The following is a 102,888-nucleotide window of genomic DNA, read 5'->3' as shown; positions in this document are numbered from 1 at the left end:
CAAGCTCGCGATCCTCGGGAGATACCACATCCGTGCCACGGTGCGCGTTCACCCACTTGTTCAGCGTCGAAAGCCCAACGCCCAGATCATCCGCAACTTGTCGCCGTGTCAGCCCGCTGGTCAGCGCAATTCGCACCGCGTCTTTGCGGAATTCATCCGTTCTTCCTGTGCCCATAGTTCGTCTCCTTTGTTGCAGTAAATGCTATCAAAGGAGCGGCATCAAACCGCGACAGGTCCATACAGTCATTGGCGGCAATGGAAACGACACCGTATCGACCGGGCTGGGCGACGATCTCGTTCATCTCGGTGACGGCTACAATCTGTGGCGAGAAGACGATACCGCATCCTACGACCCTGGCTTGATGAGCGATAACGACACGGTCGAAGGCGGCTTTGCCGAACCTGGTTACCACAATAGCGATTACTTAATTTCGCGCTTTGGTTCCGATTCCCTTTCAGGATATGGCGGCAACGATAATATTTCTGCGCTCGACTACGAACACGACAATACAGGCACTTCACTGGAAAACGCTCCAGATACCCTGAACGGTGGATCGGGCGATGATCGGTTATATGCAGATGATGGCGATCAGATTACAGCAGGCGACGGGGCTGACGAAATCTATATCAATGTCGAAACCGATCCGCGTGAAGGCGACGCCGAGCCGGTTGTCATCACCGATTTCAATACGGATGAAGATGTTCTTATTGTAACAGGGAACACTTTCGACGCATCAGTTGTCCGAACTGTCGCTGTACCTGAAAGCAACGGATACACGCTGACAGCGCACGGAGTTCCCTTTGCCGTCCTTGAAAATGTCAGCGCCGATGATATCGGGACGATAGATTTCAGAGTGTATCGGTTCTAACGGCTATCACGCCGCCTCGCCCTGCTCGCTCGCCTGCCGCTGCCACAGCTGGGCATAGCGACCTTGCCGTTCTAGCAGCTCGGAATGGGTACCGGTTTCCACGATCACGCCTTTTTCCAACACCACGATGCGGTCGGCATCGGCGATAGTGGACAATCGGTGCGCGATGGTGATCACCGTACGCCCCTGCCCGGCCCGCGCCAGCGCGCCCTGGATTTCCTGTTCGGTTTCGGTGTCCAATGCCGAGGTTGCTTCGTCCAAGAGCAGGATCGGTGGGTTCTTCAAAAGCGTACGCGCAATGCCCACCCGCTGCTTTTCACCACCCGAAAGTTTCAAGCCGCGTTCGCCCACCGTGGTGTCATAGCCCTGCGGCAACGACATAATGAAATTGTGGATCTGGGCGGCCTTGGCTGCGGCTTCGATTTCGGTCTGGGTGGCACCATCGCGACCATAGGCGATATTATATCGGATGCTGTCGTTGAACAGCACCGTGTCCTGCGGCACCACGCCGATCATGTCGTGCAAACTGACCTGAGTAATGTCACGCACGTCCTGACCATCAATTTTCACCGATCCGCCGACAACATCGTAAAACCGGAACAACAGCCGACCGATGGTCGATTTGCCCGATCCGGATGATCCCACGATCGCCACCGTCTTGCCCGGTTCTACGGTCAGGCTGACCCCTTGAAGAATGGGGCGTTCTGCCTCATATCCGAACACCACATTATCCAGTTCGACCTGACCGCCCGACACTTTCAGCGCAGCGGCATCGGGTTTGTCGGTCACTTCGGCGGGTTGTTCCAACAGGTCGAACATTTCCCCCATATCCACCAGCGCCTGACGGATTTCACGGTAAACAGTGCCAAGGAAATTCAACGGCATGGTGATCTGGATCATATAGGCGTTGACCATGACGAAATCGCCCACCGTCAAATCGCCCCGCTGCACCCCCATTGCCGCCATCACCATCACGGCCGCTAACCCGCCGGTGATCAGGAAGGCTTGACCGAAATTCAGGAAGGCCAGCGAATAGGACGTTTTCAGCGCCGCGCGGGCATAAAGTTCCATCGCGCGATCATAGCGCGCCGCTTCACGGGATTCGGCCCCGAAATATTTGACCGTTTCGAAATTCAACAGGCTGTCGATTGCCTTTTGATTGGCATCGGTATCCTGATCGTTCATTTCCTTGCGCAGCTTCACCCGCCATTCGGTCACCGCGAAGGTGAACCAGACATAAAGTGCGATGGTCAATGCCACCACGGCCAAGTACCAGACATCGAACAGGAAAAACAAAATTCCTGCGATCAGCAACAGTTCCAGAACCAGCGGCCCAATGGAGAAAAGCAAAAAGCGCAGCAGGAATTCAACGCCTTTAACACCGCGTTCAATAATTCGGCTCAGACCGCCGGTTTTGCGGGTGATGTGATAGCGCATCGACAACCGGTGGATATGGGTAAAGGTTTCAAGCGCCAACATCCGCAGCGCCCGTTGTCCCACCGCCGCGAAGATCGCATCGCGCAGTTGTTGAAACCCGTTCGACATCAGCCGGGCCAATCCATAGGCCAATGTCAGCCCCACCGCGCCGAGCGCCAGTGTCGATACGCCGTCTTCAGCCAAGGCATCCACGGCCTGTTTATAAAGAAGCGGTGTCGAAACCGCGACAATTTTGGCCATCAGCAGCGCCAGCATGGCGAAAACCACCCGACGCTTGACCCACGCCTGATCCGGGTCCGCGGGCCAAAGATACGGCATGACACGGCGGATCGTGCGCCAACCGGACAGCCGTTCATTATTGAGATTGGCATCGGTATGGGGTCCGGCGCGCCGCATGACGTGTTCCTTTTCAGCTTTGGCCCTAGAGATAGGACTCGCGCCCTAGGAATGCCAGCGTCAAACATGCTAAATCAGGTATTCATTTCATAGCCTGATCACATGGCCCTCTCGCGGGCTGGCTTCACCTTCGGCGATCGCCCGGTAAACTTCGGGCGCACGGTTCAAACCGTTATGCACCTTCACATCCATCCAGTCATCCGCATCGGTCGCAATACGTTTCCATCCGGCGGTGATCTGTGCTTCGATCACACCCGGTCCCCAGTCTTCGCGCCGTTTACGGATCTGTTCTGGGGCAAAGAAAAATCGCGGCTTCGGCCCCGGCAGATCGGACCCCGGTTGGGCAAATTTATCCCAATGGCTGGTGCCCACGGCGGCGCTGTGACGCAATTCGTTGGCCAGATGCGTATGCAACCGAATTTTCACCGCCGCGTTCCCCGCCATATCGACATAGACCGATGGCACCCGCGCCAATTTTTCGATTTCATCATAGCTCAAGACTTGATCGCAGCCACCCGAAGCTTCGACAAAGTCCCTGTTGCTGTCCGAGGTCAGCCCGACGATCCGGTAGGGCCGGGTTTCCGGTTCGGCCAAAAATTTGCACAGGCCCAACCCGGTTTTCGACGAAGCGCTGCCGATGATGATCTGTTCGGCACCGAACCTGTCATTGTCCATCAGCCAATCAAACAGCAGATAAGAGGTGGCCAGCAAAGGCTGCAACAAGGCTCGCTTGTAATCGTCTTCGACCGCGCCAGCGCGCACGCAGACATAGGTATTGTATACCAATGGCAATTCGGCACGATGGGCGCTGGTATCGACAAAAACGCCTTTGGCGCTTTGTTGCGGAGCGATGATCAACTCTTCCCCCATCGGATAAAAGCCATAAAGCCGCGTCCCTTCAGGCATATCTGCGAACCGGCTTTCCACCACGCGAGCCACGCCCCAGACCGGCACGATCCCCTTGCCTTCAATCCCGCTGGGAAAGAATGTCCAATACCCAATGACAAAGCCTGTGGCGGCATAAGTGACATTATTGGTGGTGAGGGCGAAACTTTCCAACCGCAGCCGGACCTGCCCGTCCCGCAATTCCATTGGCGCGGCATCAGCCAGTTCCGCTTCGGTGATCTTTGCTTGATTCACCAGTACATTTTGCACCATATCCGTGTCTCCTCCTGCTACCGAAAAAGACTACCCCTGCCCGGGTCGCCACGGGCAGGAATAAAATTCGTGACGTTCCGTCCTGTGAACGGACGTCAATCGCGCGGAATGTCGAAAACCTGACCGGGATAGATCAGATCCGGGTCACGGATCAGATCGCTATTGGCTTCAAACAGGCGGACATAAAGCGTGCCCTCGCCATAGTTATCCCTGGCGATTGCCCAAAGCGTATGACCGGGCTGCACCGTTACAACACGGATCAGCGGAGTGTTCTGCGCTGTTGTGGAAACGGCAGTATTGGCAGAAGCCGCAACAATTTTTTCCGGTGCTTCGCGTTTGAACGGGGTTTCCACCCGTGACGTGGTCTTGCCCGATTCATCGACCTGATCGAGGCGCAAGGTATAAACACCCGGAGCAACATCGTTCAGCCGAATTTTCCACGCATTGTCAGCCCCGATTGCGGCACTGGCCTGCAATGTGTTGTTCAGATAGGCGCGAACCCCCATCGTCACCGCACCACGCCCGGTCAGGTCGACCGCACCGGTGTCGCTATAGCTGATCGCGTCCAGCATCAGATCGGTCAGGTTGGCATCAGATTGAGCCGGTTGCACAACGCTGACGCCATCCTTGCCCGCCAAAAGAACCGCAGGGGCGGCAGGAACCGCTGGCGCCGGTTCGCCTTTGACAGGGGCCTGTTCAACCATTGCCACCTCTATGCCTTGTCCTTCGGTTTGCGCCGGTTCGGTTTTTTCAGGTTGCCCCGTTAGGGCCGCAGTTTCGGGTTCAGTACCTTCGGCACCCTGCCCCGTTTGGATCATATCGGTTTCTACGGCTTCAGAAATACCCGGTTGCACCGCTACCGTTTCAGCCGTTTCAACAACCGAAGACGTGGTCGTCATTTCAGCCGTCGTTTCGGATGCTTCCGTCTGCACTGCCGCAACGGCTTCCACCCCGGCGTCAGGTCCTGTCGCGACAGCGGGGGGCACCGGTGCGATGATCACCTGATCCTCGGACGGAATTTGCGCATCGCCAACAGACATCAGCAGTGACATCAACCGCGGTTTGTCCGACGGCGCAAGCGTCAGGAAAGCCACGAACTTTCCGTCCGATCCGGGTTCGGCGCTGGCAAGGGCGGCACGATCGACAAGAATGTCCACCTTGTCCCCGTTCAGAGCGATACCAGCCACCAGCACAGACCCATCGGGGTCAACCCGCACAACGTCGAAACTGGGCGGTGTGGCCGGGACCACAGCCGGGACAACGGTATCGTCATGTGCTGTTTCAGATTGCGGAACGACTACAGGTTCAGCGACCGGCTTTTCGTGCGTCGCGGCTTCGGTATTAATTTCGGGTTCGCCAACCGCTGCGACCTCTATTTCCTGCACTGCGGGATCAGCGGTCGGCTCGGTTTGTGCGCCTTGCGGTACAGCAGCACTTTCCGGCTTAGGTTCAGCCGTTGGTTCGGCTTCTGCCGCCGCTTCCACAGCGGGTGCTGACGCAGACATGACGATCTGCTCCGGTTTCGTCGGGGCTTTTTTGTCGAACACGCCCAGCCCATAGGCGGCGGCCAGCGCGGCGGCGATCGCAACAGCGGCGCCCACAATCAAGGTCTGGCTCGACGCCAGTCCGGTTTCTTTCGTCATGTCGTTCCTTTCAACGCGCCCACATCCCCTTTGGCGGTTGAGCGACCATAGCAACAAGGGTATCACGGGTCAAAAGCACTTTTATCCAAGGAAAATCAAGATGACTACCCGCTCTGTCTGCGTCTTTTGCGGGTCACGCCCCGGCAATGACCCGATCTATAGCTCCGAAGCGGAAAGCCTGGGCACGTTGCTGGCCAAAAACAAATGGCGGCTGGTTTATGGCGCGGGGGATGTCGGATTGATGGGTATGGTCGCACGGGCAACGCAGGACGCGGGTGGCGAAACATTCGGGGTCATACCCACCCACCTGATGCGGGCCGAAGTGGGAAAAACAGATTTGTCGACCTTCGTGGTCACTGAAAACATGCATGAACGTAAAAAGGTCATGTTCATGAATTCCGATGCCATCGTGATTTTGCCCGGTGGTGCCGGGTCTTTGGACGAATTTTTCGAAGTACTGACTTGGCGCCAGTTGTTGTTGCACCAAAAACCAATTTTCGTGCTGAACACCTCTGGGTTCTGGGACCCTCTGCTGGCCCTGATCGATCATGTGATTGACCAGGGTTTTGCAGACAAATCCTTGCGCGAACTGATCCGACCGGTGGCAACAACCGACGAACTGATCGCGGCACTGCGGTCAGCACTGAGCTAGCAAACCGCTTCGATTATCTCCGCCAAATCCTGCTCCTCAGCACGGCCCCAGCCATTGGGGCCGCTTGAATTGGCGTGCCAGCAATCTCGATATCGGCCCGACGGGATCAGATATCGGCCATTTCCGCCATTACCAGCTTGGCAATATCGGGCAATGTGTGATTGGTCAGATCCTTGGCCATCTCGGCGCGGACAACACCAGTCACCTTCGGACTAAGCGCCGCGCGCAATTCCCCCAAAGTCTGCGGCGGGGCAACGATGACCAGATCCGTTATTCCACCCGCCTGTGCCCATTTATTGAGAAGTGCGGCGATGGTGCTGGCGAATTCTTCTTTCGCCAGCCGGTGCCAGTCCGTCGGCTCAATCGCGGAACGTCCTGCCCCTGCCGGGCCATCCCGCCGACCGGGCTGTTCGGTTCCCAACTTGGCGGTGTTGGGGATGTCGATTTCATCGACCCGCATGACCCGCAAATCCGGATCGATGGTGTCGCTGACATTTTGCACAAACAGCGCCTTGGCGCCGTCTGCAACGACAATCCACAGGCTTTTGGGCATCTTGATCATGACAAATCTCCTATTCCTTGCTGGGTAAAGAGAACTGCAAAACTGTTGCTGCAAACATGATACGAGTCAATTCTGCGAAAAAAGTTTCACATATCAGTCGCAGGTCAGAATAAGCCGCTATTCGGGCCGCCTCCGGTCAATTTCCTATCCCCCGCGGCCCATTGACCCAGAACATCCCTTAGTTCGTCAAGTTTGGCCGGTTTGGTCAGGAATTCACTCATACCGGCAGCAATACAGCGTTCGCCTTCACCTTTCAGCGCATTGGCGGAAATGCCTACGATGGGAATCGGGACCATATTATGCGCGCGTTCGATCGAACGGATTTTCTGCACCATTTCCAGCCCGTCCATGACCGGCATCTGACAATCCGTCAGTATCAAATCGAACTTAGCGGCCCCATCGCGCCAGATTTCCAGTCCCTCTTGACCGTTCATGGCGATTTGGGCGCTATAGCCCAGCAATGCCAATTGCCGCGTCAATACTTCCAGATTGATCCGGTTGTCTTCAACCAGCAGGATACTGCCCTTTTTTGCCGAAACCTGTTCAACGCTTTTTCCATCCTCGCGTTCTTTGTGTTCTTCGATCAGCGCATGCACCCCCTCGACCATGCGCGATGGCAACAATGGCGATCTGCGCACCAAATAGAGATGGGCATTGTAGCGCCCAAGCCGGGCGCTGGGATCTTCTGTTAACCCCAGAAATTTCGCCTTTGGAACGATTTCATGCATCTGTTCAACAAAACCGAGGGTGCGATCCTTACCAGTAAGAGAAACGAGAAAAAAAGGCGTTTGTGTTTGGCGTTTAGCCCAATCCCACATCGGCATTTTAACGTCGAGCGCGGTCAGCGGCCGTCCCCAGTATTTCGCGAATTGACGGAACCGGTCACGGCACAATTCGTCATCTACAACTGAAAACAAAGAATATTGTTCAAGTCCGTCAATTTTTTCGATGCAGGTCTGTTCGGTTTGTACCCCCGCGATCAAGGGCAGGACGACTGAAAATGTTGCCCCTTCCCCCGGAACGCTTTGGACGTCGAGCTGTCCGCCCATTATTTCGATCAGGTCATAGCTGATCGCAAGCCCGAGGCCGGTTCCGCTGATCTGTCGGGACTCCGTTTCGTTGGCCTGAAAGAATGGCTGAAACAACAGTTCCTGAATATCAGACGGAATACCCATGCCGTTGTCTATCACCAAAAACTTGACCTGACCTCCCGGCATCAATTGCGCTGACAATTCCACCAATGGCGGTTCGGCCGATTTTTTTTGTGCACAAAACTTCACGGCATTCCCCAGCAGATTCAAAAGGACTTGCCGCAAACGGCTGGCATCGGTGGCGAAATATCGCGGTAAGTCGCAATCCACATTGAGGATCAGCCGCACCCCATTTTGCTGAGCTGTTGCAGCCACGGTTTCCACGACATTTTCAACCACATTGAGCAGATCAGCCTTTTCTACCGACACAGACATCTTACCCGCTTCGATCAGGGAAAAATCGAGGATGTCTTCAATGATCTTCAGCAGTGAAACCGATGAATTATGAATCGTTTCCAGCATCTGTCTTTGGTTTTTATCCAGATCAGTGCGGGTCATTAAATCGACCATGCCGACAATCCCGTTCATCGGGGTGCGGATTTCATGGCTCATATGGGCGAGAAAAGCAGTTTTAGCCTGTGTTTGTGCTTCGGATTCTTCCTTTTGCCGAAACAGCATTAAGCGGCCGGAAATATCAAGAAGTGTACCAACCATGCGGATAGGTTTTCCATCATGATAAACAACGACCCCGCGGTTGAGCACCCGGATCCAGCGCCCATCCTTGCGCTGCATGTCATATTCGCCTTCGACAATTTCTTTTTGCTGGGCAAACTGGATATTCATATCGCCGCGGACCTTCGATTTGTCCTCACGGCGCAGCATCTGCGTCCATGTCCGCGCTGTTGGTTCCAATTCATCAACCGTATAGCCCAAAATCTCGGCCCAACGTTCAGAATAGTAGACGTGATTGGTGACAATGTCCCAATCCCACAATCCGTCATTCGCCCCTTTCATGGCCAGGTTGAAGCGCTCTTCTTTTTCCCGCAGACCCGCGTTCAGCCGGGCTTGTACTGTCAGCCGTTTCACCAAGTCCCGCCGATCCCGGTGCAACACCTGCACGGCAACACTCAAAGCTGCATTCAGCAGCAAGGCGATGAAGAAGACTATACCCATTTGGACCAAGGTGGCGGAAGACCCGTTCAGTGCCTGCATCACCAGGATGACGATCGAAACCGCCAAACTGCTCCCGAACGCGCAGATCGCGAACCACACCCATGATCTGCCAGCGGCAGTATAGACGTCGGGAGCATGCTTCATGTTCGCAACCTTGTCCTTCCAAATCAGGCGAACTCAGCGCTTAAAATCATCAACCCTGCTTCAAACTGGCGGGTCGGAACTTGTTTCTATGATTAACCTTAATTCATTCTGATCAAATTCTAGGAAAAAAAAGCATATGAGACTACAATTATTGTAAAAACACCTGCCGCATCAGATAGAAATCTGACGCTTCTGTCTGCTTCGCGCATGGGTTGCGGTTCGATCCCTTGCCAAGGGACAGAAAAGTTTTTGAAACACGATCATATCCGCAGGTTTCAAGGTAAATTGACCGTCTGCCGCGCCATGTATCGGATCCAACAAACAAGAAAGCCGCCCCGAAGGGCGGCCATCCGTTTCAAATTATCTGAAAATCACATCCGCGATGCGACGTTTTCCCAGTTGACCAGCTTGTCGAGGAAGTTGGTCAGGTAGGCAGGGCGCTTGTTACGGAAATCGATGTAATAGGAATGTTCCCAAACATCACACCCCAACAGCGCGGTTTGGCCAAAGCAAAGCGGGTTGACACCGTTTTCGGTCTTGGTCACCTTCAGGCCGCCATCGGCATCCTTGACCAGCCAAGCCCAACCCGATCCGAACTGACCGGCCCCCGCAGCGGCGAATTGCGATTTGAATTCGTCAACCGAGCCGAAGCTTTCGACCAGTGCCTTTTCCAGCTCGCCCGGCATCGCGCCGGTTCCCGGCCCCATCATTTCCCAGAACTGCGCGTGGTTCCAATGCTGCGACGCATTGTTGAAAATGCCATTTTGGGCAACGGAGCCTGCAGCATAGGTGCCGGTAATGATGTCTTCCAGCGACTTGTTTTCCCATTCGGTCCCAGCAATCAGCTTGTTGCCGTTATCGACATAGGCCTTGTGGTGAAGGTCATGATGGTATTCCAGCGTTTCCTTTGACATGCCAAGATCGGCCAGGGCGTCATGAGCATAGGGAAGATCGGGAAGTTCAAAAGCCATTGTGAAATCCTCTTAGGTTCGGGCGTTTCTTTCCTGCGGAAAATGGTAGGGTTTGGCCCAGAAGGTCAAGCCCTCACGGCAACTATCTTTTACAGACTGCTGCGCTCGGTCTTCGGATTATACACCAAGCATTGACATGCGCGTGAGCGACACTTTACGCTTATTGTTTTATTAACTGTATAGTCCAATGGCATTCGATCCCAAAAAGATATTGCGCGGGTTTTACCGTGCCAAAGGCCACTTTTCGGCAAATTTGAATGGCGAAAATTTCCGAGTGGACCCCTACCATTTTGCCTTTTGGCGCGCGGCCAGCAATGGCACTTGGGAACCTGGTACTTTCGATGTTCTGGCCTCGGCCTGTGAAAGCGACCGCGACGTGCTGGATATCGGTGCCTGGATCGGTCCGACGGCGCTGTTTTGTTCCCGCCGTGCGCATCATGTTTATGCATTCGAACCCGATCCGGTCGCGTTCCGCTATCTGAATTGGAATGTGGACCTGAACGGGATCGGAAATATCAGCCCCCTTCCCGTCGCTCTTTCCGATCGCGACGGAATTGCCCGCATGGGCAGCTTCGGAGACAATCGCGGCGATAGCCAGACCAGCCTGCTGAATCCCGAAGATAAGACCACCGGAATAGATGCTGTCACGATGTCCTGGGATACGCTGGGCCGTCAAATCGACCTCGAGCGCATACGCTTCGTGAAGATTGATATTGAAGGCGGTGAATTCAATCTTCTCCCACTAATGGCGGAATTTCTGGAGCGGCATCGACCGGCACTATTCCTGTCGTGCCATGCGCCGTATCTGTCAGAAGAAAAGCGCAGCGCAGCAATGTCGCTGATCAGCGAAGCCACCGGATGCTATGATCGCCTGACCGATCACAACCTTGCCCCTCTCCGACGTGATGCCCTGTTATCCGCCGAAGCCGCGAAGGGCTTCGGGGCGTTTCTTCTGACCGGATAAGGCGTTCCCGTACCAGTTTCCGGCATTGGACAGTTTTTTTTCCAAGGCCACAATCACCGCGTCGTCATCACGTATACCCCGCGAATGAACCCACAGCGCGATTGAAAACAGCCTAATTCGGCAAATGCCTGATCTGGGACTTTTTCCTTTGTCACCGTCCTGATTGAAGCGTTTCAGTTAAAATAGTCGACCTCGCCGCCCTCTTCTGCCGAGATGCAAAGCAGCTTGAAAACGTAATCGGCCACTGAACGGAAACAGATGATCCGTGCCGATGTCGTGTCGTCAAACCACATCGCACCGGCCACCTGAGCCAGCCGTGTGCGGCGAAATTCACCCGGTTCAAAGGCTTGCGGTGACAGATCCACCGGGGCCAACTTCGCCAGAACTTCGCGCACAGACCCGGGCGCGCCGGTCAGACGAACCACGGTGCGTGCATCCGAAACGGTCTGAACCAAGCCATGTTCCCCGCTCAGTGCCTGCGCCAGCGTCGCAGCAATCGTCCCGGCTTGATCATAGGGCGTCAGGATCAGCACTTCATCGGGTGACATCCAGGCCACGGCCATATCCCCTTGCGATACGATCTTGCGTTGGGATGGCGTCACCAGCCCGGTCGCCGCCGTTACTGCGGCCAACAGCTTGGCCGATCCCAGATCGCCGCGCAGGGTGATCATGCCCTGTAATCCGGCGTCTTCCACAGTGACAAAACCCTGAAAAGTCGCCCCGTTCAATGCGCTGACGGTGTCAGACATTCTGCTTCTCCCCGTCCTTGTCATAAAAGACCGGATCGCAGATCCGCGCCTTGTAGGTTGTGCCATCGGTGCCCGGAAACTCGATCACTTCACCCATGCGATCGGGTCCATTCAGAACCAATCCCATCGCAATCCCCTTGCCCAAGGTTGGCGAATGATAAGTCGACGTCACCCGGCCCTGCATATTGCGCTGTCCATTGGCATTGACACCCGCCGCCGAGGCATAGGCCCCGTCGGGCAACACGCTGCCATCAAGCGTTTCCAGACCCACCAGTTTCCACCGCTTCGGATCGGTCATGTGCGATCGCGCTTGCGCCCGTTTGCCCAGGTAATCTTCTTTCTTCTTGGAAATCGCCCAATTGAGGCCCAGATCCTGCGGGATCACCGTGCCATCGGTTTCGTCGCCGATCATGATGAATCCCTTTTCAGCCCGCATCACATGCAAAGCTTCGGTGCCATAAGGCATGATGCCGAATTCTGCCCCCGCTTCGATGATCTTGTCCCACAATGCCTGCCCTTGGTTGGCCGGAACCGCGATTTCATAGGAAAGTTCACCCGAAAAGGAAATTCGGTAAATCCGCACCGGGACGTCCGCCAACGCGCCGTCTTTCCATTCCATGAATGCCAACGACTCTTTGCTGACATCCACACCGCCCAGTTTTTCCAACACCTTGCGGGCGTTGGGGCCAACAACCGCGATTTGCGCATATTGTTCGGTCACGTTGGCGGTATAGACCTGCCAGTCCCACCATTCGGTCTGCAACCATTCTTCCATGTGACCGTGAATGTGATCCGCGCCGCCGGTAGTGGTGTGGCACAGGAACGTATCGTCATCGATCCGCGCCACCACACCATCGTCCATCAGGAACCCGTTTTCGTTGCACATCAACCCATAGCGGCATTTACCGGGCTTCAGGTTGCTCATCATGTTGGTGTAAAGCATGTCGAGGAACCGGCCCGCATCCGGCCCCTTCACGATGATCTTGCCCAGCGTCGAGGCATCCAGCATCCCGACCGAACCGCGCGTCTGGTTGATTTCGCGCGCCACCGCGTCGGCATGACTTTCGCCTTGACGCGGATAACAATAGGGTCGCCGCCAGTGGCCGACCGGTTCCCAATGGGCCGCACGGTCTTCGTGCCATTGATGCATCGGGGTTTTGCGCAAGGGTTGGAACACCTCGCCGCGGGCCTCACCGGCAATCGCACCCATGGAAATCGGGGTATAGGGCGGGCGGAATGTCGTGGTACCCACCTGCGGTATGTCAGCATTGAGTGATCGGGCCAACGTTGCCAACCCATTGATGTTGGACAGTTTTCCCTGATCTGTCGCCATGCCGAGCGTGGTGTAGCGCTTGGTATGTTCGACGCTCTCATAGCCTTCCTGTGCGGCCAGCATTACGTCGGAAACCTTCACGTCGTTCTGGAAATCCAACCACGCCTTCATCCGCAGCTTCGGCCCCGCCCCCTGCGGCATCAACCACACCGGTTCGATCATCGCCTCGTCGCGCGCCTGCGCCTGCGGTGCGGCGGCGTGTTTCGGTTTCGCCCCCACCGCAAGCGCAGCTGCCTCGCCAGCGGATTGCGCATCGGTCAGGATATGTTGCAACTGCAGTGCACCGTTAGCGCTGCCAGCAGCGATAACAAAACCTTGACCGTCAGCACCTGTCGGCGCTTTGTCCACATCCGGGCGGAACATTGCCAATGCGTCATCCCAGATCAGTTTGCCGCCGCAATGCGACCAAAGATGCACCACCGGCGACCAACCGCCCGACATCGCCACCGCATCGCAAGCGATTTCTTCCAACACCGCGCCTTCGCCCGCTTGCGAACAGATCGCGACGCCGGTGACGCACTTGCCGCCCAACACTTTGGCAATCCCCTTGCCGGTCTCAACCCGGATGCCAAGCGCGTGTGCCTCCTCGGCCAGCCCCCCGCCACCGGACGCCCGCGCATCGATCACCGCAGGCACTTCCAGACCAAGGTTTTTCAAAGCGATTGCAGTACGATAGCCGTCATCGTTATTCGTCACGACAACGGTCCTGTCCCCCACCGAAACACCATAGTCGATGGCGTAGTCGCGCACAGCCGATGCCAGCATCACACCGGGAACATCGTTGCCGGAGAAGCTGAGCGGGCGTTCGATCGCGCCGGTCGCCGTCACCACTTGTTTGGCGCGGATGCGCCACAACCGGTGGCGCGGGCCGTTCATGTCTGGTGCATGATCCGTCAACCGTTCATAGCCCAGCACATAGCCGTGGTCATAAACGCCCGATGCCATGCAACGATTGCGCAAGGTGACATTCGGCATGGTGTGCAGTTCGCGAACCAATTGCTCCACGAACTTATCCACAGGCTGACCGTCGACCACGCCGCCATCAACCGGTGCCCGCCCGCCCCAATGGGCGGTCTGTTCCAGCAGCAGCACCTTGGCCCCGGCCTCACCGGCCGCCCGCGCAGCCAGCAAACCGGCAACGCCACCACCGACCACGACGATATCGACGAAAGCATAGAAATGTTCATAGCGGTCGGCATCGCGGTCTTTCGGCACCCGGCCCAGCCCGGCCGATTGCCGCACAATGGGTTCGAACACCGATTTCCACGCCATGCGCGGTGCCATGAAAGTCTTGTAATAGAACCCTGCCGGAAAAAACCGCGCCAGCTTGTTGTTGACTGCGCCGATATCGAAGTCGAGGCTGGGCCAGTGATTTTGCGACGTGGCCGACAACCCGTCGAACAATTCGGTGGTGGTGGCGCGCTGGTTCGGTTCAAAACGCGCGCCGGTGCCGAGACCGACCAGCGCATTGGGTTCTTCTGCCCCGCTGGCGACAGGCCCGCGCGGACGGTGATACTTGAACGACCGGCCCATCATCATCTGGCCATTGGCCAAAAGGGCAGAGGCGAGCGTATCGCCCTCAAAGCCGGTCATTTGTTTGCCGTTGAAGCTGAATCGGATCTGTTTGCCGGTGTTCAACAGACGGCCCTTCGTGGCCAGACGGGTGCTCATCTGTCAGACCTCCTTGACCGTGGCGGGTGTTTTTTGAGTATTTTTGGAACAGTGAAAGGTCATTGGACATCTCTCCATGACCAACCGGGGCGTTTTGCGGTGATCGCGTCACGGATCGCCTGCGGCGGTGTGGTAACTTGTGCGGAATAAGTGCCAAAAACTTCCAACGTGGCGGTGCAGCGGGCGGCGTGAAACCACTTGCCGCAGCCATTCGCATGGCGCCAGCGTTCGAAATGCACGCCTTTGGGGTTTTCGCGTGCGAAAAGATAAGTTTCGAAGTCTTCGTCCGAAGAGTGGGGGCCGAAGCGTTTCAGATGCGCCTCGCCGCCAGCGTGCAGTTCGGTTTCCTCGGCATCGACGCCGCAATAGGGGCAGTGAAGGATCAGCATTGCAGACCTCCCGGAGCATTCGTAGATTGAGTGCCATGGAGACAGGTCCACTTATCACTCTGATTGTTTTTCTGTTGTCCGTTGGCGGGGCGATCGTGCTGCTGCTCAAGGACCGCCGCGAGAAACGCAAAACGCCGCGTGTTCACCGGCCGCATAGCCCTTCGGCAAATTCGGCGCGGTTCGATCGTGCAGAGCACATCAAAAAAGGTGGCCTGGGAGGAGACACTGAGGGCTTTCATTAGTGCGCCACCCCCGCCGCCACGCTCTCATCAATGAAACGGCCCTCCTTGAAGCGGTTCAGGCCGAATTCCTCGGCCAGCGGCGAATGGCCCTTGGCCATCAGTTCGGCCATCGCCCAACCGGAGCCGGGGATGGCCTTGAAGCCACCGGTGCCCCAGCCGCAATTGACGAAAATGCCCTCGACCGGCGTTTTTGACAGGATCGGAGAACGGTCGCCGGTCATGTCGACGATACCGCCCCATTGGCGCAGCATCTTCAGCCGGGAAATCATCGGGAAGGTTTCGACCAGCGCCCGCACGGTTTCCTCGATGTGGTGGAAACTGCCTCGCTGTGTGTAGTTGTTGAACCCGTCGGTGCCGCCGCCGATCACCAATTCCCCCTTGTCGGACTGGCTCATGTAGCCATGCACGGTGTTGGCCATCACCACCACATCGATGCAGGGCTTGATTGGTTCGGATACCAACGCCTGCAGCGCCAGCGATTCAAGCGGCAGCCGGAATCCGGCCATGTCAGCCAGAACGCCGGAATGACCTGCCACCACGATCCCCAGCTTGTCGCAATCGATCGCGCCGCGCGAGGTGTCAACACCAACCACCTTGCCGCCGTCGCGGCGCACGCCCGTCACCTCGCATTGCTGGATAATGTCCATGCCCATGTCGGAACAGGCGCGGGCATAGCCCCAGGCCACCGCATCATGGCGCGCAGTGCCACCGCGTTGCTGCCACAGCCCGCCCAGTACCGGATAGCGCGGCCCCGAGATGTTGATGATCGGCACCAGGTCCTTGACCTTCTGCGGGGTGATGAATTCGGTCGCCACGCCTTGCAGCGCGTTGGCATGGGCGGTGCGCTGATACCCGCGCACCTCGTGTTCGGTCTGCGCCAGCATGATCAGGCCACGGGGGCTGAACATGACATTGTAGTTCAGATCCTGACTCATCGTTTCATAGAGCGACCGGGCCTTTTCATAGATCGCAGCCGAGGCATCCTGCAGGTAATTCGATCGGATGATCGTGGTGTTGCGCCCGGTGTTGCCGCCGCCCAACCAGCCCTTTTCAAGCACCGCCACATTGGTGATGCCGAAATTTTTACCAAGGTAGTATGCGGTGGCCAATCCGTGCCCGCCAGCCCCGACGATGATCACATCGTATTTCTTCTTGGGCTGGGGCGACGCCCAGGCGCGTTCCCATCCTGAATGGTAACGGGCGGCTTCTCGGGCGATGGCGAAGGCGGAATAGCGTCTCATATGCGTTTCTGGTGCCTCGAATCCGGTCTGAATAGTCTTCTTGTTCTTACTGGACCGTGGCAGCGCGTGCGCCCCGTTTCTATGCGTCACAATTGCGCCTAGTTGCGACATGAGGGACCAATGCGTCAGTTTGCCCTTTTTCCAAACGCCGGTCGGATATACATGTTTGGCGACTTGCAGGAGGCTACATGCTGTTTTGGATCATAACCGCCGCGATTGCGCTGAGCGTTTCGGGCATTTTGGCTTGGGCGCTGTTGCGCGGCCGTACTGGTGTCGAAGCTCCGGCTGCATTCGATCTTCGGGTGTATCGTGATCAATTGAAGGAAGTGGATCGCGATCTGGCGCGCGGCGTGATCGGCGCAGACGATGCCGAACGCGCCCGGGCCGAAATTTCGCGACGTATCCTCAACGCCGATACACAGTTGCAAAAAGGCGGTGAAACCGGCGGGCAACCGAAATCCCTTGGTCGCGTTTTGGCGGCGGCGACCGTTCTGGGCATGATTGGCGGGTCGTTGTTGATTTACCTGGAACTTGGCGTGCCGGGATATGGCGATTTCGGGCTGAAGGCACGGATTGCCCAAGCCGATGAAACCCGTCAGAATCGCCCCGGTCAGGCCGCGGCCGAAGCCGCGATGCCGCCAGCCCTACCAAAGGAGCAACCGGAAGAGCGGTTCTTAACATTGATGGAACAGTTACGAGCGGCCGTTGCGCAACGCCCGAACGAAGTTCAGGGCCTGCGGCTGCTGGCGCGAAACGAAGCGACTCTTGGGAATTACAAAGCCTCTTACGAAGCGCAGCAGCGTCTGATCGAAGCACTGGGAGATCAGGCGACAGCCCGCGATTATACCGATCTGGCCGATACGATGATCCTGACTGCTGGCGGCTATGTATCCCCCGAAGCCGAAGCCGCGCTGATGCAAGCACTGAAATTGGATCCGCGCAATGGGGTTGCCCGCTATTACATGGGCCTGATGTTCGTACAGGTGGGGCGCCCTGATGCCAGTTTCCAAGCTTGGAACGGTCTGTTGCGCGAAGGCCCTGCTGACGCGCCTTGGATCGCGCCGATCCGGGCGCAAATACCTGATGTTGCACGTCTGGCTGGGGTCGATTTCACATTGCCTGCTACTGCGGAAGGGCTGAAAGGTCCATCGGCGGCAGATATGCAGGCAGCCGGGGACATGAGCGCCGAAGAGCGGCAAGACATGATCCGCGGCATGGTCGCCAACCTGTCCGAACGTCTGGCCACCGAAGGCGGCGCGCCCGAAGAATGGGCCCGCCTGATCGGGGCCTATGGGGTGTTGGGCGAAACCGACCGTGCCCGCGAAATCTGGACCGAAGCGCAGCAGACCTTTGCCGACAAGCCCGAAGCTTTGGCCGTGGTCCGGTCCGGTGCTGAACGGGCCGGGGTTTTGCAATGATCATCGAAGAGGTCGAGGACATGGCCGCTGCCCTGCCCGCTCACGCCCCGGTGATCGGGCTGGATTTGGGGGACAAAACCATCGGCGTTGCGCTTTCCGATACCCTGCTGAGCATCGCCAGCCCGGTCGAAACGATCCGGCGCAAGAAATTCGGAATCGATGCGGATCGGCTGCTTCAGATCATAGCCGACCGTCAAGTCGGCGGCATCGTTTTGGGCCTGCCGCGTAACATGGACGGTTCCGAAGGACCGCGTTGCCAATCGACCCGCGCCTTTGCCCGCAATCTCAGCCGGTTGACCGAGCTGCCCATTGGCTACTGGGATGAACGGCTGTCCACGGTGGCGGCCGAACGGGCGCTGATCGAAGCCGATACATCCCGCGCCAAACGGGCCGGAAAGATCGACAATGTCGCGGCGTCTTTCATCCTGCAGGGGTTTCTTGACCGTCTGCGCCATTTGAAGGGCACTGCATGAGCGAGGTTTGGAAGAGGAACGAGATTGAAAGCCCCTGTGTGAACATCTGTATCATTCACCCGCAAGAACGAATCTGCACCGGCTGTTTTCGCAGCATCGAAGAAATCACCCGCTGGTCGAAAATGACAGCACAGGAACGGCACGCAATCATGGGCGAACTGCCCGGACGCGCACCCAACCTGCAAAAACGCCGGGGAGGCCGCGCCGCGCGGATCGGGCGCGGCGAAGACTGAGGATCAGACTGGATCGGTAACGGAAATCACCGAAACGTCACCAAGCGATACTACCCCTGCCCCATTCATCACGCGTGCAACCGCCGCGCCGTCGAACAAGATATTTACGTCGTCACCGTCGGTTTGCAGGTCGATGACACCGGGTCCGGCATAACTGTCGAAATGCGTCACCACGATCTGATCCTGACCTTCTTCAAAGTCGTCGACCTCCACCGCACGATCTGAATCAATCCAGGTGCCGGTTGTAAAAATATCGCTTCCCGCTCCGCCGATCAGCGTATCGCCGCTGCCACCCAATAAGAAATCATTACCTTCATCGCCCCGCAACAGGTCGGGGGCGTAGCTTTCATCAAGGCCGTAGTTGCCGGCGACTGTTGAGGCAGACCAGTACCCGTCCAGAACATCGTCGCCGGTACCGCCATCCAGTGTGTCCTGCCCCGCCTCACCGACCAAGACATCGTTTCCAGCTCCTCCGCGCAGGTCGTCATTGCCGCTGCCGGCCTCCAGAAGATCATCGCCAGCCCCGCCCTTGAGCAGATCATCGCCGGGTCCGCCGTCCAGCCGGTCGCCACCGCCACGGCCCAGCACCACGTCCTCTCCCGCCCCGGCCAAGAGGGTATCGTCGCCGCCTTGCCCTTCAATGGCATCATCCCCGGACAGGCCCTGCAACAGATCATCGGCGTCGGTACCGGTGAGCGTGTCATCGCCTTCGGTCGTAGCGGGATCGGTTTCGGACAGCGCGTCAGTCCCGGTCAAGCCGAGCGACGAACCGATTGCAGCCAGCCCAAATATCAAAAGAAGTTCCAGCATCCCAAGCCCCGCATAGACCATTCAGGGATAGCAGATCCGGGGCTAAATCATCAAATTTTAAGGAAAAATAGACCAAATCATTCGCTGACGGGGCAACAATAGGCAGCGAACCGGGACATTACCAATGACTTACCAAACAATCTCTATCGACACTGATTTGGCTTGCGCTGTTTTCATAGTCCAAACGCCTTGCGTAGCATGTTGAGTGCCACCAGCGTCAGGAACACGGCGAACACCCGTTTCAGCGGCTTTGGATCCATTGAATGCGCCAGACGTACACCGATGGGGGCCGTGATCAACGTCATTGCAATCACCACGGCAAAAGCCACGAGGTTCACCGCCCCGATGGTAAACGGTGGCCGCTGCGCCGGATCGATCGGCAGCATCAAGAACCCGAGGACCGAGGGCACCGCGATGATCACGCCGAACCCCGCAGCGGTCGCCACAGCGCGATGGATGGGGATGTTAAACAGGCTCATCAGGGGCACACCGAAACTGCCGCCACCGATCCCCATCAGCACCGACAGGAAGCCCACCAGAGGGGACGTAACGACCCGGCCCAGCCCCTTGGGCATTGCCTGACCCAACCGCCAGTCTGCGCGACCGAACCCCATATAGGTCCCGATCACCAACGCCAATACGCCAAAAATTCCCTGCAATGTTCCCGAACGCAACGATGCCGCGGTCAGCATGCCGACCACCGCACCAATCGCGATCCCCGGAGCCCAACCCTTCAAGATATCCCAATCGACCGCGCCTTTGCGATTGTGGCTAAGCACTGATCGGACCGAGGTCACGATGATCGTCGCCAGCGACGTCGCCAAGCACATCTGCATCAGCTGCGGACCGTCGTATCCCAGCGTCTGAAAGGCGTAAAAGAACGCTGGCACCAGAACGATTCCACCGCCAACACCAAGAAGTCCCGCCAGAACCCCCGCAAAGCCACCAATCACCATCAGCATGACAAGCATCATTAAAAGCAGGGATGTATCGGGCATATCGGGCCTCCATGTTTGCTATTGCGGGCCGTTAGACACCGGTTCCACAGCGTCTTCAATGCAAAACCGGTTTCAGGCGTCGCACTGCACTTGCGCCAGCGCATCTTCGACCAATTCAGGCCCCGCATCGGGCCTGTGCGCCCGTTCCGACAGGATACGCCGCCATTGCCGCGCGCCGGGACGCCCCGCGAACAGCCCCAGCATGTGCCGCGTCACCTGGGACAGCTTTCCGCCGTCACGCAAATGCGCCTCGATATAGGGCAGCATTTGCAGCACCACCTGAACCGGATCTGAGAAACTGCCGGTGCCAAAAATTTCGGGATCGGCAGCGCAAAGGATATCTGCAGGCTGGTGATACGCTGCACGCCCTATCATGACCCCATCAAGCCCATCCGCCAGAAACGCCTTGGCCTGTGACAAGGACGCGATGCCGCCATTGACGGACAGATGCAGATCGGGAAATTCCTGTTTCATGCGTCGCACCAAATCGTAATCGAGCGGCGGGATGTCGCGATTTTCCTTCGGGCTCAACCCTTGTAGCCAAGCCTTGCGGGCGTGGATGGTAAACCGGTTACAGCCCACTGCGCTGACCTTAGTTAAAAAATCGGGCAAAACGATTTCAGGGGTTTGGTCGTCAACCCCGATGCGACATTTCACAGTGATTTCCACATCGACCGCATCCTGCATCGCCTTGATACAGTCCGCCACCAGATCCGGCGATTTCATCAACACCGCGCCGAATGTGCCCGATTGCACCCGGTCCGAGGGGCACCCGACATTGAGATTGATCTCGTCATAGCCGGCTTCGGCCCCCAATTTTGCCGCCTGCGCCAGCTCGGTCGGATCCGAACCACCCAGTTGTAACGCAACCGGGTGTTCTTCGGGATTGAACGCCAACAGATGCAGCGCCCCGCCGCGCACCAACGCCGGGGAAGTCACCATTTCGGTATAAAGAAGGGTTTCGCGGCTTAACAACCGATGCAGATACCGGCAATGACGATCAGTCCAATCCATCATCGGTGCAACGGACAGGCGGGCGGCGTGGGATATCTTGTCTGCAGTCAATTCGGTCATGTGTCGGTACATATTGCGAAACCGGGCTTATGCCCGTTTCACCGATAAATGACAACGGGTATGACGGCTTACTCTGCCGCCACCCCCTTGATATCCGCGGGACGGTAATTCAGGATCGGCCCCAACCAGCGTTCGGCATCGGCCATGTTCATGCCTTTGCGCGCGGCGTAGTCCTCCACTTGATCACGTTCGACCTTGGCAACGCCAAAATAATACGCCTCAGGCTGCGCGATATAGATCCCCGAAACCGACGCGCCGGGCCACATCGCGAAGCTGTCGGTCAGCGCGACTCCGGTGGCAGCTTCGGCATCCAACAATTTGAACAAAGTCGTTTTTTCCGTGTGATCCGGCTGTGCGGGATAGCCCGGTGCGGGACGGATACCGGCATAGGTTTCGTGGATCAGATCCGAATTCGACAACGCCTCGTCCGGGGCATAGGCCCACAATTCCTTACGGACATATTCGTGCATCCGTTCGGCGAAGGCTTCGGCGAAGCGGTCGGCCAACGCCTTGACCATGATCGAACTGTAGTCGTCGTTCTTGCCCTCGAAGGCTTTCGCGATCGCATCTTCTTCCGCCCCGGTCGTGACCACGAAGCCGCCGACATAGTCGGGCTTGCCTTCGGGGGCCACGAAATCGGACAGTGCCACATTGGGCCGCCCGGCGCGTTTCGCCGATTGCTGACGCAAGGTATGCAAAACGGCCAGTTCTTCGGCGCGGCTGTCATCCGTGAACAGACGGATATCGTCACCCGAGGCATTGGCAGGCCAAAACCCCACAACAGCCCGCGGATGGAACCAGTTTTCGTCGATGATCCGGCGCAGCATGTCCTGCGCATCGGCAAACAGATTTCGCGCGGCTTCGCCCTGTTTTTCATCCTGCAGAATCTTCGGATAGACCCCTTTCATTTCCCAGGTTTGGAAAAACGGTGTCCAGTCGATATAACGCGCCAATTCGGCCAGATCCCAACCATCGAAGCTGCGCGTCCCCAAGAAGGACGGCGTCACCGCGTCATATGCAGCCCAATCCAATTTCAACGCATTTTCCCGCGCCTGAGCCACGGAAATCCGCTTTTTCGCCAATTCGGCGCGGGCGTATTTTTCCGATATCTTGGCATATTCATCGCGAATATCGGTGACGAAGCCCGGTTTTTGTTGTGGTGACAACAGTGCCGATACGACCCCCACCGCGCGCGACGCATCGGTGACATAGACCGCTTGGTTCTTGGCGTAATTGGGATGAATTTTCACCGCCGTGTGCATCTTGGACGTGGTCGCCCCACCGATCAGCAGCGGCAGGTCCAAGCCAAGCCGCTCCATTTCGCTGGCGACATGGACCATTTCATCCAAAGAGGGCGTGATCAGACCCGACAGGCCAATGATATCGACCTGCTGTTCCCGTGCGGTTTCCAGAATTTTTTCGGCCGGAACCATCACACCCAGATCGATGATTTCGTAATTATTACAGGCCAATACGACACCGACGATATTCTTGCCGATATCGTGCACATCGCCCTTGACCGTCGCCATCAGGACTTTGCCCGCACTTTGGGCGGTGCCGTCTTTTTCCTGCTCCATGTAAGGCAGCAAAATCGCCACCGCCTGCTTCATCACCCGCGCCGATTTAACCACTTGCGGCAGGAACATCTTGCCCGCGCCGAACAGATCACCCACCACGTTCATGCCCGCCATCAACGGACCTTCGATCACGTGCAGCGGGCGTTCGGCAGCCAGTCGTGCTTCTTCGGTGTCGGCGTCGATATATTCGGTAATGCCGTTGACCAACGCATGTGCGAGTCGTTCATCCACCGGCCAGTCGCGCCAACGCAGATCTTTCTCGGCCGCTTTCATCCCGCCCTGACCACGGTATTTTTCGGCGATTTCCAACATCCGTTCGGTGGCGTCGGGGCTGCGGTTCAGAACCACATCTTCGCAGGCATCGCGCAGGTCCGGATCGATCTGGTCATAGACTGCCAATTGCCCGGCATTGACGATGCCCATATCCATCCCGGCCTGAATGGCGTGATAGAGGAACACCGCGTGCATCGCTTCGCGCACCGGTTCGTTGCCGCGGAACGAAAAGGACAGGTTCGACACCCCCCCCGACACGTGCACATGCGGCAGCTCAGCCGTGATGCGACGGGTGGCTTCGATGAAATCGACACCGTAATTATTATGCTCTTCGATACCGGTGGCGACGGCAAAGACATTGGGGTCGAAGATGATGTCTTCGGGCGGGAACCCCACATCTTCGGTCAGGATATTGTAGGCGCGGCTGCAAATCTCGACCTTGCGATCCTCGGTATCGGCCTGACCTTCCTCGTCGAAGGCCATCACCACCACCGCTGCGCCATAGGCCCGGCACAAGCGTGCTTGTTTCAGGAAACTTTCTTCGCCTTCTTTCATCGAAATCGAATTGACCACCGATTTGCCTTGGACGCATTTCAATCCGGCTTCGATCACGTCCCATTTTGAGCTGTCTATCATCACCGGCACCCGCGAAATATCGGGTTCCGAGGCGATCAGGTTGAGAAATTCGACCATCGCCTGTTTGCTGTCGATCAATCCCTCATCCATGTTCACATCGATGATCTGGGCACCGTTTTCAACCTGGTTCCGTGCGACATCCAAGGCAGCGGCATAATCGCCGTTGGTGATCAGTTTTCGGAACCGGGCCGACCCGGTGACATTGGTGCGCTCGCCCACATTGACGAAGGGTATCGTCTCGGTCAGCGTGAAGGGCTCAAGCCCCGACAGCCGCATTTGCGGCGGGATTTCGGGTATGGTACGCGGTGCAAGCCCTTGAACAGCATTCGCAATCGCGCTGATGTGGTCATAGGTCGACCCGCAACAGCCGCCGACGATATTGACCAACCCGTCACGGGCAAATCCGGCCACCTGTTCCGCCATCGTTTCGGGGGTTTCGTCATATTCACCCATTTCATTGGGCAACCCGGCATTGGGATAAGCACAGATCAGGGTGTCGGCCACGTTGGACAATTCGGCCAAATGCGGCCGCATCGCATTGGCCCCCAAAGCACAGTTCAGGCCAACGGTCAGCGGCTGGGCATGGCGCACAGAATGCCAAAAGGCGGTCGGCGTTTGTCCTGACAACGTACGCCCCGACAGGTCAGTGATGGTTCCCGAAATCATTACCGGCAGGCGTTCACCGTTTTCCAAGAAGACCTCTTCGCAAGCGAAAATCGCCGCCTTGGCGTTCAGCGTATCGAAGATCGTCTCGATCAGCAGAATATCTGCCCCGCCCTTGATCAGCGCACGCGCTTGCTGCGCATACGCCCTGCGTAAATCGTCAAAAGTCACAGCGCGATAGCCGGGGTTGTTCACATCCGGGCTGATCGAAGCGGTCCTGTTGGTTGGCCCAAGCGCGCCGGCCACAAAACGGGCGCGGCCATCTTCGGACTCGGCCCGATCCATCGCGGCGCGGGCCAATCGGGCCCCTTCGTAATTGAGCGCATCGACCTTGTCTTCCAACTCATAATCGGCTTGCGCAATGACCGTAGAGGAAAAGGTGTTTGTCTCGGCAATATCCGCACCCACCATTGCGTATCGATAATGAATGTCTTCGATCATTTCAGGGCGGGTCAGGTTCAGCAGGTCATTGTTACCCTGCTGCGGCTGATCCGAATGGATATGGCAACTACAGCCCACACCGTGACCGGTGAAATCATCTTCGCCCAATCCCAGCTTCTGAATCTGGGTTCCCATCGCCCCGTCAAGGATCAGGATCCGCTCCTTGGCAGCAGCGTGCAGGCGATCGAAAACGGGGGAACGGGGCAGCATGGGACTCTCCTACTGGTCAAGGTCGCCCATTGGGCGCTCTGGCCCTATGTAGGGGAAACCGAACCATGTACCAAATTCATAATTATCATGATTTACATGAGGATGACTCAACATGCCGTAAACTCTGCCTGCCCATCCTCCAACCATTATACGATCCGCCCCAATTTTCCTGTTGCGAATAATTATCATTTTCATTATCAATCCCACAACAAACGCAAAAGGTATTATTTTATGCTTAATTCCTGTCCGAAGATCGCCGTGGCATTTGCGCTGTGCGCCCTAACCGCCCCCCCTGCCTTGGCAGACAAGATGAAAGTGGTCACCACCTTCACCGTTCTGGCCGACATGGCACAAAATGTGGCGGGGGAAGCAGCCGAGATCGTTTCGGTCACCAAACCGGGGGCGGAAATTCACGGATATGAACCCACGCCGCGCGATATCGTGCGCGCCCATGATGCGGACCTGATCCTGTGGAACGGGTTAAATCTGGAACTGTGGTTCGAACAATTCCTGAGCAATCTGCGCGACGTTCCCTCCGCCACACTCAGCGACGGTATTGAACCGATTTCCATTGCCGAAGGCGAATATGAAGGCAAACCCAATCCGCACGCCTGGATGGGTCTGGATAACGCGATCATCTATATAGACAATATCGCCGCCGCCTTTGCCGAACACGATCCCGACAATGCCGAACTCTATCTCGCCAATGCCGGAAGCTACAAAGACAGGCTTCGGGCGACGCTGGAACCGCTCAAGGCCGAAATCCAACAGATTCCACAAAATAACCGCTGGCTGGTCACTTGCGAAGGGGCGTTCAGCTATTTGGCGCGCGATTTTGGACTGAATGAACTTTACCTTTGGCCAATGAACGCTGATCAGACCGGCACACCGCAACAGGTCCGGTCGGTCATCGACGGCGTGCGTGCGCATGATGTTCCAGCGGTATTCTGCGAAAGCACGGTCAGTTCGGCACCGGCCAAACAGGTGGCGCGGGAAACCGGATCGACCTTTGGCGGGGTTCTCTATGTCGACAGCTTGTCCGAAGCGGACGGTCCGGTGCCGACTTATCTCGATCTGTTGCGGGTGACATCGCAAACCATTGTAAACGGGCTCACTGGCGCTACAGATTAGGGCCATAAGATAGAAAAGATATATAACGTCATGGCTTTCGATACCAAATCGCTTGCAACCCATATTGCTGAAACAGGACCTGGCGGCGGCATTTACGCGTCAGACGTAACGGTTACCTATCGCAACGGTCATACAGCGTTGCGCAATGCCAGTTTTGAAATTCCGCGTGGCACGGTGACTGCCTTGGTTGGAGTGAACGGGGCCGGAAAATCCACCCTGTTCAAGGCGATCATGGGATTCATCCCAGTGTCCAAGGGTGATATCCGACTACTGGGCCGGACGGTAAAGCAGGCGTTGAAGGAAAATCTGGTGGCTTATGTGCCGCAATCCGAAGAAGTTGACTGGGATTTTCCGGTTCTGGTCGAAGACGTGGTGATGATGGGCCGTTATGGCCATATGGGATTCCTGCGCCGCCCCACGCTGCGCGACCGCAACGCGGTGGAAGATGCGCTGTTGCGGGTCAACATGACCGATTATCGCCATCGCCAGATCGGCGAACTGTCCGGCGGTCAACGAAAACGGGTCTTTCTGGCCCGTGCGCTGGCCCAGGAAGGTCAGGTCATCTTGCTGGATGAACCCTTCACCGGGGTCGATGTGAAAACCGAAGATCAGATCATTGCCCTGTTGCGCGATTTGCGCGACGAAGGCCGGGTGATGCTGGTGTCGACCCATAATCTTGGCTCGGTGCCCGAATTCTGCGACCGCACGGTGTTGGTCAAGCAAACCGTGCTGGCCTTCGGCCCGACCGAAACCACCTTTACCCCGTCCAACCTGAAGACCGCCTTTGGCGGTGTATTGCGGCAGTTCACCTTGGGTGGACAGGAATTGCATGATGATGATGACCCGCGTCAGGTCAGCATCCTGACCGATGATGAACGACCCTTCGTGCAATATGGGGAAGAAGAAAAAGCGACGGAGGATGGCGCATGACCCTGCTGCTGGAACCGTTCAGCTATGGTTATATGACCAATGCGATGTGGGTCTCGGCGCTGGTCGGCGGGGTCTGTGCCTTTCTGTCTGCCTATCTGATGCTGAAAGGCTGGTCGCTGATCGGTGACGCACTCAGCCATTCGGTAGTGCCCGGTGTGGTCGGAGCTTATGCGCTGGGCCTGCCCTTCGCATTGGGCGCTTTCATCGCCGGCGGGCTCGCCGCCGGAGCAATGCTGTTTCTGTCGGACCGTTCCGGGCTGAAGATTGACGTGATCATCGGACTGATCTTCACCAGTTTTTTCGGACTAGGGCTGTTTCTGGTGTCGATCAACCCGACCTCGATCAGCGTACAAACGATCACGATGGGCAATATTTTGGCGATCACGCCGGAAGACACATTACAGTTGGCCCTGATCGGGTTCGTGTCATTGGCGGTTTTGATCGTGAAATGGAAAGATTTGATGGTCACGTTTTTCGACGAGAACCACGCCCGATCTGTCGGGCTCAACCCTGGTCTGCTGAAGGTGATCTTCTTTACCCTTCTGTCGGCCTCGGTCGTGGCCGCGATGCAGACGGTGGGCGCATTTCTGGTCGTTGCGATGGTGGTGACACCGGGAGCGACCGCCTATTTGCTATGTGACCGTTTCCCGCGGCTGATCCTGACCTCGGTCACGATCGGGGTATTGAGCAGTTTCTTTGGCGCGTATCTGAGTTATTTTCTGGACGGCGCCACCGGCGGCGTGATCGTCACCCTGCAAGCATCAGTTTTCCTGACGGCCTTCTACTTTGCCCCAAAACACGGTCTGTTGGCCGCCCGCGCCAAGGCCCGTGCCGCGCTGGAAGAGGACGTAGCATGATCGATACTCTGCTTTTTCCGTTTCAATTTCCCTTCATGCTCAACGCGTTCTGGATTTCCGCCATGGTCGCTATACCGACGGCGTTGCTATCGTGTTTTCTGGTTCTCAAGGGCTGGGCCTTGATGGGCGATGCGATCAGCCATGCGGTTCTGCCAGGCATCGTTCTGGCTTATATCATCGGTATTCCGCTGATCATTGGCGCGTTCGCAGCCGGAATGTTTTGCGCATTAACCACGGGGTATTTGTCGGAAAACAGCCGGGTAAAGCAAGACACGGTGATGGGTGTGGTGTTTTCAAGCATGTTTGGTATCGGCATCATTCTTTACACGTCGATCGAAACCAACGCCCATCTCGACCATATCCTGTTCGGCAATATGCTGGGCGTGGGTGCGGATGATCTGTGGACCGCTGGAATCATTTCCCTGATCGTTTCGGTGTTGCTGCTGCTGAACTGGAAAGCCCTGATGCTGCACGCATTCGATCCGGCTCAGGCACGGGTATCGGGTCTGCATGTCGGACTTCTGCATTACGGGCTGCTGACGCTGCTATCGTTGACGATCGTGGCGACACTGACCGCCTCCGGTCTAATCTTGGCAATCGGATTGTTGATTGCGCCGGGGGCCATCGCCTTTCTGACCGTGCGCCGGTTTGGTGCGATGATGGCCGTGGCCGTCGGCGTGTGCATGATTTCGATGTTGGCCGGCACCTATATGAGTTTCTTCATCGACAGCGCCCCTGCCCCGACGATTGTTCTGATCCTGACCGGCTTTTTCATTCTGGCCTTCCTGCGGCGCAACCTGATGAACCGCCGCCAGCAAACAAATACAGTCTGATCCCGTGTCGTTGAGCCGGTGAGTGTCGGGGCGTCCCCGGCCAGACACTCATGGTTGCCGAATGCTTCCGCTCAACTCTGCTTGCCTTGCGCCATACCTTTAAAGTCTTGTGGGATATCGAGCACTTAGAGCTGCGCAATGATTTCGGGGGAAAATCATTACATTTTTCACCTACATCACAACTTCAGAAATCCATTATTGATTGCACAATTCGACTAAAGGTGGTTTCCATGGTTGGCCCATTCGTTCGGGCGCTTCTGTTCACACAAACAAAAGTATTTTCAAAGTTTGTGGAGTTTTTTAGAGTTTCGTTCAGAACTTCGGAGACAGGCTTCAATTGCGCACTCGCGATATTTTTCCCAGCGTAGGAAGCGCAGAAGACTGGCCGTTCATCCAAGCGCTGCTGCAAAAACCCCGGACAGTTGCGATTCAGGAAATTCTGGACCGTAAGTTTGAATTCGTCTTCTTACTGCTGATAACTTTTGCCACCGCATTGAGCTATGTCGTCAGCAATACGCTGACGCCGATTAACCCGCCCGAAATGACTATTGTTCAGCTTGCCCCGCACCCTGCCACGGTGCTGTTGATACTGGGATTTGCGATTTTTCCGACCAACAGGCTGATTTTCTTTGTCGCGGCATTCGTTCCTCTTTTTGTCCTGTCCAGCACTTGGGCAATGCAAGCGAGCACCTTGATATTACCCGACACCATAGGCATTGGGGATTTTCTGCTGCTGGCAACCGGTTTCAATGTCGTGATGGGGATCACCCTTGGGATGGGCACCCGGTTTGGGTCAAAATGGGTCGCCGAATTATCGAACAAGATCACATTGGATGTCGCGTTGGCGTCGACCTTGCTTGTCGTTTCTGCCCTGTTGGGGCTGGCGATGTCATTGGCAGCAAACGCTTTTTTCAGCGATATCCTGAAGATCGGCACCTATGCGTCAATGGCACCGATGATCGTGGCGCATATGATAAAAGGGGCAGCTATTGCGACTTCTTTACTGATAATTGCGCTATATCCGCCAAGGGTAAAAAAAATCCCCCGCTATCTGCCGCTGCTGTTGCTATTCATCGGGTCCGGTCTGATCGATGGATATCTCGGTTGGAAGACCGAATATGTGGCGACCATCATTCTGGCCCTCGTACTGCGGTTGATATTGCCGCTCCCCACCGCGATCACAGTCAGTTTAACCGGGATACTGGTGCAAAGCGCTGTCCTGCCCCACGAAGCCCAAAGCATCGCGCAAGAGCACATGGTTTCAGCGGCGCTTTTTCTGCTGCTTTCCATCTGCGACCTGATTTTATTGAAGCGGCACGTGCTCGACCAGCAGAATGTCCGCGTTCAAAACAGGCTGAGGACGTCATGCGAGTCGGCCAAATTTGGATATTTCGTCTTTAGCGCAGATTTGCAGCGATTATGGATTGATCAAAATATTCGCCAAGACCAAAACTGCCCGCTCAGCGCCTCGGGCCACGATACATTCCAGCGGATGCACCCGGATGATGCGCACATAGTGTCGCAGCTTTGGGCGCGGTACGCCGCTGAACCTCGTCAGATCATCGTGCGCATGTCCGATACCGCACCCTATTCAGAAGCCAAGGATATCCACGTTTTTCGGATGAATTTCATCTCTGAAACCTCTTGGCAATTTGGTCTGGTTTCGTTGGGTACGATCACCGACATCACAGAACTGCACAATACATCCAGCGCGCTTGAGGACGCATTGCATCAGTTGGAAATCGGCAAGGACCGGCAACATCGGCTATTTTCGCTGATTTCGCATGAATTGCACACACCCGTGGCGATCCTGAAAATGCTGGCAGATCAGATGAATGAACAGGAAGATTGGGGCAAACTGGGCCCCCGATTCAACATCGTTCTGGACCAGTGCCTGACATTGATGAAAGATCTGGGCAGTGCGGTGCGCGACGAAGACCTGTCGCACGCGACCAAAACCCCTTTCCGGCCAAATGAGTTCCTGCACCATCTGGTCGGAGCATACAGAATGATCGCTGAAGAAGCAGAAATTTCCGTCGATCTTCTCATAGCGCCGCAATACAACCAGTTGCGGATCACTGATGTCGGACGGTTGCAACAAGTGTTGGGCAACCTGATCCGCAACGCTGTTTTCCATTCCGGCGGTCAGAATCTGGTAATTGGGTATCACGAAAAACTGACCGCGCAGACCTTGGAAGGTATTTGGACCATAGAAGACAACGGCAATGGCATTCCCGACGCCCTTCTGCCCGGTCTGTTCGAACCCTTTAACCGGCAAAGCAGCGGTGTCTTTTCCAATTCCGACGGAACCGGGATGGGCATGTATATTGTCAAAAGGTTCGTGGAAAATCTTGACGGTTCGGTTGCGTATGATCGCAGTGCGCTGGGGGGTGCGAAATTCACCGTCACGATACCGCTGCACACCGAAGATACCCAGTCACCAACAGCGGGTCCCCGCACCGCCCCCACAAAAACTGTCCTTTCCAGCCTCACCGTTGCGTTGGTCGAAGACAATGAAATGGTCGCAGAAATCACGCAGCGCCAGTTAAATAGAATTTTTTCCTCTGTGCATCACGCCCTTTCCTCCGAAGCATTGTTGGACCGGTTTGAAACCCTGCAACCGGATCTGGTGATCACCGATATCCACTTGCCCGGTATGGACGGAATGGAATTGACCCGAACTTTGCGCGAACGGGGCTATAATGGGATAATCTTCGGGCTCAGTGGTGCGCCAGAAGCGAATGTAATGACCGAGGCGGGCGCCGATGCGGTTCTGTCCAAACCATTGGACAAAGCGAAAATGATATCACTGCTGGAGGACATGCTTCAATCAGAGGATCAGACTGCCATTTGAGGCAACCGTTTCCGGCCTGATTTACTGGGCCTGACGGATGCGTGATGTATAGACCGGCAGACGAGAGAGAAAATTGCGCGCCTCATTTCGGAAACGGGCCTCTTCGTTCACAGATCGTGTCCCTGCGCGCAGGGCTTCTTCCAAGGCGGATGCCGTCCAGGCCAAATCGCGCAATCCCAATTGACCGGCCTCGGCGACCACGCTGTGAACCACTGAAATTCGTTTGGCCGTGTCCTTGCCATCCTTGAAAAACAGCTCCAGCCGGTGCGACAGCCGTTCAATGAATTTCAAAGCCCAATCCGACCCCATCAGATCGACAAGGTCTTCCAGTTCGCCAGGAGTTTCAGCGACCGTCACGATGGGCTGTGCGGCATTTTCAATGATCGCGGGACGATTGGTCACGACGGCCAAAACTGCTTCAATCACATCATGTGCCTGAAACGGTTTGGCCAAATATCCATCCGCCCCAGCCAATAGCATGTCTTCGATATCTGATTTCATGGTGTTGGCAGAAAACGCCACGATCGGGATGTCACAGAAAGGTTTCGGCAAGGCGCGGATGCAACGGGTCAACTCATGCCCGGTTATCTTGGGCATTTGCATGTCGCACAGGATGACATCAGGCCCGTGTTCAACGATCTGATCCAGCGCCAGCGACACATCGGTAATTGCATCACATTGCACACCTTCGCGCAGCAAAATCCGCCGCAGCACATCAGCAGTGTCTTCGCTGTCGTCGATCAGCATCACGGATTTTACGTGATCAGCCAATGAAACAGGCATTTCTTCGATCTGCACCTCTGGCTGGGCTTGAAAATCCGTTTCGACGATGGGCAGGTTTACATGGAACCAGAAAATCGTTCCTTCGCCCAAACGGCTGAAGACGTTGATCTTTCCACCCATCTGTTCGATCAGCCCTTGGGAGATGGACAATCCCAGCCCACTGCCACCGTGATATTCTTGGGCACCGTTTTGCATCTGGGAAAATCGCTGGAACAACCGGTCCTGATCCGCGATCGAAATACCAATACCGCTGTCTTGAACCTCGAACCGCAGTTGCGCCGTACCATCTTCGTTCATACGCGATGTCATCCGCAACGTGACGAATCCGTCAGGCGTGAATTTGATCGCGTTGTTGAGCAGGTTCAATAGAACCTGAGACAGGCGCAGAGGATCGCCACGCAGGGATTTTGGAACTTCCCGTCCAGTTTCCGAGGTCAGCACCAATCCTTTGGCGCAGGAATGTACCGAGACCAAGTCGATGGCTTCTTGCAGCAATTCGCGCGGGCAGAAAGATTCGTCACGCAATTCCATTGCCCCGGCTTCGATCCGCGACAGATCAAGAACATCATCGACAATCTTGCTGAGCGTTTGTCCCGCATTTGACAGGCGTGACACCTGTTGCCGTTGATCCCGACTGAGTTTTTCGCCGCCAAGCAGTTCTGAATAGCCGATGATCGCATTCAATGGCGTGCGCAATTCATGCGTGACCGTGGCCAGAAACTGCGATTTGGCCAGACTGGATTCGGTCGCGCGCTGTACTGCTGCGCGCAAATCCCTTTCCACTTCTTCTCGGTGTTTCATTTCACGAAATCCGGTTACCAGAACCGTCGTCAATAAGAACACGGTTGCGGCCAGCACGATCATCAGGGCGAACACGGTAAATTGCGATTTCTCTACCAAGCCGGACAAACCACCATGCGCGATGTGTTCTTGTTCGGAAATCGCGATCTGCAACGAAGTTTCGAACGCCGTGCGCTGCATGTCCACAGCATCCCACAACGCCATTTCGTCGCGTGACTTGATTGCGGTTTGCAAACTGGTCATCAAACCCAGCGTGGCATTTCGCAAGGCGTCAATTGCCATAACGTCGTCTTCGGGTCCATGGGAAGAAAGTTCGGTGAACCGAGCGGTGATTACGGCTTCGGCATCAACAAGAGATGCAGGATTGTTCGCCGCAAGGTATTTGGGAATGTTGTCACCAATCGATGCAACAATCGTTTCGACATCACGCAAGACTTTCAATCGTTGCGTCGATATCGCGATATCCTGCGCCCCGTTGGTAACGAATTGGACGATATTGAAAACCTGGAATATCGCAAAGACAGCAAGCAGCCCGGCAAAGCTGAGCTTGATCAGCGCCGCGCGCAATCGCTTGTCGTGTCGGCAGGTGTTTACCGGCTCGAACTGCGCTTTCATGATATCCGTGTCTTTCGACATAAAAAGGATACCTCTGCGTTACAACAACCGGGCACCGACAGCGACGGCGGATGTCCGGTTCGAAACGCCAAGTTTCGAAAACAATGCCGTCATGTGAACTTTGACGGTACCGATACCCAAATTCAATTCACGGGCGATTTCTTTGTTCGACATGCCCTGAACCAACAGCTCCAGCACTTTGCGCTGTCGCGGTGAAAGCTCGGGGATCGTTTCCAGATCAATCTCTACGTTCTGGGGGTCGGGCACATAGCGGGATGCTTCGGCCACCTGTTCCGGATCGCGATCAGGGGCTCTCCCCTCAGGTCTATTAACGGAAAAATGGACTGTTTTGTTTACCGCTTCGGGTGGTTCGTGCAACAAAGCCGGCGCGTAGACGCGACCTTTTAAGATCTGCGTCAGCGCATGTTTCATTTCGTTCACGCCCTCGGATTTGGCAACATAGCCATAGGTCCCAGAAGCCAGAGATTCCAACACATCATTGCGATTGCGCGAGGCCGAAACCACCGCCATTTTCCGAACCTGCGGGTGTTCCAGCCGCAATCCCTGCAACGAAGATGCCCCGAACATGCCCGGCATACCCAGATCGAACAATGCCAGATCAATGCGCGGGCGCCCAACCATTTGCTGTTTGGCCTGCTCCAGATTGCTTGCCTCCAGAATGTCGGTGAACCCGAATTCATCTTCCAGAATGGCAACCACAGCCATGCGGAAATATTCGTCGTCATCAGCGACAAGAGCAACGGTATTGGATAGCGAAATCACCGGCTGATCGTCTTCACCGCACTGTTCGCTTTCCCCGATCAATTGGCCAGCCATCGCGCTTTCCAAGTAGACCTTACCTTCGGCAACAAGGCGCAAAGGCGTATCCATTGCCTCGTCGTCCTGATCGGTATGGAATATGCCGGTGATCCCAGCCCGTAACGCATTCCGAGCCACGGCAACCGGGATAGACGACCCGAACAATACAACGGGTAAATCGGGGTTGGCTTTGCGAAACAGGGTAAATTTTTCGCCATCGAAACCGGACCCGTCGGCATCAATTTCAAGCGCCAGAAGCCCGTAATCGCGTTGCCGCAATTCACGTGCCAAGGCATCCCAATCCATCGCGAAATACAGGTAAACCTTACCTTGGGGGTCTATGTTGAGCGTGGTTTCCGCCGCCTGAGACAGGATCAGCACCCTCAAGTCTTGCTCTTCCAGATACTGAGGTGCGCGCCCGGTTTCAGTATCGGTTGAATGCGAAATATGGGTGCGATCACTCATGCCAACAATCCATCTTTTATTTTTTTACCGCAACCGTTCCGCTTTGAGTTGAGCAAATATCCGGGTACGATTCCTTGACTTCATACTATCTCTTATAGGCGCTGGATTTTTCGCGCAAAGAGCTAAAGGCCGGGTTCAAAAGTCGCCTGCCTACATACTTTCTGGTTAGCTCCCAAACGAACTTGCCCCTGAAAAACTAGGCCACTTGGCGAAACGCTAGGCCATACGGCTGAATTGTTCGTCTGTCGAAACCCCCGAATACTGGACCCTGCTCGAGATGTGCCAATACATCCCGTCAGTCGCATTAGTTTCAGTTCAGTTGCATAGAGGCACCCCATGTTCGGGAAAAGAACCGGTTCCATCAAGCAAGCTCCAAAGGTTGCAAAACTCGCTACGGTTGTCACCGAGGCCCCGAGGGAAGAGCCAGCCAACAAGACCCCTGCCCCGCTTCGCAAAGCCGCGAAGAAACCGACCCCGCAGGTGTCCCCGAAACCGGTTTCCAATGGTCCCAGGCTGAAATACGAATCCGATGGTGAAAATGCCTATTTCGCGCTGAAGAAGTCGATCATGGATACGTTGATGTCGATGCTCGATATCAGTCAGCTGGCCAAGATGGAGATGGATGCCGAACGCACCGAAATCGCCAATTACATCACCGATATCCTGGCCGTGAAAAAAGAAGTGATATCGGAAGATGAACAGCAATTACTGATTTCCGACATCACCAATGATATTCTGGGATATGGCCCACTGGAACCGTTGCTGGCGCGTGATGATATTGCCGACATCATGGTCAACGGAACCGATCCGATCTTCATCGAAGTCGCAGGCAAGATGCAGCAGACCAGCATCCGGTTCAACGATTCCCAACAGTTGCTGAATGTCTGTCAACGCATCGTTAGTCAGGTTGGCCGCCGGGTCGATGAATCCAGCCCGATATGCGATGCGCGCCTGCCTGACGGTTCCCGGGTCAATGTCATCGCCCCTCCGCTTTCCGTTGATGGAACATCCTTGACCATCCGGAAATTTCGCAAGGATTCCCTGACCTTGCAAAACCTGGTCGAATTCGGATCGATTACCCCTGAAGGGGCTGACATCCTGAAAATCATCGGCCGGGTGCGCTGCAACATTCTGGTTTCCGGCGGCACAGGGTCGGGCAAGACGACGCTGCTGAACTGTCTGGCGGGATTCATTGAAACGTCTGAACGGATCGTGACCTGCGAAGACGCCGCAGAACTTCAACTGCAACAGCCGCATGTTGTCCGGCTTGAAACCCGCCCGCCCAGCCTGGAAGGGACGGGCGAAATCACCATGCGCGATCTGGTCAAGAACTGTCTGCGGATGCGCCCCGAACGCATCATCGTGGGCGAGGTGCGTGGTCCTGAATCCTTCGACTTGTTGCAGGCCATGAACACCGGTCATGACGGATCAATGGGCACGGTCCATGCCAATTCGCCCCGCGATGCACTGTCCCGTCTCGAGGCGATGATCACCATGGGCGGCGCCGCCCTGCCAGCCCGCACCATCCGTGAAATCATCGCCAGTTCGGTCGATGTGATCGTTCAGGCGCAACGCCTGCGCGATGGATCGCGGCGGATCACCCACATCACCGAAGTCCTAGGGATGGAAGGCGACGTTCTAACCACACAGGATCTGCTGGTCTATGAAATCAGTGGCGAAGACGAAGATGGCAATCTGATCGGTCAGCACAAATCGACCGGCATCAGCCGCCCCAAAATGTGGGAACGCGCCCGATATTACAATGTCGAAGACCAATTGACCGAAGCGCTGCGCGCCTCGGAAAGCGATGAATGGCCGGCCAATGATTGAACTTCTGCACACCCTCCATGTCAGCAGCATCGACGTTGCGATTTTCGTGACAGTGTCGGTCCTGATCGCCGGCCTAATGTTTCAAAGCAATTCCGAAAAGGGCCGCGGCGCACTGTTGCGACGCCGCTATAACAGGGTCACGGGCAAAGAAAGCGCCCGCATGATGTCGACCAGCGATCCAATCGACGCTGAATTGCGCCGCCGTCAAATCCGGTCGGCAATGAAGCACAAAGACAAGAATTCCGGCCCCTCCATCCGTGCCAAACTACATCAGGCCGGATTGAACTGGAGCATGACCAAATATGCGGTCATCACCTTATTCGCGATGGTTATGGTGTGGTGCGGTCTGACCCTGGCCGTGGGCAAGCAACCGATCCTGCTGATACTGATCGCCATACCGTTAGGAGCGATCCTGCCCTATTTCTATGTCCAGCGAGCATTGAAAACGCGGTTGAAAAAATTCGCCAATGAATTCCCTTCGGCGCTCGACATTATCGTGCGCGGGGTCAGTGCCGGATTGCCGCTCAGCGAATGTTTGAAAACCATCGCGAATGAAGCGCGTGAACCTGTCCGATCCGAATTCAATCAGTTGCTCAATGACCAATCGGTCGGAATTTCGCTGGATAAAGCGGTGCATCGTATGGCGGTGCGGGTGCCGTTGCCTGAAACATCCTTCTTCGCCATCGTGCTTGCAGTACAATCGCGTAGCGGCGGGTCATTGTCAGAAGTTCTGACCAACCTGTCTTCGGTTGTACGTGGGCGCAAAATGCTGGACGCGCAAATCCAGACAATGAGCGCCGAAGCCAAAATGTCCGGCCGCCTGATTGGTGCAATGCCGCTGCTGGTGGCTGCGTCCCTGTTTTATCTCAGCCCCGACTACATCACCATCCTGACGTCCACATCCATCGGTAACCTGATCCTCGCCGGGTGCGTATTCTGGATGTCCAGCGGTGTGATGGTGATGAAAAAAATGATCAATTTCAAAGTGTAAGGTGTCATCGTGTCTTTGCTTCAGTTCATATCTCCGGTTTATCTCGCCATTGCACTCACTTCGGTTGCAGGCTTTGCGCTGGTGCTTGGAATGGCGCTTCCCAAACTGCAAAAGGAACATCTGCAGCGGCGTCTGGCAAAGGTTGCGATTGAACATGGCGGTATGCGCGCCATGACCCAAAAGAAACCGCGGCTTTCTTCTCTCTTGGCGGCACAGGGCAACCAACCCAAACTGATGCAAAAACTGTTGCCCGGTTTTCTGGCGGACAAATCCTCTGGCGATGCGGCACAACTGTCCAAGCGCTTGAAAATGGCGGGAATCCGGTCGAATTCAGCGGTGCAGACTTACGTGGCGATCCGGGTATTCGGACCCGTCATTTTGGGGTTGTTGGTCCTGTTTTACGGCACGGTTGTACTGGGCAAAGAACTGAATTTCATGAACATTCTCTTTCTGGGGGGCGGGGGCGGCGTGGTTGGTTTCATGCTGCCCCCGCTAGTAATCACCAACCGGATCCAAAAGCGTCAGGCGTCGATTCAAGCCGCTTGGCCGGATGCGCTGGATCTGATGTTGATATGTATTGAATCGGGCTATGGCATTGATGCCGCCCTGATGCGTTTAGCGGAAGAAATCGGTATGCAATCAACCGAACTGGCCGAAGAAATTTCGCTGACCGCCCTTGAGCTGTCCTATCTGCAAGACCGGTCGCAAGCGTTGGACAATCTGGTCGACCGGACTGGATTGGAACAGATCCGCCATGTGGTCGGGTCGCTGAAACAAACCGAAAAATACGGCACCGATCTGGGTCGGGCGCTGCGCGTGCATGCCAAGGAAAGCCGCGATCTGCGGCTGGAACGTGCCAAGCAAAAAGCCGCCGCACTGCCGCCCAAGCTGACCGTGCCGATGATCCTGTTTTTCCTGCCTATTCTCTTTGTCATCATCATCGCTCCGGCGATCATCCAAATCATGTACGACTGAAACCGAAGAGGTGCGCTATGCTTAAACGACTGCCGCTGCCATCGTGTTTGTCCCAATTTGCCCGTGACGACACGGGCTCTGTGCTTATTATGACTGCGATTTTGTCGCCTCTTGTGATGGGCGGACTGGGCTTGGGTGTTGAAACCGGACACTGGTATCAAAAGCAAAGACAGCTTCAGCATATTTCCGATCTGGCGTCGAACTCCGCTGCAGTGCGACTGCGCGCCGGGGATGATGACAACGCTCTTTATACGACCGCCCTGACCATTGCTTCGGGATCCGGGTTCGAACAGCAAATCGGCAATATTGAGGTTCACAGTCCGCCCATATCGGGGGAATATACTGGCAATAGCTCTGCGGTTGAAGTCATTTTGACCGAAACCCGACCGCGCTGGTTTTCGGCGATATTCATGCAAGGTGACGTCAACCTGACTGCCAGATCGGTCAGTCTGATCGATGGTGGCAACCCAGCCTGCATTTTGGCGCTGTCTGAAACCGCATCCGGTGCGATCACCGTCACGGGATCGACAAATGTCAATTTGACCAATTGCGTTGTGACATCGAATTCAACTTCGTCGGATGCGTTTTCTATGCACAATTCCGCATCGCACATGACCACCGATTGCGTTCACACCGTGGGGGGCGCCACTTATACGTCCAATCTGACTTTGAATGATTGCAGCGCCCCAAAAACCATGCAGGCAAAAACCCGGGATCCTTATGCGGATCGAACCGAACCGGTGTCATGGGGATCATGCAGCAGCGGCAGAATCGGACGCCCGAACAGAAGCACAACCGTCAGTGCGACCACCACCCATCCGAATGGCATGCAAAGCAAAAGGTTCTGCGATGGGCTGACACTCAAGGGCAATGTGACCTTTGAACCGGGGCTTTACATCATTGATGGCGGCACTTTTTCGGTCAATTCCCAATCCGTCATTTCAAACCAGTCCGGCGGCGTGACCTTCTTTTTGACCAACGGGGCCGATGTCAAATTCAACGGCGGTTCCACCATTGAAATGGATGCACCGACAAGCGGGCCTACCTCTGGGATGCTGTTCTGGGAATCGAAATATTCTTCCAGCAGCGGCCATAGCGGCTGTGGCGGGGGGAGCAGCGGCAGCGTCGGGACGTCACATAAATTCAACGGCGGGTCCAGCGTGTCGTTGCAGGGCGCAATTTATTTGCCGGTCTCCGAGGTCACGTTCAATGGCAATTCCAATGCTCAAAACGGCTGTACCCAGGTGATCGCCGACACCATCAAGTTCAGTGGAAATTCAGACCTGTCAGTCACGTGTGAAAACACCGGAACCGAACAGATCATGGCAGGCGAATCGGCTTCCGTCGTGGAATGAGCTATGTCCTGAACTGCCAAATTTCGATGAAAAAATCCGCCTTGTCTCAATTAAAAAGCCCGGTTTCGACCGGGTTTTTTAATGGCATTTCTGAATCCCAATTCCATAGAATACCTACCCTCCCCCAAAGCTTAGGGTGCCAAATGCTTTGGTATGTAGGCCATCCCACAAAAACCACCATTTTGTCCTAGGGCATCCGACCGAATTTGTGGCGCGGAAGTTTCGAGTCATTCTCAGTTCATAGGCCGCTCATCCGTTGCTGCTAGACCGGCCTCGCCCTCCAAAGGGCACTCCTACCCCGGCTACAATGCCAACAAACCTGAAAGGAAAGTCCCATGAAAAAGTTCCTGACCAAATTCGCAAAAGAAGAATCCGGTGCCACCGCGATTGAATACGCACTGATCGCTGGCCTGATTTCCGTGGTTCTGATCACCGCCCTGACCACCCTCGGTACGGACCTGACATCTACCTTCACGACAATCTCCAACTCGTTGTAAGCTTGTCTTGACGTAACCAGCCTGCGCAATCCCAGGGGAAAAGGTTCAACCGACATGCCGATGTTCGATCTTTCGCTACTGTCGGTATCCGGTTTCATTACCGCAATCCTTTTCGCTGCATTTTGGGATTTCAAGCGCAAGACGATCCCGAATGGTTTGATCCTGACCCTCCTCGCCGGATTTATGATCCTGGCACCCGGGTCAGGATGGAGCCAGGCCGATATCTCGGGAAGCCTGCTGGTTGGTTCGATCGTAGTGTTTGTAGGTCTCACGGCCTTTGCACTGGGCTGGGCGGGGGCCGGCGATGGTAAATACGCTGCCGTCTGTTCGATCTGGGTCGGTGCCCAAAATGCACTTGATTTTCTGTTTGTAACGACAGTGTTCGGTGCGTTTTTCACTTTGACAATGCTGGGGGCCAACCGATTTGGATGGTCCCCCCTGTCACCGGCGATCCGTGAAACGGGCGCGGGAACGGTTACACGACAAGTCACGGTTCCTTATGGGTTCGCGATTTCTGCTGCCGCTCTTTTCGTCCTGCCTCGGACACCTTGGGTGTCGGCCTTGTTCTGAGGCCCTCCCGTATTGTTGTTTTCATCCTCCCAGTTTGGGGGCGCATCATGCTCAGATCTCTTATCATCGCTATCGCTCTTGTCTGCGGAGGCTCCGCAGCAGTGCTTGTCAAAACGGTTGCGCCCGCCGGTATTTCGAGCGCGTCAATCGACCCAGATCACGCACCAGTCCCGATCGTTCAGGTTTTGGTTGCCGCGACCGAGTTGACCGAAGGAACGGAAACCAAACCCGAACTTTTGGCCTGGGCGACATGGCCCAAAGACGCCGCGTCTGAATCCTATCACATCAGAACCGGGGCCGATGACGAACTTGAACAGTTCACCGGCATGATCCTTCGGCACAATTTCGCCCCCGGACAACCGATCCTGTCAGGCAGCCTGTCCAACAGCCGCGAAGGTTACCTGTCAGCACTTCTGAGCGCCGGTATGCGCGCTGTGGCGATTGAAGTGTCCGCCGCGCAGACTGCGGGCGGCTTCATCCTTCCCAATAATCGGGTCGATGTTTTGCTGACCACCAACTGTACCTCTGGAATCGCCTGTAAACACGCCATGAAGACCGAAACCATTTTGCAAAATGTTCGGGTACTGGCCATTGACCAATCAGGATCATCCCCGAATTCCGAGAGTGCCGTGATCATCGGCAAGACCGCGACACTGGAAATGGCGCCCGAAGATGCCGAAACCATCATCGCCGCCGAAGCCAGTGGATCTATTTCGCTGCTGCTGCGTTCGGTTGATGACAATGAAATCAAGGAACTTGCTCAATCCGAACCGATTTTCGCACTGCCCGAGGCAACCGCCGAGGTCGAACCAATCCGCACCGTCAAGGTGAACCGGGGCGGGGTCAGCGAAGTCGTCGTGTTGAACTGAACGGACGGAGCTTGAACGATGAAATTTTTCTCGAAATTCACAGCAGACTTGGATGCTGAACAAGGGGTTGGTGCGCATGGTATGCGGCCGGCAATGGGACGACTGCCTTCGATGTCTTGCGACGTCTTCGTCGCAACCCGTCCTACTCGGGCTGCCGTTGAACAAATGCAGGCTTCGCGACATATGTCGCGGGTGCGCTGTCAGGTGTTCAACGGCGGGATCGACGCCGCGCTCGATTTCTATGAAGAAACCGACAGTCCAGATCTGTTGATCGTCGAGGTAGGTGAAGACGCCTCGACCCTGTTTGCCAGTTTGGCCGCCCTCGCTGAAATCTGCCGTGTAGAAACCGAACTGGTTCTGGTGGGACCATCGAACGATATTACCCTTTACCGGGCACTGACCCGGCAAGGGGTTGCGGATTACCTTCAAACTCCGGTCACCGCACCGCTGCTGATCACCGCATTGTTTGAAATGTTTCGCGATCCCGACAAGGTGAATCTTGGCCGGGTCTTTGCTTTCATCAGCACCCGCGGCGGGGCCGGCTCGTCAAGTGTGGCCCATAACATCGCCTGGATGATGGGGGGGCAAACCCGCAGTCACGCCATTCTCGCCGATCTCGATTTCGAATATGGCACGGCGGGTCTGTGTCTGAACCGAACACCCGAACAGGATCTGATCGGTACGATATCCAACACCGACAAGCTCGATGATCAGAAACTGGAACGGCTGCTGATCCCTTACGACGACCACCTGAAGCTGTTGGCGGGGCCGAACCTCCCCAAGCATCAACACAATCTTGAACCCGAAGCTTTGGGCCATGCCATCGACCTGTTGCGGCTTCTGTCACCCTATGTGGTGCTGGACCTGCCTTCGACGATATGCCCATTGACCCGCAAAGCGATGCATCTGGCCGATGAAGTCATCCTGACCGCCACACCTGATCTGGCCAGCCTGCGCAATACCCGCAGCGTGATCGACATCCTGTCGACCATCCGGGTCGGAGATAAGAAACCGCATCTGGTACTGAACCAGATCAATCAGCCCAAACGGCCCGAAATCAAACCGTCCGATTTCATCAACGCGTTGAATGTGAACGATCCGAACCTGCTTTATTTCGACGCCGCAAAATACGGGGCGGCCGACAATAACGGCACACTTGTCGCCCAGCACAGGCGCAACCGTCAGCAACGCAATACGTTTGAAAAGCTGGCCTATACCCTGACCGGTGCTCCCCCGGCAAAACATAGCAGTTCCCGCTTCAAGCCCACTAAATGGCTGAAGCGTTCGCGGGCGGGTTAAACGATGAGCGCTGCCACAAAAAACCGGGGGTATCGGGTGCGAATGCGTGCGTTTCTGCACCGCTTTGGGCGTGAAACCAATGGTAGCTCGGTGGTGGAATTCGCGCTGCTTGCGCCGATTATGTTGCTGATGACATTGGCGACTTTTGATGTTGGTAAATCAATTTCCGACCGGATGGCCATGGATGCAGCGCTACGCAACGGCTTGCAAGTCGCGATGATGACAGGGTCGATCGATGATACGCTGGAAATGATGGAAACCACAGCCGAATCCGGACTCGGCACGGATCAGGCCTCGTTTCAGGTTACTCAATTCTGCACGTGTGGCACGGTCAGTGCGTCCCAGGTGTCTTGCACCAACATCTGCAACGGGACCGACCCGACCAGCGTGTTCCTGAAACTTGACGGTCAGTTTCATCACAACGGTTGGCTCATGCCCAACATCCAATTCACTCCAACTCTTTTCTTGCAACAAAGATGAAACTGTCACGATTCATATCCCGGTTCATCCGCAAAGAAGACGGTGCCGCAGCGTTGGAATTTGCCATCGTCGGCAGCGTCTATCTGGTGATGTTGGTGGTACTGCTGGATGTGGCGCGGGGATTTTACCTGCACAACAAGCTGGGGTTCGCCGCTGACAAAATCGCCCGACAGATTTTGATGGATCCGAATGCAAACGCAAATACAGTCGACATGCCGCCATCGCTGGACGGTTTCGATCCCGACCTGCTGGAGGTCGTTACACAACAGTTGACCATCGCGGGCAAAGATTTTCAAAACCTGACGCTCTATTACCCGATGTCGATGGCGACACCGTTGCTGCATATCGATCTGGTCGATTTGCAAATCAATCGTCTGGTCCCCATCTCGAATTGACCTCTTTATTTCCGTCCCTGTGGATGGCACCTTTCCAACCGGGCCGCATCGCCCGCGATCAGGAAATCTGTCATGACACACAAACTCTCCCTGCCCGACACCCATTCTCTGGCAGAGTCATCGAACGATGGCAGGATGTACGCGCCTTCTGCCGCGCGGAATAAGGATGCTATTTGTACCCTGGTGTCGGCACATGCGCCGCTTTCTGGCCGTGCGCTGGAAATCGCGTCTGGCACCGGCGAACATGCCTGTGCGTTGGCCGCATGTCTTTCGAATTTGCAATGGCAGCCCAGCGATCCTGCGCCAGACCGGCGCCGGTCCATCGACCTGCACGCAAAAGCCATGAAACTGGGTAATATCAGCCCAGCAATCGACCTTGATGCCGCCGTATCCGGCTGGTCCAAGAGTCATGCGGGACACGACCTGATCGTGCTGGTCAACCTTCTGCACCTGATCCCGACGCAATCGGTGCAAACCGTAATTTCTGAGGCTGCGCAGGCCCTGAACCAAGACGGGGTTTTCATCCTCTATGGTCCTTTTTTGCGCGACGGGGAAACCACCTCTGAAGGCGATGCCGAATTTGATGCCAACCTGCGCCGCCAGAACCCCGACATCGGATACAAGGACGATTGGGATGTAATCGAATGGGTACAGCAAGCCGGGCTTGAACTGGTGCGGGTGATGGAGATGCCGGCAAACAATCTGGCCTTTGTTAGCCGCCGCCCCTGATCCGGACCTGACGTCAATCTGATCTTGATCAAAGCGCGCCGCGTTGCGGCATGGTTTGGCTGGGCTCAATTCACATTCAAGGAGCCGAAAGCATGGCCTGGACCGAAAACCTGACTGAAACCCGCAACCGCCTACGTACGCTTTACAAGACGATCCCCAACGTAACCAAAGGGTTCGGTGCGATGTCCAAGGCGGTGAAAGAAGAAGGCGTTCTTGATTTCAAAACCAAGGAATTCATCGCGCTTGGCATCGCTGTGGCAATCCGCTGCGAAGCCTGTATCGGATTACATGTCGAAGCGCTGATCAAAGCCGGGACAACCCGGGAAGAATTGTCCGATGTTCTGGCAATGTCCATCCAGATGGGTGGCGGGCCAGCCACGATGTATGCCGGCAAAGCATTGGAATGCTTTGACGAACTGAGCGCGGCGTAGTCGACAAGAGCGCGTTTCAGGCGCACAAGACCTCTCTGACAGGCACTTCAGGTGCCAGTCGCCGGGTGGCAGGGGCCCAGCCCCTCTTGGCCTTCGGCCAATTCACCCCGGCGTATTTGGGCCAAGATGAAATTTAGCAATCCTTTGATGTTTCATCTTGGCTGAAGCACTCCCGCCGGAGGCAATCGGAGAGCGGAGCGGCAGGCGAAGAACGACTTAAATGGGCGCGCCTGTGCGGTTTTGGATCAACCGTCCTTGCGGATGGCTTCGTTCTTGGGATCGTAGGGGCTGTCGCAAACCACGATTGCATCCCACAGCTGATCGAACATCCGGACTTTGAGTCTCTGGCCGTCCACCGCCAGATCGGGACGAACATAGCCCATACCGATGCTTTTGCTGAACGCCACCGAGTACCCTCCCGAGGTCAAACGCCCTACCCGCGTTCCATCGCCCAGATACAGGGCTTCGCGCCCCCAAGGATCAGCGTCTGCCGGCCCGTCGATCAGCAAGGTACAACATTTGGAACGGATACCCTTGGCTTCCATCGCCGCCTTGCCATGGAAATCCTTGGACAGATCCACGAACCGTGGCAGGTCGGCTTCCAGCGGCGTCGCATCGCGGCCCAGTTCGGTGCCGAACGCGCGGTAGGACTTTTCCTGCCGCAGCCAATTCTGCGCCCTTGCGCCTACCAGTTTCATGCCGTGCTGTTCGCCCGCCTGTTCCAACAGATCGAACAGGTAATTCTGCATCTCGATCGGGTGATGCAGTTCCCAGCCCAATTCGCCGGTATAGGCGACCCGGATCGCGTTCACCGGGCACATGCCCAATTCGATCTGTCGCGCGCTGAGCCATGGGAAACGTTTGTTCGACAGCGCCGTTTCGGGGTCACCATCCTTGATCACCGCTTTCAGCACATCGCGGGATTTCGGTCCGGCGATGGCAAAAACGCCCCATTGTGTGGTGACATCCTGAATTTCGACATACCCGAATTCATCCACTTTATCCGCAGCCGCCTTTTTCAGGTAATCGGCATCATACGCGGTCCAGGCTCCAGCCGAGACCATGTAATATTCGTCTTCGCCCAGTCGCACGATGGTATATTCAGTCCGGGTGGTGCCTGCATCGGTCAAGGCATAGGTCAGGTTGATCCGGCCCACCTTGGGTAATTTATTACATGTGAACCAATCGACAAAGGCGGTCGCGCCGGGTCCTTTGACCACGTGTTTGGTAAAGGCGGTCGCATCAATTAGCCCCACCCCTTCGCGGATCGCCTTGGCTTCCTCGACCGCATATTGCCACCAACCGCCGCGACGAAAGCTGCGCGCGGCATGATCTTTGAACCCTTCGGGGGCGTAATAATTGGGACGTTCCCAGCCATTCACGCTTCCAAACTGTGCGCCACGCGCAGCCTGCCGGTCATAGGCGGGCGAGGTTCGCAGGGGGCGGCAGGCTTCGCGTTCCTCATCCGGGTGATGCAGGATAAAGACGTGTTCGTAAGCTTCTTCGTTCTTGCGGACGGCATATTCAGTGGTCATCCAAGACCCGTAGCGTTTGGGATCGAGGCTTGCCATGTCGATCTCGGCCTCGCCTTCGACCATCATCTGCGCCAAGTAATAGCCAGTTCCACCAGCCGCGGTAATGCCGAAGCTGAAACCTTCTGCCAACCACATATTACGCAACCCCGGCGCCGGACCGACCAACGGATTGCCATCCGGTGTGTAACAGATCGGACCGTTGAAATCGTCCTTCAGCCCGACCGTTTCGGAGCTGGGCAGCCGGTGGATCATCGACATGTATTCTTCTTCGATCCGGTCCAGATCAAGCGGGAACAGATCGGCGCGGAAACTGTCGGGCACGCCATAAGCGAACCGCGCCGGGGCATTGCGTTCATACGGGCCGAGAATCCAGCCTCCACGTTCTTCACGCACATACCATTTGGCATCGGCATCGCGCAGCACCGGATGTTCGGCGCCGCCCTGCTTGCGGTATTCGACCAGCGCCGGGTCGGGTTCGGTGACGATGAACTGGTGTTCGACCGGGATCGCCGGGATCTTGATGCCCAGCAGGCGCGCGGTGCGCTGTGCGTGGTTGCCGGTGGCGGTCACCACATGCTCGGCAGTGATCACCACCTGTTCCTCGCTCGACACAAGGTTGCCGCCCTTTTCGACCATCTTGGTGCAGGTGACCTTCCAGTCGGCCCCTGTCCATTCATAGCCGTCGACCTGCCATTTGCGCTCAATGGTCACGCCGCGCTGCCGCGCGCCCTTGGCCATCGCCATCGTGACGTCGGCCGGGTTGATATAGCCGTCGGTCGGGTGGAAAATCGCGCCTTTCAGATCCTCGGTTCGCACCAGCGGCCAACGGTCCTTGATCTGTGCCGGGCTGAGCCATTCAAAAGGCACATCGCAGGTTTCCGCCGTCGACGCATACAGCATGTATTCGTCCATCCGGTCCTGCGTCTGCGCCATGCGCAGGTTGCCCACCACCGAAAACCCGGCATTGAGCCCGGTTTCCTGCTCCAGCGTCTTGTAGAAATCGACAGAATATTTGTGGATATGGGTGGTGGCATAGCTCATGTTGAACAGCGGCAACAACCCGGCCGCGTGCCAGGTCGAGCCCGAGGTCAACTCGTCGCGTTCCAGCAGCATCACATCGGACCAGCCGGCGCGCGCCAGATGATAGGCGATCGAAGCGCCGACGGCCCCACCGCCGACAACCAGAGCTTTGACATGGGTTTTCATTGCGGGACGACTCCGTTGGACCTTGCGTTGTTGCGAGTTTTACCGATTGCGCTGCGGCGTGCGAGAACCAGCCGACCCATGAGCGCGTGAAACCGACACATGGATGAAATTCCCCCCGCGACTTTCCCCCTTGCTGCTGCGCAACGACTACCGTAAATATACGGTATATTGAGGGAGGGGCCAATCGGCATGAAAATCTGTCGCAGCATCAAAGACTGCCGCGTCGCCGTCGCGGATTTGCGCCGTCAGGACAGAAGCATCGGTTTCGTACCGACCATGGGCGCATTGCATGACGGCCATCTGTCGCTGGTCCGGCTGGCCCAGGCCAATGCGACCAGCAGCGTTGTCTCGATCTTCGTGAATCCGACACAGTTCGGCGATGCTGCGGATCTGGACCTCTATCCACGCGACGAAGATCGCGATCTGGCGCTGTTGCACAAAGCAGGCGTCGACATCGTGTTTCTGCCCGATGCAGACACCATCTATCCCCCCGGTGACGAAACCATCGTTGAAACCACCCGGCTCGCCAACATGCTGCATGGCAAGGTGCGGCCGGGCCATTTCCGTGGCGTGACCTCTGTGGTGAACCGGCTTTTCAACATCGCCCAACCCGATGTCGCTGTTTTCGGCGAAAAGGATTATCAGCAACTCATGGTGATCCGGCAGATGGTGCACGACCTGCATATGCCGGTCGGTATCATCGGCGGGCCGACGCGACGCGAAGCAGATGGTCTTGCCATGTCTTCGCGCAATCAGCGCCTGTCACCAGCTGATCGCTTGGCGGCAGTGGTGCTGAACAGGTCGCTTGATCTGGCCGAAGCTCGCGCATGCAGCACGGGCGCGACCGTTGACGATATCCGCAATGTGATCATCGATACAATTGCCGCAGAACCAAGGGCAAAGTTGTGCGGTCTGGATACAGTAACCGCCGACGGGCTGAACAGTCTTCACGGGGTCATAATTGAACCGCTGGCCATCATGATATCGGTCCAGTTTTCCGACATTCTTTTGATCGACCAAAGGGTAATCCAGCCATGAGCGCACAAAACCAGATCCGCCGTATCACCGTTCCTCAGATCGTCGCGCGCAAAGGGGGCGACCCAATCGTGTCGCTAACATCTTACCACGCCCATACCGCAGCAATCGTCGACAAATACGCCGATTTCATTCTGGTCGGTGACAGTCTTGGCATGGTGATGCATGGGATGGAAAGCACGTTGGGCGTGTCCTTGGACCTGATGATCATGCATGGCAAGGCGGTGGTGCGCGGCACTCAGAAAGCGCTGATCGTGGTCGATATGCCGTTTGGCACCTACGAGGAAAGCCCTGCCATGGCGTTCCGTAACGCCGCCAGGATCATGAAGGAAACCGGCTGCGGCGCGGTGAAGCTGGAAGGCGGCGCACGGATGGCCGAAACCATCCGATTTCTGACCGAACGCGGTATCCCGGTGATGGCCCATATCGGACTGACCCCGCAGTCAAGCCATGTGATAGGTGGCTTCAAGACCCAAGGCCGCGATCAAGACAGCTGGCCGCTGCACGAAGTTGACGCCAAGGCCGTGACCGAGGCTGGTGCCTTTGCCATCGTGCTTGAAGGCATGGTCGAACCGCTGGCGGCCAAGATCACCAAACAGATCGGTATCCCCACCATCGGCATCGGTGCCAGCGCCGATTGCGATGGTCAGATTCTGGTCTTGGAAGACATGCTGGGGCTGAATGAGTGGACCCCGAAATTCGTCAAGACCTATGGCAATCTGGGGCCGGCCATTGAAAATGCGGTATCGGATTATGCCGAGGATGTGAAATCACGCAATTTCCCCGGTCCTGATCAGGTCTACCGGTAAAAACCTACAAGGTTCTGTCCTGTTTACAAGACTTTCGTCGAAATCGGCCCAGAAAGGCGCGCATTACGCAAAGACGAATGTCTGTGAAATCGAACGCTCATCCTGCATCCCTCTAGGCGCTTATCTCGGGCCAGCTTCCCCGGGCGCGCAGCCAGTTGGCCGTGCGCTCGGATCCGCCAAAAGGGTAAAGGTGGATCTGAGCGATATTGCCCGTCTTCATTCTGGCCAATGCAGTTTCAAGTTCCCGCACCAACGGTTCGGGGGCATAGCCTGCAAAAAGACGCAACAGCGCATTGCCGCGAGATGTCAGCACCTGCATTGAAGGCCCAACCCCGCAGGACCGAGCATAGCGCAGCATCGCACGCAGTTTTGTAGGCCCGGCAAACCCCAGATGTACAGGTAGGGTGATCCCTGATGCGGCTATCTCTTCTGACCAGCGGACCATCCCCGCCACATCAAAACCAAACTGGGTGACAATGCGCATCTCGGCGTCACTGCGCATGGCGAAATCCGCCTTCCAGCGCATCGCGTTCTGAACCACCTCATCTGTAAAATGCGGGCTTCCTTCCGGATGGCCTGCGACCCCGATATGGGTGATCCCATGCCGATCCAACACACCTGTTTCCAAGATTTTCATGGAATCGGCAAACGGGCCTTCCGGCGAAGGCGGGCTACCGGCCAGAACCAGCACATCCGTCACCCCTGCCTCACTTGCAAGCCGCGCGACCCTTGCCTCAAGGGCAGCGTGCGAGGCGATCCGGCGCGCGGCAAGATGCGGCACCGGTTCGGCCCCGATTGCGCGCAAGGCGCAGGCTGCGGCAACGAAAGTTTCGTTATTGTCCGTACCCAATTCGGGCAGATAAACACGTACGCCCTTGGGCAGCACCGCAGCCAGATCCTGCATTTCCAGCACGCGTGCTGGCGGGATTTCTATCGAAGCAGCGACAGCCACGTTCAACCTGCCGCAATCAGAAGGTTCTTGAGCAGCATAGCCCTTGTCAGCGGCCCGACCGAACCATGGGGCGGCGTGACCCAGCCCGCGACCCCGGCCACGTCTTGTGCCACATCCGACATCATCGCACCGCTAGCATCATAAGTGATGCCGACACCTACCACCGCAGCTCCGGGTTTAACCATATCGGCCGTGACGAATCCGGGTTGGCCACAGGCCGCAACGATCACATCAGCTTCGCGCAGTCGCGCTGGAATATCTGTGGAATGGGAATGTAGCAGCGTCACATCCGCATCTATGCCTTTCATCGACAACAGCATCGCAAGTGGTCGGCCGACCAATTGGCCACGCCCGACAATCGTCACGTTACGACCGGCAAGCGGCACGTCATAGGCGCGCAGAAGCGTCAGGATCGCATCCGGCGTGCAAGATATCAGACCCGGATTGCCAGCCAACAATCGACCGAGGTTTTCCGGGTGCAATCCGTCGATGTCTTTTTCCGGTAGAACCGCTGCCTTGACCGCATCGTCATCAAGATGTTCCGGCAGCGGTATTTGCACCATCAACCCTTGCACCGCCGGGTCAGCGTTGAAGTCAGCCACCAGCGCCATCAATTCGACCTCGGTGGTTGTTTCTTGCAGCCGTATATCGACAGAATCGATCCCCAGCTCGGTGCAATCAGCATGTTTGCGCCCGATATAAGTGGCGCTGTCGGGATTATCGCCGACCAAGATCGTTACCAATTTGGGCTGGATACCGCGGGATTTCAGTCCCGCGACCTCCGTTTTCATATTTTCCCGCAATCGCGCGGCCAACGCGTCCCCGTCCAGAATCCGTGCCTGCATTATGCCGCGCATCGCAATTACTCCAGACCGATGGAAGGGTCGATGAACTTGTTTGTCACGATCATTCCGGGGGTTACTTCGGGATCAGCGCGTTCATCAAACTGGGGTGCCACGATTTCAAGAATCGAGGCAACGCGGTCCATGTCAAAGTCACCGATCGTTTCGTTCGATCCATTCCCGAGGATCCCTAGATCGACCATGGTTTCCGAAGCATATGTCATCAGTTCCGGGGTCGAAGTCCACCAACCAACAGCCATGCCAGCGTCAAGGAATTCGAGAATGAGTTGATTCACTTCGGTTGGATCCTTGGCATAGTCGACAGTTGCTTGTTGCATTATCGGCACCAGCTTTTCAAAACAGGGCGACAATTCATCCATCCGGGAGGTCGCGACCGACAGCATACCGGTGTAGTTGCCATAACCCAGATCGTTGATCAGAAGCGCATTGATTGGCTTCGCCCAGTTCATGCCGTTTTCCAGCTTGTAGGGTTCCGAAGTAACGAAACCTTGGTTCAACCATGCGCCGTTGTTCGTCACGAAGTTTTCCAGATCCCCCCGGTAACCTTCGACGAAAAGATCGGACGGTACGCCGTTTTCAGCCAGATATAGGCCGAAGGTACGTTTGATGGTGGAGACATAGATCTTGGCATCAGTACCTTCGAGAGCGGCCAGATCTTCGATCGATGAGAACCCGTCGGGATATGTAGCTTCGTCCCAAAACAACGAAGTCGGCGCGGCATCGAGCGGCGCGAATATGCCCGTCACGGGAAAGCGCTTGGAGAAGATAAAAGCATTGTCCAACTCTTGATAACCAAGGTGCGGCATGACACCGGCTTTCGAGTTGCCGGTGAAAAGCGCTGAATAAGCCGTCTCGCCATCGCCAAGACCAATGCCCCCGCCGCCTTCGAGGATCGTCAGATCGATCCCGGTCGATCCCAGCGGACCGGTGTATTGTCCCGAAACCATTTCGCCGCCTGCGCCAATCATCTGATAAATCGGGCCTTGTTCGGCCTGTGCCAGCCAGTCTTTCTGAATGATCAGCGGACTTGGACAGACGTCAGCCAACGGCGTCGTGTAATGGGTTTCGGCAAAATCGCCAGCCAGAGCCGGCGAAGCGGCCAAGGCGACAAGTGCGGTCGCTGTCTTAAGAGTCGTTTTCATGGAAAGTGCCCCTGTTGCTAAGAATGGGTTGGAGGGATGACGGTAGCCTGCCGCTACTTCTCAGATGATTCATGCCAGTGTGAAAAAAGCCGGTTCCCCAGCCAGTTGAAGAGGAGATAGACGGAAATCGACAGTATCGAGGACGCGATCAGAGCGGCATACATCTGCTCGTATTTGAAATCGATTTTCGAATTCATCAGAAGCTGCCCGAGGCCACCCTCGCCAGACAGGAAGAAAAGCTCCGACACGATCGCAGCAATCACCGCCAATGATCCCGAAATCTTTAATCCAGCAAAAAGCGTTGGGGCTGCCGAAGGAAAACAGGCTTTGCGCAGCATCACCCACCAACTCGCCCCCTGCAAACGGAACAGGTTTAGGATGTTCTTATCAACGCTTTTCAGCCCCAGAAGAAGAGTCGTCGGGATCGCAAAGAATGTGAACAAAACGACGATCAAAACCTTTGGTGCCAGCCCGAAACCAAGCGCGCTTTGAATCAGTGGGATGATCGCCATGACCGGGACGGATTGCAGAGCAACAAGGAAAGGAAATATAGCCTTTTCAAGCGTATAGAAGCGAAACATGATGATGCCTACGGCGATCGCCGTGGGAATAGTCACGGCCAAACCGGTCAAAGCAATCCCAATTGTCACCCCGGTCCGCGCAAGAAGTTCGCGGCGGAAATCCGGCAGCCCGAGCGCCAGTTCCCAAAGCCCCCCGGCCGAGGGCATCAGGAACTGCCGGTGCGGTGGTAGCGAATTGCGCACCAGTGCATAGGCGATAATAACCCCGATCCCCAGGATCACTGGTGGCATCAGATTGAGTATCAGCCTCTTGGTCAGCGTCGGGGGTGTCGGCACCGGCTGCGGCGGATAGACCTCGACCTTGGCCTTTTTGGCGATTTCGGACATGGTCATCCCTCGATAGCGGCGCGAAGGGCTTTAGAAACCTCTCCGCTGAGTTTTGAAAATTCAGGTTCGTAGCGAAGATCAGGGTGACGCGGATAGGCGAAGGGAATATCGAACTGGGCCACGATCCGGCCCGGACGAGCCGACATGACGACCACTTTGGACGACATATAGACAGCTTCCGGGATGGAGTGGGTTATGAATATCCCGGTGAAGCCTTCACGCGTGTAGAACTCGATCACCTCGTCGTTGAGCCGTTCCCGCGTGATTTCGTCGAGGGCGCCAAAAGGTTCATCAAACATGAAAACGGCCGGATTCAATGCCAGGGAACGAGCCAGAGATGCACGCATCTTCATGCCGCCAGAGAGCCGCTGCGGGTAGGAGTTCTCGAAGCCTTTCAGCCCGACCAACTCGATCTTCTCTTGTGCGATACGTCGGCGCTCGGCGGCAGGATAGCCACGCAGTTCCATCAGCAACGCAACATTATCGATCACCTTGCGCCAAGGCAGCAGTGTCGCATCCTGAAAGGTATACCCCAGCTGCGCTCGGTCTACCCAGACCTCTCCGCCGGTATGCCTCACAAGCCCCGAGGCGACCTTCAGGAGTGTCGATTTTCCGCAGCCAGAAGGCCCGACAACCGAAACGAACTCACCAGGTCGGATCGCGAGGTCGGTGCCTTTCAGCCCCTCGGTTCCGTCCGGAAAAGTCATCGAGACATTATCAAAAACGATGGCGTTTCCGCCCGGCGCGGGCGCTTCCATCGGTGTCTGAGGTGATGAGGACATAGCTGGTTCCTTTCTACAGCTCAGAACTTCAGCATGGCCTGACGAACTTTTTTGATGAAGGCACCGGCGCGCGCTTCGGTGACATTGTTCATGTCATAGAGCGCGTGATACTGTACCTTCACGCGCGGGTCGCAAACCACACGTAGAAAGCGGGTGCCATTCTTGCGCGGCGGGTCGCCCAGAACGAATGCCCGATGGCGTTTTGCTCCATAAGTCGTGACCGTTGCGAGTTTCTTGATATTCGTCAGCCCCGGACGAAGTTCGCCGTCGCGCAACTTGAAGGACACGTCCGGCAGGAATATCCGGTCAAAGTAGCCCTTCAGGATCGCTGGCCAGCCAAAATTCCACACCGGATGGCACAAAACCAGCGCGTCGCAGCTTTCCAACCGATCTACATAAGCGGCGACTTTGATGCGGTTGATGCTGACATCGTGGTATTCCTTGCGATCCTCGGCCGATAGGACCGGATCAAAATGCTCTGCATAGAGATTGAGATCGTCCACCTGATGACCGGCTTCGGTCAGGCTGTCGACAACGGTTTTGTGGAGCGTGCCAGCAAGACTGTCCTCAAGCGGATGGGCGTAGATGACGTGTACTTTCATGGTGCGCCTCGAATTAGCGGTTAAACAGGTAGGCGCGACCCGGTTCCGGCCGCCAGTCTGGATCAGTCCAGGCAATCATCTTGCCGGGATTGAGCAGTCCCTTAGGATCGGTTTCGCGCTTGAATTGCAGCTGGGAGGGGTCGGTCTTTTTCATCCCGCCTTCTTCCAGGGTTACACGGTGCGGATTAAAGACGATCACGCCATAATCGTGTTCCAGCGTGACTATCAGCTGTTCCAGCCTTTCGGCGCTGGTATAGCGTAGAACCGGCATACACATGGCGGTTACCTTGCCAGCGAAGATCGTCATTTCGAAATGCAGGATCAATTCGTCCCCGAAATCGGCCTTTACCCGCGCAATCGCGCTGTAAAGGTCGTCATGGGGCAGCATCATTTGCAGATAAGATAGCGACGGATCCACCTTGAGCGCGCGCAACGTCGTATGGTTCCAGCAATATTCATAGACCGCAGGAAGTCTTCGATCTCCGATGTCACGGTCGGCCCGAAACCGCATGCTGCCACCCGTTTCGTCGATCAGAGTTTCCAGCTTTTCCAGATCCGCGCGCGCCACGATCACGGCGACCACAGCTTCGCCGGGCACGGTGAATTCGGTGTAGCGGTTGAAATAGGCTGCCGGGATCTCGGCCTCGAAGGTCGAAACCATGCGTTTTGTGATCGTCTCGGCCTCGCCAATTGCGAAAGAAATCTTCGTGGCGGTGGTAAAATCCGGCGCCCCAATCAGCACGTCACACCAGTCGACAGCGGGATCAACCGGTATCTCGATTTCGGTGATCACCCCATTCACCCCATATGCATGGGCCGCCTTGAAAACATCGTCACCAGTCAGCTCGATGATGCGTGGCTCGGCCTCCATCGTGACCAGCCGCACCCGAAGGATATTGCCCGGTGTGCGCAGTCCACCCCAGCGGATCGCTCCGATCCCCGAAGAACCGCCGGCGATGAAGCCGCCCAGCGTGGCCATCGCGGTAGTCGACGGAAACAGCCGCAGCTCCGTTCCTGCCTCGCGCGCGGCAATTTCCAGATTCTTTATGATGGCGCCAGCCTCGGCCACCAATACGCCATCCGCAATGCTCTTGATCGCGGTCATGTGCTTCATGTGTAGAACCACCCCGCCCTCAAGCGGCATCGCCTGGCCATAATTGCCCGTTCCTGCCCCGCGCGTCGTAACCGGCACGTCATGGGCATAGCAGATTTTCAGGATCTCGATCAGCTCGGCCTCGTCCTTCGGCGTCACCACCAGATCGGCGCAGACATCTTTTAACTGCTCCATCAGGACCGGGCTATACCAATAGAAATCCCGGCTTTTCCGCTGCACGGAATTCGGGTTTTCGTCCAGATCGAATCCGGACAGCGCGTCGCGTAAAGCGATCAAATCCGCCATCAGGCATGCTCCCTTGTCTTGAATCCGGCAGCGGCACTCAGCATCCGTCCGCCTCGGAAGACCGAGCGTTCAAGCCCGATGCCGCTGTAAAGGTCAGCCCAGTCCCATGCCTCGAAGATCACCCCATCCGCCGGACCACCGGCACGGATACACCCGGCATCCGCGAGCCCCATCGCCAGAGCCGGAGCGCGTGTCACGGCTTCGATCCAGCGCCCTGGATCGGCTTCCAGCTGTCCAAGGAACGTGCCCGACCGTTGCACTTCGAGCATGTCATAAGTCCCATAGGGGTAGAACGCGTCGCGCACATTGTCAGAGGCGAAAGCAACATTAACGCCTGCCGCCGCCAGTTCTTGCACCGGGGCAAGACCGACCATCCGCTTGGTTCGGTGCGGCGCGCGATCCTGAAGAAACCCGTTCGAAAGCGGCAGAGACACCACGTGCACTCCCGCCTCTGCCACTTTAGCAATCAACGCATTCTGCTCAGTCACTGTTTTTTGCGCCAGTGCGCAACAATGGCCTGCGACGATCCGGCCTTGATAGCCCTTGCGCACGACCCCCTCGAGCAATCGGCCAAGCCCATCTGCGTCGGGATCCACCGTTTCGTCCAAATGTAGATCCAGATCGAGCCCGTGATCCATCGCATGACCCAGATAGATATCCAGCCGTTCTGGCGTCGCCATCTTGGTGTCGATGAAGGCCCCCAGAATGCCCCCCCTCTCCGCGACCTGAGCACAGCGGTGGGCAAAGGCTTCTTCTTCGACCCGTGAAAGCGCCATCAGCGCCACAGCTTGAAGCTTGATCCGGCCCTTCCAGGCGCGCTTCATCTCGCCATAGGCGATCCATGCGGGGCTCTGTTCGGGGGCATCAAGCGTGTCCAGATGGGTACGCATAGCCACGGTGCCATGTTTTTCGGCCGCAACCAACGAACGTTCCATCCGTTCGATCATGTCGTCAACTGTCCGGTTCGGACTGTCGCTCATCGACAATTCTACAGCATGCCCCAACCCGCGTTGGGAAAACCCGGTACGATGCACAGTGTAAGCTTTATCGATATGAACATGCATATCCACGAAACCGGGCAACAGAATGCGCCCGCCCATATCCTGTCCGTCCTTTCCGGGCACCGCCGGAAAGAAACGGCCGTCGCGTATCGCCAAATCCACCGGAACCAATCCTGACTTTTCGGCTTTTGACCCGGAAAACCCATCCAACAAAGTCGCCGGCACATGAAGATTTCGCAAAACGGTATCGCCCACCGTTGCTCGGTTCATCGTCATACCCCGTCTCCCGGCTGCGGATGCGCCGCCACTTCTTCCAGAAGCAGCGCATAGCGTTCGGCGGCATGCTCTACCAACGCGGACCCTATCTCGGACGTTGCGGCGGCGGCATTGCCCGCCACCCCTGCCGGATGCAGGTCCTCTGAAATCCAACCGGTGCCCACCGGGCCCAGAATACGAAGGATCTGATTGTTTTCGGCCACTGCACGCGAAGCAGGAACAAAATCCTGCGCTGCGCCCATATCCACCAGATCGGGGCGGAAATGCAGCATGGCCGCAGTCTCGACCAAGCCTCCGTGGATCCCGTCGCGTCGTTCTTCCGCCGAAATAAGCCCATCAGGAAAGCCCATCGACATCCAGCCAGCAGTCACCACCAGTAGACCGTCTTCAATTCGAAGCTTTCGGGCAAGAATCCCCAAAACCGGCACATTTCCGCCATGGGCGTTCAGGATTACCAGCTTTCGCACCCCTGAGCGCGCCACGCTTTTTCCGATCTGTGTCAGCGTTGCCAGTAAAGTCTCGGCATCCAGAGTCAGCGTGCCCGGATAGGACAAGTGTTCGTCTGATTTCGTATAGGTCACGGTCGGCAGGAGGTAAACATCCGCTCCGGTCTTGGCCGCTGCCAGCCGGGCCACGCCTTCGCCCAAAATCGAATCCGTAGATAGCGGCAGGTGTGGACCATGCTGTTCGGTCGCGCCGACGGGTAGAAGCGCCACGGCGGTCGCCGGGTTTATCCTAGCGAAATCAGTTGTTTTAAGGTCGGACCAGATGGTGAGAGGCATTGCGCGTCAGTTTCGTTCGTTTATCGATCATTTGTTCGTTCAGGTGACGCCGACATCAAGTCAGCGTCAATCCACAAAACGAGTGCGCACAGCAGGAGGCCTAATATGTAACGGGATTCAAAGCGCACCGCCCATTATTTAGGCGGTCATGCAATGCATTCACCTGCGCCACATTCGAATCATCTATCGAACGGACAGCCGATAATAGACTTTCATCTCTACTATCGGACAAATTAAGGTGCTACTCAGACTGAAATGCCAGCGAGATGAGAACTACGATGCTGAACGGGAACGACAAGGAAATATCGCTCACCTTCGCCAAGGGGCTGTCGGTGCTTCTGGCTTTCGACGCCAAGGACCGTTCGATCACCATTTCCGAAATCGCCGAGAAGGTAAACCTGAACCGCGCCGTGGTGCGCCGTCTCGTGCGTACACTTGAACAACTGGGCTACCTGAACGTAGATCGCGGCCGATACGAACTAACGCCACACGTCTTGAACCTGTCGCAAGGATTCATCGAAGGGCGTGGGATCACCCAGATGATCCAACCGATCCTGCGCAAAGCCGCCGAAGAAATTGGCGAGGCGATTTCCTTTGCGATGCTTGACCACGTGGATGCTGTCTATGTCGCCCATGCCTTCTTGCCCGCAGGTTTCACCCTGAACCGTGTCGCCGTAGGAACCCGCCTGCCCCTGCCGCAAACTGCCGCCGGGCGAGCCATGTTGGCTTATCTCGACGAAGCACGGCGCGAACGTATCCTTGCAGGCTCGGAATTCGCGGACTTCATTCAGAAGACCGGCATGGACCGCGCGCGTTTCGATGACATATTGCGCGAAACACACGAGCGTGGTTTTGCCGAGAGTGAAGGTGACTACGTGTCTGACGTCGCCTCGCTTGCCGCGCCGGTTTTCACCCCAGGTATGGGCGAAGTGATTGGCGCCGTTTCAATTATCTTTGAACGCGCACGCTACAGCGCCGAAGACCGGGCCAACATCATTCCCCACCTGAAAGCCTGCGCCAAGCATGTCTCTTCAACCCTCTGAACAATCCGCCCCAAGAATTTGGACCGGCATCGATCTTGCCGCCCGGATCAATGCCGAAACACGAGCAACGCTTGTCACACTTACCCGCGCACCACACCTTCGAGTCCTTCAGGATCCAACGAATGCGGGTATGGCGGCCTATGGACGGCGGCAACAGAGCTTGGCGGCCGAGGCCGGGATCAAGCTAACGCTCGTCCCCTACCCTGCGACCGCCGCCGCCACTCTTGCGCAGCTAAAAGAGAATAGCAGCAACGCCGAGATCGATGCAGTGGCGGCGCTCCACCCGCTTCCCACCGGGCTTGATCCGCTGGAAGCCGCCCTGACGCTGGGCGCTGCCAAAGACATTGACGGACAGCACCCGCTGAACGCCGGTCTGCTCGCCCTCGGTGCCCCGGCGCGCCCCCCGGCAACGGCAATGGCCTGCCGACTAATCGCCGAAGAACTGGCCGGTTCCCTTACTGGTCGCGAAGTCACGCTGGTTGGGGCTTCGCGCATCGTCGGGCGGCCACTTGCCCATCTGCTGCTCGACGCCGGTGCCACCGTCACCGTCACCCATGTCGACACCAAGGATCTGGTTGCCCATACAAGGCGCGCCGAAATCGTGGTGACTGCCGCCGGCGTTCCCGGACTGATCACTCCTGCTCACCTCGCGCCGGGCACTGTGGTTCTAGACGTATCGATCAACCGCGGCTCAGAGGGGCTTGTCGGCGATCTCGACCTAGCAGCCTGCGCCGGGATGGATCTGACCGTGACCGATGTCCCCGATGGCGTCGGCCCGGTCACCACCGCGTTGCTGTTTAAAAATGTCGCAGATGCAGCGATTTCCGCGCAAAAATAAAGCACTCAGCCACAGTCAGCACTCATGGTGGTACGGGACTGCTCACCTGCACCGAACATTACTAAGTGCTGAAGACGGATTATGTTGCCTTCACTCAAAAGACCCTGCCCCCGGCCCGCGCACACGCCAGCTTGGGAAAACTGTTCCCCAAGCGTCAAAGCAGCACCGATCAACATCGGCCCGTAAACCCGACGGCAACATCGCCGCGTCGAGGACTGCCTCGGCGCGGTTTTTCACGAACTTCAGCGACGCAGAGCGAGCGCCTCGATTTCGACCAGAAACTCGGGCTTGGTAAAACCCGATACGATCACCAATGTCGACGCTGGCTTCACCGCCAGATCGGCACAGATTCGGTCACGCACCGCCATATAGGGCGCCATATCTTCTCGTTTTGTAACGAAGGCCGAAAAGCGCACCACATCCGAAAAATCCAAACCGTCCTCGGCAAGGATCGCCCCGATCGCGGCGAAACAAACCTCGGCTTGTTCAGTGACACTTTGCGGGATCGTACCGTCCGCCTTCAGGCCCAACTGTCCCGAAGTCGCCACCAAGGGACCGGCGGCGATACCATGGGAATAATTTCCAAACGGGGCGGAAATGCTTTTGGGGACGAGAGGTGTCATTGTGGTTCCTTACCGACAGAAAGGCCATGTCGAGAGCTAGCACGCCGCCCATTGCGAAACAACTACGGGCCATCCGCGAACCTGCACCGACAAGGTATCGGAACCGATTTCTTCTGTAACTCTACAAATGGTTTCGCGGTCTACCGGACGATCAGTGATACAAGATCATCAAAGAAAGCGGCCAGAAAAACGCAGGCTACTCAGCAGTCGATGCAGCAGCGGCGTTGCCGCTTGCCAAAATCGCCTCTGCCCAAGGAATAGCGATGTCTTCGGGCAGATCATCCCCAGATGCATCATGGACCAACCTTTCGCCGACAATTTCAGCGCCTCGCCCGATCAGCATTTCGGCCAACTTCATGGACCCATGACCGAAGGTGGTGGCATATTCCCCATCGCCCAATCCAAACATGGCAAAACGCACACCATCCAGATCGGTTTGCTCTTCTCGCAAGCGATCAGCAAAAGGCTTGGCGGATGCAGGCAATTCTCCATCTCCGTAGGAGGAGCATACGATGATGTTCAGCTCTGCATCGCGCAACTCACTGGGACCGGTATCTTGCAAATTGGCAAAACGGGTCTGGTGTTCGTCCTCCAGTGCAGAAGAAATATCTTCGGCCAACATTTCGGCGTTGCCGGTTTCGGTCCCGAACAGAATTGCGATGTTCATGTTTCAAGCGTCCTGAAGGTTAGAAGGGCGAAGCAGCTCCGCCTTGTGGAAAATTTTGCGACGACAGCGGTCGTCTGGGGCCGTTGACAGCTCCAGAGCGTCGACCCGTTGCCAATGATCAAAGCCGACGATGTCTGGCACTGTTTCGAACAGGTTGCGCCCAATTCGGTCGGGATCGGGCTGAAGCTCTGACATGACCCGTTGGGCCAAGGCTTGTGCATCTTCACGACATTTCGGGATTGCCCCGACTGGGCCATTTCGGAACCAACCGATTGTATAGGTCCGATTTTCTGGCCGCATGCGATCTTGGGCGCTGTCCAACATGGTATCGCGGTCCAGCGAACCATCCGAGGTAAAACCGATGGCCGTGATAATCGAAGAGGCCAAAAGGCTTTGCCTGCCCTCTGGCGTTTCGACATCTAGCTTCAAACCGGTCGAAACGTCTTCGATCGCAATCGGACAGCTATCAAAGTGGAAATCAACCTGAACTGGTCCGGATGTTGCCGCTACCAACTCAGCCAGCGCCTCTAAACGACGCTTGCCTTCTTCGTCATTGGCCGATCCCGGATGCATGACGCTTACGTCTATAGCCGACAAATCCGCCAATTCCTTAAGCAGCACCGGGGAGAACCGCGCTGCCCCAGCGGAAGATCGGCCAACGACAGTGATTTTACGAAACTTATGCGCCGCCAGCCACGCCGTCGGCCCGTCGCCCAAATCACTGCCCCTTAGCTCTTCGGGAGTTTTGGCTAACAGCCGGAGAACATCAATGGCCACGTTCCCTGTGCCGATGATTACCGGATCTTGGCCAAGTTCGGGCAAAGCGGCTGCATCGGGGTGTTCATAAAGCGCGCGTGTCAACGATCCTGATCCGATGATGCCGGGAAGGTCATCGCCGGGAATACCAAGGCGACGGTCCCCGGAGAGCCCCGCGGCAATGACGACCGCGTCATAGGCATCCTGCAATTCACCAAGCGTCACCTGCTCCCCGATCCGGATATTGCCGAAGAAACGCGCTTTCTGGCGGATAAAAATCCGGGCAAACTGCCGTGCCACCCCCTTGGTTCCCTGATGATCAGCCGCCACGCCATAGCGCACCAGCCCAAAGGGCGTTGGCTGCGCGTCAATGACATCAACCTCTAGATCGGGATCCATTTTCAACAACGCTTGCGCAGTATAACATCCAGACGGACCAGCACCTATTATGGCGACTTTAGCGGTCATGCGATCCCCCATGAATAGCTTCGACAAAAGACAATAATGTCTGCCCTGGGCGCCCGTCGACCAACGTCATCGGGACCACAGGAACCTCAGAGCATCGCCCGCGAAATGCGAGGGAGAATGACGCTTTTTTAAACGGCACACCGCGATGTCCTGACATTTTCACCGGCTTTCACCCATTTTAATTCGTTGCAAAGATCATTTGCATTGACTGTGCAAAAAATCAATGAGAAGTTTGAATAAAGCACAAACGGTCGATAGTCGACCAATTATTTTGCCTCAATGGTGGCTTCTGCTGCCATACTATATTTGGCAGAGGAGAAAACCATGAGCCAAACGATGCGAACCGAAGCTTCGCCAACGACTTGGGTCAAGATCGCAAGCGCAGAAGCGTTGCAGGGCACCCGCCCCGTCGCAGCGGTTACAGCATTCGGTCAGGACCTTGTTCTTTTCCGTGACGAAGAAGGCCAGCTCGGCCTGATCGGAAGATATTGCCCCCATCGCGGTGCCGATCTCTGCTTTGGTCGACATGAAGACAATGGTCTGCGCTGCCCGTTCCACGGCTGGCATTTCGACCGCTCGGGTCAATGCACCGAACAACCCGCCGAACCCGAGGATTCGACCATGTACAAGGCGATCCGTTTGCCAAGCTACACTGTCATCGAGCAGAATGGGGATATTCTGGCATGGTTTGGCGAAGGGTCTGCCCCTGCCATCGAGAACAATGACGAATCGAACCAATCACTTCCCAAAGGACCAAACGCATGATCACTCAAAAACTGAACGACCAGATCACTCGTATTGGCCCGAACACGCCTGCAGGGGCGGTTCACCGGCATTATTGGCAACCTGCAGCGCTCTCGGATGAGGTCACGAATGATGAGCCACTTGTGCCCGTCAACCTGCTGGGCGAACGACTTGTCTTGATGCGGGGCGCATCGGGCGATCTTGTTCTCACTGCGCGCGTCGCTTCGCCTGATGAGGCACCGACCCATCATCCAGCCCCTGAGGACATCCGCGTTGTGGACGGCGCACCGATCTATCCGGTGGTCGAAAAGAACGGAATTATGTTTGCCTACCTTGGCGGTGGCGAACCGCCAGCGTTCCCAAATTTTGATTGCTTCCGCGCACCGGAAAGTCATGTCTTTGCGTTCAAGGGTCTCTGGGAATGCAATTGGCTTCAAGCGCTGGAAATTGGGATCGATCCCGGCCATGCGTCGTTCCTGCACCGGTTCCTTCAGGACGAAGACCCGAGTGACAGCTACGGCAAGCAGTTTCGGGATATGGCGGCCGACACCAACATGCCGATAACGCAGGTTCTGCGCGAATATCCCCGACCCGATATCAACGTCGATGAAACGCCATTCGGCCTGAAAATCACATCGTTGCGCCACATGACCAACGGTCTGACCCATGTCCGGGTGACCAATCAAATTTTTCCTTCAGCCATCTGCATCCCAATGTCCCGCGAAATGATCATCACCCAGTGGCACGTCCCCATCGATGATGAAAATTGCTATTGGTTCACGATGTTTACCAGCTTCCAGAATCCGGTGGACAAAGAAATCATGCGCGCGCAGCGGCTCAAAGAACACAGTCTGCCCGACTACGCCCCGCTCAAAAACCGGTCGAACAACTATAATTATGACCCCGAAGAACAAAAAACGAAGACCTACACGGGCATGGGTTTGGACATCAACGTGCATGATCAATGGGCTGTTGAAAGTATGGGGGCGATCCAAGACCGGACTCGCGAACACTTGGGACGCGGAGATGCAGCTATCGTTCGCTATCGTCTGATGCTGCGCAAGGCGATCAAGGCCGTTGAAACCGGGAAGCTCGAACGGCTTCCAATGCAGGATCGTCAGGAAACGCCCCAGATCATCGGCCCCCTTTCCAATGATGCGATTGCTGACAGTGAAGATTGGCTTGCCGCGAGCCAACGATCCGACATGCAACGCCGTACCGCGTGCCCTTGGGACGCTACGGTATGACCATGGGCGCCCCCCTCACAATCGGAGTCTCTTCATGCCAATAGAAGAGACACCTGACGGGTTAGCCGAACCGTTTCAAGATATTCTGGATGGGTATTTCACCCTCAAGGAATCGGTGCGCCAGATGATGGCGCGCCACGACTTTTCTTGGGCGTGGCTGACGCTGCATCAGGCCCCGGTCATGGATATAAGCGGGTTGGCTCCGGACGAACCAGTGCCATTGCACCTGCGCGATGGTTATGCTGGCCTGATCGACACCATGATGTTGACGGTGTTGCGACCCGGTACGCAGGGATCCGATGAGTTTGTTCTGATTGGAATAGGGGAATGGCAGTGGCTGGATAACCGTGCCCATACCGACCTTCCCAAAGACATCAGGCTGGGGGAACCTGCCTATTTTAGTGGGTTCGGTCTGTCTACAAAGAAGATGCCAGACCCCAAACGCATTGCCGCGAGCGACGTGTTGGCTGACGTCCCGGCGTCACTCGCGGATTTTGGTCGACTGCGCCCCTTTTCAGCGTAAAGCATGGGGCCATGCGTGGCCTTATGCCTAGTCTACGGACCGCAAGGATTTCTTGTAACAAGTCGGGTCCATGTCCCGGATATCAGCGCTGATGGCATCAATCCCTGGGCAGAGCGTGCGCAGGCGCGCTGTCATGGCCTGGGCCAGCGCCAATTTCGCCTCGGACGACCGACCAGCCAAGAGCGAGATCGTCAGATGGATGAATGACTGCCGTCCATCTCCGAAAAGGATCGCCTCGGACGGCAGTAGTCGTACCTTGATATCTTCGCGTTGCATGACGCCGCTCTGCGACGCCGTTTCGAGCGCTGCTTCTAAAACGGCCGCGCGCTCAAACCCGTCGGCAACATAGTATTCGATCACGACATGCGGCATGGTCAAAAGATCCCGAAATATTCGTGTTGCTCCCATTCGGTGACGATGCTGAGATATCGCTTCCACTCTGCCCGTTTCAGGGTGGACATATAGTCGGCGAAATCGTCCCCCAATACGTCGCGAAACAGGCCGCCGCGCTCGAACGCTTCGATTGCGGCAATCAGACTGGGCGGCAGCGCTTCGGCAGCGTTGTTGTAGGGCGTCTCCACCGGGCTTGGAGCGGTCATGCCCTTGTCCAGACCGGAAATGCCAGACAGGATCTGTGACGCAAAATAGAAGTAGGGGTTGGCAGCCGGTTCGGCTACCCGGTTTTCAACACGGCTCGCCCCGTCGCCTGGCGCCATCAACGCGCGTACCATCGCTCCGCGATTATCATAGCCCCATTCGATCCGGTCCGGCGCAAGCTGGAAGGGTTGATACCGCTTGTAGCCATTGACGGTGGGGGTGGTCAGCAAGCAACTTTCCGGCGCATGTGCCAAAAGCCCGGCGATCCACGCACTTGCTTCCGGCGTCAACTGGCCCTGTTCAGATGGGATAAAGACGTTTTTTCCTTCGGCATCCGTCAGTGATTGATGTAAATGCCAACCGCTAGAGGCGCTGTTTGCGGTTTTTGGCCGACACATAAAAGTAGCGTGCAGCCCTTCTCGCGCACAGACCTCTTTGACCATGGTGCGGAACATGATCATGTTATCAGCGTGCGCCATGGCGCTTGCCGGTTCAAACGTGAATTCGAACTGGCTTGGCCCCATCTCTACCTCGGTCGACCGCACCGGAAGGCCAAGCGCCTGTGCATTGCGGCGCAACATGTCCATGACGGGTTCCAGCCGGTCGTAATTCGTCTCAGACAAATACTGATAGCCTTGATCCAGCAATTCAGTCTGCGGCGGCTGCCCCGGCATGCCTGCATGATGATGGCTAAGGGATTCTTCCTTGCGTGTAAAAACGTGAAACTCGACCTCTAGCCCAACCGTCAGCCCAAGCCCCCTTTGATCCAACATTTCAACCGCGCGACGCAACACCGGGCGCGGCGCGAAAGGCAGGGATTGACCGTCGCGGGTATACGGATCGCAGAACAGCCATGCGGAATGTGGTGACCAAGGCAGAATTCGGAAGGTGAGCGGGTCAGGAACCAAAAGCATATCCCCTGCCCCGGCCATCGTAGCCATGACGCCCGGTGTGCTTCCATCCCAGATCGGAAAAACAGTACGGTTCGACGTGTCCTTGAGCAGCAAGGTCGCCGGTAGATTCAAGCCGGATCGAAACACCGAAGCGAGGCTAGCTGCGGTTACCGTTTTGCCGCGCAGCAACCCATGCTGATCTGCAAAGACAATGCGGACAGTCTCAAGATCGCTGCCATCAATCCGGGCCAGCAGCTCGGCCGCTTCGCGAAGCGCGTTGTCATTCAAAAGCCCATCCTGCGCCAAACGACCAGAGGATATTTGCGTCAGAAAAGAAGATGTCATTCGTAAGAGTTCCTTACTACCACGATGTTCCAGCCGAAGGCGGAACGAAAGAATTGATGCCTGTCAAAGCCGCCCCGTCAATAAAAGAGAGATTGCCGGGAACGCCAACAGAATTCCGAGACGGACAATATCGGTCACCACAAACGGAATTACACCGACCATGATCGTGCTCAGAGACGTGCCACGAGAGGCGCTTTTGACCATAAACAGGTTCATGCCAACAGGCGGTGTGATCATGCCTAGCTCAACAGTCACCACGGCAATCACCCCAAACCAGATCGGATCGAACCCATTCGCAAGAACCACCGGGAAAAAAATCGGGACTGTCAGCAGGATCATCGCGAGACTCTCCATGAAGCACCCTAGCACCACGTAGAAAATCAAAATGGCGAACAAGACTTGCCACGGCCCGAAACCACTATTGCCCAGAAAATCAACCAAGGCGTTTGAAAGTTGCGACGTGGATAACACAAAGCCGAACACTTCGGCCCCGATCAGGATGAGAAAAATGGATCCGCTGGTCACAATCGTCTCGACAAAAGCCGCAACCAAAGCAGCCCGAGGCACTCTGCGCCAAAGCGCGAAAACCAACGCCAACGCGGCACCGACACCGCCAGCCTCGGTTGGCGTAAAGAAATTGCCGTAGAGCCCGCCCATGACCAGCCCGAACAAAACGAAGGCGGGCGCGAACAGCCGCAGGATTTCGAACCGTCCCGTAGGCGAAGGTTCTTCATTCGGCGTCGGCTCTGCAACCGCTTTGGGCGGCCAAATCCGCGCCATCAATATGATCGTGAGAGTATAGAGAACGAAGGCAAGGATACCCGGCAAAATCCCGGCCAAGAACATCGTCCCCACCGATTGTTCGGTGATCAACGCATATAGCATGAGAGCAATGGAGGGCGGGATCAAGATTCCCAATGTACCGCCTGCGGCCAGTGACCCGGTGGCAAGCCGAGCATCATAACCATGCGCCTTCATTTCTGGATACGCCACGCGGGTCATGGTCGAAGCGGTTGCCAATGACGAACCGGAAACGGTGGAAAACACGGCACTTGCAGTCATCCCTGCGGCCGCCAACCCGCCAGCCCATCCGCGAGTCAACAAAAGCGCCCCTCGAAACAGGTCTGAAGCAACGCCCGACCGAGAGATCAAGTTGCCCATCAGCAGGAACAGCGGAATCAGGGTAAACGAATAGTTCGTGATCGTTTCGAACGTAGCTGTTTTTAGCACGCTCAAGGCTGGCGCGACGCCGATAATGGCCGAAAACCCAGCAAATCCAATAGCGATCATGGCAAACCCGATCGGGGCACCAAGGATCACAATGACAAACATCGCTGCAATTGAGATGTATCCAATCACCAAAGGCGTCATCATGAAAGCTCCGCATGTTGGCCATCGTTGGTCAACGCTTCGCGCAGTGCCACCACTGCAAGTGCGAGGCATTCAACCGCATAGAGCCCGTAGATTAAAAACATTGGTATGCGCAAATCCTGCGTTGCCTCGCCACGTGCAAACGTCGCGATCATGTCTTCGTAAAAAAGACTGCAAAGCACCAGCGCAAAGGCAAAAATCCCGACGAACCAAAACCGGGCGGCCAGCGATTGCCACCGGGACGGCAGACGGCCGATCACAAAATCCACCGCAATCATACCCTGCGCCATGGATGCCGACAGAGCGGCGAGCGCGATAATTCCCAACAAATAGGAAACCTGCTCGATGGCCCCCGGTATCATCAGGTTGATTGCCGTATCGCTGAAATCAAAGATGATGCGGGCCAGCACATTGAAGCCAACGACGAACACCATGTAGAGCAGGCACAGCACCGCAATAAGCAGGCAGGCAGCTTCCATCACACGGGCGACCCGTTGGATTGATGTTTTTATCATCTCAGTTCCTGACGGTAACGTTGCAATATTTGGCGAACCGAATGAATCGGCCCGCCAAATCTTTTAGAAATGTCGGTTTAGTGAAGTTCAGCTTCACATTCACTCACATAGCCCTGTACCGCCGCATAGGTTGCAGTGCCAGGAAGACCCTGCGCATCGAGAGCAGCGATATAACTGTCAGAGGCTTTCTGTGCCTCTACGTTCCACTTGGCACGCTCTTCGGCCGACAGTTCGATGACAGTGGACTCTTCACGCAATTGCGCAAGAACCTCTGCCCCCGCTTCGTCATACCCACGCCCGGCAGTTACAGCCCATTTCTGTCCGCTATTGGCATCGACGGCCGCCTTCGCCTGGGGCGACAGCGAGTCGTACTTGGCCTTGTTCATCGTTGCGACGAAAGCCAAGGCGTAGAAGCCAAAGACAGTGTGATAGTCGGACAATTCAGCAAGCCGAAAGCTTTCGACGCTTTCCCACGGCAACATGTAGCCATCAATCGCACCACGCTGAAGGGCTTCATAAGTGTTCGGAGCTGGCATACCCACGGGTTCGGCCCCGAGGTTTTCCAGAAGATCCCCCACAACCTGTGTCGGGCGACGCAGCTTGAGCCCCTTCATGTCATCGAGAGTCCGAACTGGCGTGTCAGATGTGTGAAGATGCCCCGGATCATGAGTGTGAACGAAGAGAACGTGAGTTTCGTCATATTCTTCGTCCAATGCACCGGAATCATACAGTTTTTGGAACGCGCAAGACCCGACTGCCCCGGTGTCAAAAAGACCCGGCAATTCCAAAATCTGGCTTAGTGGAAAGCGCCCAGCGGTATAGCCAGGAACAGCCCAGGCAATATCGGCAATTCCGGTCATGGCGTTGTCATAACCCGCGGTTGCTTTGCCCAGAGTTTGAGCAGGGAAGACCTGAACATCAAGCTCTTCGCCTGACTCTGCTTCAACCGCCGAGGCCCAGTCTTCAAAAATGACCTGATTCTGCCAGCTATTTGCAGACATGAAATGCGCATATCTCAGCGTTTCTGCCTGCGCGGATGCGGTAAGCCCAAGGGCGGCAATACCGGAAATGGTGATTGATCTTAGCATGGCTATCGGTCTCTCCGTTTTGGATCGGCTGCGGGGCCGTTTCGAGGATGGCGTTTGCTTATCGCGCCTTTTGCGCGATAATGCACCATCTGGTCAATCCGATATTGCCATGTCAAGCCACGCTGGCCTTTCAAACGACGGATTGGAGAGGCAATCTGCAATGAGCCCAAATTTTGTGCGCTGAGCTTCGACGCCGTGGGGCGGCTGTGCCTGTGTGAATGCTCAAACCTGCATAAAACCACGGACTGATTTGGGGTCTGAACAGCACCGTCGAGACGCATTGCCGCCATGGACAGTCTTTAGATCAGGATTGGTTTGATCAGGACCTGCAGAACAAGGAGCTCAACCATTCCCGATGCCGTGGATATCTTTCCAAACGAGAACACCGCCCCCGCCTCGTCGGTGCCCTAAATTTGAAATTTAACGCCTAAATGGTTAGCAACAAGCGCTTTTTGACACTGGAAACCCACGCCACCATTTGCGACAGTGCCCCATGGACCCGGTGATAGCTGTGCCACTGAATTCTCAGCCAAACCAAGTGCGGAAGACATAGTTACACTACACAGGTACACTATCTGATAGACTGGATTGGAAAACGTGCAGCCAGAAATTCTAACCAAAGACCTCTCCCTTACATTCATGAAAGGCATGACGGTCCTGAGGGCGTTTGACGAATCACATAGCCAAATGTCCCTCGCGGAAATAGCGCGTCTGACCAACATTGAACGCGCGGCTGTGCGAAGACTGGTGTTGACGCTTGTGCATCTCGGCTATGTCCGCAAAGAAGAAAACCGTTATTCGCTGACACCACATGTTTTAGTATTGGGTAGTGGGTTCTTGCGCGGAAATCAGTTTGGGCGCTTGGTCCAGCCGATAATCGAACTTTGCGCCCGAGAGTTGGGGTATAGTGTTAGTCTTGCAATGCGCGACGGGGCCGCCCCGGTTTATGTGGCCCAGTCTTCGCAACAGAACGCACGCTATACGTTCGGATTTACCGTCGGCAGCCACCTGTCATTGCTCAGCACCTCTATGGGTCGAATGCTGTTGGCCTGGGGCGACGAAGCCTGGGCTCAAGAGATGATAGAAACCCTTCCGGTCGAACGCTTCACTTCGGAAACGATCATAGACCGTGACCAGATCGCAGCCGAAGTCCGGGCCATCCGTCTTTCGGGCGTTTCAATTGTCGAGGGAGAATTCGAAGCTGGCGCAGTCGGAATTTCGGTCCCGGTTGGGCCAATGGGCAGCGCAGATGCCGCTCTTGGCGTTTCAGAACCGATGAGCGAGATCGCTGCCGAAGATTACCCGAGACTGACAGAAATATTACAGCGCCACGCCGGACAGATTGCCAACGCGCTGAGGTAGTATGATTTACAGAAACACGTTAGGTCGTCCCAAAAACCGAATGTGTGCCTGTTGAGAAAAATGCAATCCTGAACACCCTGAGTTCAGACTGAAAAGCATTTGCGCGTTTTGATCGCACCTAACGGTCCAACATCGATTCAACCGGACCGGAATTTCGTGCCATCTCAAGGAATGTGGCGGCTGCAGGAGAAAGGTCGTGCTTGTCTCGAACGTAATGCAGGAAACGGCGCTTGCTTGCCGGTCCTGCAAGAGGAAGAAAACGAACACCAAAAACACCAGCGAATATATTAGCGTAGGCTGGCGCGGCCGTGACGTAGTTTTCCTGTCCGATGATAGCCATCGCACTCATCAAGCCGAGAACGCGAATGTCCTGCGTGCGGGGACTGCCAGGATTGCCAAGGAGCGTGCGGTGCAACAATTCGCTGAAATCGTCCGAGTAGTTGATCCAGTACATTTTCTGAAGCTCACGCAGCGTAGGCGGTTTATTGTCTCGTAGATGGGAAGCGTGCCGAGAGACGATCAACTGCATAGGAACATCCCACATTTTATCGGCAACAACTCCGTTGACCAAGGGGCGCTCCGGGCCAATACCTATTTCCACATCGCCCCGCCCCACCAAATCTGTCACCCCGTCGCCTGCTGTCTCGGAAATACTGACTTCTACATCCGGGTACTGCTGTCGGAACGCCCCCAGAACGCTTGGAAGCCAACAACACCCCAGCACTTGAGGAATCGCAATCCGCAAATGCCCCCGCTGTAGCGATCGAAGGTCGGCTGCAGCATCGTTGATGTTTTGCACATCGGACAGCACCCTCATCGCGGTGGGGCGTATGCTCGTTCCGAACTCCGTCAGATGCGCGCCGCGTCCGGATCGCACAAAAAGCGCGATGTTCAAATCTGCCTCCAACTGACGGATCAGCATACTAACCGCCGATTGAGTGAGATTTAGCTGATCAGCCGCTCCGGTAAAGCTTTGAGCATCGGCCACAGCCAGAAATGCACGCAGTTGGCGAAGAGAAAGAGACATAAGGTTTCCTTATGGAATTACAAATTCATTTTGTTTGTATTGTTGCATCTTTCCTTCGACAATCCCTGAAACGGCAATAAATAAGGACGTCACAGCTAATGCGCATCGGAATCATCGGAGCCGGGATTGTTGGAACAGCCACGGCCGGCTGGCTGCAGCGCGACGGGCACGAGGTCATATTTTTTGATCCCAAAGAGGCCGGCGAAGCTTGTTCTTTTGGCAATGCGGGTTCGCTTTCCCCCAGTGCAGTTTTGCCTGTATCTATGCCGGGCATGTGGAAAAAGGTTCCCAAATGGCTGCTCGATCCAGATGGACCACTCGTCATCCGCAGCCAATATCTTCCCGTTGTGCTACCCTGGTTGATGCGATTCCTGCGACATTCTACCGAAGCTGAAGTCACCCGAATTGCGACCGCCATGCGAGGACTTCTAAGCCCTGTATTCGACGCGTATACTCCCCTGCTACAACGTGCAGGCGCGATGTCTTTAATGCGTCAAAACGGGTGCCTTTATGTGTATTCGTCACGGGAGATGGCCCAGAAATGGGCTTGGGGTGCCAATCTTCGCCGCAGTCTCGGTGTCGAAATGCAAGAACTCGACGCAGAAGAACTGTTCGATCTGGAACCAGACCTGCGCGGCTCTTTCGGGTTTGGGCAATTTGCCCCTGACAATGGATCCACCCCGGATCCGTCCGCATTGGTCAAAGCGATCTACGAACAGGCCATCAAGGATGGTGCGACCCACGTAAGAGAGCGCGTAACTGGCTTCAATATACGCGACAACGGTGTCGAAGCGATTCAGCTCGATTCAAATGAAAGCGTGGCGGTTGACGGTATCGTTGTTGCCGCAGGCGCATGGTCCGGGCAACTGACCCGAATGCTGGGTACAAATGTACCGTTGGAAAGCCAACGTGGGTATCATGTGACAGTCGAGACGCCGGGCATCACGCTTAATCGAAACGTTATGGCCGTGGAACAGAATATAATGGTTAACCCCATGGCAATGGGAATGCGTCTTGCCGGGACAGTGGAACTCGCTGGGCTAAAGCAGCCTCCGAATTATGCCCGCGCAGAATCGCTTCTGACTGTCGGAAAAACCATGTTCCCGAATATGCGCACCGAAAAATATTCGACCTGGATGGGACACCGTCCCTGTATGCCGGATTCCATGCCGGTGATCGGTCGTGCCCCAAAAGTCGAAAACGCCTGGCTTGGATTCGGCCACGGTCATGTCGGCATGTGCGGTGGTGCAACCACAGGGCGGGAGCTGGCCAATCTAGTGGCTGGACGATCAACCGAGATTGATTTGTCCGCATTCAACCCCGAACGATTCCGGCTTGGCTTCGGCAAATAACAATCAGGGCAAGCAACCAGAACGTAAAGTGAATTCCAAACAGGCCCGCGAAAGGCCGACCCACCAACAGACGAGAGGTTATACCATGCATAGAAGAGTTTTACTGGCAACAGCTGCCGCAATGCTGGCGCTTGCAACGGGGTTTTCCGGCTCTGCGGCACTAGCGGCTGACACCTATCCCGAAAAGCCAGTTACGATTGTAGTCCCGTTCCCACCGGGCGGTTCGACCGATCTATTGGCCCGCAAATTGGGCGAGTCGATCGGGGAACAGTTGGGGCAGCCGGTCGTGGTTGAAAACCGCGGTGGTGCGGGCGGCACTGTCGGTGCCAACTATGTCGCGAGCTCGGATGCTGACGGCTATACCTTGCTTATGGGCGTTACCGGGTCGAACGCGATCAGCGCAGCGCTGCGCGATGATCTGCCATATAATCCCGTCACCGATTTCGATCCAGTCAGCATCGTGATTTCGTCGCCATTGGCTTTGGTGGTCAACGCAGACAGCGATTTCAAGTCGGTTCAGGACGTGCTGACCTACGCCACAGAAAATCCTGATACCTTTACCCACGGCACTCCTGGTGTCGGTACCTCGATGCATATGGCGGGCGAATTGTTCGGACTGAAATCGGGCACCAAATTGGTTCACGTTCCCTACAAAGGCAGCGCAGCCGCGCTTCAGGATTTGTTGGGCGGCCGGATCGACGCAATGTTTGGTGATATTCTGGTAACTTCGGAATACATCAATTCCGGCCGATTGACCGCCCTCGGCGTGACTGGCACGCAAGAGCATTTCCTGTTGGAAGACGTTCCCACAATCGCCGAAGCCGGATTGCCTGATTATGCGGCGTTCTCATGGCAGGGTGTATTTGCCCCGGCAGGAACCCCTCCTGAAAATCTGGCGAAACTCTATGATGCGATTTCGACTGCACTGGGAAGTGATGACCTTCAAAGCTTGTTCCGCGAAAGAGGCTTCTTGGTCGAAGGGATGACGCCTGCCGACTCCAAAGCCTTTATCGCTTCGGAAGTCGAGAAATGGACCGCTGTTGTCGATGCTGCGGGTCTTAAGAAGTAAACTTTGACAATGCCGGCCACCTTCGGGTGGCCGGTTTCTCCCAAAATGCGCCCTTCTCCTCTTTTAGGACAGTGATCTTGACCAGAAGTGACTTATTTTCCTTCACCCCCGGTGCAGTGGTAGTTGCCACTGGCGCGGCTGCCGCCGTCGGAGCGACCAGCTATCCGCTCGGTTCGCTCGTGCGTCCGGGACCGGGTTTCTTTCCGCTGATTCTCGCAATTGCCTTGATGGTGATGGGGGTTGGTGTTCTGGTCGAAACTTACGTCAAAACACGCGCCACTACGACAGAAACGCCCGCAACCGACACACGCTTCGCGTGGGGGGCTTTGGGCTGTACATTTGTCAGCCTTTTGGTCTTTGCCTTAAGCGTTGAACGTATTGGCTTTGTGCCGGCCACAATGATCTTGATCGCTATCTGCGGCCTGGTTGAACGCGGCCGCGACTGGCAGAAGCTTGTTCTGGTGGCGATCTGCATATCGGTTCTCGGCAGCGTTGTCTTTATCTGGGGCCTCGGACTTCCGATTAGTGCCTTTGGGGGATCGTAATGGAGCTTCTTGAAGGCATTCAAACCGGTTTGCTAACCGCCCTGTCGTGGCATGCGTTGCTTTATTGTTTCATCGGCGTTTCGGTCGGTACATTTGTTGGCGTGCTTCCCGGCATCGGGGCCTTGGCCGCGATTTCGTTGGCCTTGCCATTGACCTACTACCTTGATCCAACCGACGCGCTGATCATGCTCGCTGGTATCTTTTACGGGGCGCAATACGGAGGATCGACAGCTTCGATCCTGCTCAATCTGCCCGGCACGGCGACGGCCGCGATCACCTGTTTGGATGGCTATCCATTGGCTCAACAGGGTAAGGCGCCTCTGGCGATTTTTGTGACTGCGATCAACAGCTTCGTGGGTTCTTCGATTGCCATCTTGTTGGTTATGGGCTTCGCCCCGGTCATTGCCGAATTTGCGCTTGAATTCGGCGCAGAGGACTATTTTGCGGTCATCTTGCTGGGATTGGTCGCTGCCTCTACCCTAACGATCGGTTCACCGTTCAAAGCCTTGTCAATGGTCGCTCTCGGGCTGCTGTTGGGTATGGTGGGAACAGACGTCAATACAGGCCAGTTCCGATTTACCTTCGGTTTTTTCGAACTGGCGGATGGGTTCAGCATTGTGGCCGTCGCCATGGGGCTGTTCGGCGTCTCCGAAATCATCGCCAATATCGGGCAATCACAATCAGTGATTCAAAAGGTGGGCCACATTCGGTTCCGGGACATGCTGCCCACGCGCGCCGAATGGCGCCAAATCATCTGGCCGACGCTGCGCGGCTCTGGCATCGGTTCTTTCGTTGGCGCGCTTCCCGGAACCGGACCGGGGATCGCTTCGTTGATGGCATATGCCACCGAACTTCGTTTGTCGAAGACCCCGGAACGGTTCGGAAACGGCGCGCTGGAAGGCATTTCCGCCCCCGAGGCCGCGAACAACGCCAGCGTGCAATCGGCATTCATCCCGATGCTTAGTCTAGGCATTCCGGGCGACGCTATCGTGGCGGTGCTTATGGGGGCAATGATCCTGCATGGCATCACCCCGGGACCGAACCTGATCAATCAGGAACCGCAGATGTTCTGGGGCTTGATCATGAGCTTTTGGGTCGGAAACCTGATGCTGCTTATTTTGAACATTCCACTGATTGGCATGTGGGTAAAACTGCTAAGCATCCCCTATCACCTGCTCTATCCGGGGATATTGGTGTTCATTTGCATTGGCGTTTATTCGGCTGACAACAACGTCTTTGATATCTTTGTGGTGCTGGGTTTTGGCGTTCTTGGATATATCATGCGGCGGACGGGATTTCCGGCCACGCCAGTGCTTTTGGGCTTTATCCTCGGCCCGCTTCTAGAAGAGAATTTTCGCCGGGCCATGCTTTTGTCCAAAGGCGACGCCACGGTCTTCTTCACGAGCCCGATAAGCGCTGTGTTCATGGTTTTGAGCCTTATCTTCATCTCTTCGGTCTTTGTGCCGGGGCTCAGGGACCGTTTGGCGCGCAAGCGTCCTGAGGTCGTCGAAGACCCCGAATAATCTGGGGTCTTCGACCAATTACGTTCAGGCGTCCGGAACGCCATATCCTGCACCGCCGGAACTTTCGATGACCAAATGGTCACCCTGATTCAGCACCACTGCTGACCGTGCAGTCAGACAAATCTTTTCACCATCGGCGCGCAAAACGGTTGCAGCGGATCCTTTTGGTGCCCCGCCGCCATGTGCCCCTTTGGCCACCCGTGAAAAACGCTCGCCGCGGATCGATGCAGAAATACCGTCAACCAGCGCCTCGTAGGTGCGGCAAACACCCTCTCCTCCACGAAACCGTCCTGCTCCACCGGAACCGCTCCGGATCTTTGCTGAGACCAACCGCATCGGCACCAATGCTTCCAGCGCTTCGGCAGACGTATTCATGGCGTTGCCCACATCGGTTGAAATCGCCGAACACCCATCGGCCGTCGGCCCGCCACCCGCACCACCGGCGACGATCTCGGTCGACAAAAAGGGGTTCCCAGTGCCATCTCGCCCCGAGAAGGCGATAACAAAGGACATACCCGAATTTGCGGCTGGCATCCTGTCTCCATCTGCCTCGGCGAGAGCTTGAAGCAATGCAGACGTGACACAGCGCACCATGTTCATGCGGGCATTCACCGCAGCGGGCAACGACGCGTTGACAACACTGGCTTCCGGCAGGTTCAGATCCAGACACCGCAAAACACCGCCATTGCGCAGAGCGTCGTCGCCAACAAGCGTTAAAAGACCGTAGAACGTAGCCGAAAGTGGCCCCGAACGCACGCAATTCACCGGTGCCGCGACCTGCGGCGAAGAGCCTTCGAAATCCGCGACCATCCGACCATTGGTGAAACGAAGTGCGACCTGCGCGGCACAGGGGCCAAGCCCTTCAACGGGGTCAAGTTCATCAAAGCCGTGAAAAGGGCCCGGAGTGAGGGACGCAAGACGTTTGACTGTTTCTTCCTCAGCCCGGTCGAGCAGCGCGTCAGTAGCAGTCAAAAACGCAGCCGCCCCCGTTTCAGTGGCCAACTGTTTAAGCCCTTCGGCAGCGCGGAAACCAGCGGCAAGCTGAGTTTCAAGATCCCCGACCACCACATCTGGTACGCGCGACGCCGCACGGATCAGGGTCAGGAATTCACGATCAAACACCCCGTCTCTTCCGGCTTGCAACGGTGGAAGGCGCAGCCCCTCATGGTAAATTTCAGTTGCATCGGGCGGCACCGATCCGGGGCGTGTGCTGCCAATATCCTGATGGTGTAGCAGGCTCGCCGTAAAAGCAACAAGAACGCCGTCGATGAAGACTGGTTGCACCACGGCAATATCTGGCAAATGGGTGCCACCTGCAAAAGGGTCGTTGGATACGAATACATCGCCCGGCCGCATGTTCTGTGTCGGATAAGCTTCAAGGATCGCGTTGACCGACCCCGGCAAGGCACCAAGCAACAAAGGGATCGCTTCTGCAAGGGCCAGCACTTCACCACGGTAGGAAAACAGCGCACATGACGCATCCGCGCCTTCGCGGACAACCGGAGAAACGGCACAGCGCAGCAGCGTCTGTTGCATCGTTTCCGCCAGCCCGTCGAGCCGAAGTTGTAAAATTTTCAAATCGTCGCTCATAATTCGACCCTTTTCAGGTAGTAGGCATCTGAACTGCGGTCCATCGTCCAAGAAGCCGGCAAGTAGATCATACCAGCTTCGGTTTCCAACAAACCGAGTTCATTGCGCAGACCATCCTCGACAAAGGGCGAAGGCGGCAGCGCAACGATTTCGTCCCGGTGTATCTTGATTTCAAACAGGTGCCCCGTCCCCGGCGGTGAGATACCAAAGCGCTCAACATAGACGCAGATCAATTTACGGCGAAGGTCAGCAACCGTTGCAGGGCATTCCGTCAGCGTCAGTTGGATGGGGTGCATTTGTTCCAAAGCGGCCAATGTCAGCGTAAAGACTGGCGCGCTATTGCCAGATATTTCGGCGTCGAGAGCCTCGCAGGTTTGCACAAGTAAATCATCGCTGAGGTTATCGAGCCCACGATCGATGCGTCGAGACGCTTCGTATCGCTGCGGTGCTTGTGCCAGACCGATCGCGCCGGACACAGCCGGAGCACGCGGGATGATGACAGCCTCAAGCCCCATTTGTTCGGCAATTTCTGTTGCAAGCAATGGACCCGTGCCCCCCATTACCAGCAAGTCTGCCCGTGTTGGGTCCACGTTGCGGCGGGTTGCATAGCGCGTCAATTCCAGCGCCATGACTTTGGCTGCCGCGCGAACGATTTCGCGGGATACGTCTTGACCTGTTTCGCTAGACCCAAATGCCGAAATGCGTCGGAGTCCTTCAGATGAAGGGTCCGGCAGCAACCCCAACACCGCCAGCGCATCATCCAGACACGGCGCGGTGGTGTCGGTTGCATCAAAGCGGATACCGGTTTCATCCCGCCGTGCGCGACGCGCACCGCCCAGACTAACGCTGGCCATATCAACCACCGGGGCCCGCAGTTCGACACCCGCGAAGCGAGTGAAATCAGCCGTCACCGGGTCGCCGGCTTGGATCAGCGCGATGTCAGCGCTTTGCGATCCTATATCGACAGCCAAAGTGGTCCGTGCGTTTGATCGCCGCGCCCCAGCACGAGCCGCAGCAGCGGGCCCACCGGTTAGAAGAACCATTCGTCGCGTGTCGAACACCTTGGCTGGAACCAGCACCCCCCGGCCTTCACCCAACAGAAACTGTCCAGTAAAGTCGTCCGGCAAAGCCGCCTCAAGCCGTCTCAGATCGTTTTCAGAAGTGGCCGCAATCCAAGCATCGACTAGGGCTGAAACAGTCCGGTCATATTCACGAGGCGCCGGATCAACAATATGCGAAAGGCTGATCGAGATATTTGGCAAAGCCGCGCGGATTGCCTCGGCTGCGCGGCGTTCATGGATCGGGTTCATGTGCGAGAACAAGAAACATATCGCCACAGCTTCGATCCCACCGTCCTTGAGCGCGGAAATGGCGCGGTCGAGATCGTCTTCGCTTAAGCTGCTGAGTTCTGTTCCTTGCGCGTCAAGCCGCCCGCTGATTTCGTGAATATCCTCAGGTGACACAAGAAAGCTTGGCGCCGGAGATTTTGCCACAGGATCATATAGAGCCACCCGGTTCTGACGCCCGAGTCGGAGTGTGTCGCCGAAACCCTCGGTGGTAAGCAAAGCCACCTTTGCGACGCGACGGTCCAGCAAGGCGTTCAGCGGCGTGGTCGTCACCATGCGGATATCCCCAAGCAAAGCGGTGTCGATCGCGAGCTCCGCAAGCCCCTTACGAAAGACGTCAGCGACATTCGGGCCATTTGGGATTTTTGCGACGGACAACCGCTCTTCATCCCAGGCGACAAAATCTGCGAAACGGGCTCCAAAGTCGATGGACAAATGTCCGGTCATGGCTGGCTCCATTCGATGTCTACAGGACTGTTGAGAGGTGCAAACTCGGTGTCACCTAGACCGGTTTCCGACTTCCACATGATTGATGCGAATTTGGCGGGGCGGTCTAGGGCGACGATACCGTGATGCCATATTCCTGGCTTGTAAGTGACCACGTCATCCGGTGCTGCAACGAAGGCTTCGGGTGGGCCATCCGGACCGTTGGGCCAAATGACAACCAGCCATCGCCCTGCTTCCATCGGACAGAACATCTGTGTCGATCTGGGGTGACGTTCAACGGAGATGGCGTGCAGCGTGTTTGTTGTTGGCTGCACTTCATAGAAGTCCAATGCTGCAGCAGGTGCTTCAGGTAAGTGCGAGAAGGCTGCGGCGCTTTTGGACAGTCGCACTTCGCCGTTCCGGATAAGTTTGCTTTCACCAAGGTTCGGCCGAGAAACATCGCCATAATTGGTAAAGTTTTCCGGCGTCAACGGTTTTGCAAAATACCGCGCTGTGCCGGCAAATTCTGGTTCAGAAGGAGGGTGTTGCACTTTGACTCCGTTAAATGTGAGAGGCTGCGTCCGTTGCCGCGCGGACATGGATCACAAGCGCGGTACTCGCTTGGGTTTGGGCTCTTTAATCGTGCTAAAATATACGCCCCGTTGATGTCATTCAGATATCTGGTCCCGCACACAGAGCAGCATAGTTTTGTACCGATGAAGCATGCCCCAGGCTTTGCACTGCGTCGATGACAATCCCCTGCGCAAGAAAAGACATCCGGCAACCAACCGCCCAATAGCGTAAGTTTTATGCACCATATGATGCAATATCGCACACAATGAACGTCCACAACATCGGATGTCTATCCTTTTGTTACTGACGACACGAAAGGATCAGCGGTCAAACTGGCACGAGTTCATCCACACAGCAGATCGCGACATCGCGTAGTGCCCACCTCTATGCTCCATTATTAAGGATAGGATTATCCCTTACCGAAAAGGCTTCAGACCTTTTCCTGAGTTTCGTTTACGCCCCGACCGGGACTAAAGCCTATTGACGACTTGCAATTCTGCACATGCGTTGTTCGATAAGCTGCACTTTGCTTCTTGCCGCGTTTGCACCAGATTATCGCTAGCAAACAGGAGGTTCCAATGACTTTCAGACCCGTTGCCGCCACCAGCCAGGCCCAACCGACGATGGAAGGCGCCGGGGTGCAACTGCACCGTGTTTTCGGCTTTGATGATCCGACGCTGACCGATCCGTTCTTGATGATGGACGATTTCCGCAATGACGACCCAAGGCTTTATGCCAAAGGGTTCCCTTGGCATCCGCATCGCGGCATCGAAACCATCACCTATGTGCTGGAAGGATCGGTGGAACATTCCGACAGTTTGGGCAACAAGGGCGTGTTGCGCCCCGGCGGGGTGCAATGGATGACCGCCGGGTCTGGCATCGTGCATCAGGAAATGCCTAGGGGCGACACCAAGGGACAGATGCACGGATTTCAGCTTTGGGCCAACCTGCCTTCCAGTTTGAAAATGACGGCACCGCGATATCAGGATATCAGCGGCAGCGACATTCCGGTCGAAGTGGATGACGACGGCACCGCCATTAAGGTGATCATCGGAAAATTCTGGGGTCTGAACGGACCGGTCGACGGCATCGCCGCTGATCCTATGATGCTGGACGTGTCCGTACCGGCAGGCCGGCGCAAACTGCTGAAGGTCGATACAAGGGCAAACGCCTTGGCGTATGTCTTTGCCGGATCGGGCACGTTCCGCGATGCCAGCGACCCGGTCGGGATCAAGGTCGAAAAGGAATTCGGCGGTCAGGAACTGAACATTCGTGACATGACCGGCAACCGCACCTTGGTCCGGTTCGGATCGGGCGACGAAATCATCGTTCAGGCGGGCGAGGACGGTATTCGTTTTCTGCTGATGACCGGACGACCAATTCAGGAACCCGTTGCCTGGCACGGCCCCATTGTGATGAATACACGGGCCGAACTGAGGCAGGCGTTTGCAGAGCTGAACAATGGGACATTCATCAAGCACAAGGCCGCGTCCTAGCGGCCGAGTGCGATCCCTTCTCGGCGCGGATCGGCCCCGCCCTGCAAGTTGGTTCCGATCGCAATCGCGTGCAGCCCGGAATTCAGGGTTCCAAGTTTGACGTCATAGCCCATCTGTTCAAGCGACGTGGTAAGGGAAGCCGTAATACCGTCTTCTACGTCATAAGTGCCAAAACGATTGACCAGATGCCTCATGGCGACCGCTTGCTGCACATCCATGCCCCAATCGAGATGCGCAATGATTGCCTGCGCGACATAGCCTATGATCCGGCTGCCACCGGGAGACCCAATCACCAAAACCGGCTTGCCATCCTTCAGAACGATCGTCGGAGCCATCGAGGATCTGGGCCGTTTACCGGGGGCAACCGCATTGGCAATGGGTCGGCCATCGCGGTGGGTTCGGAAAGAAAAATCGGTCAATTCATTGTTCAGAAGAAACCCGCGCACCATCAACCGCGACCCAAACGCGTTTTCGATCGTGGTGGTCATCGACAATGCGTTACCATAGCCATCAACGATCGAGATATGTGATGTCGAGGGAAATTCGATCGCGTCGTCATCGGCCCAGTTCAGCGCGTGATCGAAAGCCGGAGTCCCCGGCGCGACCTCAGGCAACGCATCATCTCCGCCCAGCAATTTATTGCGATCAATTAGATATCCATCGTCCAGCATACCTTTGACCGGGACGGGTAAAAAGTCATTATCGGCCACATAGCGACCCCGATCGGCAAAAGCCAAACGACTGGCATCACCGATCAATCGCCAACTTTCCGGACTTTCCGGTCCCAACCCGGACAAATCGGAATGGCGCAACAGGCCGAGGATTTGCCCCACGGCCAAACCGCCCGAAGACGGAGGCCCCATGCCGCAGACATCGTGCCCGCGATAGGAAACACAGACCGGATCACGTTCGACCACACGGTATATCGCCAGATCGAGCGGCGCAAGTTTGCCTGGATTGCCCGGCGCTGTTTGAACTGAGGTCGCGATATCCGCCGCAATATCGCCTGAATAAAACACCCCAACACCTTGATCTGAAATCGTTCTCAAGGTCTCGGCATATGCCGGATTGCGTAAAACCTGCCCCGCTTCGAGCGGCGCGCCAGCCGGCAGGAAATAGGCTGCGGTTTCTTCAAATCGTGCCAGCCTGTCGTGATCACGCGCCACCAGCGATGCCAGACGCGGGGAAACGGGAAACCCATCTTCGGCCAGCCGGATAGCATCGCCAAACAGCCCGACCCAGGGACGTTTCCCCCATCGGCGCTGCGCTTCGGCCAATAAGGCAGGCGTGCCGGGCGTGCCCACCGAAAGTCCCCCGACGACCGCGTCGAAGAATTTCAGCGGCTCGCCCGCGTCGGTCTGAAACAGGCGCGGCGTCAACGCCAGTGGCGCGGTTTCACGACCATCCAGCGTGGTCAGTTTGCCGGTTTTGGCATCATACCAAAGCAGGAACGCTCCACCGCCCAATCCCGAGGATTGCGGTTCCACCAACCCCAAAACGGCCTGAACGGCGACAATCGCATCCGCCGCCGTACCGCCGTTTTGCAGGATCTTGGCACCGGCTTGCACCGCAAGCGGATTGGCCGCAGCAATCATCCAATCTTGTGCTTCTACCGGCAGGCCGTTCGCTTTCGCCCGCAGCGAAGCCAAGATGTCTTCGGATGCGTTTGGCCACAAGACAGATAGGTCGGATTCGGCCTCCGGGGCAACCGCATCGGCCGCCTGTTGCGCATGGGCGGTCACAGACCAACAGGTCAGCGCCGCGAGTGTCAGAGAGCGAAGTCCCTTTTCAACGCCCCGACGCATCAATCAATCCATCGACTGCAGCACCAGATCGGGCGGCCGGTGCCCGTCTGCGAAGGTCTTGATATTGATGATAACTTTTTCACCCATTTCAAGCCGTCCTTCTACGGTGGCCGATCCCATATGAGGCAGCATCACCACATTGGTCAATGCGCGCAGGTCGGCATTGGTTTCGGAGCCATGTTCATAAACATCCAGCCCCGCGCCCGCTAGTTCGCCAGCCTTCAGCATCCGGGTCAAAGCGTTTTCATCGATCACTTCACCACGCGATGTGTTCACGATCACTGCCGATGGCTTCATCAGCTTCAGTCTGCGGGCATTCATCAGATGGAAGGTCGAAGGCGTATGCGGGCAGTTGATCGACAAAACGTCCATCCGCGCCACCATCTGATCCAGGCTTTCCCAATAGGTGGCCTGCAACGCGTCTTCCGTTTCTTCGCGCAGGCGACGGCGATTGTGATAATGCACCTGCATACCAAAAACACTGGCGCGCCGCGCGACCGCTTGCCCGATCCGCCCCATGCCCAGAATGCCCAAACGACGGCCACTGACCCGACCACCCAGTAAAGCGGTGGGCGACCAGCCCTTCCATTGACCCGTCTCAATGACGGCCAAACCTTCGGGGATACGGCGGGTCACGGCAAGAATCAGCGCCATTGTCATGTCCGCAGTATCTTCGGTTAGAACGCCGGGCGTGTTGGTCACCTGAATGCCGCGCTGACGGGCGGTGGCGACATCGATATGATCCACCCCTGCCCCGTAATTCGCAATCAGCCGCAGCTGGTCGCCGGCCTGAGCGATGACGCTCGCATCAAGATGATCGTTCAGCGTCGGCACCAGAATATCGGCCTCTCGGAGCGCGGCAACCAGTTCTTCCCGCGTCATTGGGGTATCGTCGTCGCGCAACCGCACGTCGAACAATTCCTTCAGTCGCGTTTCGACCACGTCGGGCAAGCGTCGCGTAACAACAACACTCAGACGTCCAGATGGCATCTCGGGCCTCCTCCTGCTTCCAAACCGCACGGCTTGATGTCAGAGTGGAGCAAGACCAACCGGGGCACAAGAACCCCCGCAATAAAATTTCACGAGCAGTGAGCAGATTGATGAAAATTACCAATCGCTTCGTCGCGGCCGTCCTGTGCGGTCTGTGTCTGTTTTCTCCGCTCCGCGCCGAAGAGCGCGGGCCGGTGACCAATCTGCCGCTGCCGCGTTTCGTTTCCGTCAAGGCATCCGAAGCGAATGTCCGGCGCGGGCCCAGCCTGACCCACCGGATTGATTGGGTATTCAAACGCCGCGACATGCCGGTGGAAATCACCGCCGAATACGGCCATTGGCGGCGAGTTCGCGACCGAGACGGCGCTGGGGGCTGGGTTCATTATTCGCTGCTGTCCGGGGTCCGGCACGTGATCATCGACCAGGATATGCTGGCCCTGCATGTTCGTCCCGATGCCGATACAGCAATCACCGCCCGGCTGGAACTCGGCGTGATTGCCAAGCTGGAAGACTGCACCAAAGAATGGTGCAAACTGCGCGCAGGCGGCTATCGCGGTTGGGCCCCCAAGGATGCGCTGTGGGGCGTAAAATCGGTCGAAATCAGGGACTGATCCGGTCTTTTATCTTGCGGTGGATAAATCGCGGTCTAGGCTGACGTCAGTTTATTTTGCCGAGATTTCATCCATGCGCTTCTTGATCCTTATTTTTGCACTCTGCCTGACATCCCCGGCCTGGTCCCAGTCGGCCGCTCCGAATGGTGCCGAACAGCCGTCGGGCCCGATCTCGGTCGAAGACAGCGCCACCACCGATGCCGCGATCGCCGTTCGTATCCGCGATATCCTTTCGGAATTGGAAGGGTATGACGACGTCACCGTCACCGTCACTTCGGGTATCGTGACGCTGAAAGGCACCACGCTCGATCTGGCCCACGCCGAGGCGCTGAATGATCTGATCACCCGGGTCAATGGGGTGGTTGCGATCCGTAACGAAGTGGCAGAAACCACCGATGTCGTTGAACGGCTGAACCCCGCAGTGGACCGTTTTACCAAGCGCACCGCGCAATTCGTGGCCTATTTGCCGCTTCTGGCGGTGGCGCTGATCGCTTTCGGCTTGATCTTTGCCTTCGGGCTGGTGCTGGCGCGGATGAAACAGCCTTGGAACCGGCTGGCCCCAAACAGCTTTATCGCTGACATCTACCGGGTGATCGTGCGGCTGGGATTCTTGATCGCAGGGCTCGTCATGGCGCTGGATATCCTTGGGGCCACGGCATTGCTGTCGACCATTCTCGGTGCCGCGGGAATCGTCGGGCTGGCAATTGGTTTCGCGGTGAAGGACACGGTGGAAAATTTCATCGCTTCTATCATGTTGTCGATCCGGCAGCCGTTCCGGCCCAATGACGCCATCGAAATCAATGGCGACGAAGGCAAGGTCATTCGCCTGACCAGCCGCGCCACCATCCTGCTGAGCTGGGACGGCAACCATATTCGCATCCCCAATTCGACCGTATTCAAGTCGCGAATCGTCAACTACTCCAGCAACGCCGAACGGCGCTATACATTTGATCTGGCCGTTGCGCCTGAAAGTGATCTGGCTCTTGCGCTCAGGCTGGGCGAACAGACTCTGGCCAAACTGCCGTTTTCAGTTGCCAGTCCCGCCCCGTCGGTCTGGATACACGAAGTCGGCGACAGCACGATAACACTGCGGCTGGCCGGCTGGATCGATCAGACCAAGACAGGGCTCCTTGCGGCGCGATCGGAAGCAATCCGCATTCTCATGGCCACCTTCACCGGGGCCGGAATCAAAATGCCCGAACCGACTTACCGGTTGATCACCCAAGATACCTCTGCGGGAAAACCGTCCGTCGCTCCAGCGCAAACCCCGCGCGCACTGGACGTAGAGGCCCGCGAAGAACAGGCACTGGAACAGATTGTCAAAGAAGAACGCGAAACGAAGAGCAACGATGATCTGTTGCAGAAATCCGCCCCTACGGAATAGTAAAAAAATTGTCATTTCTGCTCTTGCACCCGACGGCAGCGTTTCGTAAATAGCGCCTCACAGTTGGGGTGTAGCCAAGTGGTAAGGCAACGCTTTTTGGTAGCGTGTACCGTAGGTTCGAATCCTACCACCCCAGCCAGTACTTCCTGAACATCACATTGATAGCGCCTCAATGCTGCTCAGGGTCAGAACTGCCCCTTATCGGTCTTATTTTGGGTTTGCGTGACGATTTGAGCAACGCGCAGCATTGGCCACTTTGGGGTATCCCCTCTCCAAGCTGTCGCCCCTTTTTGTCACCGCGGCTTGCTCGTATTACGGTCGGTCCCCGCTCAAAAGTTATCGCTTCGGTGTCCCTAATCCCAATACGAATGGACACTTAACATCCCTCGAAACCGAATATTCACTAAAAAATGCAAGACAAACGACGTTCCCCTTAGTAATCTGCCAGCAAAAAAGCAGGCAGAGCAGTAGGATATCGCCCATGAAACCGAAAACGGTCGGGCGCAATGACGGTCAATTGACCGCAAGGCGTCATGTTGAATCCAGAAATGGAATAATGCCCGGGACACTGATCCTGACATTGGACGGCGCATTGCCAGTGGAAACACTGGTCCCAGGCGACAAGATCATCACTCGGAACACCGGACTGGTCGATCTGAAAGCGATCGGTCATGAGCTCGAAATTTGCGAAACCGTGCGCATCCGCGCCGGATCGCTGGGCCATGACCGCCCCGACAGCGACACCATCCTGCCCTCGCGGCAGAAAGTTCTGATCCGCGATTGGCGGGCCAAGGCGCTTTATTATGCCGATCAGGCCATGGTCGACGCCCGCCGCCTGGTGGACGGTGAATATGTCCGGTTGCAACCGCGCGCCCAACACATGGTGTTCCGCCTCGGCTTCGAAAGCCCGCAGGTGATCTATGCCGACGGGTTGGAACTGGCCTGCGCCACCGCACCGGTCATGGCTGACTAAGCAGACGCCTAAACACCTTGGGGAGCTGTTCGGACAAATCCTCGGCCATCAGCCCGGGACCGAATTCTAAGGCGCATTCGACATGCAACCAGGCAGCGGTTTCCGCAGCACTTTGCGGCGCAAATCCCCGCGCCAGCAGGCCGGCGATGAAGCCGGTCAGCACGTCCCCCGACCCCGCCGTCGCCAGCCAGGGCGCTGCCCTTTCATACTGCGCCGAATTGATGCTGCAGCGCCCGTCCGGCGCCGCGATCACCGTGTCGGGCCCCTTGAACAACACCACGCAGCCCGCGCGTTTCGCCGCCTCCCGCACCGCATCCACCTTGGAATAGGCAGGCCCCTGCACCGGCGCGGTCTCCAGTTTCGCGGCAATATCCGGGAACAGCCGCCTGAATTCGCCCGCATGCGGCGTCAGCACGCAGTTTTCGTGCAGCTTTGAAAACAGCGCCGCGTCCTGCGCCAGCAGGGTCAGCGCATCGGCATCCAGCACGCTCGCCCGCCCCGCCTCCAGCGCCGCCGCCACCAGCGCCGCCGCGCCCGCGTCCAGCCCAAGCGCCGGCCCCAGCCCGATCGCGTTGAACCGCGCATCCTCCAGCACCTTGGTCAAGGCGGTGGCATCGCCCACCCGCCGCAGCATGATCGCGGTGACCTGCGCCGCCACCTCCGCTTGCGCCGCCGGCGGCACCGCCAGCGTCACCAGCCCGGCCCCGATCCGCAGCGCCCCCCGCGCCGCCATCCGCGCCGCCCCGGTCCGGCCGGGCCTGCCGGAAAGGATCAGGGCGTGGCCATGGGAATATTTATGGCCGCCATAGCCTTTCGCCAACAAACCCACAAACGGCGCATCAAATTGCTTGGCAATTTGCTTCCAGTTGGCCTTTCGCCACTCATGATCTTCGCAAAGCCCAATGTCCTGCACAACCACTTTGCCGCTGTAATATGGCCCCACGGCGAGTACATGCCCCAGTTTCTTGGAATGGAACGTGACAGTTAAATCCGCGCTAATCTCTTCGAGATCGAAGGGAGGATCTGCGCTATACAACCTCCTGCCGGAATCCGCACAAACGCCGCTGGGCATATCCACAGAAACAACACGCGGTGCGGGATATGCCGCGCCGCGATTTTCAGGCGACAAGCGCCACTCTGTCAGCTGCGTCACCCAGCCGAACGCATTAAAATTCTCAACAGGCCGGGTCAGCCCTGTGCCGAACAAAGCATCAACCAGCACCGAGTCTTCGCGATAGATCGAGGGATCCATCCAGAATTCACCATCATATTCTGTCACCTCCCCCATCTCCAACCACCGCTCATAATTCGCCTTCGCATCCGGCGGCAGCTTCCCCGCATCGCCGTAAAGAAAAACCTCCACCTCCCAGCCGCGCTCTTTCAACAGCCGCGCCACCACGAACCCGTCGCCGCCATTATTCCCCGGCCCGCAAAGCACCACCGCCCGCAACTTCTTCTGTTCACAAATATCCTGGGGGGAGTCCGGCCCCGCCGGACGGGGGGCAACGCCCCCCTCCCCGCCCGCCGCAGGCGAAACGGCAAGCTCCGGCCATTCCGCGAAAATCGCTTCGACAACGCCTTGCCCGGCGCGTTCCATCAGCTCCAGCCCGGTCACTTCACCCGACTCGATTGCCGCTTGTTCGATGGCGCGCATTTGTGCAGCACTCAGCAGTTCTGTCATGAATTCAGCAACAAAGTTTTCATTTCGCACACCTTTTAATCTTTTTGATGTTTTTTTAATCGTGTTCCGAGAATCCGCCATGGCCGTTCCCCGCGATTTACTGTAGCCAATTGAGGCCGCCCAGTGAAAGTGATCTGTGCCATGAACGAAGCATCTGGCGAGGAGACCCAGCGATGAAAAAGATCGAAGCGATCATCAAGCCGTTCAAGCTTGATGAGGTAAAAGAAGCCTTGCAGGAGGCCGGCATCCAAGGCCTCAGCGTAATCGAAGTCAAAGGCTTCGGACGCCAGAAAGGCCATACCGAACTTTATCGCGGCGCAGAATATGTCGTGGATTTCCTGCCGAAAGTCAAAATCGAGGTCGTGCTGGATGACGATCTTGTCGACGGTGCCATCGAGGCGATCATCGACGCCGCCAAAACCGACAAGATCGGCGATGGCAAGATTTTCGTCAGCCCCGTTGAACAAGCTATTCGCATCCGTACCGGCGAAACCGGTTCGGACGCGCTGTAATTACCCATAAACGAAAGGGATAAAGGGAATGAGCAAGGACGCAGTTCTCAAGACCATCGCGGATGAAGACGTCGAATATGTCGATATCCGCTTCACCGATCCGCGCGGCGCATTGCAGCACGTGACCGTGATTGCCGATGAGGTCGATGAAGACTTCCTCGAAGAAGGCTTCATGTTCGACGGGTCTTCCATCGCTGGCTGGAAATCGATCGAAGCCTCCGACATGAAACTGATGCCCGACACCGACTCGGCCTATATCGATCCGTTTTATGCGGAAAAGACCCTTTGCATCCATTGCTCGGTCGTCGAACCCGATACTGGCGAAGCCTATGAACGCGATCCGCGCGGTACTGCCGAAAAGGCCGAAGCCTATCTGAAATCGACAGGTATCGGCGATACCGCCTATATGGGTCCGGAAGCTGAATTCTTCTTGTTCGACAACGTCAAATATTCGAACTCGATCAACAAAGTTTCTTACGAAGTCGACGCTATCGACGCATCGTGGAACACCGACACCGATTATGAAATGGGCAACTCGGGCCACCGTCCGGGCGTCAAGGGCGGCTATTTCCCGGTCAACCCGGTTGACGACGCACAAGACCTGCGGTCCGAAATGCTGTCGACGATGAAGCGCATCGGCATGAAGGTCGACAAGCATCACCACGAAGTGGCGTCGTGCCAGCACGAACTAGGCCTGATTTTCGGCACCCTGACCAAGCAGGCTGATGAGCTGCAGAAATACAAGTACATCATCCATAACGTGGCTCAGGCCTATGGCAAGTCGGCAACCTTCATGCCCAAGCCCATCGCGGGCGACAACGGCACCGGCATGCATGTGAACATGTCGATCTGGAAAGACGGCAAGCCGCTATTCGCAGGCGACAAATATGCCGACCTGAGCCAGGAAGCGCTGTATTTCATCGGCGGTATCTTGTCCCACGCCAAGGCGCTGAACGCCTTTACCAACCCGTCGACCAACTCCTACAAGCGTCTGATCCCGGGTTTCGAAGCGCCTGTTCTGCGGGCCTATTCGGCGCGCAATCGGTCCGGTTGTGTCCGTATCCCATGGGCCGAAAGCCCGAAAGCCAAGCGCGTCGAGGCCCGTTTCCCCGACCCCGCGGCAAACCCCTACCTGTGCTTCGCGGCGCTGCTGATGGCCGGCATCGACGGAATCAAGAACAAGATCGATCCGGGCGAAGCCATGGACAAGAACCTGTACGATTTGCCTGCCGAAGAACTGGCCGGCATCCCGACGGTTTGCGGTTCGCTGCGCGAAGCTTTGGTAGAACTGCAGGCTGATATGGACTTCCTGATCGCCGGTGACGTGTTCACCAAGGATCAGATCGACGGCTATATCGATCTGAAAATGGAAGAAATCCAAACCTACGAACACACACCGCACCCGGTGGAATTCGCAATGTACTACAGCTGCTGATTTCCAATACGGAATTAAAAATACAAAAGGGCGCCTTCGGGTGCCCTTTTTTTCTTGGAATTCCGTCGCCGAAAGGCGACATAATTTCACAAGAATGCCACCTTTGCGTGAACCTGCGCCATAGAATGTCCGTTTTTCTTCGTCACACAAAGTCATGAGCAGTTAGCTGGAGATCTGTCATGAAAAAGGACGAGTACCGATATTCGGCGGGTTTGGTGTTTCTCGAACGGAAACATGTCGACACAATAGAGCTATCAAACGAAATTCAGGAAATCCTGGAAACGCATGGCCATCGTATTCGATCGATCAAGGCGCTTGAAGGCGATCATATCTGCATCTGCACCGATACGATGTCTGTGGACTTGTCCCCCCGCCTGATCACCGCAGGCAGCAACGCCAACGCGATCTCGGCTGATCCCGATGGCATATTGGCACGGGCGAAAATGATCATTGGCCTGTCCATATCCGTTTCAAAGCAAACGGACATGGCAGAAACCCAAGCAATCAAGCGTCAATTGAAACCGTATCTGGCGGAAATCACCTATCAGCTTGCGCTGGCCAGCAGGCCCTGTTTCGTGATGTGGTTGCGGGCCTCTGCGATTCTGGAAACCTTGGAATTCATTGAAACGGCACCGCTGATAATGCCCTCGAAAACCGACGTTTCCCCGCGCGATATGATGCAGGCGCGCGGACAATGTTCTGAAACAGCAGAACAAGTTTATGACACCACAACCGCTGGCAAAGCGGCAGACAAAGCAATGGATACTGAAGGTAGCCTGGCGCTCCGCACGGCAAGCTGGACCATGGTAACGACGATCGGATTGTTCTACCTGCCATTCGCAATTGTACTGTGCATCATCAACATCGTACGCGGCGAAGATCTCCGACTGGCCGCACACACATTGGCGCTGACCGGGTTCGCGATCACCCTGAACGCCTCTGGTGCCTTCGCCGAAACGATGACGATGCTGGGGTTGTGATCCGCAACCTTTGACAAAACCAACACAAAACGCCGCCATAAACTGTTTGGCGGCGTTTTTTTCGTGCGATACTCTAACTTCATTTCAATCACTCGGATCAGGCGCATGCCCTCACGTGTTATCAAATCTCTTTTTTTCGCTCTGTTGACCGGCCTCTACGCGGCCCCGGCCCTGTCTGCCCCTTGCGGCAATACTTCGGCAGGCTTTGCGGCCTGGAAAACCGCCTTCGTCACCGAAGCCCGCAGCGCCGGGGTCGGGCAAAAGGGTCTTGCCGCGCTGAAGGGCGCGCAATACGCTACCAAAACCATCTGGGCGGACCGCAATCAGAAATCGTTCAAGTATTCGCTGGAAAAATTCATGCAGGTCCGCGGTGCCGACACCATCGTTGCGCTTGGCCGTAAACGCAAAGCGCGCAACCCAGCTTTCTATACGAGTCTGGAAAAACACTACGGCGTACCCGCAGGCGTTCTGTTGGCGATTCACGGCATGGAAACCGCCTTTGGCAATTTCATGGGCGACAGCAATGTCATTTCGGCGATCACAACGCTGGCCTATGATTGTCGTCGTTCGGATTTTTTCACACCGCATGCGCTGGCGGCGCTGAAACTGGTCGATGAGGGCGCGATTTCAGCCGGTTCCATCGGTGCCAAGCATGGCGAACTGGGCCATACCCAATTCCTGCCCGGCAACATCCTGCGCTACGGCGTGGACGGCAATGGCGACGGCCGGGTCGATCTGACCAATGAAACCGATGCTCTGGCTTCGACCGCGCATTACCTGAACAAAAAGGGCTGGAAGCGCGGCAAGGGGTTTCAACAAGGGCAACCCAATTTCGAAGTGATCAAGGAATGGAATGCCGCTGGTGTCTATCAGAAGGCAATCGCGATCATGGGTGCGGGCATCGACCGTTAAACGTCGTCACCACGCTCGGGCGACTGCGCCCGGGATCATGTAGGTATGGATCGAAAACACCACCGCACGGCTTTCTGGCAAACGCATCAGGACCTGCCGTTCGCTGCGCAGATAAGCGGCGTCTTTCTCTTCTGAAACGGGTTCGTGTTCGCCTTCCAGTCGCGGATTAAAAAGCGTCGGTTCATGATACCACAACACATTGAAGCGCCACAGCGGCCGCTCGGCCTGTATCCCGTCAAGCAGTCGCTGAACCCGTTTGGCGATATTTTCGTCATAGGGAGCGACCGGCACATGGATGCCCGTCATTGGCTTTAGGAATTTTTGCCGCAACGTCCAATTTGAAGGAAAGCACAGCACCGCTGCCGTCAGTACGTGTTCGTCGCCCTGTTTTTGCATCACGCAGAGATCTTCTTGCACCAACCGTCCGAGAGTGACCATAGGATCGTCGAGGTCGATCGTCACCTTTGTGCCGTCGGGACGGATCACATGATCGGAATGCACCGAAAATGTCGGATGCCCGCGCAGAAAATCCAGCACCTGATCCAGCAACTCCTCGGCCGCCGGGTGCGCTTCGGGCGCCATTGCGACGACATCGTCGCGTCGGGTCGCCAACAATGCGTCCCGCAAGGCCATCTGTTCATTATAAGCCTCGTCGAACAACAACCACTCGGCGGGGTCCAGCGGCGCAATTCCCGGCAATGGACGCCGGGATCTGAAGTCATAGGGCAGTGTTTTCTGAACAATCCGGATCATACCATAGACATTTGACCTAATCCGCAAACAATCGCAATTCTTTCCTAAACTGATCCAAGCTTATGACGTATGGCCTATATGACGCCCCAAATAAGGTCGTCCATTTGGTATAGTTCTCGCTGGTACTTGCCTAAGCCATACGGGGTAGCCCCCGAAAGACAGGGATTAGTCCTTATTTTTAAGGGTAATAGAATCATCTGTACGCGATATCGCGCTGCATCCGGCCCGTCCGGATTCCGCCGATGTTGGCTGGAAAACCGTGCCGGTTTCCCGGGCTATTTTATATGCTGATATCTGGAAATTTCGGACAATCCTTACCCCCTTTTGAAGGGGCGGCAGGTCGATAAAGTCGGCGTTCCGGCGATTTCATAGACTTCGATCCCGGCCAAACTCACCCTCATCTCTACAAGGTCCCCGATCCGCCTGCCAACGCGGCAGCCCCGGTTGGAACCACCCAATACGCAGCACGTAACCAGCAACCACCTTTTCCACGGAAAAGAGGGAACAGAGATGATTTACCTAAACGCACAGACAATTAGCGGTCAGCAGTATAACCAGGAAATATTCGGAGCGAATATCCTGGCCAGCCGCGACCAGCTTGGCGAAGACGGCACCTATGACAATGCTGCCGCAGCACTTGGGGTTCAGCATGTACGCTACCCCGGCGGATCGTTGACTGAGGACTATTTCGACCTGTCAAATCCCGACAACACTTCCGCAATCGACCCCGATACCGGTAGAGAAGTGGAATTGCTGCCTTATACGGAATTCATGACCTACGCCGAAGAAAACGATATCGATGTGACCATCGTTCTTCCGACGCGCCATTTCCTGACAGAAGAAACCGATGCAAACGGTCATCGCTTCGCCAATGTCGACGAGGCCTCCCTACGCGGGTTCATTCAGGACACGTTGAACGGCGAACACGGGTCTCCCACCATCCGGGCCTTCGAGATCGGCAACGAATACTGGGGCAGCGGCGAAATGGATTCGCTGGAATACGGTCGTGTTTCCAGCCAGATGGCCCAGATCCTGAATGAAGAAATCGACAATCACTCCGAAGGTGACACCGCCTATTCCGAAGTCGATATTCTGGTGCAGAACGGTCAGAATTACGGCTCGGCCCGTTTGATCGGCGATTACGATCATCTCGACACTGCCGAAGAACAACTCGAAGCAATCATGGAAGACTATAATGTCGAACTTGATGAAAGCTTCGTTTTCAATTCGGGCGAAATTTCATGGGCGCGGGTCGCCAATGAAATCATCCTCAGCGAATTCGACACCGCCGAAGAACGCGACGCAGTCGATGGCGTGATCGCGCATATCTATTCGCGCGGCGATGGAAGCCCCAACAGCCGCGAATACGATCTGAACGTGATCGATTCGACCTGGGGTGAACAGATCGACGGTCTTGATACCTATGTCACCGAATGGAACCTGCGCGCCAACCGAACCAATTGGGACCCCGAGGAACAATATGGTCTGCGTCAGGCGCATGAGATCCTGAACATGACCGAAGTGTTCGTCGAACATGACGTCGAGGCCGCGCATATCTGGGCCGTACAGCAGAACAATCTGACCAACCTGGCCGGCAACGAAGGCGATGATGGTCGCCTGACTGTTCCCGGCGAAATGTTCCGTATGATGAATGAATCTTTGGTCGACACCCGCCCGGTTTCCTTCGAAGGAAGCGGCAACCGCGAACATGAACTGGCCGAAGAAGACACCAGCGTTCACGGCTTTTACGCCGAAGACCGCATGGTCCTGTTCATCGCCTCAAACACCGAAGACACCCAGCAAAGCGTGATCGACCTGTCACAGATCATGAGTGGCGCAGGGGAAATGCATATCGATGTTCTTGGGGTCAAGGATGGGTACAATCCCACTTCGCCGGAATCTCTGGCCGAAGTCACCACCCTTGACCCCGATCAAGTCTTCGACAATGGCATCCTGACAACTCAGATGGATGGCTATGAAATCATCCGCGTCGAAATCGACAATCCTGATTATACTGCGGATTTCATGAGCGCACTCAACGGTGCCCCCAAAGCCGAAGACGAAGTCGTCGACGACCTTATCGAAACCCCCGTCATTCCCGAGGTCCCCGCCGCGGCAGAAGACGAAGCAGACGCCGCTGACGCTGGTGACGACAGCGAAGACGATGGAATGACAGATGCCGGCGACAGCGATGGCGGTGGTTCAGGCGGAATGGGGCTGGCATTGGCCATCCTGCCATTTCTTGCCCTTCTTGGGGGCCTTTGATCCAAGAACCTCAACGGACCACATGATCCTGGCGGGTATATGCCGAACACATGACATAGGATTTTCCAGGTCCTCGCGCCTTGGTATAAAAATCCAGCGATACGCGGTACCGATCCGGGGTGCACCAACGAATTGTTTGCACTGATTTTTCCGGCAGGACCCCGAAAAATCACTCTCATTTTCAAAACGCACAAGTCTGTCCAAATCTGACCCATACCTTTGATATAATTGTACCGTATTTAGCGTTTACCCCCGCCCTCCCTCCGAAAGCACGGCCGCTTCCTTTGGCGAAATGCCCCCCTTTTAAATACCCTCCTTTTATTGTGAATGTGTTTCACCTTGTAGATCCGTATCCGTCCGGGTGGTTTTCGCTCTGCCATTTCAGATGCACACCCCTGCGAAGCCTTCGCTTCGGATCAATATCTGCCCATGCGGCGACATATCCGGGCCCCTGCCCTTGCTGTGAAGCGCTCGCGCCGCTAAAGACAGCCAGAACGCCAGCTTTCCAAGGAATTTGACGATGATCCCCCGCTATTCCCGTCCCGAAATGGTCGCCATCTGGTCACCTGAAACCAAGTTCAAGATCTGGTACGAGATCGAAGCCCATGCCTGTGACGCGATGGCCGATCTGGGCGTGATCCCGCGCGAAAACGCCGATGCCGTTTGGCAAGCAAAGGATGTGGAATTCGACGTCGCCCGGATCGACGAAATCGAAGCCGTGACCAAACATGACGTGATCGCCTTTCTGACCCATCTAGCCGAACATGTCGGGTCCGAAGAAGCCCGGTTCGTGCATCAGGGCATGACATCGTCGGATGTGCTGGATACCTGCCTGAACGTGCAACTGGTGCGCGCTGCGGACATCCTGATCAAAGGGCTGGAAAAACTTCTCGCCGCGCTGAAAACCCGCGCGATGGAACATAAAATGACCGTCCGCGTTGGTCGCAGCCACGGCATCCACGCCGAACCCACCACCATGGGTCTGACCTTTGCCCGGTTCTATGCCGAAATGGATCGCAACCTGACCCGCCTGAAACTGGCCCGTGAAGAAATCGCCACCGGCGCGATTTCCGGCGCTGTCGGCACCTTCGCCAATATCGACCCGCGCGTCGAAGACCATGTGTGCAAGATGCTGGGCCTGACCCCCGAACCGATCAGCACCCAAGTCATCCCGCGCGACCGCCACGCGATGTTCTTTGCGACTCTGGGCGTCATTGCTTCGAGCATTGAAAACGTCGCCATCGAAATCCGCCACATGCAGCGTACCGAGGTGCTGGAAGGTGCGGAATTCTTCTCGATGGGGCAAAAGGGTTCGTCAGCGATGCCGCATAAAAAGAACCCGGTTCTAACAGAAAACCTGACTGGTCTGGCCCGTCTGGTGCGCATGACCGTGATCCCGGCGATGGAAAACGTGGCGCTGTGGCACGAACGCGATATTTCGCACAGCTCGGTCGAACGCGGGATCGCCCCGGACGCCACCGTGACTTTGGATTTCGCCCTGAACCGTCTGGCCGGCGTAATCGAAAAAATGCTGATTTTCCCGCAAAACATGTTGGACAACATGAACAAATTTCCGGGTCTGGTGATGTCTCAGCGGGTGTTGCTGGCGCTGACACAGGCCGGTGTGTCGCGCGAAGATGCCTATGCGATGGTTCAGCGCAACGCGCTGAAAGTCTGGGAAGACCGAGTTGATTTCCGCGAACAGTTGCTGGCCGACAAAGATGTCGTCGCAGCCTTGGGCGCGGATCAGATCAACGCCAAGTTCGACATGGATTACCACACCAAGCACGTCGACACGATCTTCAAGCGGGTCTTTGGCGAAGCCTGATTTCGCAAGAATCGCAACCTATGCTAAGCTCCCTGTCATGTTTCAACGCATGACAGGGAGTTTTTTATGTTCAGGATCGCTTTAACAGCATTCGTACTCACTCTTGCCCCGCTGTCGGCTTTTGCCGAGTGTTTCGGTGATCATCAGCAGGCGATGTCCTGCGCTGATGGTGCCGTCTGGGACAGCGAAACCAAAAGCTGTATCAAAGTCACCGGATAGGCTGGCATCAGCCAATCTAAACGAGTCCGCAGCCGGTACAGCCGCGCCGGTCCTGCCGGCTTGTGAAAATCGGAATACTACAACCAGATCGTGGTTTGTGTATGTTTACTGATATGCTGTGCCGACCATTGGACCGAACCGCCTCTTGCCCACTTCCCAGAGCGCATAAGGTAGTGATCAACGGTCCCGATCACGACCCGTAACAGGCCAAAGCCCAAAACGAAAACAGCCGGAACACTGTTCCGGCTGCATCAATCACTCTGTCACGGTTCAAGCCGCGTGGCTGCGCCGGGGACGACGCCGCTTAGCATTTCCGCCGGGTTTGGAAGCGTTGTTCGCTCCACCACCGCCACCGCCATATCCGCGTCCACGGTTGCGCTGTCCACCCGAGCGGCCCTTGCTTTTCTCTTCGGCGACGAATTTCGGCATGGTGCCGCTGGCCACCGGCACTTCGATCTTCATCAGCTTTTGAATCTGGTGTAGCCGATCGACCTCTTCTGCCGCACAAAACGAAATCGCTTCGCCTTCGCGCCCGGCGCGCGCGGTTCGCCCAATCCGGTGAACATAATTGTCCGGCACTTCCGGCAATTCGTAATTGACCACATAGGCCACACCGGGAATGTCGATGCCGCGTGCAGCCACATCGGTGGCGACCAGAACCGTTATCGTGCCATCGCGGAACGCCTTGATCGCGCGGTCGCGCTGACCTTGGCTTTTGTTGCCGTGGATCGACGCAGCGTTATAGCCATCGGCGACCAGGCCCTTCATCAGCTTTTCCGCCCCATGTTTGGTGCGGGCAAAAACCAGCGTCAAAGCATCCGTATCTCGTGACAGGATTTCGCGCAGCTTGGACTGTTTCGCCGGTTTTTCAAGGAAATGGACCGACTGGGTAACCTTGTCGGCTGCCTTGCCCGGCGGCGACACCTGTACCCGGCGCGGATTATCGAGATACGCGCGGCTCAGTTCTTCCATCTGTTTCGGCATCGTGGCCGAAAACAGCATTGTCTGGCGCGGTGTGCCCAGTTGCGGTGCGATCTTGCGCAGCGCATGGATGAACCCCATGTCCAGCATCTGATCGGCTTCGTCCAGCACCAGATGGCAGACCGACCGAAGATCAACCGCGCGACGGTCCATCAGGTCGATCAGACGTCCGGGCGTCGCGACCAGAATATCGGTACCGCGCGACAGCAGGTTGATTTGCCGGCCAATGGATTGGCCCCCGACCACGGTGGTCACGCGAATTTTCGACCCATCGGTTAACACCCGCAGGCTATCGGCGATCTGGTTAACCAACTCGCGCGTCGGGGCCAGAATCAGCGCCTTGGCAGTTTTCGGGGCGGGTTTGCCGGGCTGGGCCAGCAAAGTGTCGATCAACGGCAGGCCAAAGGCCAGCGTCTTGCCGGTGCCGGTCTGGGCCAGACCCAGAATGTCATGGCCCTGCATCGCCAGCGGAATCGCCTGGTTCTGAATCGGGGTAGGTTCGGTAAATCCGGCGCGTTTCAGGGCGTCGTTCAGTGTCGGTGCAAGACCGAGCATATCAAAATCGAGCAAGTCGTATCCTTTGTCACCGCGCATGGCCTTTGCCAAACACGGCTGTGTTGCTTGGGCCGTGCTTGCACGGCTTGCGAGGGTTCGCGGGACCTCGGGACAGGCGGGCGTTTCCCGCGCCATCCGGTCTTCGCGTCAGGAACCCTGCGTGATGGGGAACTGGAAATTTTGTACGCTGTTTGCCCGATTGAGGGCACGGCATGCTCACGCGGCAGCGCAGCGACAGTGCCGATATGGGGGAGCGCCGGGCATCTGTCAAGCTTTGGTTTAAAAGCGACCGCGCCATTTCGATGAGTTCCACTTCACCGGTCGCTTGAAAAATACGGACGCATCGGCGCCAGAGGAGGACGGAGCACTTTGCTAAATACCGTCGCGGATCAAAGGCCATGGCCTGTGGAAAGCAATCAATGCCTAGAACCAAGGTCCCCCAAATTTATAAGAAGATGGACCGTACCGTCCGGTATCTGGGCGTGGATCGTAAAGATGGTCTTGCCACGGTTTAGTTCCGGTCTCTTTCGAGCAATGTTTGCTATGAAGGAGATAAAGAATGGCACCGAGATACACAGACGAGTTTCGCCGTGATGCTGTGCGCATCGCAACCACCAGCGGCCTGACGCGACCGCAGGTTTCATCCGATTTGGGGGTGGGATTATCGCCGCTAAACAAGTGGGTTCAAAAGCATCAACATGAATAGCCCCTAGATTTGTAGACGCTTTCTTCCCTAACTTTGAGGCAAGGAGGCCGTTATGGGGAAGCCAAATTTCAGTGAAGATTTCAAGCGCGATGCTGTGCATCAAATTACGGTTCGGGGTTATCCCGTTCGGGAGGTTTCCGAGCGTTTAGGTGTTAGCACACATTCGCTGTACAAATGGATGAAGCTTTACGCGAAGGCAGCGTCACAGACATCATCTGTGGACCACGAGGCCGAGAACCGGCAGCTCAAACGGGAACTGGCGCGGATGACGGAGGAGCGCGATATCCTAAAAAAGGCAGCCGCGTACTTCGCCAAGGATGCAAGATGAAGTACGCGTTCGTGGCCGAGCATCGCCCTCAGTATTCGGTGCGCAGGATGTGTCGTTGCCTCAACATCCATCCCAGCGGGTTCTATGCATGGATTAAGAATCCGTTAAGCCACCGTGCGCGTGAGGATGCCCGCCAAACCAGGCTGCTCAAAGATGCGTGGAAGGATAGTGGCAAGGTTTATGGGTATCGCAAGCTTCATGATGATCTCGTTGAACAAGGCGAAACCAGTTGCCCAAATCGTATTGCCAGACTGGCCCGTTTGGCAGGTGTCCAGGCTCAGATCGGCTACAAGCGCAGGCCTGGGACGTATGGCGAGAAACGCGCGAAAGTTGGTGATGCCCTGAGGGACGACATATCATGGCGGTGTTCAGACGCCGTCAATTCTCTGCCGAGAAAGGGATATGCCACATGCCAGAGACTACCATCACCCAACTGCCGGATCCATCGGGTTTTTCCACTGACCCGTTCACTGACATCCTCCGAGATGGCGCGCGCAAGCTGATCGAACAGGCGATCCACGCGGAACTGTCTACGCTCATGGCCGCCTTTTCGGGGGACAGGCTGGATGACGGCCGCGCGCGCCTGGTGCGCCATGGTCATTTACCCGAACGCGAGGTGATGACCGGCATTGGTCCTGTGTCCGTGAAGGTGCCGCGCGTTCGGGATCGCGGAGCGGGCGAAGACAAGATCACCTTCACGCCCAGCATCCT

At 56.4% G+C, this 102,888-nt stretch carries 90 protein-coding genes, 1 tRNA gene and 3 pseudogenes; 50 read left to right on the top strand and 44 right to left on the bottom strand.

Annotation, left to right across the window (positions count from 1 at the left end; all coding sequences use genetic code 11):
- On the bottom strand, nucleotides 1-175 hold a 175-nt coding region (locus TG4357_RS04245), incomplete at its 3' end, for a transposase (RefSeq protein ID WP_144433916.1).
- On the opposite strand from TG4357_RS04245, the pseudogene TG4357_RS19980 reads away from it, so the two are divergent.
- Together TG4357_RS19980 and TG4357_RS04240 are read left to right on the top strand one after the other, a co-directional pair.
- Nucleotides 168-308, top strand: a pseudogene (locus TG4357_RS19980) (hypothetical protein); the annotation flags it as partial. The gene TG4357_RS04245 and the pseudogene TG4357_RS19980 overlap by 8 nt on opposite strands.
- Before the next feature lie 54 nt (nucleotides 309-362).
- Nucleotides 363-869 (top strand): hypothetical protein, encoded by a 507-nt coding sequence (locus TG4357_RS04240; protein WP_058261635.1) that lies wholly within the window; start codon nucleotides 363-365, stop codon nucleotides 867-869.
- A gap of 6 nt (nucleotides 870-875) precedes the next feature.
- On the opposite strand, the gene TG4357_RS04235 is transcribed toward TG4357_RS04240, so the two are convergent.
- The 3 genes from TG4357_RS04235 to TG4357_RS04225 form a co-directional block, all read right to left on the bottom strand.
- Complete coding sequence (locus TG4357_RS04235) at nucleotides 876-2,702, bottom strand: ABCB family ABC transporter ATP-binding protein/permease (RefSeq protein WP_058261634.1); 1,827 nt, start codon at nucleotides 2,700-2,702, stop codon at nucleotides 876-878.
- Nucleotides 2,703-2,789: 87 nt separating this feature from the next.
- Nucleotides 2,790-3,860 carry a DUF2855 family protein gene (locus TG4357_RS04230; protein ID WP_233487426.1) on the bottom strand — a complete coding sequence of 357 codons (1,071 nt, stop codon included), beginning with the start codon at nucleotides 3,858-3,860 and terminating at the stop codon, nucleotides 2,790-2,792.
- A 95-nt stretch (nucleotides 3,861-3,955) separates the two neighbouring features.
- Nucleotides 3,956-5,503, bottom strand: coding sequence for a LysM peptidoglycan-binding domain-containing protein (locus TG4357_RS04225; protein ID WP_058261633.1), 1,548 nt, complete (start codon nucleotides 5,501-5,503; stop codon nucleotides 3,956-3,958).
- Between the two features lie 100 nt (nucleotides 5,504-5,603).
- Between TG4357_RS04225 and TG4357_RS04220 the strand changes: the two genes are divergently transcribed.
- Nucleotides 5,604-6,155, top strand: a complete 552-nt coding sequence (locus tag TG4357_RS04220; protein ID WP_058261632.1) for an LOG family protein — start codon at nucleotides 5,604-5,606, stop codon at nucleotides 6,153-6,155.
- 106 nt (nucleotides 6,156-6,261) lie between these two features.
- Here TG4357_RS04220 and TG4357_RS04215 read toward each other — a convergent pair whose 3' ends face one another.
- The 3 genes from TG4357_RS04215 to TG4357_RS04205 form a co-directional block, all read right to left on the bottom strand.
- The gene (locus TG4357_RS04215; protein ID WP_058261631.1) at nucleotides 6,262-6,717 is read right to left on the bottom strand and encodes a baeRF12 domain-containing protein; all 456 of its coding nucleotides are present in this window, start codon (nucleotides 6,715-6,717) and stop codon (nucleotides 6,262-6,264) included.
- Between the two features lie 104 nt (nucleotides 6,718-6,821).
- Nucleotides 6,822-9,065, bottom strand: a complete 2,244-nt coding sequence (locus TG4357_RS04210; protein WP_058261630.1) for a PAS domain-containing hybrid sensor histidine kinase/response regulator — start codon at nucleotides 9,063-9,065, stop codon at nucleotides 6,822-6,824.
- A 371-nt stretch (nucleotides 9,066-9,436) separates the two neighbouring features.
- Nucleotides 9,437-10,036, bottom strand: coding sequence for a superoxide dismutase (locus TG4357_RS04205; protein ID WP_058261629.1), 600 nt, complete (start codon nucleotides 10,034-10,036; stop codon nucleotides 9,437-9,439).
- Nucleotides 10,037-10,223: 187 nt separating this feature from the next.
- On the opposite strand from TG4357_RS04205, the gene TG4357_RS04200 reads away from it, so the two are divergent.
- A complete protein-coding gene (locus tag TG4357_RS04200; protein ID WP_058261628.1) occupies nucleotides 10,224-11,000 on the top strand; it encodes an FkbM family methyltransferase in 777 nt (258 codons plus the stop codon).
- Between the two features lie 173 nt (nucleotides 11,001-11,173).
- On the opposite strand, the gene TG4357_RS04195 is transcribed toward TG4357_RS04200, so the two are convergent.
- From TG4357_RS04195 to TG4357_RS04175, 4 genes are all read right to left on the bottom strand, one after another.
- Nucleotides 11,174-11,749, bottom strand: coding sequence for a sarcosine oxidase subunit gamma (locus TG4357_RS04195; RefSeq protein WP_058261627.1), 576 nt, complete (start codon nucleotides 11,747-11,749; stop codon nucleotides 11,174-11,176).
- On the bottom strand, nucleotides 11,742-14,753 hold the full coding sequence (locus TG4357_RS04190) for a sarcosine oxidase subunit alpha family protein (RefSeq protein WP_058261626.1): 3,012 nt from the start codon (nucleotides 14,751-14,753) through the stop codon (nucleotides 11,742-11,744). The genes TG4357_RS04195 and TG4357_RS04190 overlap by 8 nt, the downstream gene beginning before the upstream one ends.
- 59 nt (nucleotides 14,754-14,812) lie before the next feature.
- Nucleotides 14,813-15,142, bottom strand: coding sequence for a sarcosine oxidase subunit delta (locus TG4357_RS04185; protein ID WP_058261625.1), 330 nt, complete (start codon nucleotides 15,140-15,142; stop codon nucleotides 14,813-14,815).
- Between the two features lie 238 nt (nucleotides 15,143-15,380).
- Nucleotides 15,381-16,625, bottom strand: a complete 1,245-nt coding sequence (locus tag TG4357_RS04175) for a sarcosine oxidase subunit beta family protein (protein ID WP_058261623.1) — start codon at nucleotides 16,623-16,625, stop codon at nucleotides 15,381-15,383.
- Between the two features lie 188 nt (nucleotides 16,626-16,813).
- On the opposite strand from TG4357_RS04175, the gene ccmI reads away from it, so the two are divergent.
- From ccmI to TG4357_RS04160, 3 genes are read left to right on the top strand one after another with little or no spacing between them, the layout of a single operon-like run.
- Complete coding sequence (ccmI, locus tag TG4357_RS04170; RefSeq protein ID WP_058261622.1) at nucleotides 16,814-18,043, top strand: c-type cytochrome biogenesis protein CcmI; 1,230 nt, start codon at nucleotides 16,814-16,816, stop codon at nucleotides 18,041-18,043.
- Nucleotides 18,040-18,516, top strand: coding sequence for a Holliday junction resolvase RuvX (ruvX, locus tag TG4357_RS04165; RefSeq protein WP_058261621.1), 477 nt, complete (start codon nucleotides 18,040-18,042; stop codon nucleotides 18,514-18,516). The genes ccmI and ruvX overlap by 4 nt, the downstream gene beginning before the upstream one ends.
- Nucleotides 18,513-18,749 carry a DUF1289 domain-containing protein gene (locus tag TG4357_RS04160; protein ID WP_058261620.1) on the top strand — a complete coding sequence of 79 codons (237 nt, stop codon included), beginning with the start codon at nucleotides 18,513-18,515 and terminating at the stop codon, nucleotides 18,747-18,749. Before ruvX ends, TG4357_RS04160 begins: the two co-directional genes overlap by 4 nt.
- A gap of 3 nt (nucleotides 18,750-18,752) precedes the next feature.
- On the opposite strand, the gene TG4357_RS04155 is transcribed toward TG4357_RS04160, so the two are convergent.
- The 4 genes from TG4357_RS04155 to metH all read right to left on the bottom strand — a co-directional run bounded on the left by TG4357_RS04155 (nucleotide 18,753) and on the right by metH (nucleotide 25,431).
- Nucleotides 18,753-19,559 (bottom strand): calcium-binding protein, encoded by an 807-nt coding sequence (locus TG4357_RS04155; protein ID WP_158509051.1) that lies wholly within the window; start codon nucleotides 19,557-19,559, stop codon nucleotides 18,753-18,755.
- A 173-nt stretch (nucleotides 19,560-19,732) separates the two neighbouring features.
- Nucleotides 19,733-20,557, bottom strand: coding sequence for a sulfite exporter TauE/SafE family protein (locus TG4357_RS04150; protein ID WP_058261618.1), 825 nt, complete (start codon nucleotides 20,555-20,557; stop codon nucleotides 19,733-19,735).
- A 72-nt stretch (nucleotides 20,558-20,629) separates the two neighbouring features.
- Nucleotides 20,630-21,631: a tRNA dihydrouridine(20/20a) synthase DusA gene (dusA, locus tag TG4357_RS04145; protein ID WP_058261617.1), complete on the bottom strand. Its 1,002-nt coding sequence runs from the start codon at nucleotides 21,629-21,631 to the stop codon at nucleotides 20,630-20,632.
- A 68-nt stretch (nucleotides 21,632-21,699) separates the two neighbouring features.
- Nucleotides 21,700-25,431, bottom strand: coding sequence for a methionine synthase (gene metH, locus TG4357_RS04140; protein WP_058261616.1), 3,732 nt, complete (start codon nucleotides 25,429-25,431; stop codon nucleotides 21,700-21,702).
- 231 nt (nucleotides 25,432-25,662) lie between these two features.
- Here metH and TG4357_RS04135 point away from each other — a divergent pair, with 231 nt between their 5' ends.
- The 5 genes from TG4357_RS04135 to TG4357_RS04115 all read left to right on the top strand — a co-directional run bounded on the left by TG4357_RS04135 (nucleotide 25,663) and on the right by TG4357_RS04115 (nucleotide 32,036).
- Entirely contained in the window at nucleotides 25,663-26,562 is a 900-nt protein-coding gene (locus TG4357_RS04135) for a metal ABC transporter substrate-binding protein (protein ID WP_058261615.1), read from the top strand.
- A 30-nt stretch (nucleotides 26,563-26,592) separates the two neighbouring features.
- Entirely contained in the window at nucleotides 26,593-27,492 is a 900-nt protein-coding gene (locus tag TG4357_RS04130) for a manganese/iron ABC transporter ATP-binding protein (protein ID WP_058261614.1), read from the top strand.
- Complete coding sequence (locus tag TG4357_RS04125; protein ID WP_058261613.1) at nucleotides 27,489-28,349, top strand: metal ABC transporter permease; 861 nt, start codon at nucleotides 27,489-27,491, stop codon at nucleotides 28,347-28,349. The genes TG4357_RS04130 and TG4357_RS04125 overlap by 4 nt, the downstream gene beginning before the upstream one ends.
- A complete protein-coding gene (locus tag TG4357_RS04120; RefSeq protein ID WP_058261612.1) occupies nucleotides 28,346-29,182 on the top strand; it encodes a metal ABC transporter permease in 837 nt (278 codons plus the stop codon). Before TG4357_RS04125 ends, TG4357_RS04120 begins: the two co-directional genes overlap by 4 nt.
- Before the next feature lie 337 nt (nucleotides 29,183-29,519).
- Nucleotides 29,520-32,036: a hybrid sensor histidine kinase/response regulator gene (locus tag TG4357_RS04115; protein WP_058261611.1), complete on the top strand. Its 2,517-nt coding sequence runs from the start codon at nucleotides 29,520-29,522 to the stop codon at nucleotides 32,034-32,036.
- Nucleotides 32,037-32,057: 21 nt separating this feature from the next.
- On the opposite strand, the gene TG4357_RS04110 is transcribed toward TG4357_RS04115, so the two are convergent.
- Nucleotides 32,058-34,256 carry an ATP-binding protein gene (locus tag TG4357_RS04110; RefSeq protein WP_058261610.1) on the bottom strand — a complete coding sequence of 733 codons (2,199 nt, stop codon included), beginning with the start codon at nucleotides 34,254-34,256 and terminating at the stop codon, nucleotides 32,058-32,060.
- Between the two features lie 18 nt (nucleotides 34,257-34,274).
- Entirely contained in the window at nucleotides 34,275-35,519 is a 1,245-nt protein-coding gene (locus TG4357_RS19640; RefSeq protein ID WP_199484622.1) for a LuxR C-terminal-related transcriptional regulator, read from the bottom strand.
- A 336-nt stretch (nucleotides 35,520-35,855) separates the two neighbouring features.
- On the opposite strand from TG4357_RS19640, the gene TG4357_RS04100 reads away from it, so the two are divergent.
- From TG4357_RS04100 to TG4357_RS04050, 12 genes are all read left to right on the top strand, one after another.
- Nucleotides 35,856-37,349 (top strand): TadA family conjugal transfer-associated ATPase, encoded by a 1,494-nt coding sequence (locus TG4357_RS04100; protein ID WP_058261609.1) that lies wholly within the window; start codon nucleotides 35,856-35,858, stop codon nucleotides 37,347-37,349.
- A complete protein-coding gene (locus TG4357_RS04095; RefSeq protein ID WP_058261608.1) occupies nucleotides 37,342-38,340 on the top strand; it encodes a type II secretion system F family protein in 999 nt (332 codons plus the stop codon). Before TG4357_RS04100 ends, TG4357_RS04095 begins: the two co-directional genes overlap by 8 nt.
- A 9-nt stretch (nucleotides 38,341-38,349) precedes the next feature.
- A complete protein-coding gene (locus TG4357_RS04090) occupies nucleotides 38,350-39,315 on the top strand; it encodes a type II secretion system F family protein (protein WP_058261607.1) in 966 nt (321 codons plus the stop codon).
- Between the two features lie 17 nt (nucleotides 39,316-39,332).
- Nucleotides 39,333-40,670 (top strand): pilus assembly protein TadG-related protein, encoded by a 1,338-nt coding sequence (locus TG4357_RS04085; protein ID WP_074647082.1) that lies wholly within the window; start codon nucleotides 39,333-39,335, stop codon nucleotides 40,668-40,670.
- Between the two features lie 335 nt (nucleotides 40,671-41,005).
- The gene (locus TG4357_RS19000; RefSeq protein ID WP_074647080.1) at nucleotides 41,006-41,167 is read left to right on the top strand and encodes a Flp family type IVb pilin; all 162 of its coding nucleotides are present in this window, start codon (nucleotides 41,006-41,008) and stop codon (nucleotides 41,165-41,167) included.
- Between the two features lie 54 nt (nucleotides 41,168-41,221).
- Nucleotides 41,222-41,737, top strand: coding sequence for an A24 family peptidase (locus TG4357_RS04080; RefSeq protein WP_058261605.1), 516 nt, complete (start codon nucleotides 41,222-41,224; stop codon nucleotides 41,735-41,737).
- A gap of 47 nt (nucleotides 41,738-41,784) precedes the next feature.
- The gene (gene cpaB, locus TG4357_RS04075; protein WP_074647078.1) at nucleotides 41,785-42,606 is read left to right on the top strand and encodes a Flp pilus assembly protein CpaB; all 822 of its coding nucleotides are present in this window, start codon (nucleotides 41,785-41,787) and stop codon (nucleotides 42,604-42,606) included.
- Nucleotides 42,607-42,624: 18 nt separating this feature from the next.
- Nucleotides 42,625-43,905, top strand: coding sequence for a CpaE/TadZ family protein (locus TG4357_RS04070; RefSeq protein ID WP_058261603.1), 1,281 nt, complete (start codon nucleotides 42,625-42,627; stop codon nucleotides 43,903-43,905).
- A gap of 42 nt (nucleotides 43,906-43,947) precedes the next feature.
- A complete protein-coding gene (locus tag TG4357_RS04065; RefSeq protein WP_058261602.1) occupies nucleotides 43,948-44,385 on the top strand; it encodes a TadE/TadG family type IV pilus assembly protein in 438 nt (145 codons plus the stop codon).
- Nucleotides 44,382-44,780 (top strand): TadE/TadG family type IV pilus assembly protein, encoded by a 399-nt coding sequence (locus TG4357_RS04060; RefSeq protein ID WP_058261601.1) that lies wholly within the window; start codon nucleotides 44,382-44,384, stop codon nucleotides 44,778-44,780. The genes TG4357_RS04065 and TG4357_RS04060 overlap by 4 nt, the downstream gene beginning before the upstream one ends.
- A gap of 72 nt (nucleotides 44,781-44,852) precedes the next feature.
- On the top strand, nucleotides 44,853-45,509 hold the full coding sequence (locus TG4357_RS04055) for a DUF938 domain-containing protein (protein ID WP_058261600.1): 657 nt from the start codon (nucleotides 44,853-44,855) through the stop codon (nucleotides 45,507-45,509).
- A gap of 92 nt (nucleotides 45,510-45,601) precedes the next feature.
- Nucleotides 45,602-45,940 (top strand): carboxymuconolactone decarboxylase family protein, encoded by a 339-nt coding sequence (locus TG4357_RS04050; RefSeq protein WP_058261640.1) that lies wholly within the window; start codon nucleotides 45,602-45,604, stop codon nucleotides 45,938-45,940.
- A gap of 245 nt (nucleotides 45,941-46,185) precedes the next feature.
- Here the strand turns inward: TG4357_RS04050 and TG4357_RS04045 are convergent, their stop codons facing one another.
- Nucleotides 46,186-48,681, bottom strand: coding sequence for a GcvT family protein (locus TG4357_RS04045; RefSeq protein ID WP_058261599.1), 2,496 nt, complete (start codon nucleotides 48,679-48,681; stop codon nucleotides 46,186-46,188).
- 189 nt (nucleotides 48,682-48,870) lie between these two features.
- Between TG4357_RS04045 and panC the strand changes: the two genes are divergently transcribed.
- A complete protein-coding gene (gene panC / locus TG4357_RS04040; RefSeq protein WP_058261598.1) occupies nucleotides 48,871-49,719 on the top strand; it encodes a pantoate--beta-alanine ligase in 849 nt (282 codons plus the stop codon).
- Entirely contained in the window at nucleotides 49,716-50,525 is an 810-nt protein-coding gene (gene panB, locus TG4357_RS04035; protein ID WP_058261597.1) for a 3-methyl-2-oxobutanoate hydroxymethyltransferase, read from the top strand. The genes panC and panB overlap by 4 nt, the downstream gene beginning before the upstream one ends.
- 112 nt (nucleotides 50,526-50,637) lie before the next feature.
- Here panB and TG4357_RS04030 read toward each other — a convergent pair whose 3' ends face one another.
- The 9 genes from TG4357_RS04030 to TG4357_RS03990 are packed head-to-tail and all read right to left on the bottom strand — an operon-like array spanning nucleotide 50,638 to nucleotide 59,232.
- Complete coding sequence (locus tag TG4357_RS04030; RefSeq protein WP_199484621.1) at nucleotides 50,638-51,477, bottom strand: methylenetetrahydrofolate reductase; 840 nt, start codon at nucleotides 51,475-51,477, stop codon at nucleotides 50,638-50,640.
- 2 nt (nucleotides 51,478-51,479) lie between these two features.
- Nucleotides 51,480-52,334, bottom strand: a complete 855-nt coding sequence (locus tag TG4357_RS04025; protein WP_233487425.1) for a bifunctional 5,10-methylenetetrahydrofolate dehydrogenase/5,10-methenyltetrahydrofolate cyclohydrolase — start codon at nucleotides 52,332-52,334, stop codon at nucleotides 51,480-51,482.
- A 5-nt stretch (nucleotides 52,335-52,339) separates the two neighbouring features.
- Entirely contained in the window at nucleotides 52,340-53,482 is a 1,143-nt protein-coding gene (locus TG4357_RS04020) for a hypothetical protein (protein ID WP_058261595.1), read from the bottom strand.
- 53 nt (nucleotides 53,483-53,535) lie between these two features.
- Nucleotides 53,536-54,390, bottom strand: a complete 855-nt coding sequence (locus TG4357_RS04015) for an ABC transporter permease (RefSeq protein WP_058261638.1) — start codon at nucleotides 54,388-54,390, stop codon at nucleotides 53,536-53,538.
- A 2-nt stretch (nucleotides 54,391-54,392) separates the two neighbouring features.
- A complete protein-coding gene (locus TG4357_RS04010) occupies nucleotides 54,393-55,172 on the bottom strand; it encodes an ABC transporter ATP-binding protein (RefSeq protein WP_058261594.1) in 780 nt (259 codons plus the stop codon).
- 20 nt (nucleotides 55,173-55,192) lie between these two features.
- Nucleotides 55,193-55,774, bottom strand: coding sequence for an NAD(P)H-dependent oxidoreductase (locus TG4357_RS04005; protein WP_058261593.1), 582 nt, complete (start codon nucleotides 55,772-55,774; stop codon nucleotides 55,193-55,195).
- Between the two features lie 13 nt (nucleotides 55,775-55,787).
- The gene (locus TG4357_RS04000) at nucleotides 55,788-57,173 is read right to left on the bottom strand and encodes an FAD-binding oxidoreductase (protein ID WP_058261592.1); all 1,386 of its coding nucleotides are present in this window, start codon (nucleotides 57,171-57,173) and stop codon (nucleotides 55,788-55,790) included.
- On the bottom strand, nucleotides 57,173-58,450 hold the full coding sequence (locus TG4357_RS03995) for an amidohydrolase family protein (RefSeq protein ID WP_058261591.1): 1,278 nt from the start codon (nucleotides 58,448-58,450) through the stop codon (nucleotides 57,173-57,175). Before TG4357_RS03995 ends, TG4357_RS04000 begins: the two co-directional genes overlap by 1 nt.
- Entirely contained in the window at nucleotides 58,447-59,232 is a 786-nt protein-coding gene (locus TG4357_RS03990; protein ID WP_058261590.1) for a creatininase family protein, read from the bottom strand. Before TG4357_RS03990 ends, TG4357_RS03995 begins: the two co-directional genes overlap by 4 nt.
- Before the next feature lie 278 nt (nucleotides 59,233-59,510).
- Between TG4357_RS03990 and TG4357_RS03985 the strand changes: the two genes are divergently transcribed.
- Entirely contained in the window at nucleotides 59,511-60,275 is a 765-nt protein-coding gene (locus TG4357_RS03985) for an IclR family transcriptional regulator (protein ID WP_058261589.1), read from the top strand.
- Complete coding sequence (locus tag TG4357_RS03980) at nucleotides 60,256-61,113, top strand: bifunctional 5,10-methylenetetrahydrofolate dehydrogenase/5,10-methenyltetrahydrofolate cyclohydrolase (protein WP_074647074.1); 858 nt, start codon at nucleotides 60,256-60,258, stop codon at nucleotides 61,111-61,113. The genes TG4357_RS03985 and TG4357_RS03980 overlap by 20 nt, the downstream gene beginning before the upstream one ends.
- A gap of 242 nt (nucleotides 61,114-61,355) precedes the next feature.
- Here the strand turns inward: TG4357_RS03980 and TG4357_RS03975 are convergent, their stop codons facing one another.
- From TG4357_RS03975 to TG4357_RS03965, 3 genes are all read right to left on the bottom strand, one after another.
- Nucleotides 61,356-61,736, bottom strand: a complete 381-nt coding sequence (locus tag TG4357_RS03975; protein ID WP_058261587.1) for a RidA family protein — start codon at nucleotides 61,734-61,736, stop codon at nucleotides 61,356-61,358.
- 196 nt (nucleotides 61,737-61,932) lie between these two features.
- Nucleotides 61,933-62,403 carry a flavodoxin domain-containing protein gene (locus tag TG4357_RS03970; RefSeq protein ID WP_058261586.1) on the bottom strand — a complete coding sequence of 157 codons (471 nt, stop codon included), beginning with the start codon at nucleotides 62,401-62,403 and terminating at the stop codon, nucleotides 61,933-61,935.
- A 3-nt stretch (nucleotides 62,404-62,406) separates the two neighbouring features.
- Nucleotides 62,407-63,627, bottom strand: coding sequence for an FAD-dependent oxidoreductase (locus TG4357_RS03965; RefSeq protein ID WP_199484620.1), 1,221 nt, complete (start codon nucleotides 63,625-63,627; stop codon nucleotides 62,407-62,409).
- 324 nt (nucleotides 63,628-63,951) lie between these two features.
- Here TG4357_RS03965 and TG4357_RS03960 point away from each other — a divergent pair, with 324 nt between their 5' ends.
- Genes TG4357_RS03960 through TG4357_RS03950 form a run of 3 tightly spaced genes read left to right on the top strand, consistent with a single transcriptional unit; the run spans nucleotide 63,952 to nucleotide 66,141 of the window.
- Nucleotides 63,952-64,392 carry a Rieske 2Fe-2S domain-containing protein gene (locus tag TG4357_RS03960; protein ID WP_058261584.1) on the top strand — a complete coding sequence of 147 codons (441 nt, stop codon included), beginning with the start codon at nucleotides 63,952-63,954 and terminating at the stop codon, nucleotides 64,390-64,392.
- Complete coding sequence (locus TG4357_RS03955) at nucleotides 64,389-65,618, top strand: aromatic ring-hydroxylating oxygenase subunit alpha (protein ID WP_058261583.1); 1,230 nt, start codon at nucleotides 64,389-64,391, stop codon at nucleotides 65,616-65,618. Before TG4357_RS03960 ends, TG4357_RS03955 begins: the two co-directional genes overlap by 4 nt.
- Nucleotides 65,619-65,652: 34 nt before the next feature.
- Complete coding sequence (locus tag TG4357_RS03950) at nucleotides 65,653-66,141, top strand: hypothetical protein (protein WP_058261582.1); 489 nt, start codon at nucleotides 65,653-65,655, stop codon at nucleotides 66,139-66,141.
- 27 nt (nucleotides 66,142-66,168) lie between these two features.
- On the opposite strand, the gene TG4357_RS03945 is transcribed toward TG4357_RS03950, so the two are convergent.
- From TG4357_RS03945 to TG4357_RS03925, 5 genes are all read right to left on the bottom strand, one after another.
- Nucleotides 66,169-66,513, bottom strand: a complete 345-nt coding sequence (locus tag TG4357_RS03945) for a 5-carboxymethyl-2-hydroxymuconate Delta-isomerase (protein WP_058261581.1) — start codon at nucleotides 66,511-66,513, stop codon at nucleotides 66,169-66,171.
- A 2-nt stretch (nucleotides 66,514-66,515) separates the two neighbouring features.
- Complete coding sequence (locus tag TG4357_RS03940; RefSeq protein ID WP_058261580.1) at nucleotides 66,516-67,976, bottom strand: glutamine synthetase family protein; 1,461 nt, start codon at nucleotides 67,974-67,976, stop codon at nucleotides 66,516-66,518.
- Nucleotides 67,977-68,039: 63 nt separating this feature from the next.
- On the bottom strand, nucleotides 68,040-69,350 hold the full coding sequence (locus TG4357_RS03935) for a TRAP transporter large permease (RefSeq protein ID WP_233487424.1): 1,311 nt from the start codon (nucleotides 69,348-69,350) through the stop codon (nucleotides 68,040-68,042).
- Nucleotides 69,347-69,826 carry a TRAP transporter small permease gene (locus TG4357_RS03930; RefSeq protein WP_074647072.1) on the bottom strand — a complete coding sequence of 160 codons (480 nt, stop codon included), beginning with the start codon at nucleotides 69,824-69,826 and terminating at the stop codon, nucleotides 69,347-69,349. Before TG4357_RS03930 ends, TG4357_RS03935 begins: the two co-directional genes overlap by 4 nt.
- 113 nt (nucleotides 69,827-69,939) lie before the next feature.
- Nucleotides 69,940-70,950 carry a TRAP transporter substrate-binding protein gene (locus tag TG4357_RS03925; protein WP_058261578.1) on the bottom strand — a complete coding sequence of 337 codons (1,011 nt, stop codon included), beginning with the start codon at nucleotides 70,948-70,950 and terminating at the stop codon, nucleotides 69,940-69,942.
- Between the two features lie 639 nt (nucleotides 70,951-71,589).
- On the opposite strand from TG4357_RS03925, the gene TG4357_RS03920 reads away from it, so the two are divergent.
- Nucleotides 71,590-72,312, top strand: a complete 723-nt coding sequence (locus TG4357_RS03920) for an IclR family transcriptional regulator (RefSeq protein ID WP_139193672.1) — start codon at nucleotides 71,590-71,592, stop codon at nucleotides 72,310-72,312.
- A 118-nt stretch (nucleotides 72,313-72,430) separates the two neighbouring features.
- Here the strand turns inward: TG4357_RS03920 and TG4357_RS03915 are convergent, their stop codons facing one another.
- Nucleotides 72,431-73,339 (bottom strand): LysR family transcriptional regulator, encoded by a 909-nt coding sequence (locus TG4357_RS03915; RefSeq protein ID WP_058261576.1) that lies wholly within the window; start codon nucleotides 73,337-73,339, stop codon nucleotides 72,431-72,433.
- 98 nt (nucleotides 73,340-73,437) lie between these two features.
- Between TG4357_RS03915 and TG4357_RS03910 the strand changes: the two genes are divergently transcribed.
- From TG4357_RS03910 to TG4357_RS03895, 4 genes are all read left to right on the top strand, one after another.
- Nucleotides 73,438-74,691, top strand: coding sequence for an NAD(P)/FAD-dependent oxidoreductase (locus TG4357_RS03910; RefSeq protein WP_058261575.1), 1,254 nt, complete (start codon nucleotides 73,438-73,440; stop codon nucleotides 74,689-74,691).
- 85 nt (nucleotides 74,692-74,776) lie between these two features.
- Nucleotides 74,777-75,760: a Bug family tripartite tricarboxylate transporter substrate binding protein gene (locus TG4357_RS03905; protein WP_058261574.1), complete on the top strand. Its 984-nt coding sequence runs from the start codon at nucleotides 74,777-74,779 to the stop codon at nucleotides 75,758-75,760.
- A gap of 77 nt (nucleotides 75,761-75,837) precedes the next feature.
- On the top strand, nucleotides 75,838-76,305 hold the full coding sequence (locus tag TG4357_RS03900; protein WP_158509047.1) for a tripartite tricarboxylate transporter TctB family protein: 468 nt from the start codon (nucleotides 75,838-75,840) through the stop codon (nucleotides 76,303-76,305).
- On the top strand, nucleotides 76,305-77,828 hold the full coding sequence (locus TG4357_RS03895) for a tripartite tricarboxylate transporter permease (protein ID WP_058261572.1): 1,524 nt from the start codon (nucleotides 76,305-76,307) through the stop codon (nucleotides 77,826-77,828). The genes TG4357_RS03900 and TG4357_RS03895 overlap by 1 nt, the downstream gene beginning before the upstream one ends.
- Before the next feature lie 24 nt (nucleotides 77,829-77,852).
- On the opposite strand, the gene TG4357_RS03890 is transcribed toward TG4357_RS03895, so the two are convergent.
- From TG4357_RS03890 to TG4357_RS18995, 3 genes are read right to left on the bottom strand one after another with little or no spacing between them, the layout of a single operon-like run.
- On the bottom strand, nucleotides 77,853-79,418 hold the full coding sequence (locus tag TG4357_RS03890) for a hydantoinase B/oxoprolinase family protein (protein ID WP_058261571.1): 1,566 nt from the start codon (nucleotides 79,416-79,418) through the stop codon (nucleotides 77,853-77,855).
- A complete protein-coding gene (locus TG4357_RS03885; protein ID WP_058261570.1) occupies nucleotides 79,415-81,211 on the bottom strand; it encodes a hydantoinase/oxoprolinase N-terminal domain-containing protein in 1,797 nt (598 codons plus the stop codon). Before TG4357_RS03885 ends, TG4357_RS03890 begins: the two co-directional genes overlap by 4 nt.
- On the bottom strand, nucleotides 81,208-81,741 hold the full coding sequence (locus TG4357_RS18995; protein ID WP_158509046.1) for an ureidoglycolate lyase: 534 nt from the start codon (nucleotides 81,739-81,741) through the stop codon (nucleotides 81,208-81,210). Before TG4357_RS18995 ends, TG4357_RS03885 begins: the two co-directional genes overlap by 4 nt.
- 600 nt (nucleotides 81,742-82,341) lie before the next feature.
- On the opposite strand from TG4357_RS18995, the gene TG4357_RS03875 reads away from it, so the two are divergent.
- Nucleotides 82,342-83,259, top strand: coding sequence for a pirin family protein (locus TG4357_RS03875; protein ID WP_058261568.1), 918 nt, complete (start codon nucleotides 82,342-82,344; stop codon nucleotides 83,257-83,259).
- On the opposite strand, the gene ggt is transcribed toward TG4357_RS03875, so the two are convergent.
- A complete protein-coding gene (ggt, locus tag TG4357_RS03870; protein ID WP_058261567.1) occupies nucleotides 83,256-85,064 on the bottom strand; it encodes a gamma-glutamyltransferase in 1,809 nt (602 codons plus the stop codon). The genes TG4357_RS03875 and ggt overlap by 4 nt on opposite strands.
- A 3-nt stretch (nucleotides 85,065-85,067) precedes the next feature.
- On the bottom strand, nucleotides 85,068-86,054 hold the full coding sequence (locus tag TG4357_RS03865) for a 2-hydroxyacid dehydrogenase (RefSeq protein WP_058261566.1): 987 nt from the start codon (nucleotides 86,052-86,054) through the stop codon (nucleotides 85,068-85,070).
- Nucleotides 86,055-86,164: 110 nt separating this feature from the next.
- On the opposite strand from TG4357_RS03865, the gene TG4357_RS03860 reads away from it, so the two are divergent.
- From TG4357_RS03860 to TG4357_RS03845, 4 genes are all read left to right on the top strand, one after another.
- Nucleotides 86,165-86,665, top strand: a complete 501-nt coding sequence (locus TG4357_RS03860) for an SH3 domain-containing protein (protein WP_058261565.1) — start codon at nucleotides 86,165-86,167, stop codon at nucleotides 86,663-86,665.
- 73 nt (nucleotides 86,666-86,738) lie between these two features.
- Entirely contained in the window at nucleotides 86,739-88,049 is a 1,311-nt protein-coding gene (locus TG4357_RS03855) for a mechanosensitive ion channel family protein (protein ID WP_058261564.1), read from the top strand.
- 64 nt (nucleotides 88,050-88,113) lie between these two features.
- A tRNA-Gln gene (locus TG4357_RS03850) sits at nucleotides 88,114-88,188 on the top strand.
- 342 nt (nucleotides 88,189-88,530) lie between these two features.
- Complete coding sequence (locus tag TG4357_RS03845; RefSeq protein ID WP_058261563.1) at nucleotides 88,531-89,022, top strand: Hint domain-containing protein; 492 nt, start codon at nucleotides 88,531-88,533, stop codon at nucleotides 89,020-89,022.
- On the opposite strand, the gene TG4357_RS03840 is transcribed toward TG4357_RS03845, so the two are convergent.
- On the bottom strand, nucleotides 89,009-90,703 hold the full coding sequence (locus tag TG4357_RS03840; RefSeq protein ID WP_058261562.1) for a bifunctional ADP-dependent NAD(P)H-hydrate dehydratase/NAD(P)H-hydrate epimerase: 1,695 nt from the start codon (nucleotides 90,701-90,703) through the stop codon (nucleotides 89,009-89,011). The two genes, TG4357_RS03845 and TG4357_RS03840, sit on opposite strands and share 14 nt — an antisense overlap.
- Nucleotides 90,704-90,876: 173 nt before the next feature.
- Here TG4357_RS03840 and TG4357_RS03835 point away from each other — a divergent pair, with 173 nt between their 5' ends.
- The 4 genes from TG4357_RS03835 (at nucleotide 90,877) to TG4357_RS03820 (ending at nucleotide 94,542) form a co-directional block, all read left to right on the top strand.
- Nucleotides 90,877-91,215 carry a P-II family nitrogen regulator gene (locus TG4357_RS03835; RefSeq protein WP_058261561.1) on the top strand — a complete coding sequence of 113 codons (339 nt, stop codon included), beginning with the start codon at nucleotides 90,877-90,879 and terminating at the stop codon, nucleotides 91,213-91,215.
- 28 nt (nucleotides 91,216-91,243) lie between these two features.
- Nucleotides 91,244-92,650, top strand: coding sequence for a type I glutamate--ammonia ligase (gene glnA, locus TG4357_RS03830; RefSeq protein WP_058261560.1), 1,407 nt, complete (start codon nucleotides 91,244-91,246; stop codon nucleotides 92,648-92,650).
- A gap of 179 nt (nucleotides 92,651-92,829) precedes the next feature.
- A complete protein-coding gene (locus TG4357_RS03825; protein WP_058261559.1) occupies nucleotides 92,830-93,630 on the top strand; it encodes a hypothetical protein in 801 nt (266 codons plus the stop codon).
- 105 nt (nucleotides 93,631-93,735) lie between these two features.
- Nucleotides 93,736-94,542, top strand: a complete 807-nt coding sequence (locus TG4357_RS03820) for a lytic murein transglycosylase (RefSeq protein WP_058261558.1) — start codon at nucleotides 93,736-93,738, stop codon at nucleotides 94,540-94,542.
- A 6-nt stretch (nucleotides 94,543-94,548) separates the two neighbouring features.
- On the opposite strand, the gene TG4357_RS03815 is transcribed toward TG4357_RS03820, so the two are convergent.
- On the bottom strand, nucleotides 94,549-95,295 hold the full coding sequence (locus TG4357_RS03815; RefSeq protein ID WP_058261557.1) for a heme-dependent oxidative N-demethylase family protein: 747 nt from the start codon (nucleotides 95,293-95,295) through the stop codon (nucleotides 94,549-94,551).
- Nucleotides 95,296-95,805: 510 nt separating this feature from the next.
- Here TG4357_RS03815 and TG4357_RS03810 point away from each other — a divergent pair.
- Both TG4357_RS03810 and purB read left to right on the top strand, forming a co-directional pair.
- Nucleotides 95,806-97,560, top strand: coding sequence for a hypothetical protein (locus TG4357_RS03810; RefSeq protein ID WP_058261556.1), 1,755 nt, complete (start codon nucleotides 95,806-95,808; stop codon nucleotides 97,558-97,560).
- Nucleotides 97,561-98,080: 520 nt separating this feature from the next.
- The gene (gene purB / locus TG4357_RS03805; RefSeq protein WP_058261555.1) at nucleotides 98,081-99,388 is read left to right on the top strand and encodes an adenylosuccinate lyase; all 1,308 of its coding nucleotides are present in this window, start codon (nucleotides 98,081-98,083) and stop codon (nucleotides 99,386-99,388) included.
- Between the two features lie 489 nt (nucleotides 99,389-99,877).
- Here purB and TG4357_RS03800 read toward each other — a convergent pair whose 3' ends face one another.
- On the bottom strand, nucleotides 99,878-101,158 hold the full coding sequence (locus tag TG4357_RS03800) for a DEAD/DEAH box helicase (RefSeq protein ID WP_058261636.1): 1,281 nt from the start codon (nucleotides 101,156-101,158) through the stop codon (nucleotides 99,878-99,880).
- 544 nt (nucleotides 101,159-101,702) lie between these two features.
- Between TG4357_RS03800 and TG4357_RS18990 the strand changes: the two are divergent.
- From TG4357_RS18990 to TG4357_RS03790, 3 genes and pseudogenes are all read left to right on the top strand, one after another.
- Nucleotides 101,703-101,840, top strand: a pseudogene (locus TG4357_RS18990) (transposase); the annotation flags it as partial.
- Between the two features lie 61 nt (nucleotides 101,841-101,901).
- Nucleotides 101,902-102,527, top strand: a pseudogene (locus tag TG4357_RS18985) (transposase); the annotation flags it as partial.
- A gap of 59 nt (nucleotides 102,528-102,586) precedes the next feature.
- Nucleotides 102,587-102,888: transposase (locus TG4357_RS03790; RefSeq protein ID WP_438695864.1), on the top strand; the 302-nt coding region annotated here is incomplete at its 3' end.

It is taken from the genome of Thalassovita gelatinovora (genome assembly GCF_001458355.1).
Lineage (GTDB): Bacteria > Pseudomonadota > Alphaproteobacteria > Rhodobacterales > Rhodobacteraceae > Thalassobius > Thalassobius gelatinovorus.
This window is presented reverse-complemented; position numbering and strand designations above follow the sequence as displayed.

Bases quoted from the DNA above. Each gene is read 5' to 3' on its own strand.
- TG4357_RS03815 (WP_058261557.1), bottom strand. From the start codon at position 95,295: ATGATCCGGATTGTTCAGAAAACACTGCCCTATGACTTCAGATCCCGG.
- TG4357_RS03940 (WP_058261580.1), bottom strand. From the start codon at position 67,976: ATGACATCTTCTTTTCTGACGCAAATATCCTCTGGTCGTTTGGCGCAG.
- TG4357_RS03965 (WP_199484620.1), bottom strand. From the start codon at position 63,627: ATGACCGCTAAAGTCGCCATAATAGGTGCTGGTCCGTCTGGATGTTAT.
- TG4357_RS03905 (WP_058261574.1), top strand. From the start codon at position 74,777: ATGCATAGAAGAGTTTTACTGGCAACAGCTGCCGCAATGCTGGCGCTT.
- TG4357_RS03970 (WP_058261586.1), bottom strand. From the start codon at position 62,403: ATGAACATCGCAATTCTGTTCGGGACCGAAACCGGCAACGCCGAAATG.
- TG4357_RS03975 (WP_058261587.1), bottom strand. From the start codon at position 61,736: ATGACACCTCTCGTCCCCAAAAGCATTTCCGCCCCGTTTGGAAATTAT.
- TG4357_RS19640 (WP_199484622.1), bottom strand. From the start codon at position 35,519: ATGAGTGATCGCACCCATATTTCGCATTCAACCGATACTGAAACCGGG.
- TG4357_RS03950 (WP_058261582.1), top strand. From the start codon at position 65,653: ATGCCAATAGAAGAGACACCTGACGGGTTAGCCGAACCGTTTCAAGAT.
- TG4357_RS03925 (WP_058261578.1), bottom strand. From the start codon at position 70,950: ATGCTAAGATCAATCACCATTTCCGGTATTGCCGCCCTTGGGCTTACC.
- TG4357_RS19000 (WP_074647080.1), top strand. From the start codon at position 41,006: ATGAAAAAGTTCCTGACCAAATTCGCAAAAGAAGAATCCGGTGCCACC.
- TG4357_RS04195 (WP_058261627.1), bottom strand. From the start codon at position 11,749: ATGTCTGACACCGTCAGCGCATTGAACGGGGCGACTTTTCAGGGTTTT.
- TG4357_RS03995 (WP_058261591.1), bottom strand. From the start codon at position 58,450: ATGACGATGAACCGAGCAACGGTGGGCGATACCGTTTTGCGAAATCTT.
- TG4357_RS03960 (WP_058261584.1), top strand. From the start codon at position 63,952: ATGAGCCAAACGATGCGAACCGAAGCTTCGCCAACGACTTGGGTCAAG.
- TG4357_RS04005 (WP_058261593.1), bottom strand. From the start codon at position 55,774: ATGAAAGTACACGTCATCTACGCCCATCCGCTTGAGGACAGTCTTGCT.
- TG4357_RS04215 (WP_058261631.1), bottom strand. From the start codon at position 6,717: ATGATCAAGATGCCCAAAAGCCTGTGGATTGTCGTTGCAGACGGCGCC.
- TG4357_RS04010 (WP_058261594.1), bottom strand. From the start codon at position 55,172: ATGTCCTCATCACCTCAGACACCGATGGAAGCGCCCGCGCCGGGCGGA.
- TG4357_RS04130 (WP_058261614.1), top strand. From the start codon at position 26,593: ATGGCTTTCGATACCAAATCGCTTGCAACCCATATTGCTGAAACAGGA.
- TG4357_RS03855 (WP_058261564.1), top strand. From the start codon at position 86,739: ATGCGCTTCTTGATCCTTATTTTTGCACTCTGCCTGACATCCCCGGCC.
- TG4357_RS04110 (WP_058261610.1), bottom strand. From the start codon at position 34,256: ATGTCGAAAGACACGGATATCATGAAAGCGCAGTTCGAGCCGGTAAAC.
- glnA (WP_058261560.1), top strand. From the start codon at position 91,244: ATGAGCAAGGACGCAGTTCTCAAGACCATCGCGGATGAAGACGTCGAA.
- TG4357_RS03875 (WP_058261568.1), top strand. From the start codon at position 82,342: ATGACTTTCAGACCCGTTGCCGCCACCAGCCAGGCCCAACCGACGATG.
- TG4357_RS04185 (WP_058261625.1), bottom strand. From the start codon at position 15,142: ATGCTGATCCTTCACTGCCCCTATTGCGGCGTCGATGCCGAGGAAACC.
- ggt (WP_058261567.1), bottom strand. From the start codon at position 85,064: ATGCGTCGGGGCGTTGAAAAGGGACTTCGCTCTCTGACACTCGCGGCG.
- TG4357_RS04120 (WP_058261612.1), top strand. From the start codon at position 28,346: ATGATCGATACTCTGCTTTTTCCGTTTCAATTTCCCTTCATGCTCAAC.
- TG4357_RS04160 (WP_058261620.1), top strand. From the start codon at position 18,513: ATGAGCGAGGTTTGGAAGAGGAACGAGATTGAAAGCCCCTGTGTGAAC.
- TG4357_RS04220 (WP_058261632.1), top strand. From the start codon at position 5,604: ATGACTACCCGCTCTGTCTGCGTCTTTTGCGGGTCACGCCCCGGCAAT.
- dusA (WP_058261617.1), bottom strand. From the start codon at position 21,631: ATGACCGAATTGACTGCAGACAAGATATCCCACGCCGCCCGCCTGTCC.
- panC (WP_058261598.1), top strand. From the start codon at position 48,871: ATGAAAATCTGTCGCAGCATCAAAGACTGCCGCGTCGCCGTCGCGGAT.
- TG4357_RS03840 (WP_058261562.1), bottom strand. From the start codon at position 90,703: ATGACAGAACTGCTGAGTGCTGCACAAATGCGCGCCATCGAACAAGCG.
- TG4357_RS03915 (WP_058261576.1), bottom strand. From the start codon at position 73,339: ATGTCTCTTTCTCTTCGCCAACTGCGTGCATTTCTGGCTGTGGCCGAT.
- TG4357_RS04060 (WP_058261601.1), top strand. From the start codon at position 44,382: ATGAAACTGTCACGATTCATATCCCGGTTCATCCGCAAAGAAGACGGT.
- TG4357_RS04015 (WP_058261638.1), bottom strand. From the start codon at position 54,390: ATGTCCGAAATCGCCAAAAAGGCCAAGGTCGAGGTCTATCCGCCGCAG.
- TG4357_RS04240 (WP_058261635.1), top strand. From the start codon at position 363: ATGAGCGATAACGACACGGTCGAAGGCGGCTTTGCCGAACCTGGTTAC.
- TG4357_RS04055 (WP_058261600.1), top strand. From the start codon at position 44,853: ATGACACACAAACTCTCCCTGCCCGACACCCATTCTCTGGCAGAGTCA.
- TG4357_RS04225 (WP_058261633.1), bottom strand. From the start codon at position 5,503: ATGACGAAAGAAACCGGACTGGCGTCGAGCCAGACCTTGATTGTGGGC.
- TG4357_RS03895 (WP_058261572.1), top strand. From the start codon at position 76,305: ATGGAGCTTCTTGAAGGCATTCAAACCGGTTTGCTAACCGCCCTGTCG.
- TG4357_RS03985 (WP_058261589.1), top strand. From the start codon at position 59,511: ATGCTGAACGGGAACGACAAGGAAATATCGCTCACCTTCGCCAAGGGG.
- TG4357_RS04150 (WP_058261618.1), bottom strand. From the start codon at position 20,557: ATGCCCGATACATCCCTGCTTTTAATGATGCTTGTCATGCTGATGGTG.
- TG4357_RS04095 (WP_058261608.1), top strand. From the start codon at position 37,342: ATGATTGAACTTCTGCACACCCTCCATGTCAGCAGCATCGACGTTGCG.
- TG4357_RS03910 (WP_058261575.1), top strand. From the start codon at position 73,438: ATGCGCATCGGAATCATCGGAGCCGGGATTGTTGGAACAGCCACGGCC.
- TG4357_RS03860 (WP_058261565.1), top strand. From the start codon at position 86,165: ATGAAAATTACCAATCGCTTCGTCGCGGCCGTCCTGTGCGGTCTGTGT.
- TG4357_RS04080 (WP_058261605.1), top strand. From the start codon at position 41,222: ATGCCGATGTTCGATCTTTCGCTACTGTCGGTATCCGGTTTCATTACC.
- TG4357_RS04025 (WP_233487425.1), bottom strand. From the start codon at position 52,334: ATGCGCGGCATAATGCAGGCACGGATTCTGGACGGGGACGCGTTGGCC.
- TG4357_RS04175 (WP_058261623.1), bottom strand. From the start codon at position 16,625: ATGAGACGCTATTCCGCCTTCGCCATCGCCCGAGAAGCCGCCCGTTAC.
- TG4357_RS03885 (WP_058261570.1), bottom strand. From the start codon at position 81,211: ATGACCGGACATTTGTCCATCGACTTTGGAGCCCGTTTCGCAGATTTT.
- TG4357_RS04065 (WP_058261602.1), top strand. From the start codon at position 43,948: ATGCGTGCGTTTCTGCACCGCTTTGGGCGTGAAACCAATGGTAGCTCG.
- metH (WP_058261616.1), bottom strand. From the start codon at position 25,431: ATGCTGCCCCGTTCCCCCGTTTTCGATCGCCTGCACGCTGCTGCCAAG.
- TG4357_RS04050 (WP_058261640.1), top strand. From the start codon at position 45,602: ATGGCCTGGACCGAAAACCTGACTGAAACCCGCAACCGCCTACGTACG.
- TG4357_RS04200 (WP_058261628.1), top strand. From the start codon at position 10,224: ATGGCATTCGATCCCAAAAAGATATTGCGCGGGTTTTACCGTGCCAAA.
- TG4357_RS03935 (WP_233487424.1), bottom strand. From the start codon at position 69,350: ATGATGACGCCTTTGGTGATTGGATACATCTCAATTGCAGCGATGTTT.
- TG4357_RS04045 (WP_058261599.1), bottom strand. From the start codon at position 48,681: ATGAAAACCCATGTCAAAGCTCTGGTTGTCGGCGGTGGGGCCGTCGGC.
- TG4357_RS04000 (WP_058261592.1), bottom strand. From the start codon at position 57,173: ATGGCGGATTTGATCGCTTTACGCGACGCGCTGTCCGGATTCGATCTG.
- TG4357_RS04230 (WP_233487426.1), bottom strand. From the start codon at position 3,860: ATGGTGCAAAATGTACTGGTGAATCAAGCAAAGATCACCGAAGCGGAA.
- TG4357_RS04205 (WP_058261629.1), bottom strand. From the start codon at position 10,036: ATGGCTTTTGAACTTCCCGATCTTCCCTATGCTCATGACGCCCTGGCC.
- TG4357_RS03865 (WP_058261566.1), bottom strand. From the start codon at position 86,054: ATGCCATCTGGACGTCTGAGTGTTGTTGTTACGCGACGCTTGCCCGAC.
- TG4357_RS04070 (WP_058261603.1), top strand. From the start codon at position 42,625: ATGAAATTTTTCTCGAAATTCACAGCAGACTTGGATGCTGAACAAGGG.
- TG4357_RS03825 (WP_058261559.1), top strand. From the start codon at position 92,830: ATGAAAAAGGACGAGTACCGATATTCGGCGGGTTTGGTGTTTCTCGAA.
- TG4357_RS03835 (WP_058261561.1), top strand. From the start codon at position 90,877: ATGAAAAAGATCGAAGCGATCATCAAGCCGTTCAAGCTTGATGAGGTA.
- TG4357_RS04190 (WP_058261626.1), bottom strand. From the start codon at position 14,753: ATGAGCACCCGTCTGGCCACGAAGGGCCGTCTGTTGAACACCGGCAAA.
- TG4357_RS04135 (WP_058261615.1), top strand. From the start codon at position 25,663: ATGCTTAATTCCTGTCCGAAGATCGCCGTGGCATTTGCGCTGTGCGCC.
- TG4357_RS04155 (WP_158509051.1), bottom strand. From the start codon at position 19,559: ATGCTGGAACTTCTTTTGATATTTGGGCTGGCTGCAATCGGTTCGTCG.
- TG4357_RS03820 (WP_058261558.1), top strand. From the start codon at position 93,736: ATGCCCTCACGTGTTATCAAATCTCTTTTTTTCGCTCTGTTGACCGGC.
- ruvX (WP_058261621.1), top strand. From the start codon at position 18,040: ATGATCATCGAAGAGGTCGAGGACATGGCCGCTGCCCTGCCCGCTCAC.
- TG4357_RS03990 (WP_058261590.1), bottom strand. From the start codon at position 59,232: ATGCCTCTCACCATCTGGTCCGACCTTAAAACAACTGATTTCGCTAGG.
- TG4357_RS04085 (WP_074647082.1), top strand. From the start codon at position 39,333: ATGCTTAAACGACTGCCGCTGCCATCGTGTTTGTCCCAATTTGCCCGT.
- ccmI (WP_058261622.1), top strand. From the start codon at position 16,814: ATGCTGTTTTGGATCATAACCGCCGCGATTGCGCTGAGCGTTTCGGGC.
- TG4357_RS03890 (WP_058261571.1), bottom strand. From the start codon at position 79,418: ATGAGCGACGATTTGAAAATTTTACAACTTCGGCTCGACGGGCTGGCG.
- TG4357_RS03945 (WP_058261581.1), bottom strand. From the start codon at position 66,513: ATGCCGCATGTCGTGATCGAATACTATGTTGCCGACGGGTTTGAGCGC.
- purB (WP_058261555.1), top strand. From the start codon at position 98,081: ATGATCCCCCGCTATTCCCGTCCCGAAATGGTCGCCATCTGGTCACCT.
- TG4357_RS03930 (WP_074647072.1), bottom strand. From the start codon at position 69,826: ATGGAAGCTGCCTGCCTGCTTATTGCGGTGCTGTGCCTGCTCTACATG.
- TG4357_RS04210 (WP_058261630.1), bottom strand. From the start codon at position 9,065: ATGAAGCATGCTCCCGACGTCTATACTGCCGCTGGCAGATCATGGGTG.
- TG4357_RS03980 (WP_074647074.1), top strand. From the start codon at position 60,256: ATGTCTCTTCAACCCTCTGAACAATCCGCCCCAAGAATTTGGACCGGC.
- TG4357_RS03845 (WP_058261563.1), top strand. From the start codon at position 88,531: ATGAAACCGAAAACGGTCGGGCGCAATGACGGTCAATTGACCGCAAGG.
- TG4357_RS03955 (WP_058261583.1), top strand. From the start codon at position 64,389: ATGATCACTCAAAAACTGAACGACCAGATCACTCGTATTGGCCCGAAC.
- cpaB (WP_074647078.1), top strand. From the start codon at position 41,785: ATGCTCAGATCTCTTATCATCGCTATCGCTCTTGTCTGCGGAGGCTCC.
- TG4357_RS04100 (WP_058261609.1), top strand. From the start codon at position 35,856: ATGTTCGGGAAAAGAACCGGTTCCATCAAGCAAGCTCCAAAGGTTGCA.
- TG4357_RS04020 (WP_058261595.1), bottom strand. From the start codon at position 53,482: ATGAAAACGACTCTTAAGACAGCGACCGCACTTGTCGCCTTGGCCGCT.
- TG4357_RS03810 (WP_058261556.1), top strand. From the start codon at position 95,806: ATGATTTACCTAAACGCACAGACAATTAGCGGTCAGCAGTATAACCAG.
- TG4357_RS04125 (WP_058261613.1), top strand. From the start codon at position 27,489: ATGACCCTGCTGCTGGAACCGTTCAGCTATGGTTATATGACCAATGCG.
- TG4357_RS04235 (WP_058261634.1), bottom strand. From the start codon at position 2,702: ATGCGGCGCGCCGGACCCCATACCGATGCCAATCTCAATAATGAACGG.
- panB (WP_058261597.1), top strand. From the start codon at position 49,716: ATGAGCGCACAAAACCAGATCCGCCGTATCACCGTTCCTCAGATCGTC.
- TG4357_RS03920 (WP_139193672.1), top strand. From the start codon at position 71,590: ATGAAAGGCATGACGGTCCTGAGGGCGTTTGACGAATCACATAGCCAA.